The sequence below is a fragment of the Bacillus sp. FSL K6-0073 genome (assembly GCF_038006085.1).
Taxonomy (GTDB): domain Bacteria; phylum Bacillota; class Bacilli; order Bacillales; family Bacillaceae_G; genus Bacillus_A; species Bacillus_A cereus.
In genome coordinates this window covers 4982089-5097431 of record NZ_JBBOUN010000001.1, presented here as the reverse complement: position 1 = coordinate 5097431, position 115343 = coordinate 4982089, and the positions used below count along the sequence as shown (strand labels likewise).

Below are 115343 nucleotides of genomic sequence, written 5' to 3'. Positions count from 1 at the left end.
TGTGCGGAGCAGTGGATGATTTGGCGGAACGACGAGCTTCATTTCATCTTGCATAAATGTTTCAACGTCAACGTCGGCGTATACGACTTGCCCTTCCACTAAGCCGATATCAATTTGATTCGAGCGAAGACTTTGCAAAACGTCTTCTGTATTTGAGATAAAGGTATGAACTTCGACGTGTGGATTTTCATTCGCATAGTTAGCCAGTATTTTTGGAAGTAAGTATTCCCCAATTGTAAAACTAGCACCGATGCGAAGAGTTCCTGTTACAACGTTATGTAGTTCGTTAATTTCTTGTTTCGCATCTTCGTAAAGAGAGAGCATTTGCTTTGCATGTATATATAAAATGTTTCCAGCCTCTGTCACTTGAACGTGCTTCGGAGAGCGCTGAATAAGTGTAGTGCCAAATTCATTTTCTAAGTTGCGAATATGCATACTTACGCCAGGCTGTGAAAGATTTAATAATTCTGCTGCACGAGAGAAGTGTTTTTGTTCCACGACAGTAACGAAAATTTTTAAAATGTCTACGTTCATGTAATGAGCTCCTTTCGTTTTTCTTTCATCTTATCATAAGTATTTCTGATGATAGAGATTTAATATTGATATTAAACTTATTATAGAAACTCTCTTATAATGTAAGTAGATAGAACATGCATGTTCCAATACGATTATTGGAGTGGTTCAAAGTGGAACAAACACTTGTTATACAAAAGAAGAAGGGCTTTGGATTTTCGCAAGGAATTGGGATTACACTATTAATCGCAATTGCGGCGAAATATTTAGCAGAGCTTCCATTTTTAAATATTATGGGACAATTAGTAATTGCTATTCTAATTGGGATGGTTTGGCGTGCGGTAATTGGAGTTCCTCATGATGCGATTGCAGGGACAAATTTTGCGAGTAAGAAGTTGCTTCGCTTTGGGATCATCTTACTTGGAATGCGATTAAATCTTGTTGATATCGCGAAGGCGGGGCCGAAAGTATTGGTCATCGCAGCGGTTGTTATTACATTTACGATTTTCGTAGTATATGGACTAACGAAAGTATTTAAAGTAGAGAAGAAACTTGGAATTTTAACAGCGTGCGGGACGGCAATTTGCGGCGCGGCTGCAGTGGTGGCAATTGCACCGCAAGTGAAAGCGAAGGACGAAGAAACGGCAATCGGCGCAGCAATTATTGCAATTTTAGGTACAATATTTACACTTATTTATACGCTATTATACCCAGTGCTTGGCTTCTCGCCGTACGGCTACGGTGTATTCTCAGGTGCGACGCTGCATGAAATTGCTCATGTTATCGCAGCTGCGGCGCCAGGAGGAAGTACGGCTATAGACATCGCAGTTATCGTGAAGCTAACGCGCGTTGCAATGCTCGTACCAGTAGCAATTTTAATTGGATTATGGTTTGGAAAGAGTGAAGGAAGCAAGGAAAAAAGATCGTGGCGCGACCTTCCAATTCCGTGGTTTATTTTCGGATTTTTAGCGATGAGTGCCGTGCATTCGCTCGGGATTATTCCAGAAGTTGTTGCGGGATACATTGTTGTCATTGCTTATATGCTAATCGCAATGGCGATGGCAGGACTTGGTTTAAATGTAGAGTTTAAAACGTTCCGTAAGTTAGGAAGCAAAGCGTTCGTGGCGGGGCTGATTGGCTCGGTTTGCTTATCGGTTCTTGGATACGTTCTTGTATATGCGTTAGGATTTATGTAGTAGGAAGAAGCTGTTCCCGAAGGTATTTGGGGACAGCTTTTTCTTATGATTATAGTAGCGCTACGGATGTCAATATTTGTCGGTAAGTCGATATATTTGAAAAATCGCCGATATAAATGGAGTTGCGCTGATATATTTGGGAAATCGCCGATATAATTTAAGTTGCGCTGATATAAATTGAATTACTCTTGTACTTTATTAGAGTAGGTGTTCAGTGAAACGTTTTTCTAAAATTTGTAAAGATATCTTTACTTGTAACTGGAAAATATTTATAATTTAAGTAAAGATATCTTTACTTTTGAAGGTGGAGCCTATGGGTGTGAAAAATAAAATAAAAGAGTTAAGAAAGCAAAATCATATAACGCAAGTTGAAATGGCAAAGGCGATGCAAGTGACGCGGCAGACGATAGTGGCGATTGAAAACCATCATTACAATCCGAGTCTAGAGTTATCTTTAAAAATCGCCAAGTATTTTGGAGTGAAGGTGGAGGAAATATTTACGCTGGAGTAAGGGGAGAGAAAATGAACGATAGGTTTGAGAGATTTCAATTAGAGTAAACGTTTAAATATATAAGGATTGGTTTTGATTTATTAATTAGTATCGCATCAACGAGCGTGTTAGCAACAAAGAATAATAGATAGAAAAAGGGGAACTGGGATGGGATTACCGGTGTTATGTGTCGCTACAGCTATATTTGCGCTTCTTTGGGGAATGCAAAATTTTTCTCGTAATCCAGTGCCAAGCATTTGCATTATGATTGGTACTGTAGGTTTATCGTATTATTTATTATTATTAGCCCATTATCATAAAACGGCAACGAGTGTTGTTGTTGGGGCACTTATTTTATTTTGTGGGCGCGCCATACAAAAGGGGTTATTTCCATAAAAGCTGTTTATACACTTTGTATAAACAGTTTTTTGTATTTTTTTTACAAAACGCTTGAAAGTTACGTAACGTCATCTTTTATAATGAGGGGGAAGAGGTGATGGTAGTGATTTCAATACAAGAATTGACGAGAGAAACAGGGGTTACAGTACGTACACTACGTTATTATGATCAAATAGATTTATTAAAGCCGAGCGGAAAAACAGAGGGCGGACATCGGTTATATAGTGAAAATGACGTTATTCGTTTGCAACAAATTTTATTTTTAAAAGAAATGGGATTTTCATTAAAAGAAGCTGCGAATATGTTAGTAAAAGGTGAGCTGGATTTGAAAAATTCGCTTGAAAAACAACTTCGGTTTGTACAGGAAGAACACAAGAAATTTAATCGAATGGAGCGTGTTTTACAAGCAGTTGTTTATTCGGTAGATGTAGAGGGAGAACTTGATTGGAAAGTTATGTTTGAACTGATTCAGCTTTCGAAACAGTCGTCTCGTATACGTGAAATATTTCAAAATGAAGTATTTTCAAAGGAAGAACAAAAATTGCTTCATAATTTGCCAAATATGAGTGAAGAAGATCCGAATGTTTTAGAATGGGTAGATTTATTAAAGCAATTTCGCACTTTTATGAAAGATGGTAAAGAAACTGCAAATGATGAGGTACAAGGGGCAACGAAGAGATTAATGCAGAAGTGTTTAGAAATGGCCAATGGTGATGAAGCATTTTTAGATAAGTTATGGGAAGTTAGAAAATCGAAGGAAGATTCACAGAAAATGAGCATGTATCCAATTGAAGAAGAACTTTTATTATATATGGATGAAGCTTTTCGTATATATGATGAAAAGGAGAAGGGTAAATGAGTATACTTGCAGAATATCGTTGGTATTTTTTAATTGGGGCAGAAATTGTATTTTGGTTATCAGCTATTGGTTTCTTTTTACTTCGCTACGGATTCCGTTTGAAAAGGGCGAGTTTTATTATGGGGATTGTACTCCTCGTAAATGAAGTATTTATTTTAACTTTAGGGGTAGTGGACTATTATCAAACAGGAAAGTTCTCTAACTTTCAGATTATTACTGTAATCATTTTATTATATGCAGTTTTCTACGGGAAAAAGGATTTAAAGAAGCTTGATATATTTGTACAAAAATCAGTTGCGAAATGGCGTAATGAACCGGCGCCTATTATTGAAGAACAGGTAGAATTAACAGGCATGGCCTATGCAAAGCAGGAAATAAAAAATTGGGTATTACATCTTGTTTTATTTGTTGTTGTGCATATTTTCTTTTTCTTTCTGTATGGTTTTGTCCCGTTTGAACAATGGCATAATTGGTTAGAAACGGGGATTGTTTTAAATGAAAAAGCAAGTCGTGTTAGCCAAGTTTGGGCGATTATACTCTTAGTGGATACAGTTATTTCATTTTCATATGTTTTTTTCCCGAAGAAGGAAAAAGGAAAAAAGAAGCTACTTTCGTAGAGGAAAGTAGCTTTTTTAGTATACCAATAGTTTGTATAGGAGAGGATGACAGTAGGAAAAAGAGCTAGTTTTATATGTCTATTTCTCTTTAGTTTAGTAGCATGTTCATCATCTAGCACTACAATTGATAAGAAGAATGATGTCATTGTAAAGGGAGCAGGAATTCTCAATCTAGATAAATTTGAAAAGTTCGTTTTGAATGTCGAGCAAAGGGAAGTTGATAAAATAAGAATTGTACAGTATACCCTTGAAGGGGACCCGATTTTTCAAACGTTAGAGTATAGTGGGAACGATATATTTTATGTGTCAGATAATAGAAAAGACAAATTTGCTGGGAAGGATAAAGGGTTATATAAAGATAGTTGTAAAAGTATTGTTAAAGAGCAGCGCGAATCAGAAAGTACTTATCGGTTAATAGATTGTATGAATGAAGCTGGGCGCAATGGATATGACTTAGTATATGTACCTAAAAAATAGAATGAGTAGAGGAAGGAGGTATTTACTCCTTCCTTTTTCTATGTGTATATTGTCGAAAACTTTACCGAATATCTGTTCGTTTTTTTAGGTTTTTTATAGGTATTCGTGGTAAAATAATAATACAGATTTTTATGAGGAGGTCGGATTTTCTTGGAACGTCAATTTGAAATTGTCTCAGCGTATTCCCCGCAAGGTGATCAGCCGGTAGCTATAGAGAAGCTTGTAGAGGGAATTAATAGTGGAAAGAAAAAGCAAGTGTTGCTTGGAGCGACAGGAACGGGTAAGACATTTACGATTTCAAATGTCATTAAAGAAGTGCAAAAGCCAACACTTGTTATGGCTCATAATAAAACGTTAGCAGGGCAGTTATATAGTGAGTTGAAAGACTTTTTCCCGAATAATGCAGTTGAATATTTTGTTAGTTACTACGATTATTATCAGCCAGAAGCATATGTGCCGCAAACAGATACGTTTATTGAAAAAGATGCGCAGATTAATGATGAAATTGATAAATTGCGTCACTCGGCAACGTCTGCATTATTTGAACGGGACGATGTAATTATCGTTGCGAGTGTTTCGTGTATATATGGCTTAGGTTCTCCAGAAGAATACCGCGAGCTAGTTGTTTCGCTTCGAGTTGGTATGGAAAAAGACCGCAATCAATTGCTTCGTGAACTTGTTGATGTACAGTATGGACGTAATGATATTGATTTCAAGCGTGGTACATTCCGTGTGCGCGGAGATGTAGTTGAAATCTTCCCAGCATCACTTGATGAGCATTGTATTCGGATTGAATTTTTCGGCGATGAAATTGATCGTATTCGTGAAGTAAATGCGTTAACAGGTGAAGTATTAGCAGAACGTGATCATGTAGCAATCTTCCCAGCATCTCACTTCGTTACACGTGAAGAGAAAATGAAGGTCGCTATTGAAAATATCGAAAAAGAATTAGAAGAGCGTTTAAAGGAGTTAAATGATAACGGTAAGTTGTTAGAAGCGCAGCGTATAGAGCAGCGTACACGTTATGATTTAGAAATGATGCGCGAGATGGGCTTTTGTTCAGGTATTGAAAACTACTCCCGTCATTTAACGCTTCGTCCGGCGGGTGCAACGCCATATACGTTATTAGACTATTTCCCAGAAGATTTCTTAATCGTTATGGATGAGTCGCACGTATCAGTACCGCAAGTAAGAGCGATGTATAACGGTGACCAAGCACGTAAACAAGTGCTTGTGGATCATGGATTCCGTCTGCCATCGGCTTTAGATAATAGACCGCTTATGTTTGATGAGTTTGAAGAGAAAACGAATCAAGTTATTTACGTTTCGGCAACGCCAGGACCGTACGAGTTAGAGCAGTCACCAGAAGTAATAGAACAAATTATTCGTCCAACAGGACTTTTAGATCCGCCAATTGATATACGACCAATTGAAGGGCAAATTGACGATTTATTAGGAGAGATTCAAGATCGCATTGCAAAAAATGAACGTGTATTAATTACGACTTTAACGAAGAAAATGTCAGAGGATTTAACGGATTACTTAAAAGATGTAGGAATTAAAGTTAACTATCTTCACTCTGAAATTAAAACGTTAGAACGTATTGAAATTATCCGTGATCTTCGCCTCGGTAAATTTGATGTACTTGTCGGTATTAACTTATTGCGAGAAGGATTAGATATTCCGGAAGTATCACTTGTAGCTATTTTAGATGCTGATAAGGAAGGATTTTTGCGTTCAGAACGTTCATTAATTCAAACAATTGGTCGTGCCGCGCGTAATGAAAACGGCCGCGTTATTATGTATGCAGATCGTATCACGAAATCTATGGGGATTGCGATTGAAGAAACGAAGCGTCGTCGTAGTATACAAGAAGCTTACAATGAAGAGCATGGTATTACGCCGAAAACGATTCAAAAAGGCGTTCGTGATGTTATCCGTGCAACGACAGCTGCTGAAGAGACAGAAACATACGAAGCAGCACCAGCTAAGAAGATGACGAAAAAAGAGCGCGAAAAGACAATTGCGAAGATGGAAGCAGAGATGAAAGAAGCAGCAAAAGCGTTAGACTTCGAGCGTGCAGCTGAACTAAGAGATTTACTATTAGAATTAAAAGCGGAAGGGTGAAAAGAGTGAGTAAGAGCAAGGATTTTATCGTTGTAAAAGGTGCTAGAGCACATAACTTAAAAAATATTGATGTAACCATTCCGAGAAATCAGCTTGTCGTTGTAACGGGATTGTCTGGTTCGGGGAAATCATCATTAGCGTTTGATACGATTTATGCAGAAGGGCAGCGCAGATACGTAGAATCATTATCTGCGTATGCGCGCCAGTTTTTAGGACAAATGGATAAGCCGGATGTGGACACGATTGAAGGATTGTCACCAGCGATTTCAATCGATCAAAAAACAACGAGTCGTAATCCACGTTCAACTGTCGGAACGGTAACGGAGATTTATGATTATTTACGTTTATTATTTGCGCGAATTGGTACGCCAATTTGTCCAAATCATGGGATTGAAATTACATCACAAACAGTAGAGCAGATGGTAGACCGTGTTCTTGAATATCCTGAACGTACGAAATTACAAGTGTTAGCTCCTATCGTGTCTGGGCGTAAAGGTGCACATGTGAAAGTACTTGAAGATATTAAGAAGCAAGGATATGTTCGTGTACGTGTTGATGGTGAAATGCTTGATGTATCTGAAGATATTACGTTAGATAAAAATAAGAAGCATTCCATTGAAGTTGTAATTGACCGTATTGTTGTAAAAGAAGGAATCGCAAGCCGTCTTGCTGATTCACTTGAAAGTGCATTAAAGCTTGGCGGAGGCCGAGTGTTAATTGATGTAATGGGAGAAGAGGAACTTCTATTTAGTGAACATCATGCTTGTCCGCATTGTGGTTTTTCAATCGGAGAATTAGAGCCGCGTATGTTCTCATTCAACAGTCCGTTCGGAGCATGTCCTTCTTGTGATGGACTTGGTTCAAAGCTAGAGGTAGATTTAGAGCTTGTTATCCCGAACTGGGATTTATCATTAAATGAACATGCAATTGCACCTTGGGAACCGACAAGTTCACAATACTATCCACAACTTTTACAATCTGTATGTAATCACTACGGCGTTGATATGGATGTGCCTGTGAAAAATATACCGAAAGATTTATTTGATAAAGTGTTGTACGGAAGCGGGGAAGAGAAGGTTTATTTCCGCTATGTAAATGAATTTGGTCAAGTAAAGGAAAATGAGATTTTATTTGAAGGTGTTATTCCAAACATTGAACGTCGTTATCGTGAAACGAGCTCCGATTACATTCGTGAGCAAATGGAAAAGTATATGGCAGAACAAGCTTGTCCGAAGTGTAAAGGTGGACGCTTAAAGCCTGAGAGCTTAGCTGTATTTGTTGGCAATAAAACGATTGCTGACGTAACGAAGTATTCAGTTCAAGAAGTACAAGAATTCTTCTCGAATGTAGAGCTAACGGAGAAGCAACAAAAAATAGCTCATTTAATTTTAAGAGAAATTCAGGAGCGCGTTGGGTTCTTAGTGAACGTTGGTTTAGATTATTTAACGTTAAGTCGTGCCGCAGGAACTTTATCAGGTGGTGAGGCACAGCGTATTCGTTTAGCGACGCAAATTGGTTCTCGTCTAACTGGCGTACTTTATATTCTTGATGAACCTTCAATTGGTTTACACCAGCGTGATAACGATCGTCTTATTCGTACATTGCAAGAAATGCGCGATTTAGGTAATACGTTAATTGTTGTTGAACATGATGAAGATACGATGATGGCTGCTGACTATTTACTTGATATAGGGCCTGGTGCAGGTATTCACGGTGGACAAGTCGTATCAGCAGGTACACCGGCTGAAGTGATGCAAGATGATAATTCATTAACAGGGAAGTATTTAAGCGGTAAAGAGTTTATTCCTGTTCCACTTGAAAGACGTAAAGGTGACGGAAGGAAAGTGGAAATTGTCGGCGCAAAAGAGAATAACTTAAAGAATGCGAAGATGTCATTCCCGCTTGGTACGTTTGTAGCGGTAACAGGTGTATCTGGATCAGGTAAAAGTACGATGATTAATGAAGTACTATATAAATCGTTAGCGCAAAAGTTATATAAAGCGAAAGCGAAGCCGGGTACGCATAAAGAAATTAAAGGTCTTGAACATTTAGATAAAGTAATTGATATTGACCAATCACCAATCGGTCGTACACCACGTTCTAATCCAGCGACGTACACAGGTGTATTTGATGATATTCGTGATGTGTTTGCACAAACGAATGAAGCGAAAGTGCGCGGATATCAAAAAGGACGTTTCAGCTTTAACGTAAAAGGTGGCCGTTGTGAAGCGTGCCGTGGTGATGGAATTATTAAAATCGAAATGCACTTCTTACCAGACGTATACGTTCCATGTGAAGTTTGTCATGGTAAACGTTATAACCGCGAAACGTTAGAAGTGAAGTATAAAGATAAGAATATTTCTGAAGTGTTAGGGATGACAATTGAAGATGGAGTAGAGTTCTTCGCTAATATCCCAAAAATTAAGCGTAAACTTCAAACGCTTGTAGACGTTGGGCTTGGTTATATGAAATTAGGTCAACCAGCAACAACATTATCTGGTGGGGAAGCACAGCGTGTGAAATTAGCTTCTGAATTACATCGTCGTTCTACAGGACGTACGTTATACATTTTAGATGAACCAACGACTGGTTTGCATGCGCATGATATTGCACGTCTTCTAGAAGTGTTGCAACGTCTTGTTGAGAGCGGTGAGACGGTACTTGTAATTGAACATAATTTAGATGTGATAAAAACAGCTGATTATATAGTTGACCTTGGACCAGAGGGTGGAGATAAAGGTGGACAAATCGTTGCTTCCGGAACGCCAGAGCAAGTAGTGAAAGAAGAGCGCTCGTACACAGGTAAATATTTAAAAGAGATTTTAAATCGTGATAAAGCAAGAATGAAAGAGAAAATAAAAGAAGTAGAGTTATCGCAATAAGTTTATTGATGAAAACCGGGTGGAAATGACGCTCGGTTTTTATTGTATAGGGGGAGAAGATGGAGTTTTTAGAGGTGTTAAGGAAGAAAAATATGAAGGTAAGAGAGTTTCAAAGTTGGGGTGTATATTTTCGAAAGCTCTGGGAGGATCACTTTGCAAATCATTTAAGTGATGAAGAAAAAGAAGACATTTTTCTTTATGGAGATAAGTATGGATGTGGGTATCTTTGGCACATATTTAGTTATGAGAAAAAGAAGTGTTTAGAGGGGAAAGAAGCAAAGAACGCGTTTCATAATGAAGTGAAAAAGGATTGCTACATTTTCTATCAACACTGTGATGAGGTACTGTTAATAAAGGATGCGAGTTTGTTACATATGGATGATATATTGTGTGAGACGGATGATATGTATAAGGGTGATATCTATATTGTAGATAAAGAGTTCAATTGGACTTTTGTAAAAACTCATGAACATAGATGGTGCGGCCCTTATTTTACTAAGAAATGTTAGTAGGTATACAAGCATGAAAGATAGAATAAGTTGATATAAGTGTTCGTATCATACTTGCGTTTCTTATCTATTAGCGTATGATGAAATATATATGTTTAAAAGGATGTGTAACGAAATGAGATGGATTGTATCACTTCTTGTAAATAGCGTTGTGTTAATCGCTGTATCGGGACTTTTAAAAGGGATTGCACCAGATGCATTTTACGTAGCAAATATACAAACTGCAATTATTGCGAGTATTATATTGGCGGTTTTAAATGTGTTCGTAAAGCCGTTTTTAATTTTAATTACGCTACCAATTACTGTTGTAACTTTCGGCTTCTTCTTAATTGTTATTAATGCGATTACGTTAAAAATAGCAGATTCATTATTAGGAGATGCTTTTAATATATCAGGATTTGGTGTAGCGATTGTTGCAGCAATTTGTATTTCAATTTTTAATATGATAATTGAAAAGGCAATTGTTGAGCCTCTATATGAAAAAAAGAGAAAGTGACAAAAAGAAAAACATTTCATTATTCGTATGAAATGTTTTTTTCTATTTATTAGAAACCGTATTTCTTGTTTCCAGAAAAAAATGGTACAATATCCGATAGAATGGAATTTTACATCAAACGAGACTGAACCCGCAGCGGAGTGGAGGTTTATACATATGCCGAAAGTAAGGACAAAAGATTTAATTGAACAATTTCAATTGGAGTTAATCAGTGGTGAAGAAGGTATTCATCGTCCAATTGATACAAGTGATTTATCACGACCTGGAATTGAAATGGCAGGATTTTTTACATACTATCCAGCAGATCGTGTGCAGCTTCTTGGTAAAACGGAGCTTACTTTCTTTGACACGTTAACGTCAGAGCAAAAACAAGAGAGAATGAAAGCGCTTTGTACTGAGGAGACGCCATGTATTATTGTAACTCGCAATCAAGATGTACCAGATGAGTTATTACAAGCATCACGTGAATCAGGTATGCCTTTATTACGTTCTTCTCAAACGACAACGAGATTATCAAGTCGTTTAACAAACTATTTAGAAGGTAAGTTAGCACCAACAACAGCTGTTCATGGTGTGTTAGTAGATATTTACGGCGTTGGTGTTTTAATTACAGGTCAAAGTGGTGTTGGTAAAAGTGAGACAGCTCTTGAGCTTGTAAAGCGTGGTCACCGTCTTGTTGCGGATGATAGTGTAGAAATTCGTCAAGAAGATGAAGACATGTTAGTCGGAAGTTCACCAGATTTAATTGAGCATTTATTAGAAATTCGTGGTCTAGGCATTATTAACGTTATGACGTTATTCGGTGCAGGGGCAGTGCGAAATTATAAGCGTATTACACTTGTTATTAATCTTGAAATTTGGGATCAAAAGAAAAATTACGATCGCTTAGGTCTTGATGAAGAGAAGATGAAGATTATTGATACAGAACTTACGAAGATTACACTTCCAGTTCGTCCTGGTCGAAACTTGGCTGTTATTATTGAAGTAGCAGCGATGAACTTCCGTTTGAAACGTATGGGAGTCAATGCAGCACAGCAGTTCTCTGAACGATTAATGAGTGCAATTGAGTTAGGAAATCAGGAGTAAACTTTGGAGAGGGAGGTCATATACATATGCTGTTAGCTTCTGTACCACAGCTTGACCGTGTAGCTATCCAACTTGGGCCGTTTCCTGTGTATTGGTACGGGATTATTATCGGTACAGGTGTGCTATTAGGTCTTTGGCTGGCAACTCGCGAGGGAGAAAGGCTAGGTATTCCAAAAGATACATTTGTTGACCTTGTATTAATTGCAGTACCGATCGCTATTCTTTTTGCGAGAATGTACTATGTTATTTTTGAATGGGAATATTACGCACAAAATCCGAGTCAAATTATTAATATTCGTCAAGGTGGTTTGGCGATTCATGGTGGTTTAATCGGAGCTGTTATTACCGGAATTCTTTTTGCGAAGCGACGCGGGGTTTCCTTCTGGAAGTTGGCTGATATTGCTGCACCAAGTATTTTACTAGGACAAGCAATTGGCCGATGGGGAAACTTTATGAACCAAGAGGCGCATGGTGATGAAGTAACGAGACAGTTTTTAGAAGGTCTTCATTTACCAGACTTCATTATTAATCAAATGTATATTGAGGGTGTGTACTATCATCCGACGTTTTTATATGAATCATTATGGAATTTTGCAGGTGTAATTTTACTACTTGCATTAAGAAAAGTGAATTTACGTCGCGGGGAGTTATTCTTCACATATTTAATTTGGTATTCAGTAGGACGCTTCTTCGTAGAAGGCTTACGTACAGATAGTTTAATGCTAGGACCACTTCGTATTGCACAAGTAATGTCAATTGGACTTGTTGTTATTTCTATTATTTTCATTATTGTGAGACGAAAAATGGGGCAAGCTGATAAAAGATATTTAGAAAATTAGAGACAAGTAGCATCTTATTATAAGATGCTGCTTCTTTCATATTCAGGAAGGCGAAAGGACTAAGGCGATGAGAATAAATACCGTGTTATTTGATTTAGATGGAACTTTAATTAATACAAATGAACTTATTATTTCTTCGTTTTTACATACTTTAAATACATATTATCCAAATCAATATAAGCGTGAAGATGTGTTGCCATTTATCGGTCCATCTTTGCATGATACTTTCAGCAAGATTGATGAAAGTAAGGTTGAAGAGATGATTACTAGCTATCGCAAATTTAACCATGATCATCATGATGAATTAGTAGAAGAATATGAAACTGTATATGAAACAGTTCGAGAGTTGAAGAAGCAAGGTTATAAAGTTGGTATTGTTACAACGAAAGCGAGACAAACCGTTGAGATGGGATTACAGTTGTCAAAGCTTGATGAATTTTTTGATGTTGTCGTGACAATTGATGATGTAGAGCATGTGAAACCACATCCGGAGCCACTTCAAAAAGCGCTTGAATTATTAGATGCAAAACCAGAAGAGGCATTGATGGTTGGGGATAATCATCATGATATTGTCGGTGGTCAAAATGCGGGGACGAAAACAGCTGCGGTTTCATGGACGTTGAAAGGTAGAGCGTATTTAGAGGCTTATAAGCCGGACTTTATGCTAGATAAAATGAGTGATTTGCTACCGATTTTGTCTAATATGAACCGTTCATAAAGGTCCAAGTAAGTTAGTAGAGGAGCGAGCTAAGTGCGACGGACAACGCGCTATCCTGTTTCAGGAGAAAATTCGTTATGGAATGTATATAAAACAGTGTCTTTTTGGAAGGTAATGAAAAACTTTATTATTATCCAAATTGCGCGTTACACACCATTTTTATCCGTCAAAAATTGGTTGTACCGCACTTTTTTACGGATGAAAGTAGGAAAGAAAACATCATTTGCGCTTATGGTAATGCCGGATATTATGTTCCCAGAAAAGATAACTGTGGGAGAGAATTCGATTATTGGCTATAACACAACGCTTTTAGCACATGAATATTTAATTCGTGAATATCGACTTGGCGAAATCGTCATTGGAAATGAAGTAATGATTGGAGCGAATGTAACAATATTACCAGGTGTGAAAATTGGAGACGGTGCGACTGTCTCAGCTGGCACACTTGTTCATAGAGATGTACCGAGCGGTGCTTTCGTAGGTGGAAATCCAATGCGTATTATTTATACGAAAGAGCAAATGACCGCAAGAGAAGGTTCATGGTGAAAATGTAACATTTCTCCTCTTTTTTTATGAATAAAAAGGAAATAATTGAGTATAATATACTGTTTTGTTTTTTACGGAATCGTTTATACTTATAGATAGAAGAATGTGTGAACGAAGAAAACAAAAAACTGGAGGATATATGGGGAAAAATCAAAGGATATATAAGGAGAACGGACAAGTTATCTCTTTTAATCAATTAGCGGACTTCTTTTATAAAAAAGGGATGAGAGCTTACAAAGGACAAAAATTGCAAGATGCAATTAAATATTTTCGAAGAGCGGCACAAAGTGAGAAGGAGCCGTTTATTTTATGTCAATTAGCATCAGTATTATCTGAGGCTGGTGAATATCAAGAATCGAATCAAATCTTCTTAAAGTTAGTTAGATCTAATCCAGAACTTGAACAGTGCTATTATTTTATTGCAAATAATTATGCATATATGGGGTTATTTCAACAGGCGAAGAAATATGCAGATCGTTATTTAGAAGTTGCAAAAGAGAAGGAATTCGTAGAAGATACATTAGAACTTCTTGAGATTATGGAAGAAGAAGCAATGGGTGCGGAAGAGATTGAAGATGAAGATGATTTAATTGTTATGCAGGAAGAAGCGAATCGCTATATTCGTAATGGACAATTGGAAGAAGCAATTGCTACATTAGAAATTGTTACGAAAGATTATCCGGAATTTTGGTCAGGTCATAATAATTTAGCCATTGCACATTTTCAATCTGGTAATGTAGACAAAGCACTGAAGTTAACAGAAATGATTTTAGAGAAAAACCCTGGTAATATACATGCGCTTTGTAATACGCTTATTTTTCTATATTCAATTGGAGAGCATAAACAAGTAGAGGCATTAGCGGGACAGCTAGTTTCGGTATATCCGATTTCATTTGAACATCGTTTGAAACTGGGAACTACACTCGCAACAATTGGTTATTTCGAGCATGCATATAAGTGGTTCAAACTATTAAAGCGTCAAGGATATGAGGGAGACGTTAGTTTTTATTATTGGTTTGCATATTCTGCGTATATGGTGAAAGATCAGCAACTAGCTGAAAAAATGTGGCAATATGTCGTGGAATTACATCCTGATAAAAAGGGAAAAGAACCGTGGAATGCGCTGAATTTAGCAGATGAAGGACAAAACGTGTTATTTGAAGAATTACGAAAATCATTTCAGCAAAGTGCGACGCTAGAAGAACAAATGCTAGCTTTATATTTAATGAATGAATTGTCAACGCCGGAGAAGGTTGGATTCTTCTTTGATATAACGCAAGCGAAGAATGGTGTTCCCATCGTATCGCAACTTGCAAAGTACTTCTTTTTACTTAATAGTCATAAGAGTATTCCAGCTGATTTACAGCAATTTGAGCAGTGCGCGAGAATTGCGGATGCATTATATAATTATACGAAAAAAGATGATGAATTAATTGAAGAGTGTTTACACTTTTGGTTTTGTACGTTCATACGTTTATATACATCTGGAGACATATTTACAAATGTGTACGGCTGGTCAGCTGCGATTGAATACATTGTACGCGGCGAACAAGGAAATAAAATGACACAGTCGGAGCTTGGAGATGTATATAATGTATCTGTAGCGACTGTCCGAAAGTATGTGCAAGCTGTTAAGCGTACGCACACATAAGATAAGCAAATCATTGGGAAAAAAATGATGCTAACAGTATAATGAGGGTAACTTAATTGTGTAGGAATGGATAGGAGTGAATAGTGTGTCAGAAGAAAAAATTTATGATGTCGTTATTATTGGTGCAGGACCAGCTGGTATGACAGCTGCAGTATATACATCTCGTGCAAATTTAAGCACATTAATGCTTGAGCGTGGTATTCCAGGTGGCCAAATGGCAAACACGGAAGATGTAGAAAACTACCCAGGTTATGAGTCTATTTTAGGGCCAGATTTATCAAATAAAATGTTTGAGCATGCGAAGAAATTTGGTGCTGAATATGCATACGGTGATGTGAAAGAAGTCATCGATGGTAAAGAATACAAAACAATTATTGCTGGTAAAAAAGAATATAAAGCACGTGCAATTATCGTTGCAAGCGGTGCAGAGTATAAAAAAATTGGTGTACCGGGTGAAACAGAACTTGGCGGCCGCGGTGTATCATATTGTGCAGTATGTGACGGAGCATTCTTTAAAGGAAAAGAGCTTATCGTAATTGGTGGCGGAGATTCTGCTGTTGAAGAGGGTGTGTTCTTAACACGCTTCGCATCAAAAGTAACGATCGTTCACCGTCGTGACACGCTTCGTGCACAGAAAATTTTACAAGACCGTGCTTTCCAAAACGAAAAAGTAGATTTCATTTGGAATCACACTATAAAAGAAATCAACGAAGCAAGTGGTAAAGTAGGAAGTGTAACACTTGTGGATGTAAATAGTGGAGAAGAGAAAGAAGTCAAAACTGACGGCGTATTCGTATACATCGGTATGTTACCTTTATCAAAACCATTTGTTGAACTAGGTATTACAAATGAAAATGGTTACCTTGAAACGAACGAGCGTATGGAAACGAAAATCCCTGGTATTTTCGCAGCTGGTGATGTTCGTGAAAAAATGCTTCGTCAAATTGTAACTGCAACAGGTGACGGTAGTATTGCAGCGCAAAGTGCACAACATTACGTAGAAGAATTATTAGAGGAATTAAAAACTGTATCAGAAAAATAAGGGATAATATACCTTGTGAGAAGAAAGCTACCGACAGGAGCTTTCTTCTTTTTTTATGTGAAAATGTCAAAGTTTTGTCAAAAAATATAAGGATTATAAGCTTTCTTATTGATATACTGGACTTTACGGAAAAAATCACTATAAGAAATGAGGAATTTATTCAGTATGGAATGGCGTAATATATATCGTGGATTTTGTATGGGCGTTAGTGATTTAATTCCTGGTGTGAGCGGCGGTACAATCGCTGTTGTGTTAGGGATTTATGAACAATTGCTTGCGGCAATTAGTGGATTCTTTAGTCGTGAATGGAAAAAACATTTAGGATTTTTAATTCCCCTTGCAGCTGGTGTGGCAGCGGCATTTTTAACGTTAAGTCACGTTATTAAATATTTACTTGCAAATCATTATGAACCGACTCAATTTTTCTTCCTCGGTTTAATTATTAGTATATTACCGATGTTAATGAGGGAAGCTGATGCAAAGTCGTCGTTTAAAGGTAAGCACATCGTTTTATTAATAGTTGCAGCAATTCTTGTTGCGATTACAGCTTTCTTTAAACCAGATAAGGCAGCAGATCCAATTACGACGTTAACAATTTTAAATGCAATTGGTTTATTTTTCGCAGGATGGATGGCTAGTATGGCCATGCTGCTTCCTGGAATCAGTGGATCGTTTATTTTATTAATTATTGGTGTGTATCCAACAGCAATTAACGCTTTAACTACACTTAACTTACCTTTAATCGTGGTTATCGGTGCTGGTGTTATGGTTGGATTTGTTGTAAGCAGTAAAGGCATTAGTTTTTTATTAGATCGTTATAAAAGTATGACATTTGCGGCAATTATTGGACTTGTAATCGGTTCGATTGTAATTGTATTCCCTGGGATTCCGACTGGTGGATTTTCAATTATAAGTTCAATTCTTACCTTTGTTTTAGGATTTGCGATTGTTACTTATTTCGGTAAGAAATAAGTACTTTAATCCCCTTGGCGATAAAAAGCGTTAAGGGGATTTTTTCATGCTATTCATTAAAAGTCTAAGCTTGTTATAGAAAGCTTTTTTAAAATTGCTGAGTAGCATATGCTTAGCGAAAGAGGACTGGCTCCTTCGTTGTAGCAAACTGTTTTTGATAGTATAATGAAAGAAGTATGCAGTGAGGAATTTTACTGCAAGTAGCTGAGGTGAAGAAACATGCAAAGAGTGACAAACTGTGTGTTAATTAGAGATAATGAAGTACTCTTACTCCAAAAACCTCGCCGGAATTGGTGGGTTGCACCAGGCGGGAAAATGGAGCGTGGGGAGACTGTAAGAGATTCCGTTGTTCGCGAGTATCGTGAAGAAACAGGTATTTATTTGAAAAATCCAGCGTTAAAGGGGGTCTTCACCTTTGTCATCCAAGAAGGTGATAAAGTTGTTTCTGAATGGATGATGTTCTCCTTTTTAGCGACAGATTTTGCAGGAGAAAACAAACTAGAGAGCGAAGAAGGCATCATTGGTTGGCATACATTTGATAAAATTGATGATTTAGCAATGGCGCCAGGAGATTATCACATTATTGATTATTTAATTAAAGGAAATGGCATAATCTACGGTACATTTGTATATACCCCAGATTTTGAGTTGCTTTCATATCGATTAGATCCGAGTTAAACCGTCAAGGAGAGGATACGATGACAGAGAATAATGATATAAAAATGGTAATTATTACAGGGATGTCTGGAGCTGGAAAAACAGTAGCTTTACAAAGTTTTGAAGATTTAGGATATTTTTGTGTAGATAATTTACCACCGATGTTATTGCCAAAGTTTATTGAGCTTATGGCGGATTCAAAAGGGAAAATGAATAAAGTGGCACTTGGTATTGATTTACGTGGCCGCGAGTTTTTCGAACATTTATGGGGAGCACTTGATGATTTATCAGAACGTACATGGATTATTCCTCATATTTTATTTTTAGATGCGAAAGATAGTACGCTTGTAACTCGTTATAAAGAAACGAGACGTTCGCATCCACTTGCACCAACTGGTTTGCCGTTAAAGGGAATCGAAGCAGAGCGCAATTTATTAACAGATATGAAAGCACGAGCGAATATTGTGCTTGATACATCGGATTTAAAACCAAAAGAATTACGTGAAAAAATTGTTCACTTGTTCTCAACAGAAACTGAGCAAGCATTTCGTGTAAATGTTATGTCATTTGGATTTAAGTACGGTATTCCAATTGATGCAGATTTAGTATTTGATGTTCGTTTTTTACCAAATCCATATTACATTCCACACATGAAGCCATTAACAGGACTAGATGAAGAAGTTTCTTCGTATGTACTGAAATTTAATGAGACACATAAGTTTTTAGAGAAGTTGACGGATCTGATTACTTTCATGCTGCCTCATTATAAAAGAGAAGGCAAAAGTCAACTTGTAATTGCAATTGGATGTACAGGTGGACAGCATCGTTCTGTTACGCTTACAGAATACCTTGGGAAACATTTGAAACCAGAGTATAGTGTTCATGTATCTCATCGTGATGTGGAGAAGAGAAAGGGCCATTAAGGGATGAAAAAAGAGAGAAAGCCTAAAATTGTCATCATGGGAGGCGGAACTGGACTCTCTGTTTTATTAAGAGGATTAAAGCAATATCCTGTTGATATTACAGCAGTTGTTACAATCGCTGATGATGGTGGTAGTTCGGGTAGATTACGTGATGAGCTAGAAATTCCACCTCCAGGTGACATCCGTAACGTACTTGTTGCGTTATCGGATGTAGAGCCACTGGTGGAAGCTTTATTTCAGCACCGTTTCACAACAGGAGACGGACTGAAAGGTCATGCGTTAGGAAATCTATTATTGGCAGGTATGACCTCGATTACAGGAGACTTTTTCCATGCAATTACAGAAACAAGTAAAGTATTAAATGTCAGAGGACGTGTATTACCAGCAGCGAATCAAAGTGCGGTACTTCATGCGGAACTTGAAGATGGGGAAATTGTAACAGGTGAATCAAAGATTCCTTATTACGGAAAGAAGATTAATCGTGTCTTTTTAACTCCAGAAGATGTAGAGCCATTGCATGAAACGTTGGCTGAGATTAAACGAGCTGATTTACTTGTTTTCGGTCCTGGCAGTTTGTATACGAGTATATTGCCCAATTTAGTTGTTAACAAAATTGGAGACGCTGTTCTTGCTGCAAAGGCGAAGAAGGTATATGTATGTAACGTTATGACACAAGCGGGTGAAACGATGGGATATACTGCTTTTGATCATGTGCAGGCGTTACACGATCATTTAGGGCAACCATTTATCAATACTGCAATTGTAAATAACCGTGAGATTCCTTGTGAATTACGTAAGTTATATGATGAAGAAATGTCTACACCAGTTGTAGTGGATGAAGAACGTTTTGTTGAAAATAATATTGATGTTATTCAAGAGGGATTAGCGAAGTATGATGATCATGTTGTAAGGCATGATACGTTAAAGTTAGCTTCCATTTTATATTCATTGTTATAAATATGCGTTGCCTCGTTTGAGGTAGCGCTCCTCATTCATATAGGACAAGAATTTTGTTCCATAATAATCGTATAAGGAGGTGTTGACTGTGTCATTTGCATCAGAAACAAAGAAAGAGTTGACGAATCTTGAGATGAAGGAATGCTGTGAGAAAGCAGAATTATCAGCGTTACTTCGAATGAACGGGTCGCTTTCTTTTTCAAACCGTCGTCTATCTATCGATATTCAAACGGAAAATGCGGCAATTGCAAGAAGGATTTATACGCTTTTGAAAAAAGGATATGACGTGACGGTAGAATTGCTTGTTCGTAAAAAAATGCGCTTGAAGAAAAATAATGTATATATTGTGCGGCTTGTTGAGAAGTCTCGTGAAATATTAGCTGATCTTCATATCGTTCGAGATGACTTTTCATTTATTCGAAATATATCACAAGAACTGATTGAGAAGAAGTGTTGTAAACGATCGTACTTACGCGGCGCATTTTTAGCAGGTGGTTCAGTAAATAACCCAGAAACATCATCTTATCATTTAGAGATCTTTTCGTTATATAAGGAACATAATGATGCTATATGTGAACTGATGAACGGATTTGATTTAAATAGTAAGACGTTGGAAAGAAGAAAAGGGTACATTACGTATTTGAAAGAAGCAGAAAAAATTACAGAGTTTTTAAATATTATAGGTGCTCATAATGCACTTTTAAGATTTGAAGATATTCGAATCGTACGTGATATGCGTAATTCTGTAAATCGTTTAGTGAACTGCGAAACAGCTAATTTAAATAAAACAATTGGTGCAGCACTAAGGCAGATTGAAAATATTCGTTACATTGATGAGACAGTTGGTCTTGATATATTGCCGGATAAACTACAAGAGATTGCACAATTACGAAGAGATTATCAAGATGTAACATTGAAAGAGTTAGGTGAGATGGTATCCGGGGGGAAGATTAGTAAGTCGGGTATTAATCATCGTTTGCGTAAAATCGATGAAATTGCAGAGAAATTACGCGCGGGGGAAACGGTAGCAAAAAAATAAGAGGTTAAAGGGGAAATGGAGCTGTGGTTCAAAAACGAGTTCAGGTTTCATTAAAAAACGGTTTACAAGCACGTCCGGCTGCGTTGTTTGTACAAGAGGCAAATCGCTTTCATGCAGATATCTTCATCGAGAAAGATGGAAAGACAGTAAATGCAAAGAGCATAATGGGGATTATGAGCTTAGCAATTGGAACTGGAAGCATGATAACAATTACAACAGAAGGTTCAGATGCAGAAGAGGCTTTAGAAGCATTAGCTGCATATGTACAATAAAAAGCTATCGCGTATATGCGATAGCTTTTTTGTTTTGTTGTCTGTGCGAATTAGCGGGGAGGGGTATTTAAGGGGGATGTGCTTGTCGAGGATTGTCGGTAAGTCGATAAGTGGTGTCGAAACGTCGATATATTAAAATAATCGCCGATATAATCGGAGTTACGGTCGATATATTTGAAAAATCGCTGATATATTTAGGTGAATACCAGGGTGGGTATCCAGACGGAGGTGCATGATAATAAAAAAGCGCCCTGTAATAGGGCGCTTTTTTATGTATCTAGCTCCATCGGCTAGCTCTTCGTGTCTAAGAACCTTCCGCATAAGAAGGCAAAAAGCGCCTTTTATGCGAAAGAACCTTAGCCAGTCAGAGCTGGACGAGCCGCTTCCGCTTTTAGTTATATCCAGCTCCATCGGCTAGAATCTCCGGTTGTTTCGCCCCTTCATTCGAGGCAAAAAGCGCCTCGGAATCAGGTGCTCCATCGCCCTTTGATTCTAAACGAGCCGCTTTCGCTTTTAAGTATTAACGATTTGTAAAGATTTTATCGATTAAACCGTATTCTAAAGCTTTTTCTGCTGTCATGAAGTTGTCGCGGTCTGTGTCGCGTTGTAGTACTTCAAGTGGTTGACCAGTGCGGTCAGCAAGAATTTGGTTTAGTTTTTCACGTAAGAATAGGATACGTTTTGCAGCGATTTCGATTTCAGTTGCTTGACCTTGTGCTCCACCAAGTGGTTGGTGAATCATTACTTCACTGTTTGGAAGTGCATAACGTTTTCCTTTTTCACCTGCTGCAAGTAAGAATGCACCCATAGATGCTGCCATACCGATACAGATTGTTGATACTTGTGGTTTAATAAACTGCATTGTATCATAGATTGCCATACCCGCTGTGATAGAACCACCAGGGCTGTTGATGTAGATGTGAATATCTTTTTCTGGATCTTGAGATTCCAAGAATAAAAGCTGGGAAACGATTGAGTTAGCTACGTTGTCATCAATTGCACTACCAAGCATAATGATGCGGTCTTTTAATAGTCGAGAGTAAATATCGTAAGCGCGTTCTCCACGATTTGTTTGTTCAATTACTGTAGGAATTAAATTCATCTGTTATTTCCTCCTTATAAAGCTTTCTTAGTCTTATAATACAATTATGGTCAATAAAGGTCAAACGAAACCACTTTAAATCAAAAAAATATGTAGTTGTACCATGAAATATTCGCTATGTTTTCGAAATTCCCTGCTTATGTATCTTCAACATCATAACCGAATTACATAAATTTAAACGTTATGAAAACTGGAGAAAAAAAGAAAAGAACGCCTTTTAACTGAAGCGTTCTTTCGATAATTAGTCTTTTAAAAGATAGGTTACTTTATTTAAAATCTTTTCGATTTGTTTCGCGTTTTTACTATACATTTCACTTGCTGATTTCGACTTTGTTTCTAAGGAAAATAGTTCAAGATCAGCATGACATTTTTTTAAAGATGCTAATAATAAAGGTTTGTTTTGAGGAGAAGGCATTTGGAGTTTGTCATTGTAAATGTCGATAGTAAGTTGTCCGTATGAATCCACTTGACCGAGGAAGACATTTTCAATAACAACACCGAGTTTTTCTAATTCTGAATGTAGCCAAGCGCGGTTATGTCCGCTTGCTGAAAGAGGTTCATCTAGTACATTTCCATCCATAATAACAGTTTGTGGTTCTTTCTCGTTTGGTACTTTTAAACCGATGTCTTTTGCTGTAAGTGGCTGGGAATCTTTCTTTAATAATACATTTAATTCTCCGCTCGGTTCTAAGACAGCAAATTCGACTTCAGCTACGCTGAACGCACTTTTTCCACGGAGAAGTTCCAGTAATTCGTCACTCGTATATTTTTCTTTCTTTAAGTTATCTTCGAGTATCTTTCCGTCTTTTATTAATACGGTAGATTTCCCTTCAAAGAAGTCCCGAGCTGTTTTGTTCTTTAAAGAGAGGATTCCTGTTAAAAAAGGTACCACAGCGAAAATGAGTATCGCAAAGACGCCGTGAAAAAATTTTGAATCGAGCCCTGTAGATACTTGGGCAGCGATGTCACCAATCGTCATTCCGGCTATGTATTCAAAAAAGGAAAGCTGAGAGATTTGTCTTTTGCCTAACCATTTCGTAATAGCGAATAAAATAATTAATATGAATACAGAGCGAAGAATGACAAGTGTCCATTCCGGCAGGTGAGACATAGTCGTTTCCTCCAGTCTACTTAAAACCCTTTATATTGAGGTTCTTCACGTTCTAATACTGAAATTCTATCCTTTAAATCAGCGATGACGCTGTCCATTTCTAACATACATTCATGAAATACGCGTTTTGATTCTTCGTCTTGTGAATTTAATGAAAGGGAGCTTAAACTTGCTTGAGCGCCCCTTACACTAGCAAGGCAAGTTTTTACGCTAGCGATAACAGTCATATAAACACCTCTTATCCTTTCGGTTTGAATAACAATGCTCCAATGAAGCCGAAAATAATAGCCGCTGATACACCGGCGCTCGTTACTTTAAACATGCCGGTAATAACGCCAACGATGCCATGTTTTGCAGCTTCTTCCATTGCGCCATGAACGAGGGCATTACCAAAGCTTGTAATAGGTACAGTTGCCCCGGCTCCAGCGAAATCAATTAATGGCTCATACAAATTAAATCCATCTAATATAGCTCCAGCAACAACGAGTGTTGCCATTGTATGAGCAGGTGTTAGTTTGCCGACATCAAACATAAGTTGGCCGATTACACATATGAGTCCGCCAATGACGAAAGCCCAGAAAAAAATCATTGCGTTGCACCTCCAAATTCAATCGAAACGGCGTGAGCGATACACGGAATCGTTTCTTCTTGTTGGAATGTAAGTGGAGATAGTAAAGCACCTGTCGCAACGACAAGTATTTTTTTGAACTCTCCTCTTTTCATTCGGTTTAATAAATGACCGTATACGACTGTTGCGGAACATCCAGGTCCGCTAGCACCAGCTATGACAGGTTGTCCTTCTCTATAAATGATAATTCCGCAATCTTGAAATTGTTCGCTCGTTACTTTCGTTCCGTGTTTATGTAGTAAGTCATAAGCAATTTCGCGTCCTACATGTCCGAGATCGCCTGTTACGATTAAATCGTAGTAAGAGGCATCAATTTGACGTTCACGTAAATGGGCTTCAATTGTATCAACTGCAGCTGGAGCCATTGCGCCTCCCATATTAAACGGATCCGTTAATCCCATATCAACCACTCGGCCGATTGTTGCAGAGGTTACTCTTGGACCGTGTCCAGTATCGCTTAAAATAGCGGCTCCTGCTCCGGTTACTGTCCACTGTGCAGTAGGCGGCTTTTGTCCACCGTATTCGGTAGGGTAGCGGAACTGTTTTTCTACAGCTGTATTATGGCTTGAAGCTCCAGTTAATAAATATTTTGCACCTTTTGCATTTACGATACTTGCCCCAAGTGCTAAACCTTCCATAGAAGTAGAGCAAGCCCCGAATAATCCGAGATAAGGAGTCCCAAGTGTGCGGCAAGCAAAGCTTGTTGGAGTAATTTGATTAATTAAATCTCCTGCGAGTACGAATTGAATATCATCTTTACGAAGCTCTGCTTTTTCAGTAGCGCGACTACAAGCTTCTTCGAATAAAATCTTATGTGCTTTTTCATAGGAATCTTGTCCGAGCCATAAATCTTCATGAAGGATATCGAAGTCTTCTGGGATGTTCCCCTTTGCTTCAAATGGTCCACCGACAACCCCTGTTGAGATAATGACTGGTTTGTTTTCAAATACCCACGTTCGGTGTCCTTGTAACATTTATAGCCCTCCCCATTGAACGAGAATAGTTTTAATAAGCGCGATGACGAAAGCGGAAAATACACCAAATAAAATAACAGAACCAGCTAGTTTAAACATATTGCCACCAACGCCAAGGACAAATCCTTCCGTTCGATGCTCAATACATGCGGCAATAACAGAGTTACCAAATCCAGTAACAGGTACAGCTGTACCAGCACCGGCAAACTGTCCAAAACGATCGTATATACCAAATCCAGTTAGTAACATGGAGATGAAAATGAGAGTTGCGACTGTTGGATTGCCTGCTGAGCGTTCAGTGAAATCAAAATATGTGATGTAAAAAGTAGAAATGAGTTGTCCGATGAAGCAAATAAAACCACCGACGAAAAAGGCTTTTATACAATTTTTTAAGACAGGTCGTTTCGGTTCGCGTTCTTGTTCGAATTTTTTATACTCCTGTTGTACAGGGGTTAAGTTTTTATCTTTACTAGACATTGCAATCCTTCCTTTTCTTTTAAAAAGCGTTAAGTGTTAGACTCCATTTTTTTACCAATGAATTTTAATTGTTTATTAATTTCATCTTTAGATACTTCTTTTTCCTTAATTTTTCTTTCGAGTTTTTCGAGTAACATAAAGATTTTTTTATCTGTACTGACACGAACATCGAAAGTAGGGTGCTCATCACTTAGTTGCTTTTGAAGTTTGCTGCGCAACGGCTTTAATCCAAACCTTTCGTGATGCTCCGGTGTAACTGCTATGTAGAGATCTAAATTTGAATTCACTGCTGTGCTTTTTATAATTTCATCCATAGCGAGAGCTCTTTTTTTCGCTCCTTGTGATATAGATTGATTAAAGGATTCCGTACTCGTCTTTGTTAACTTTGGACCTTTTTCTTTCTCCGTTCGTTTTGCTTCTTCTTTCACTTTTTTATCTAAAGGACTATTATCACATCCGGTAAAAGAGCTAAATAGAAGTGCAAATAATGCGGTTATGAGGCCGAGTTTTCGCATAATTATCATTCCATTTCTATTGCAATATGTAATGTGATAGAAAAAGGATGACTGCATATCATCCTTTTTCTATTTCACAGCAAGATTGGTTCGTTATTGCTGTGAGTATTGTGGTTCTTCTTGTTGGACTTCTTCAACACGTGGGTTTAAAGAATCGATAATCGTTTGTGTTTGCTGCGCAGCTGTTTGGAAAAGTTGCTTAGCTTGTTGGTTATCCGTATCAAGAGCGAATCCCTCTAAGCTAGCTTGGGCACTTTTTAATCCAGAAACAGTCTGCTTTAATTTTGTAATTACAGTCATTGAATGAAGCCCCCTTTGGAATATCAATTCAAAGATTATAATTTGTGAGTTGGGGAGAATTTATGATTGGAAAATTTAGGGGTGGAATGGATTTTATATGCTCTTAGCTAAGATGCATAAGGTATTACGGGGATATTTTTATTGATTTAGATGGATTTTGTTGCTATTATTATGAGAAGAAAATGAAGTGTTTTCTATAATCATGCGCCCATAGCTCAGTCGGATAGAGCGGTGGTTTCCGGTACCACGTCTGCCGGGGGTTCGAATCCCTCTGGGCGCGTCAAAAAGTCCTAACTTACGTTTTGTAGGTTAGGACTTTTTTTATTTGCCTCTTGTTATATCTAGTAATAAGATTTACTATTAGTACTTGATAATAATTTTTAACTTTATTATTTTCTTTCAATATTATTCAAATTTCGGTTGTAAGTTGTAAATCTCATTAATACATATAAATTAATAATATTTTGGAATGGGTGTCTGCGTGAGGATTCTCCTTTTACCAAACTTATTGTACAATAGAAACAAGGGGGAGATTAGTTTGAAGGCAAGTCTTTTACAAGAACAAAGCTTACGTTTGGCAATGACACAAGAGTTAAGGCAAGCGATTACAATGCTCCAGTATAATGTACAAGAATTATCGGAGTTTTTGTATGAGCAATCGTTAGAGAATCCCCTTATTGAGTTAGGTGGTTTTGAGAGGGAGAAGAAAAAGAGCTCTAACAACAGTAAAAGTACCAGCAAACAAGTCGAGAATCAGATGGAGATCTACAGTGTGGATTCTACAACGATTCAGCAACATTTATTAAATCAAATACAGTATTATAAAATAGATGAAGAAGAGCGAAAAGTAGCTTCTTTCATTATTATGAACATGGATGGAAATGGATATTTACAAGAAACGAATGAAGAGTTAGCAGAGCTCCTTTCTGCACATATTCATGTAGTCGACCGTTCTGTAGAGCTTGTCCAATCACTGGAGCCAGCAGGGGTAGGGGCGCGTAATATTCAGGAATGTTTAACCTTACAATTGAAGCGCTTACAAAGGCGTAATGGATTAGCAGAAGAGGTTGTAGAAGATCATTTCGCTTATTTCGTGAAGAAAGATTGGCGAAAGCTCGTTCAAGTGTTGAAATGTAGTAATGAGGAATTACAGAGTGCGGTAAATTGTATAACGTCATTACAACCAAAACCAGGTCTTGCGTTTTCTTCAGATAAACCACTTTACATTGTACCTGATATGGCGGTGAAAAAAGATGGCGATCGCCTCGTTTTACAAATGAATGAGAGAAATATGCCGAGAATTGAAATTCATTCTGAATATAGTGCGCTTCTTAATAATAGTGAAAGTGAAGTAGCATCTTACGTATCAGAAAAGTATCAGCATGTGCAGTGGATTATGCGCAGTTTGAAGCAGAGAAAACAGACATTGCTGCAAGTAATGACTATTATTATGGAAAAACAACGTGATTTCTTCTGGAAAGGTCCAGAGTATTTAAGACCTCTCGCTTTAAAAGAGGTAGCGGAAGAGTTAAGTGTGCATGAATCGACAATTAGTCGTGCGACGCGAAATAAATATGTGCAAACACCACACGGTTTATTTGAGATGAAATCGTTCTTTAGCAATGCCGTTTCGACGACTGAAGATGAAGCAGTTTCTACAAAACGTGTAAAACAATTTATTCAAACGCTAATTGGGGCAGAGGATAAGAAAAAGCCACTTTCAGATCAAAAGATTTCAAAATTATTAGAAGAAGAGCATGAAATTGTTATTTCTCGAAGAACAGTGGCGAAGTATAGAGAACAAATGCATATCCCAGCTTCGTCATTACGAAAAACGATCGGATAGGTGAAGAAGATGAAAGTTGTACTGTATACTAAAAAAGATTGTGGCCTTTGCGTGAAGGCAAAACAAGTTTTACAGGAAGTACAATGTGAATATTCTTTTCAAATCGAGGAAATAGATATATATGAAGATAATGACCTTTTAGAAAAATATCACTTAATGATTCCGGTTGTAGAAATGGACGGAAAACAAGTAGAATATGGTAACATTCACAAAGGTGTCATAATAAACTATATAAAGAATGCAGTTAAGAGTTGAATAAGTTTCTATCTCCTGTTACAATAATACACGTAGCAGGGATTATTTTTTTAACCTATGTGGGACACAAAATGTCACTACGGGACGTAAAGTGACCACGAGGGAAAATGAACCGATGTAGTGAGGAGAAAAGATATGCGCTCATGGATTCAGAACACAAAAAAATTATTACCTGATCTGCTACCTGTTATGCAAACGAGAATGCAAATTCTTCAATACATTAGGCTCATGCAGCCGATTGGAAGAAGAAACTTATCAGCAAGTCTCGGTATGACAGAACGAGTATTGCGAAGTGAAGTTCAAGTTTTGAAAGAACAAAACTTAGTTCACGTCGCTTCTTCTGGAATGACTTTGACAGAAGAAGGAACAGCTTTAGTTCTTGCTTTGGAAGACTTTATGAAAGAAATTTCCGGGTTAAAGGTTTTAGAAAAGCAACTTAAGGAAACATTAGACTTGGATGAAGTTTTCGTTGTCCCTGGTGATAGTGATGAATCACCTTGGGTCAAACTGGAGATGGGCCGTGCTTGTGTGACTTGTATAAAAGACCGTCTGACAGCGAATAATATCGTTGCTGTGGCTGGAGGAACTACGCTAGCTGCTGCTGCGGACATGATGCAACTTGATTGCAAAGATTTACATATGCTGTTTGTCCCAGCACGTGGTGGAATTGGAGAAGGTGTTGAATTAGAAGCCAATACCATTTGTGCCAAGATGGCGCAAAATACGATGAGTAATTATCGCTTATTGTATGTTCCAGACCATGTTAGTAGCGAAGCATATGCGTCTATTGTGACAGAGCCTTCCGTGAAAGAAGTTCTTGAGTTGATTCGATCTTCCAATATCGTCATTCATGGAATAGGTGATGCGTTAACAATGGCACGTCGCAGAAGTACTTCAGAAGCAGATTGGTTAAAGATTCAGGCAAGCGAAGCAGTTGGCGAAGCTTTCGGTTACTACTTTAATGAAGAAGGAAATGTTGTTCATAAAGTAAGAACAGTTGGTATGCAACTAGAGGACTTACAAAATGTATCTCATGTTGTTGCAGTCGCTGGAGGTTCTTCAAAGGCAAAAGCAATACAGGCTGTAATTAAACAAGGGCACACTTCAATTCTAATTACAGATGAAGGTGCAGCAAAACAGTTAACAAAGGGTTTTACCCTTTAATATAATCCCCCAAGGAGGAAATTCAAATGACTAAAATTGGTATTAATGGATTTGGACGTATCGGACGTAACGTATTCCGCGCAGCTCTTAACAACTCTGAGGTAGAAGTAGTAGCAATCAACGACTTAACAGATGCTAAAACATTAGCTCACCTTTTAAAATATGACACAGTTCACGGAACTTTAAATGCAGAAGTATCTGCTAACGAAAACAGCATCGTTGTTAACGGTAAAGAAATTAAAGTTATCGCTGAGCGTGATCCAGCTCAATTACCATGGAGCGACTACGGAGTAGAAGTAGTAGTAGAATCTACTGGCCGTTTCACTAAAAAATCAGATGCTGAGAAACACTTAGGTGGATCAGTTAAGAAAGTTATCATCTCAGCTCCAGCTTCTGACGAAGATATCACTGTAGTTATGGGTGTTAACCACGAACAATACGATGCAGCTAACCACAACGTAGTATCTAACGCTTCTTGTACTACAAACTGTCTAGCTCCATTCGCTAAAGTATTAAACGAAAAATTCGGCGTAAAACGCGGAATGATGACAACAATTCACTCTTACACTAACGACCAACAAATCTTAGACTTACCACACAAAGATTTACGTCGTGCTCGTGCAGCAGCTGAAAACATGATCCCAACATCTACTGGTGCAGCTAAAGCTGTAGCATTAGTATTACCAGAACTTAAAGGTAAATTAAACGGTGGCGCTGTACGTGTTCCAACTGCTAACGTTTCTCTAGTTGACTTAGTTGTTGAACTTGACAAAGAAGTAACAGTTGAAGAAGTAAATGCAGCATTCAAAGCAGCAGCTGAAGGCGAATTAAAAGGTATCCTTGGATACAGCGAAGAGCCATTAGTATCTATCGACTATAACGGATGTACAGCTTCTTCTACAATCGATGCATTATCTACAATGGTAATGGAAGGTAACATGGTTAAAGTACTTTCTTGGTACGATAACGAAACTGGTTACTCTAACCGCGTAGTAGACCTAGCAGCTTACATGACTTCAAAAGGTCTTTAATTCTTAATTATATAAGTTATCAATGACAAAACGAGGGAGAGGGTTTGTTCCCTCTCTCTCTTCTTTCGTTTTAAAAGCAAATGTGTTAAGCTTTTGAGTGGGTTTTGTCAATCCTAACTAGTAGTCGGAGGGAAATCCAATGAACAAAAAATCAATTCGTGACGTAGATTTAAAAGGTAAGCGTGTATTTTGCCGCGTTGATTTCAACGTACCTATGAAAGAAGGCAAAATTACAGATGAAACTCGTATCCGTGCAGCTCTTCCTACAATTCAATATTTAGTAGAGCAAGGTGCGAAAGTTATTTTAGCAAGTCACTTAGGCCGTCCAAAAGGTCAAGTAGTAGAAGAAATGCGTTTAACTCCAGTAGCAGCACGTTTAGGCGAGCTTCTTGGTAAAGACGTTAAAAAAGCGGACGAAGCATTCGGACCAGTTGCACAAGAAATGGTTGCAGCAATGAACGAAGGCGACGTATTAGTTCTTGAAAACGTACGTTTCTATGCGGGCGAAGAAAAGAACGATGCAGAACTTGCGAAAGAATTTGCAGCACTTGCTGACATCTTCGTAAACGATGCATTCGGTGCAGCTCACCGTGCTCACGCTTCTACAGCAGGTATCGCAGACTACCTACCAGCAGTATCTGGTCTATTAATGGAAAAAGAGTTAGATGTACTTGGTAAAGCACTTTCTAACCCAGAACGTCCATTTACAGCTATCATCGGTGGTGCGAAAGTAAAAGATAAAATCGGTGTAATTCGTCATCTATTAGACAAAGTAGATAACTTAATCATCGGTGGTGGACTTGCTTACACATTCGTTAAAGCTTTAGGTCATGAAATTGGTCTATCTCTATGTGAAGACGACAAGATCGAACTAGCTAAAGAATTTATGCAACTTGCAAAAGAAAAAGGCGTAAACTTCTACATGCCAGTTGATGTTGTAATCACTGAGGAATTCTCTGAAACTGCAACAACTAAAATCGTTGGTATCGACTCTATCCCTTCTAACTGGGAAGGCGTGGACATCGGTCCTAAAACACGTGAAATTTATGCAGATGTAATTAAAAATTCTAAGCTTGTTGTATGGAATGGACCAATGGGTGTATTTGAAATGACTCCATTCGCAGAAGGTACAAAAGCAGTAGGACAAGCATTAGCAGATGCAGAAGATACATACTCTGTTATCGGCGGTGGTGACTCTGCAGCAGCTGTTGAAAAATTCGGTATGGCTGATAAAATGAGCCACATTTCTACTGGCGGCGGTGCGTCATTAGAATTCATGGAAGGTAAAGAGCTTCCAGGTGTAGTTTGTCTTAACGACAAATAAGTAGCAGCCAAAGAAAAAGGACGGTGCAAAGCATGCGTAAACCAATTATCGCAGGTAACTGGAAAATGAATAAAACTCTATCAGAAGCAGTTAGCTTCGTAGAGGAAGTTAAAGGTCAAATCCCAGCAGCTTCAGCTGTTGATGCAGTAGTTTGCTCTCCAGCTCTATTCTTAGAGCGCCTTGTAGCAGCAACTGAAGGGACTGACTTACAAGTAGGTGCACAAAACATGCACTTCGAAAAAAATGGTGCATTCACTGGTGAAATTAGCCCAGTAGCACTTAGCGACTTAAAAGTTGGCTATGTAGTACTTGGCCACTCTGAGCGTCGTGAAATGTTTGCTGAAACAGATGAGTCAGTAAACAAAAAGACTATCGCAGCATTTGAACATGGTTTAACACCAATCGTATGTTGTGGTGAGACTTTAGAAGAGCGCGAAAGCGGAAAAACATTTGATCTAGTAGCAGGTCAAGTGACAAAAGCACTTGCAGGTTTAACAGAAGAGCAAGTTAAAGCAACTGTTATCGCTTATGAGCCAATCTGGGCTATCGGTACAGGTAAATCTTCTTCTTCTGCAGATGCAAACGAAGTATGTGCGCACATCCGTAAAGTTGTTGCAGAAGCTGTTTCTCCAGAAGCTGCAGAAGCTGTTCGTATCCAATACGGCGGTAGCGTAAAACCAGAAAACATTAAAGAGTATATGGCACAATCTGACATCGACGGCGCTTTAGTTGGCGGTGCTAGCTTAGAGCCTGCTTCGTTCTTAGGTCTTCTGGGGGCGGTAAAATGAGAAAGCCAACAGCTTTAATCATTCTTGACGGTTTCGGACTTCGTGAAGAAACTTACGGGAATGCTGTAGCACAAGCTAAGAAACCTAATTTTGATGGTTACTGGAACAAATTCCCTCACACAACGCTTACAGCTTGTGGCGAGGCAGTAGGTCTTCCAGAAGGTCAAATGGGTAACTCTGAGGTTGGTCACTTAAATATCGGTGCTGGCCGCGTAGTATATCAAAGCTTAACACGCGTTAACGTTGCAATTCGTGAAGGTGAGTTCGATAAGAACGAAACTTTCCAAAATGCAATTAAAAGCGTAAAAGAAAAAGGTACTGCACTTCATTTATTCGGTTTACTTTCTGACGGTGGTGTGCACAGTCACATGAACCATATGTTTGCTCTTCTTCGCCTAGCAGCAAAAGAAGGCGTGGAGAAAGTTTATATCCATGCATTCTTAGACGGCCGCGATGTTGGACCACAAACAGCAAAAGGTTATATCGATGCAACGAATGAAGTAATTAAAGAAACAGGAGTAGGACAATTCGCGACTATCTCTGGTCGTTATTACTCTATGGACCGTGACAAGCGTTGGGATCGCGTAGAAAAATGTTACAGTGCTATGGTGAATGGTGAAGGCCCTACTTATAAATCAGCAGAAGAGTGTGTAGAAGACTCTTATGCGAACGGTATCTATGATGAATTCGTATTGCCGTCTGTAATTGTTAACGAAGATAACACGCCAGTTGCAACAATCAATGATGATGATGCAGTTATCTTCTATAACTTCCGTCCAGACCGTGCAATTCAAATTGCTCGTGTATTTACAAACGAAGACTTCCGTGAGTTCGATCGTGGTGAAAAAGTACCTCACATTCCAGAATTCGTATGTATGACACACTTCAGTGAAACTGTAGATGGTTACGTGGCATTCAAGCCAATGAACCTTGATAACACTTTAGGTGAAGTTGTTGCGCAAGCGGGATTAAAGCAACTTCGCATCGCGGAAACTGAAAAGTATCCGCACGTTACATTCTTCTTTAGCGGTGGTCGTGAGGCTGAATTCCCAGGAGAAGAGCGTATCTTAATTAACTCACCGAAGGTTGCAACGTATGACTTGAAACCTGAAATGAGCATTTACGAAGTAACGGACGCTTTAGTAAATGAAATCGAAAATGATAAACATGAAGTTATCATTCTTAACTTTGCGAACTGTGATATGGTTGGCCATTCTGGGATGATGGAACCAACAATTAAAGCAGTAGAAGCAACTGACGAATGTTTAGGAAAAGTTGTAGAAGCGATTCTTGCAAAAGATGGTGTAGCACTTATTACTGCTGACCATGGTAATGCTGATCAGGAGTTAACTGCTGATGGCGGTCCTATGACAGCTCATACAACTAACCCGGTTCCTTTCATCGTTACAAAAAATGATGTAGAGCTTCGTGAAGGTGGTATTTTAGGAGATATCGCTCCAACAATGCTTACACTTTTAAATGTGGAACAACCGAAAGAAATGACAGGTAAAACAATTATTAAATAATTTGCTTATATAAAAAGGAGAGAATTTATTATGTCAACAATTATTGATGTTTATGCTCGCGAAGTCCTTGACTCTCGTGGTAACCCAACTGTAGAAGTAGAAGTTTACACAGAAAGCGGCGCTTTCGGACGCGCTATCGTACCAAGTGGTGCATCTACTGGTGAGCACGAAGCAGTAGAATTACGTGACGGTGACAAATCTCGTTACCTTGGTAAAGGTGTTGTTAACGCAGTAAACAACGTTAACGAAATTATTGCTCCAGAAATCGCTGGTTTCGATGTAACTGACCAAGCTGGTATCGACCGTGCTATGATCGAATTAGATGGCACTCCAAACAAAGGTAAACTAGGCGCTAACGCTATCCTTGGTGTATCTATGGCAGTAGCTCACGCAGCAGCTGACTTCGTAGGTCTTCCATTATACCGTTACCTTGGTGGATTCAATGCAAAACAATTACCAACTCCAATGATGAACATCATCAACGGTGGTTCTCACGCTGATAACAACGTTGACTTCCAAGAGTTCATGATCTTACCAGTTGGTGCTCCAACATTCAAAGAATCAATCCGTATGGGTGCTGAAGTATTCCATGCACTTAAAGCTGTATTACATGACAAAGGTCTTAACACTGCAGTAGGTGACGAAGGTGGATTCGCTCCAAACCTTGGTTCTAACCGTGAAGCTTTAGAAGTAATCATCGAAGCTATCGAAAAAGCTGGTTACAAAGCTGGCGAGAACGTATTCTTAGGAATGGACGTTGCTTCTTCTGAGTTCTACAACAAAGAAACTGGTAAATATGACCTTGCAGGCGAAGGCCGTACTGGCTTAACTTCTGCAGAAATGGTTGATTTCTATGAAGAGCTTTGCAAAGACTTCCCAATCATCTCTATCGAAGATGGTTTAGACGAAAACGACTGGGATGGTCACAAATTATTAACTGAGCGTATCGGTGATAAAGTACAATTAGTTGGTGACGATTTATTCGTAACTAACACTCAAAAACTTGCTGAAGGTATCGAAAAAGGTATCTCTAACTCAATCTTAATTAAAGTTAACCAAATCGGTACTTTAACTGAGACTTTCGAAGCTATCGAAATGGCTAAACGTGCTGGTTACACAGCAGTTGTATCTCACCGTTCTGGTGAAACTGAAGATGCTACAATCGCTGACATCGCAGTTGCAACTAACGCTGGCCAAATCAAGACTGGTTCTATGAGCCGTACTGACCGTATTGCTAAGTACAACCAATTATTACGCATCGAAGACGAACTAGGCGAAATCGCTGTTTACGATGGTATCAAATCTTTCTATAACATCAAACGATAATTGTAGAAAATAAACGACAGACCGTGAGAAATCACGGTCTGTTTTTTTATGCTAAAATTGTTCACCCGTCATAAGTGACATGAAATGTTTGAAGAAGCGGTTATAGTCAAAATCAATTGCGATTTGATGAACCGGCCAATCAATAAATGGCTTCTGGTTCACTAGAGAGCGAAATTCCCCTATGCTTGCTCCTTGTGCAGAGGATTCTGTCATGACAACAATAGGTGATTTATGATATGTGAACATAGAGTTATCAAATAAAGCGAGTATTGGCATTGTGTCATGGAAGGGGCTCCCCTTTAAATGTGGTAGGGCGTCTTTATAATATCCGTAGTAATAATGATCAAATAACGGTTTGACAAGTGGAGCTTTTCCTTTTGCCTCAATGTATTCTGCCATTTCTGGTGTAATGATGGAGTATTGAGTGACGTTTAATGGGTATATGTACATGTTAACTGCGGATTGAAGGACTATATTAGCGGCAGTAGGATCGCCATAAAAGTTTGCTTCGGAAATAGGGGTAACATTACCAGGATGTAAAAAGGCACCGCCCATTACGTAGTAAGATTTAATTTGTTTCATTAACTGTTTGCACATGATAAACAAAATTGCTAGGGAGGTAAGTCTTCCTAAACTCACAATGATTAATTCATCTTTATACTGTTCAATAAGAGGAATGACTTCAAAAAAATTCTCCATTTCTCCGTTAGTCACATTCACCTTTGGAATAATTGGACCGAGCCCCTGTTTCCCATGTACATCCGTAAAAAACGCAGGTGGGGCACCAGTAAGGGGACGTTCTGAACCACCGAATATCTTGATATTTCTATTCTTTGTTTCGTTATTAAAAAAATGAGCATTTTCTACGGCCATTTTTTTTGGAACATTGCCGTAATCAGCAACGATACCGACGATTTCTATTTCATCGATAAAGAATGCTAAGAGGAGAGCCATCGTATCATCAATCCCAGGATCACAAAAAATGAGAACTTTTTTGGGCATATGTTCACCACCTATCTTGTTTATCCCGTACAAATCCGCTTGGTGAGGGCTAATAATCAATAAGGATAAGGGAAATCTCATTGATTAAAGTTTCACTTTATATATATGTAAGTTTAAGGATAAAAAGATTATTTTATTGAAATAATAGTATTTTAAATTCAGAAAATAAAAACTTTTTATATTAGGTCAAGGTTTTTGACGTAATTTTCATTTGAAAATGCAGTCATATCAAGGTTGTAAGCGTATAACATAGGCTGTTTTTGCTGTCAAGTTGATAAATTGCAGCTTTTTACAATTTATACTATGATAAAGATATTAACAGAAGATCGTATAAACATGAGGGATGATGAACATGAAATTTACAAAGATTCTTGTCCAAATTGCTGCTCTTTACGTGTTTTATATGGTTGGAACTTGGGTGCAAGAAATGTTAAATATTCCGATTCCAGGAAGTTTGATTGGAATGTTCCTCTTACTTGTTTTACTTAGCCTAAAAGTTCTTCCAGTGAAATGGTTCGATTTAGGAGCAGAAACACTCGTTGCTATTATGCCGTTTTTATTAATTCCGCCGACGCTTGGCCTAATGAATTACGGTGCTTTTTTTATGAGTAAAGGAATTTCTCTTTTCATTACAGTTGTAGCGAGTACATTTTTAATTATTATTGTCGCAGGACATACAGGACAATATCTTGCGAATAGGAAGGAAAGAGAGTCGCGATGAGCCAAATATTAATCGGAATCGGTTGGGTTCTTTTTACGGTGCTATTATATCAATTATCTAAAAAAATCTATAAATTATTTCCAACACCATTCACCATTCCAATGCTTGTAGCAACTGGATTAATGGCTTTCCTATTTATCGTGCTTGATATACCATATCAACATTATATGGAAAGTGGTGGTGGCTGGATTGCAAAGCTACTTGGACCCGGTGTTGTAGCATTTGCAATTCCTCTTTATAAACAACGTCATGTTCTGCAAAAATATGTTGTACCGATTGCTGGTGGGGTATTAGTAGGTACAACAGTTGCAATCGCTAGTGATTTTGCGATTGCTTCACTTATGGGAACAGATAAAAGCTTAATCTTATCGTCTTTACCAAAATCGGTGACAATGCCAGTTGCGATGAGTGTTTCAGAACAAGTTGGTGGTGTACCTTCCTTAACAGCAGCTTTCGTTGTTATCGCAGGTATTACTGGAACGATTACAGGACCCCTTTTATTAAAATGGAGCCGTGTTACAAACTCAGTTGGTAAAGGTATCGGATTTGGATGTGCTTCTCATATTATGGGTGTTATGAGAGCGATGAAAAATAACGAACATGAAGGTGTTATTGGATCGGTAACAATGACATTAACAGCAATTTTGACATGTTTACTTGGACCGTTATTTGCGATGATGTTTATGTAATAGAAGAAAAGCGAGAGCGCCTCTATAGCTCTCGCTTTTCTATAGAATTTATGCTACAGTTACAATAACTGAATCTTTGTAGGAGGTACGCCAAGTGCATACGTTATTATCAGTTTTACTTATTATTGTATCGATTTTAATGATTGTTATGGTACTTATGCAATCTAGTAATAGCTCAGGCCTTTCAGGTGCAATTTCAGGCGGTGCGGAGCAATTATTTGGTAAGCAAAAGGCACGTGGAATTGAAGCGGTATTAAACCGTATTACAATTGTTTTAGCTGTATTGTTCTTTGTATTAACAATTGGTGTTACGTACTTCAATTTATAGAATTGAAAGAAGAAGCGTTAGTGAATGGTACTAATGGTTCTTCTTTTTTTGTTTTGTCATTTGAAAGATGTTTCTAATTAGATTATAGAAATACAAATATGGTACACTAGATATAGAAAGAATACGACTAGATTACAGAAGAGAAAGAGGAGAAATACATGATGAAATTAGCATCTCCGAAACCATTTACATTTGAGGGTGGAGACCGCGCTGTTTTATTACTACATGGATTCACAGGGAACTCAGCTGATGTACGTATGTTAGGGCGTTTCTTAGAAAAGAAGGGCTATACTTGTCATGCGCCAATTTATAAAGGGCACGGTGTACCACCAGAAGAGCTTGTTCATACAGGGCCTACAGATTGGTGGCAAGATGTAACGGAGGCATATCAGCTTTTAAAAGATAAAGGTTTTGAGAAAATTGCTGTTGTTGGATTGTCACTTGGCGGCGTATTTTCTTTAAAATTAGGTTATACAGTACCGGTTTTAGGTGTAGTACCAATGTGTGCACCGATGTATATTAAGAGCGAAGAAACGATGTACCAAGGTATATTGGCATATGCCCGCGAATATAAAAAACGTGAGCAAAAATCACCTGAACAAATTGAACAAGAAATGTTGGAATTCCAAAAGACACCGATGAATACATTAAAAGCATTACAACAATTAATTGCTGACGTACGTAACAATGTGGATATGATTTATGCACCAACATTTGTTGTACAAGCACGTCATGACGAAATGATTAATACAGATAGTGCTAACATTATTTATAACGGTGTAGAATCTACGTTAAAAGACATTAAATGGTATGAAGACTCTACGCATGTCATTACACTTGATAAACAACGTGACGAGCTACATGAGGATGTATATAACTTCTTGGAGCAACTAGATTGGTAAGATCTAGTTGCCTCTTTTTTTCATAAGGAATTTTTTGTGAAAACTGTAAAAATCATAAGGGGAGTATTGAAGTTTCACTTTATACATCCCCTATCTTTCGGATACACTAAATAATATAAGGTTTTAAAGGAGGTATTTTTGCTTGGAAGAAATCATACAAGAACATATTGATAAGTTGTTATTATTTATGAGAGAAGAAGCGTATAAACCGCTAACGATACAAGAGTTAGAAGAGGCATTTGGAATTGAAGGTTCTGAGGGTTTTAAAGATTTTGTAAAGGCACTTGTAACGATGGAAGAGAAGGGACTTGTTATTCGTACACGTAGCAACCGTTACGGTCTTCCTGAAAAGATGAATTTAGTACGCGGTAAATTAATTGGACATGCACGTGGTTTTGCATTCGTTGTACCAGACGAGAAGAAAACAGGAGACGATGATCTTTTCATCCCGCCTACAGAATTAAACGGTGCACTTCATGGCGATACAGTATTAGCACGCCTTAGTTCTCAATCAAGCGGTTCACGTCAAGAAGGTTCAATTGTACGCATTTTAGAGCGTGGAACGAAAGAACTAGTTGGTACATATACAGAATCGAAAAACTTTGGATTCGTTATACCTGACAATAAGCGTTGGACGAGTGATATCTTTATCTTGAAAAGCGCATCAATGGGTGCTGTAGAAGGTCATAAAGTAGTTGTGAAAATTACGAGCTATCCAGAGAATCGTTTAAGTGCAGAAGGTGAAGTTATTCAAATTCTAGGTCATAAAAATGATCCAGGAGTAGATATTTTATCTGTCATTCATAAACATCATTTACCTTTAGCATTCCCTGAGGAAGTGATGGAGCATGCAAACAGTGTACCAGAAACGATTTCAGAAGAAGATTTAAAAGATCGCCGCGACCTGCGTGATCAAATGATCGTAACGATTGATGGTGCAGATGCGAAAGATTTAGATGATGCTGTTACAGTAACGAAGCTTGAGAACGGTAACTACAAGCTAGGCGTTCACATTGCGGATGTAAGTCATTACGTTCAAGAAGGCTCTCCAATTGATGTTGAAGCAGCGGAAAGAGCGACAAGTGTGTATCTTGTTGACCGTGTAATCCCGATGATTCCACATCGTCTATCTAACGGTATTTGTTCATTAAATCCGAAAGTAGACCGTCTGACATTATCTTGTGAAATGGAAATCAACAACTTAGGTGATGTTGTTAAACACGAGATTTTCCAAAGTGTGATTAAAACGACAGAGCGTATGACGTATGCTGACGTAAGAAGCATTTTAGAAGATGAGGACGAAGAGTTAATTAAGCGTTATGAGCCGCTCGTACCGATGTTTAAAGAGATGGGTCAATTGGCACAAATTTTACGTGAAAAACGTATGCGCCGTGGTGCAATTGACTTTGACTTTAAAGAAGCGAAAGTATTAGTAGATGAAGAAGGAAAACCGACAGACGTTGTCATGCGCGATCGTTCTGTATCAGAGAAGTTAATTGAAGAATTTATGCTTGTTGCGAATGAAACAGTAGCAGAGCACTTCCACTGGATGAACGTACCGTTTATGTACCGTGTCCATGAAGATCCGAAAGAAGATAAGCTTGAGCGTTTCTTCGAGTTTGTAACGAACTTCGGATATGCGGTAAAAGGACGTGCGAATGAAGTGCACCCTCGTGCGCTGCAACAAATACTTGAAATGGTTCAAGGACAGCCAGAAGAAGTAGTTATTTCAACAGTTATGCTTCGTTCTATGAAGCAAGCTCGTTACGATGCGGATAGTTTAGGACATTTCGGTTTATCAACTGAGTTCTACACACATTTCACATCACCAATTCGTCGTTACCCAGATACAATCGTTCATAGATTAATTCGTGAATACATTATTAATGGTAAAGTCGACAACGAAACGCAAGCAAAATGGCGTGAAAAATTACCTGAGATTGCAGAGCACTCTTCTAATATGGAACGCCGTGCTGTTGAAGCAGAGCGTGAAACAGATGAGATGAAAAAAGCAGAGTATATGGTTGATAAGATCGGTGAAGAGTATGACGGTATGATTAGCTCTGTAACAAACTTCGGTTTATTCGTAGAGCTTCCAAATACAATTGAAGGTCTTGTACACGTTAGCTACTTAACGGATGATTACTACCGTTATGACGAGCAACATTTCGCTATGATCGGAGAACGTACAGGAAACGTATTCCGCATCGGTGACGAAATTACAATTCGCGTTATTAACGTAAACAAAGACGAGCGTGCAATCGACTTTGAAATCGTTGGCATGAAAGGCACACCTCGCCGTAAGTTCAAAGATCGTCCAGTCGTTATCGAGCAGCCAAGAACAGGCAGAAAGAAACGCGGTGGACGTAGCGAGCGCAGTAATGAGCGCGGCGGTGAACGTGGCACAGGTAGAAAATTTGACCGTGGTGGTAAAGGAAAAGGAAGAGGATCTGCATCCGCATCCGCTTCTGCTAGCCAGCCAGGAAAAAAAGATGGTAACGGTAAGAAGAAAAAAGCATTCTTCGAAAACGTACCAGGATTCAAGAAGAAAAAGAAAAAGCGTAAGTAAGAAAAGAGTGGCTTCGCTTTGATGAAAAGCGGGGCCTTTTCTTTTTTCTTCGTGGCTTAAGAGCGAGCCACTTTCGCTTTTTAATGGAATCTAGCTACAGTGGCTAGAATCTGTTGGCCATTTCACTCCCTCGGACGAAGCAAAAAGCGCTTCTCTGTCGGGAGTTCCAATGTCCAAAGATTCTGAGCGAGCCACTTTCGCTTTTTATTAACATTTGTTACAATAGTAAAAATAGAGGAGGGACGTTATATGCCAAAGGGTACAGGTAAGGTTATTGCACAAAATAAAAAAGCATTTCATGATTATTTCATCGAAGAAACATACGAAGCAGGGCTTGTCCTTCAAGGAACGGAAATTAAGTCGATTCGCGCTGGACGCGTAAACTTGAAAGATGCGTTTGCACGTGTACATAATGGTGAAGTATGGGTTCATAATATGCACATTAATACGTACGAACAAGGGAATCGTTTCAACCATGATCCACTTCGTACTAGAAAATTACTTCTGCATAAAAAAGAAATTGATAAACTAGCGGGCGCTGCGAAAGAAACAGGTTACGCATTAGTTCCACTTAGAATTTATTTGAAAAATGGATTTGCAAAAATGGCACTTGGTTTAGCAAAAGGTAAGAAACAATACGATAAACGTCACGATTTAAAAGAGAAAGAAGCTAAACGTGAAATTGCACGCGCGTTCCGTGATCGCCAAAAGATGTAATACAGATATTTACATTTGTAAAATGGAGCTCGTATGTTATAATAACTTATGTAAGGTTGTTGCACATTGAAAAACAGCTCTTAGTAGCTATCACGATATTTTCTTCGTATGCTCCATTTTTATCATGGGGACGTTACGGATTCGACAGGGATAGTTCGAGCTTAGGTTGCGAGTCGAGGGGATCGGCCTCGTTAAAACGTCAAAGCCTATAATTGGCAAACAAAACAATCTTTCTTTAGCTGCTTAATTGCACTAAAGGTTCCTCCCTCCATCGTCCATGTGGTAGGGTAAGGGACTCAAACTAAGTGGACTACGCCGGAGTTCGCCGTCTGAGGACAAAGGAAGAGAACAACCAGACTAGCAACTTGGAAGCCTGTCGATAGGCCGAAGAGTTCGCGAAATGCTAATATATCGACTACACTCGTAGAAGCTTAAGTGCCGATATTTTTGGACGTGGGTTCGACTCCCACCGTCTCCACCAATACATATTTGGTGGTTTTTTATTTTGTATGATATGAACCATAATTTTGCCAGGTTGGCGAGGTTATGGTTCTTTTTGTTTATGGAAAAGTTATAGTTCTAAAAATAGAATGTATCTAATTCTTTGGTTCTTTCACTTACATCCTCAATGTATCTTGTGTGCTATCCCTTAATGATCACAATTTTATCCCGTCAAAGCCTGAGTGGTGAGGACTGATAATTAGTGGGGATGAACATCCCTGTTTGATCAATTAATACTTCACTTTATTTGAATCTTCATATGTTTTGTGTTTTTATCCATACCTATTGTAAGATTATATAGAGTTCTCCTAATAAGCTGTTTTAATGGATTATTTAGGGGGGGAATTTGTAAATCATAAATTGTTTTTTCGGAATAATTTTTTATATAAATAAGTTATATTGAAGTAGAGGTGAACCATCGGTGAAGCAGGTGTTGGTGATTAAAAATGAACGGTCTTCAGCAAAGAAAATCGTAAGCGGTCTAACGCAAGAAGGCTATTTCATTTTAAAACTTCACAATGAAAACGAAGGTTTAAATATAATATATGAACAAGATTGGGATATTATCATATTGGATTGGGATTCATTAAGTATATCAGGACCAGAAATTTGCAGACAAATACGACTTGTTAAAACGACACCGATTATTATTGTGACTGACAATATTTCTAGTAAGGATTGCGTTGCAGGGTTACAAGCAGGAGCAGATGATTATATAAGAAAACCATTTGCGAAAGAAGAATTAGTAGCAAGGGTTCAAGCAATTTTAAGGAGAAGTGATTGTAACCAGCAAAAGGAGATAAACTTTTTTCAGTTTAAAGATCTCTTTGTTGATGCATCAAGCAATATTGTGAAAAAAGGTGGCGAAAATCTCTCACTTACTAAGCGTGAGTACGATTTACTTGTATTTTTAATCAAAAACAAAAACACGATATTGAGCCGTGAAATGCTTTTGAATCAAGTTTGGGGATATAACGTAGTAGTAAATCCAAATGTAGTAGATTTATATATTGGGTATGTAAGAAAAAAGTTAAAGTGCGAGAAGAAAGACAGATATATTCAAACGATACACGGCAGAGGCTATTCAATGATTGAATGATAAAATAAGGTAATAGAAAAAAGTTTCTTAGAAGTATTAAAAGACGTAAAAAATGGATTATGAAAATATTAGCTATTAATGGGCGTGTTTTGTAGAGGAAATCATGGTTAATCAATACGCCCGACTTCACATATTACTTTCTATGCCTGATTTTATGAATTCGCACCATTCACAAGATTTTCACAGAATTAATGACTATACTAATTAACAGGATGTTCAAATGAAAATGATTATCAATAGCGATTCAATTGAATAAAAGTTACTTTCTAATTCAATCTATGGATGTCATCATTTTCGAAATAAATCACACTATAAGGAGTATACATATGAAAAAATCTATGCTTTTAAAATTAGTGAGTATTCTAGCAATTTTCACTTTAATGTTAGTGGCTTGCTCAGATTCAAGTAAAGAAACTTCGAAGGCTAATAATAAAGATAATGGTAGTGATAAGCCAAAAACGGTTGAAATCACTGATGCTCATGGAACTGTTAAAGTACCTGTAAACCCAAAGAATGTAGTTGCTTTGGATAACAGAACTTTTGAAACTTTATCTGATTGGGGAATTAAACTAGCGGCTGCTCCAAAAGATATCATGCCTGCAGATTCAGCATATAAAAAGGATGATTCAGTTCAAAATATTGGAAATCACCGTGAACCAAATCTTGAAATTATTGCAGCGGCAAACCCTGACCTTGTAATCGTTGGTCAAAGATTTGCTGATCATTACGAAGAAATTAAAAAATTAGTGCCAAATGCAGCTGTTATTGATCTTAATTTTGATGTTTCTGAGAAGGCTACTAAGCCTGGAGAAAACTTAGTAAAAGGACTTAAAGATTCTACAACTACTTTAGGTAAAATCTTTGCTAAAGATAAAGAAGCTAAACAATTAATAGCTGATTTCGATAAATCTATTGAAAAAGCAAAATCTGCTTATAACGGAAAAGATAAAGTTATGAGTGTTATCGTTACTGGTGGAAATATTGGCTTTGCTGCGCCGCACTCTGGTCGCGTTTGGGGACCAATGTATGAAATTTTCGGTTGGACTCCAGCATTAGAAGTGTCTAATTCTACTGCAGGTCATAAAGGTGATGACGTTTCTGTTGAAGCTATCGCACAAACAAATCCTGATTGGCTTTTCGTATTAGATCGTGATGCTGCAACATCTGATGCAGCTAAGTCAACACCTGCTAAGGATGTTATTTCTAAATCACCAGCTCTTCAAAACACAACTGCTGTTTCTAAAAAACAAGTTGTTTATGCACCAGAAGATACTTACACAAATGAATCAATTCAGACTTATGTAGAGTTATTTGGAAATCTTGCAAAAACTTTAGCTAAGTAGTGTAAAGGGGTACGAAACAGTGTCAAAAAATATGATTTCTAGGGTTGAGAATATTTCTCAACCCCAGTTTTATAATCACAATAAAATATGGACAAAACCTTTTATAATAGCGGTTATAGTTGTTATAATTTTAGGGATTATATCACTGTTTACTGGAGTTTATGATATACGTGGACAAGAGGATGGAATGGAGATGTTTTTCATCACTCGTGTTCCGAGAACAGTTGCATTAATGCTTACTGGAGCTGCAATGGCGATGGCAGGGCTCGTAATGCAACTCATTACACAGAATCGCTTTGTTGAACCTACTACAACGGGGACGATTGAATGGTCAGGCTTAGGCCTGCTTTTTGTGTATTTACTATTTCCTGCCCCGACTTTAGTTCAAAGAATGACTGGTGCAATCATTTTTTCTTTTATAGGAACTATGATTTTCTTTCTATTTTTAAGAAGAGTTAAGCTTCGTTCGTCTTTAATTGTCCCGATTATTGGATTGATGCTTGGAGCAGTAATTTCTGCAGTGTCTACTTTTTTAGGACTCCTTTTTCAAAAGACGCAAAGTATTGAAACTTGGTTTGTAGGTTCATTTGCTAACATTCAGGTGGGAAGATATGAATATTTATGGCTGATTGTTATCATTACTTTTCTTATTTTTATGTATGCTAATAGATTGACTTTAGCTGGACTAGGAGAAGATGTCGCAACAAGCCTTGGAGTTAATTATAATAGAATTGTTCTTTTGGGGACTGCCCTTATCTCTGTTGCAGTTGGAATTGTTGCAGCTGTTATTGGACACTTGCCTTTCTTAGGATTAATTGTGCCAAATATCGTTTCAATGTTTAGAGGTGATGATCTTAGGAGTAATTTACCTTGGGTTTGTGTGATCGGAATGGGGTCAATAACTGCCTGTGACATCATTTCTCGAACAATTATACAGCCTTTTGAAGTACCTGTTTCTTTAATACTTGCAACGGTGGGAGCAGTCGTGTTTATTACTATTTTATTGAGACAAAGAAAACCAAGGAGGCTGCGATGATCACATTAGATTATAGAAATAAAGAAAATGTCGAAATCGATTCTAGCCTTCATAATGAAAGTAGATCAGCTAGTGCTTTTCGGTCTAAGAAGGAAGCAAGACGTTATTGGTTTTTACTGATTACATTGATTGCTTTAGGTCTCCTTTCTTCATATGGACTTTTAGTTTATAACAATCCAGTTCCGATAGATTCACCTTCTTTTATCCCAGTTGTTAAGAGAAGGATAGTAGCTATTGTTGCGATGATTATCGCTGCAGTTTGCCATAGTTTGTCGACAGTTGCTTTCCAATCTATTACGAATAACAAAATTATTACTCCTTCGCTTTTAGGTTTCGAATCACTTTATTCAGCAATTCAAACGAGTACAATATTCTTCTTTGGTGCTAGTGCATTAATGAATTTTAATGGAATTGGATCTTTTTTATTCCAAGTTGTTGTTATGGTCTTCATGAGTTTGATACTTTATGGATGGTTACTTTCCGGTAAATACGGGAATTTACAACTTATGCTTTTAGTTGGAATTATTATTGGTACCGGGCTAAATTCTGTGTCAACTTTCATGAGAAAACTACTTGCGCCTTCAGAATTTGATATTTTACAAGCAAGATTATTTGGTTCTGTTAATCATGCAGATCCTGCATATTTTCCTATTGTAATTCCGATGATCATAATTGTAGCAGTATTAATTTTTGCTCATTCTAAGAATTTGAACGTTTTGTCACTAGGAAAGGATGTTGCTACTTCTTTTGGAGTTAAATATCAACCTAGTGTAATTTATACGCTTGTATTAGTAGCTATTTTGATGTCTATTTCAACAGCTCTAATTGGGCCACTTACTTTCTACGGCTTTTTAGTAGCAACGTTGAGTTATCAGGCGGCGTCAACGTATGATCATAGATATATTTTTCCGATGGCTTTTGCTATAGGATTTTTAATAATGACGAGCGCATACTTTTTAATGTATCATGTATTCCATGCTCAAGGTGTAGTTTCAGTTATTATTGAATTATTTGGTGGAATCATATTCTTAACTATAGTTTTAAGGAAGAGGGCTTTATGATAAAAATTGATAATGTTAAAAAGTTCTATACTGATAAGGTAAAAATAGGACCTTTGGATATTGAAATACCAAAAGCAGGCTTTACTTCTTTAATTGGACCAAATGGCGCTGGAAAGTCAACGACACTTTTGATGATTGGCAGACTTTTAGATATGGATGAAGGTCAAATTCAGGTAGCAAATATGGATGTTTCTGAATCCAAATCAAAAGATTTAGCAAAAGTTTTGACTATATTGCGACAAGAAAATCATTTTGTAACTAGGCTTACTGTGAGACAATTAGTTGGATTTGGGCGCTTTCCTTATTCAAAGGGAAGATTGACTAAAGAAGATGAGGCTATCATCTCTAAATATATCGATTTCTTAGATTTAACTAGTTTAGAGAATAGATATTTAGATGAGCTTTCTGGTGGTCAAAGACAAAGGGCATATGTAGCGATGGTATTGTGCCAAGAGACGGAATATGTACTTTTGGACGAACCTTTAAACAACCTTGATGTTGCTCGTTCTGTTCAAATGATGGAGCATTTGAGACGTGCAGCTAATGAATTTGGAAGAACAATTTTGACTGTCATGCATGACATAAATTTTGCAGCTAAATACTCGGATAAAATTTGTGCTATGAAAGATGGACAAATTGCTGCTTTCGGAACAGTAGAAGAAGTTATGGACCCAACACTTTTGACAGATATTTTTGAAACAAAAATAGAAATTATTAATGGTCCTTATGGGCCAATCGCAGTTTATTAGTTATAAAATGTAAAAAAATACTGTAGCTTGCGTAGATTATGCAAGCTACTCTAGTTGAAGTTGCTGTCTATATTTTATAGGCAGCAGCTTTTTTATGTGACTACTCATAAAATGCAAAAGAATGCTTCACCTTTTCAAGTATGTACTAAACGAAAAAAATATCTCTGTATAACTTTTTAAAAGAATTCAGCTTGTTTTTTGTATATGTAATATTGCATATCAGAGTGTATTGATAAAAGTGTAAGGGGTCACTATAATGAGGGCATAAAGATAAATCAAAATTTCGTAGCAATAAAAAGGAGGAAATAATATGGAAATCGCAATGGCAGTTTTAAAATTTGTAGGTGGCGTAATCCCGTTAATTCAAGAACTTTTAAAAGCATTTATGTAAATTTATTAGTTAGCAATCATTATCGTATTTTACTAAAAAAAGAACGGGGTGATTTTTCTGAATATTAAGAAAAACACTAAAAGAAGAAAGTTCCTTGCATGTTTATTAGTTAGTCTATGCACTATTAATTATTCATCTATTTCCTTCGCAGAAACACAAGTAAGTAATACAACTGATGTAACCAAAAATGCTAGTGGCATTGATAATGGTATAGCAAATCTTAAATATAATAATCAAGAGGTTTTAGCTGTAAATGGTGATAAAGTAGAAAGTTTTGTTCCGAAAGAAAGTATCAATTCAAATGGTAAATTTGTAGTAGTGGAACGCGAGAAAAAATCACTTACAACGTCGCCAGTCGATATTTCAATTATTGATTCTGTAGTGAATCGTACGTATCCAGGAGCTGTACAACTTGCAAATAAAGCTTTTGCAGACAATCAACCGAGTTTATTAGTGGCTAAGAGAAAACCTTTGAATATTAGTATAGACTTACCGGGCATGAGAAAAGAAAATACAATCACTGTCCAAAATCCGACATATGGTAATGTAGCTGGAGCAGTAGACGATTTAGTATCTACTTGGAATGAAAAGTATTCTACAACACATACGTTACCTGCAAGAATGCAGTATACGGAATCTATGGTTTATAGTAAATCACAAATCGCAAGTGCTCTTAATGTTAACGCTAAATATCTTGATAACAGTCTAAACATTGATTTTAATGCGGTTGCAAATGGAGAGAAAAAAGTGATGGTAGCGGCGTATAAGCAAATATTTTATACGGTAAGTGCTGAACTACCTAACAATCCATCCGACCTTTTTGATAATAGCGTTACTTTTGACGAGTTAACTCGAAAAGGCGTAAGTAATTCGGCTCCACCTGTTATGGTTTCAAATGTAGCTTATGGTAGAACGATTTATGTAAAATTAGAAACAACATCTAAGAGCAAAGATGTACAAGCTGCTTTTAAAGCCTTACTTAAGAATAACAGCGTTGAAACAAGTGGACAGTATAAAGATATTTTTGAAGAAAGTACCTTTACTGCTGTAGTATTAGGCGGAGATGCGAAAGAGCATAACAAGGTTGTTACTAAAGATTTCAATGAAATCCGAAATATCATTAAAGATAATGCTGAATTAAGTCTTAAAAATCCAGCATACCCAATTTCATATACAAGCACTTTCTTAAAAGATAATGCAACTGCTGCTGTTCATAACAATACAGATTATATTGAGACGACAACTACAGAATATTCAAGTGCTAAAATGACACTTGATCATTACGGTGCTTACGTTGCTCAATTTGATGTATCTTGGGATGAATTCACATTTGACCAAAAGGGTAACGAAGTATTAACACATAAAACGTGGGATGGTAGCGGAAAAGACAAAACGGCTCATTACTCTACAGTTATCCCTCTTCCACCGAACTCAAAAAATATAAAAATTGTAGCAAGAGAATGTACAGGTCTTGCATGGGAATGGTGGAGAACAATTATTAATGAACAAAACGTTCCATTAACAAATGAAATAAAAGTTTCAATTGGAGGAACAACATTATACCCAACAGCTAGTATTAGTCATTAAGTATAAAACAAGCGCCCTATAAGTAGGGCGCTTTTTACTTGGTCACAAATTTTATTTTGTATCGGTATGTTTTTAAGTTTTGTAAATCATCAACTATAAGGTGGGAATATTGTGCAGACGAAAAGCTACATGTTTTTCGTCTTTTCGTTCTCTTGCTTAATAAGAAAGATCCTGTAACTCAGTACAGGATCTTTAATCAAACGTTTTTAAAAGCTAAATTGTGGTTTCATATCACCTTTATAAGGTTCATGTTCAACGAATATAGTTATATCCTTACCAGCTTGGTCTTTACCAGTTCTCTTATACGTAAATTTATTCTTATTTAGTTCAGTAAGTTCAAGAGCAGCACCGTATTTGTTATTTCCAATTGAAACATGGGCTCTTATTTTATTTTTGTGTACAACATCGAAGTAGCCATAATCACCGCGGCTTTGACCTGTTTCGCTATTGAAGAACTCATATTTATTAGATTTGTCATCAAATTTTGCTAGACTTATAAAATTCGAATTAAACTGTGTTACATCGTTACCAGCTTCGTCTAATACCTTTGTTCCGTGCCAAAGGGTACCGCCTAAAATTTTATCTCCATCAACGTTTTTAACAATATCTCCTGTAGTCGTGTTCAGCTGCTTGTCCGGATCAGTGAAAGAAAGTTCTTTTTCTTTATATGGAACATGTTCAACGAAAACTTCTACATCTTTACCGTTAGCGTCTTTCCCCATTCGTTTATAAGTAAATATATTTTTATTTAGTTTTGTCATGTCAACAACAGCTTGATACTTCATTGATTCTGAAATTAATATTCTCTTCTTCCCATCATTTGTGACAAAGAAAGTTCCTTTATCGCCACGACTTGCACCTGTTTTAGCATCAAAAAATTCATATCTGCCGGACTTCACATCATATTTTGCAAGACCAATGAAGTTCGCATTCTCTTTTGTTAAGTCATTCTTATCTTTGTCATACACTCGTGTACCTTGCCAATTTGTCTCGCTAAGAATATTAGCCATTTTTTGCCCTTTAGTTAATTTGTTTTCCTGTTTTGTTTCTTTAGCAACTTGTTCTTGTTTTTGTTTCCCATGATTTTCTTCAGCTTTAGTACCAGCACACCCTGTTAATGCTAATGTGAATCCGAGCAGTACGGATGATAGTGCTTTTGTTTTTTTGTTCATGTTTTATCGTCTCCTTATTTTATGATTTCAAGTAGTACGGTTAGCGATTATAGTAGCAGTGCGTCATATATAAACTTAATTGCTACGTTTCTTATGTTAATCCCCGACTATAAACTGCCTCTAAATAAAACATTAAAAAAAGATAAACTAATTCCTAAAATTTTTTCATACTTATAAAAAGGTCTTTTACATGGGGGTGAATGTAAATTTCTTATTTTGAAACTGGCGTAATCACATTGGGGTATACACATTATGCTTACATTGCGATTTTAGATGTGATGTTATACTGTGTATAAGATTTTATGTGTGTATGTTGTGTCGGTTTTTGTCGGTAAGTCGATATATTTCGAAAATCGCTGATATATTTGGAGTTGCGCCGATATATTTCGAAAATCGCTGATATATTTGGAGTTGCGCTGATATATTTGAAAAATCGCTGATATATTTTGGAGGGGGATAAAAATGATTGTGAAAGAGCGGAAAATGCCCGTATATTTGCTGCAATTAGAAGCTTTACTTAGAAGATTGCCTGCTCATCATCCAAAAAGGAATGTGGTGGTTGAAAGTCTAGCGAAATTTATGGCCGGCTATAAAGGAGAGCAGGCGATTGAATATCCACTTAGTTTTTTACCCGAAACAGAATACAGTATTTTACATGATATTAGGTTATTTGATCAAAAACATTATTTCCAAATTGATACTCTCATAGTTTCATCTTATTTTCTTCTTTTTCTTGAAATAAAAAATATTATTGGTACATTAATTTTTGATGCAAAGTTCAATCAACTTATTCGAATAGTAGATGGTACTACGGAAGAAGGATTCCCAAATCCGCTTTTACAACTGCAACGGCAAGAGATGCAACTGAGAAAATGGCTGAATCTACATGATTTACATAATATTCCGATTGAATCCCTCGTTGTAATTAGTTCCCCTCGTACAATTATTAAAACTTCAGATGAAATACTGTCTAGTAAAATTATCCACAGTGCAAATTTACCTAATAGAATAAAACAGATTAAAAATCAATATAAAGAAAAAGTGATTGATAATATAAATGGACTTATAGGCCAGATTATGAATGAGCACATTCCGCAACGTCAAAATGTTCTTGCGCAATATAAAATTAAAAAAGAGGAATTGCTAAAGGGTGTACAGTGTGAGGAATGTTTTACAATGGCAATGTTAAAAGAAAGACAGGGATGGCGTTGTTCAAATTGCAATAGTATGTCTAAACATGCTCATTTACGTGCTGTACAAGATTACACACTTCTGTTTAGTGTGATAACTACTAATAGCGAATTGAGGGAATTTCTTAATATGGAATCTAGTTCTGCGGTTAAAAGACTCCTCCAAACAATGAACATCACCTTCACTGGCAACAACAAAGGACGAATATATGATTTAACTTCTTTCCAATCGTAATTTTGCTATAATAAATAAGTACTTATACGAAGGGGAGTCTAAAGAGAAAATGAAGTCATTTAATATCGATCATGTTATAGCTAGTGTTTTGCAATGGATATTAAATATAGCCTTAATTATATTATCCATTGTGTTATCAATTTTCTTAGTGAATGAGACAATTACGTTTGTACAGTATATTTTTTCGGCAAAAGAGTATACGTCTTATAAATTGGTTGAAAGTATCATCGTCTACTTCTTATACTTCGAGTTCATTGCATTAATTATTAAGTATTTTAAATCGAACTATCATTTCCCGTTACGCTATTTTATTTATATCGGAATTACGGCCTTAATTCGATTAATTATTGTGTCTCATGAGGAACCGATGGAGACGTTATTATACGCAGGGGCAATTCTTGTTTTAGTTATTGCTTTATACATATCAAATATGAGAGATTTGAGAAAAGAGTAGTAGTGCAGACGTAAGTTTGCACTACTTTTTTACATCTTGACCTTCAAGTTGCTTGAAAGTTTACAATGAAATTAGGGCGTTTGAAATCGAAAAAAATTGAGAAATTAAGTGAAGAGGTTTCTTTTACTTGGAGGTTATAGGAATGAATCAGGAATTGAAGTTACGTCCATTAGAACGAGAAGATTTAAAGTTTGTACACGAACTGAATAATAATGCGCATATTATGTCGTATTGGTTTGAAGAGCCGTATGAGGCATTTGTGGAGCTGCAAGACTTATACGATAAACATATACATGATCAAAGCGAACGCCGATTTATCGTTGAGAAAGACAATGAGATGGTTGGATTAGTTGAGTTAGTAGAAATCGATTATATTCACCGTAGAACAGAATTCCAAATTATTATTGATCCGAATTATCAAGGATATGGTTATGCAGTGGATGCGACGCGTTTAGCAATGGATTACGCTTTTTCTGTATTAAATATGCATAAGATTTATTTAGTTGTGGATAAGGAAAATGAAAAGGCAGTACATGTTTATAAAAAAGTTGGGTTTATGGTAGAAGGTGAGCTTATCGATGAGTTTTTCGTTGATGGTAACTATCATAATGCGATAAGAATGTGTATGTTTCAGAAGCAATATTTTGAAAACAAGTAGTTGAAAGATTCGGAAGTAATGTTGACGCTTCGTAAAACCGTATGCTAAAATCCTTTTTAAGTATTAAGGAAGGTGCATAATATGCTTTATATAAAATTTGTAAAACTCATTAGAAAACTTTGCTCCGCACAAATGTATACGGTGAAGCGTTGTACGGAGCTTAATCAAGGGGTATAAATCCCCTATATTCATCGGCTGAATAACTTTTCTAAAAAAGTATAGTGTATCTATGCTTATTTCGTTATGGTTTTTCAGCTGGTGTATAAAATAGATTAAGGGGCCATAGACAATGCTTTGTCTATGGCCCTTTGTGTATATTATTCCGATGAGTCTTTACTGTAAATTGGAGTAGTATAGGAAAAACCACGAAGCAGAGGGCTAGTGTCGAATGACGCTATCTCTCTGCTTTTTTTAATTTCAGGAAAAGAGGAATAAAAATGAGTTTACTTAAAGTTGAAAGTTTATCACATAGTTTTATAGATAAAGTATTATACGAAAATGCTTCTTTTGATTTGCATAAAGGGGAGCATATGGGAATTGTTGGACAGAATGGTGCAGGAAAAAGCACATTAATGAAAATATTGGTGGGGGAAATTATTCCTGATAAGGGAGACATAAAGTGGCAACCTAATATTCAAATTGGACATCTTGATCAATACGCAGAAATTGATGAGGGTTATACCATTTCACAATATTTAAAGAGAGCCTTTTATGATTTGTATGCAATGGAAAAGAGAATGAACAAGTTATATGAAGAAAGTGCGATGACTGGAGATGAAAATCAACTATTGAAAGCGGCAGAAATTCAAGAACTGCTCGAGGCCCGTGATTTTTATTCAGTAGATAGTATTACGAATAAGGTGGCAGCCGGTTTAGGTATTGATGTGATTGGGATGGATCGTGTGATTGGTGAATTAAGCGGAGGGCAGCGTGCAAAGGTAATTTTAGCAAAGCTCTTATTAGAAGAGCCTAATATTTTATTGCTAGATGAACCGACGAATTTTCTCGATAAGGAGCATGTGGAGTGGCTTGCTAATTATTTAATGAATTTTGAAGGAGCGTTTATTGTCGTATCACATGATTTTGATTTTCTGGAAAAGGTAACTTCTTGCATATGTGATGTAGAGTTCGGAACAGTTAAGAAGTATTACGGCAAATACTCAGATTTTGTAAGACAAAAGGAGCATTTGCGAAAAGATTATATTCGCCAATATTATGCACAGCAAAAGAAAATTGAAAAAACGGAAGAGTATATTCGTAGAAATATTGCTGGGGTGAATTCAAAAATAGCGCAAGGTCGTAGAAAACAATTACAGCGTATGGAAAGAATTGCGCCACCAAGTTTTAATCATAAACCGTCTATTCATTTTCAGGAACTTCCCATTTCAGTTCAGACAGTTCTTGAAGTAAATAATCTTGAAGTTGGTTACGACTTCGCTCTCTTACCAAAGTTGAATTTTTCAGTAATGGGTGGGCAAAAACTTGTTATTACAGGTTTCAATGGAGTAGGGAAATCTACTTTATTAAAAACAATCGTTGGAAATATTGCTAGTATTTCTGGAGAGTTTCACTTTTCAGAGCAAATAAAGATTGGATATTATGAGCAAGATTTAAATTGGAGCAATGATTCTTTAACGCCGCTTCAAATTATTTCAGAACAGTTTCCTAAACTGAATATGAAGGAAATACGCCATCATTTAGCTGCGTGTGGAGTGAAGGATACGCACGTTTCGCAAGAAATTCGTACGTTAAGTGGTGGTGAACAATCGAAGGTGAAACTGTGTGGATTATTACTATCACCTTGTAACTTCTTAATTTTAGATGAGCCGACAAATCATTTGGATGCAGAAGCGAAGGAAGCTTTGCAAAAGGCGTTAATTAAGTTTAAGGGCAGCATTATACTCGTATCTCACGAAGCAAGTTTTTATCTTGATTGGGCAGATAGCATCTTTCATATAGAGACAGGATTAGTTAAGGGGGGGTGAAACATATGAGTGAAAACAATTGGAAAACGAAAATTATATTATTTTTGACCGCTCAAACTATTTCGTTGTTCGGTTCCTCTCTCATGCAATACGCGATTATATGGTATATCACCCTTACAACATCATCAGGAGTGATGTTGACTATTTCAACTGTTTGCGGTTTTTTACCACAAATTGCGATATCTTTGTTTGCAGGTGTTTGGATTGATCGTTATGACCGTAAAAAGATGATTATGTTATCGGATGGAATTATAGCGATTGCGACGTTAGTCTTAGCAATTTTATTTTTAACAGGATATAAAAGTATTTGGTTACTTTTTATTGTGTTACTCATTCGTTCAGCTGGAACAGGAGTACAAACGCCAGCTGTGAATGCATTAATTCCGCAAATCGTTCCGAAAGAGTATCTGATGAAAGTAAATGGAATAAATAGCAGTATTACATCTTTAATTATGTTTCTTTCTCCAGCAGCAAGTGCGACGATTCTTTCTATTTCCAGCATTGAAACAACATTTTTTATTGATGTTATTACGGCTATGATTGGAATTAGTATTATGTTTATTATTCAGGTGGAAGGACATGCGAATGTAGAGAATAAGCAAAAATCTAATCTACAAGGAATTAAAGAAGGATTCTCTTATTTAAAAGAAAATGTATTTATTAAAAGGCTAATCGTTTTATTGATTATCGTCATGATTTTAATAAGTCCAGCTGCTTTTTTAACACCTTTAATGGTAACTCGTTCTTTCGGGGCCGAAATGTGGAGACTTACTGCTAGTGAGATGACCTTTAGTGTGGGAGCGGCAGCTGGTGGCATTTTGATTGCAGCGTGGGGTGGTTTCCGTAATCATACAACAGCGCTAGCTTGTGCGTTGTATGGACTGCTTATGATTGGACTAGGGATCGCTCCGGTATTTATTATGTATTTAGTATTTAACTTTTTAATTGGTATAACAATGCCGTGCTTCAATACACCAGTTACTGTGTTATTGCAAGAGAAAGTAGAACCATCAATGCACGGACGGATGTTTAGCCTTGTACAAATTGCGAATTCATGCGCGCTTCCTTTAGGAATGATAATATTTGGTCCATTGTCGGATATGTTTAGTGTAGAGATTTTGTTAATTTATGCTGGGATATTCGTGCTATTTTGCGCAATGTATATTGTATTAAGCAAGAGGTTTGAAGTGTAAATATTTATAATTTAGAAGGTTTGCGAAGTGATTTAAGATGCTTTGCAAACCTTTTTTTTGTTTGTTTAGTCAATAATTATTTTTTAGATAATATGATGGTAAGAATCTAAGGGGAATTACATAAGTAGAGGAGAATGTGAAATGAAAAATAAATACGTAGTAGCTATTTCTTTCATGATTTTAGCGATTATTTCTTTAACGATACATGCTTCAAACAGTAAAGTAGGAGCGGATGGATTTCTTGAAGAACCTTTCTTTTTCCTAGTACCGATAAGTTATATATTGTTCCTTAGTGGTATTGGTATATTGCTATTTGGATTTATTACTTCAAAGCTGAAAAAGGGCAATAGATAGGGACAAAACACTCACTATGAAATAGAAACATACTATATGGAAGAAAAAGAATAAGTGAGATGAATCATGATGAATTATTATTTTTATAATGGTAGACAAGTAGGAGCTGCTATTACGCTGGCTGGGGCACAAGGGACAATTCATGCTGTGAATCAAGCTATTCAAATGCAGCAACAAGCATATTTTGCACAAATGATGCAAAGTCAGTATATGCCCTATTCACAACTTCCGATGCAAATTATACATTACGATGTACATCCAGCTGGTTTATTTTCCATTCCATATGGCGGGACATATTTCTTATGAAAAAAAGCGACTCAATAGAGTCGCTTTTTTATATTCCGCCTAACTTCATTCCAAGGAAGGCAAAGGCGATACCAATTATGTAAGTAGCACTTAAATATAAAAGAAAGATGTATAGTTTTTTACGATTGAGAAGCTGAACAGATTCTAATTTAAACGTAGAAAATGTAGTGAATGCGCCCATAAATCCAGTACCTAATAATAGTTGCCAGCCTGTAGTGAATCCGTTGCCAATTATATATCCAAGTAAAAATGCCCCTGTTATATTAATAAGGAATGTAGCAATTGGAAATTGTGTTTTATTTCTTTTCTTAAACCAATTGCTAATTGCAAATCGTGTAATCGCACCGAAAAATCCTCCTGTTGCGACTAATAAGGCTTCTATCATGAGTAATCACCTTCCGTAAGAGATTTCTTAATTAAGAAATCTCCAATTGTATGGCCAAGGCCAGACATAATGAGGCCACCAAGTATGCTACATGATACATATAAGAAGCCTATGCTCCACTCAGAATGATTGATCAATTGCACAGTTTCTACACTAAATGTTGAAAAAGTCGTAAAGGAACCGATGAATCCAGTTCCGATGCCTGTGATAATCTCTGAAGGTAAGATGTTTAGCCGAGCGATATAAGTAGTTAGCCACGCTAAGAAGAAGCAACCAATTAAGTTAATGAGTAATGTTGCTAATGGAAATGAATGATGCCAAAATGTGGTGATATTAAGGCCTAAATAATAACGAGAAAGAGCTCCTAATATACCGGCAATGCCGACGATAATATAAATCAATTTTCTCACCTCTTTAAATAGCTTGCTCAAAAAAATAGACTCCTACCAGTATGTATACTGGTAGGAGTCATTAGCTAAGCAGCGTTTATGGCGAACTCCATCGCCTATGATTATTACATATAGTGTACTAAATATACCGTTTAATTTCCAGTGAGGAGGTGGGTGTAACTTTTCTTTTTTTGATGTCTGAAGGTTTTTTAAGTAATTAAAATGGGATCGATTACTTATCAACTAAATATAGTGATATACAGTTTTAATTATGATAAAATGTTTCTTATGTGTGTCGTTTTGTTTCATTTGACTGAAAATAAAGAAAAATAAATTCGCGTGAAAAGGAGTCATTTATTTGAAGAAATTTTTAAAAATCGTATTTATATGTGTTTTAGTAGTAGCGGGCATTGTAGGAGGGTTTCTAGCGTATATGACACTTACTAAAGAACAGCCTGCTGATGTTATAAGCTTGAAGGTGGAGAATAATAAGGAGCGCGTATTAGCGACTGGAAATGAATTTAAAGTTACAACATTTAATATTGGATATGCTGGGTTAGATAAGGACCAAGATTTCTTTATGGATGGTGGAAAGGGATCTGGTTCAAGTAGTAAAGAGCAAACGGAAACTAATTTAAAGAATATGCTTTCGTTTTTACAAAATGAGAATAGTGATTTTGCGCTATTACAAGAAGTTGATATAAAGTCACTTCGTTCATTTGATGTAAATGGACATGAATTTTTGAAAAAAGGATTACCTGATTATGTTTCGTCATTTGGCAAGAACTACGATACGAAATGGGTTCCAGTGCCAATAACAAATCCAATGGGATATGCGGAGGCTGGATTAATACGTTTTCTAAATACACTGTTCAAGAAGCGAAGAGGTTCCAGCTTCCTGGAATGGAGCCTTGGCCAAAGCGTTTGTTTGATTTAGATCGAGCAATTGTGGAATATAAAATTCCTGTTAATAATGGGAAACATGTTAGACTCGTAAATTTACATTTGTCTGCTTATGATGAAGGCGGGAAAATTAGAAAACAGCAAGTAGAGTATTTAAAAGAATATATGAACAAGCATTATGAAAATGGTGATTACGTAATAATGGGTGGAGATTGGAATCAATTGGTTTCGAACGCTCAATTAAGTGATCCGAAGTTCGTGAAAGAGCGTCCTGAGTGGTTAGTAGAGTTACCGAAGGACTTTACAGACGGTGGCTTTAAGTGGGCTGTAGATCCGTCTGTTATGACTGTAAGAGATGATGTAAAGAAATATGTAGAAGGTGAAAATTTCGTCACTATTATTGATGGCTTTATCGTTTCACCGAATGTAGAGATTGTAAATGTACAAGGGAAAGATTTAAAGTTTGAAAATAGCGATCATAACCCAGTAAGTGCGGTATTTAAACTGAAGTAATTGATATGTATAAGTAGAAGGTGGGGCTTCATATGGAGTGGTTAAAGAGGACTTGTTTTTCTAACCTTGAGAAAGAATCACAGAAAAATCATTTATTACTGTTTATAACGATTTGTAGTTTCTTCCTTGGGATAATCGCGATTGGGTATTATGGATATATTTTTACAGAGAGAGCAATAGCATTTTGGATTTGTGGTATTTCTGTCGTTGCATTTGGAACGCTTTTTACTTTTATAAAAAGTATGGAATCAGTGTATAAATATATCATGACATTTATGTTGCTTACAATGTCTTACATTATGGTACAAGCTTTTAATGAAAGCCCGGCTGTATTTCAAATGGTCTATTTTACATTAGCTGTTTCACTTATTTACTTAAGTGAGCGCCTCATTTTAATTCTTGGCGGGATAGCTGTTGTGATCACATTTATCCTTTGTAGCTATTGGCCGGAGCAATTTTTTGCTTATACAGCCTCGTCTGAAGCTGCTAATTTCGCAAGTTTGTTAGCGATTGTAACAATCGCTATGTGGGGCGTCACGAAAATCGGTTCTAATCTGCTCCTTCGTTTAAGTGATGAGAAGCAAGAAGTAATGAGAAAAGCTCAGGAGTTAGAAGAGACGCAAAGACTTATTGAAGAAACAGTTGTGAAACTAGATAGTAATTTCAATCATTTAAGACAAAATATGAACACGTCGATGGAATCGATGAGTGAAATTAATTTTGCCTTTGAAGAGGTGGCAGTTGGTACGCAATCACAATCAGAGATGATGTATCGTTCGGTAGAAGTATTGAATGATATGGAGGGAAATATTGAACAAATCATCTCTCAAGTAAGAACTGCATCGGCTCGTGTGGATGAAAGCTTAGAAATTTCAAAAGGTAGTGTACATACTCTAAGAAATTTTGAAACTAACATGAGAAGTTTAAATGATGTTGTTTCACAGTCTGGAATTATATTTAGAGATTTAATGATGCAATCGAAACAAATTAATGAAATTGTAGATGTAATAACGAATATTTCAAGTCAGACGAGTTTGCTAGCTTTAAATGCAAATATTGAAGCTGCGAGGGCAGGCGAGCATGGAAAAGGTTTTGCTATTGTAGCGAGTGAAGTGTTAAAGCTTGCTGAAGAATCAAATCGTTCTGCGGGAAGAATTCAAGGGATTTTGAAGGAGTTTAGTAATCAAGCAAGTAAGGTAGAAGTGCAGGTAGAGAAATCAGAAAGAGTACAAGAAGAATGTAACGAGATGTTAGCAAGTGTTTTAACAAATGTAACTGATTTAGGGAAGTTTATTGATGCGATTAATGAAGTAATGCGAGAGGTTGTTGTTCATCAAGAAAGTTTCCAAGTTAAAACGACGAATATCGTAAAGGATGTTACGCATGCTTCTAACGTAATTCAGCAAACTTCTACAGCTACAGAAGAAGTGCTAGCGAGTGTGGAAGAAGAAAAACATCGAAATGATACGTCAGTGAAGACGTTACAAACTGTTAGCGAGCAAGTGAAGTTGTTAGAAGATATTTTAGAAAAGTAATATTGCTTAGAAAGAGCACGAATGATGTGCTCTTTTTTCATTGAAACGAATACTTGATAGGAATTTAATTGCTTTTCTGCGCGTTTTCTGCCAAGCTTAAGGAGATAAAGTGAGACTAGTACATACTGATTATTAGCCCTCACCAATCAAGCTATCCGCAAATAGCGGAATAAAATACTTCAAAGAAAGAATTATATAGGTGACGCATATGATCGAAGTTAAGACTTCTGAACTTAGTGATGGAGAATTTAATAGAGGTGTATTTGCAACTCGTGATATTAAAAAGGGTGAGTTGATACACGCAGCACCAGTTATCTCTTATCCGAATGAACAGCATGAACATATTGAGAAAACGTTACTTGCTGATTACGCATTTGAGTATGGAATCAATCATACGGCAATCCTTTTAGGATATGGTATGTTATTTAATCATTCATATACACCGAATGCAACGTATGACATCGTTTTTGAGAATCATACATTTAACTTCTATGCTTATAAAGATATAAAAGCAGGAGAAGAAATTTTAATCAATTATAATGGTGAAGTTGATAACGATGAGCTGTTATGGTTTGATAAAGAAAAAGAAGAGAACGAAAAGTAATATAAAGAGTATAGAAAGAGCACATTCTGTGGGATGTGCTCTTTTTGTTGATGTAAATAAAGTAAAAAGTACAAAAAAATACCACTTTCTTTTTATATGGTATAGTAAGATACTGAGGGATAGTGTTTTGAAAAAGTCACATATTTTACAAATTGTTGTCTTTCTGATGACATGTCAAGTTTAGTAGTCCATTTGGGTTGCTTTATTATGCAATATATATTTTAATATGATTGGCACCTCTTATAAATTAAGAGGTTTATAGGTGTCTCGAATTGATTTTGGGTACACTGTATCCACCACTTTAGGTTCTTTCATGTACGTGGGGATATTATGGGCCCGTATAACGGGATAAAATGAATATAGAAATAGAGGAATCGTAAAATGAATATGCAAGAGGTTTATAAATATTTAAGTACGGTATTGCCTGAAGGACATGTTAAACAAGATGAAATGTTAAAGAATCATACGCATATTAAAGTTGGCGGAAAAGCAGATGTTTTTGTTGCGCCTACAAATTATGATGAAATTCAAGAAGTTATTAAATATGCGAACGAATATAATATTCCAGTTACGTTTTTAGGAAATGGATCGAATGTCATTATTAAAGATGGTGGAATTCGCGGGATTACAGTAAGTTTAATTCATATTACAGGTGTTACTGTAACAGGAACGACGATTGTAGCACAGTGTGGTGCAGCAATTATTGACGTATCACGTATTGCCTTAGACCATAACTTAACGGGTCTTGAGTTTGCTTGTGGTATTCCAGGTTCAGTTGGCGGAGCATTATATATGAATGCTGGTGCATACGGCGGTGAAATTTCGTTTGTATTAACAGAAGCTGTCGTAATGACAGGTGATGGAGAGCTACGTACTTTGACGAAAGAAGCATTTGAATTTGGATATCGTAAGAGTGTATTTGCGAACAACCATTACATTATTCTTGAAGCGAGATTTGAACTTGAAGAAGGTGTACATGAAGAAATTAAAGCCAAAATGGATGATTTAACGTTTAAACGTGAGTCAAAACAGCCTCTAGAATATCCTTCATGTGGTAGCGTATTTAAGCGCCCACCAAATAACTTTGCTGGTAAGTTAATTCAAGACTCAGGACTACAAGGTAAGCGAATTGGTGGAGTAGAAGTTTCTTTAAAACACGCTGGATTTATGGTGAATGTTGATAACGGAACAGCACAAGATTACATCGATTTAATTCACTTCGTACAAAAGACAGTTGAAGAGAAATTTGGCGTGAAGTTGGAGCGAGAAGTAAGGATTATTGGAGAAGATAAAGAATAACGAAATACGTATGAAGATATGAATTATTTTAAAATAACATTTGGGTATTGTTGACAATTTGTTTTCGATTCAATATAATGGCTAATAATTTAACAAATAACATACGTTGAAAGAGCCCAGTAGCAGTTTGTCACTGTTAACGAGAGAGCTAGGGGTTGCTGGAACCTAGCACAAACAAACTTGCGAATTACACTCTGGAGTATCTTAGGTAATGCTAAGCGGACTAGCAATCGATATTATTGCTAAGAGTGGTATGAGTAGCTATGCTATTTATGCAAACTGGGTGGTAACACGGTGAATAATCGTCCCTATGTCTATCGTAGACATAGGGGCTTTTTTGTTTTTAAAAAGTAAAGGGGATGACAAATGATGAATATTATTGATGAATTAGAATGGCGCGGCGCCGTTAATCAGCAGACTGACGAAGAAGGCTTACGTAAGCTAGTAGAAGAGAAAAAGATTTCACTATATTGCGGAGTTGATCCAACTGGTGATAGTATGCATATCGGACATTTGATTCCGTTTATGATGATGAAGAGATTCCAATTAGCTGGCCATCATCCTGTTATTTTAATTGGCGGGGCAACAGGAACAATTGGTGATCCGAGTGGACGACAATCAGAGCGTCAGCTTCAAACGTTAGAAGTGGTTCAGCATAATGTAGATGCGTTAACAGCACAAATGAAAAAGCTATTTGATTTTGGTGGAAATAGCGAAGTGAAGATGGTAAATAACTATGATTGGACACATGAAATAAATATTATTGAGTTTTTACGTGATTACGGGAAAAACTTTAGCATCAATAGCATGTTAGCGAAGGATATTGTAGCAAGTCGCTTAGATACAGGTATTTCTTTCACAGAATTCACGTACCAAATTTTGCAAGCGATGGATTTCCACCATTTATACACGAAAGAGGATGTTCAGCTGCAAATTGGTGGTAGTGACCAATGGGGAAATATTACGAGTGGTTTAGATTTAATTCGTAAGTTAGAAGGTCATGAGGCGAAAGTATTCGGATTAACGATTCCGTTATTATTAAAATCGGACGGTACGAAGTTTGGTAAATCAGCGGGTGGTGCGGTTTGGCTTGATCCTGAAAAAACGACGCCGTTTGAATTTTACCAGTTCTGGGTAAATACAGATGACCGTGACGTAATTAAATACTTGAAATACTTTACGTTCTTAACGAAAGAGCGTATTGATGAATTAGCAACGAAGGTAGAAGCGGAACCTCATAAACGTGAAGCGCAAAAAGTGTTAGCGGAAGAAATGACGAAATTTGTTCATGGAGAAGAGGCGTTCCTGCAAGCTGAGAAAATTACAGCAGCGTTATTTAGCGGAGATATTAAATCGTTAACAGCTGATGAAATTGAACAAGGCTTTAAAGAAATGCCAACATTCCAGTCTTCAAAAGAGACGAAAAACATCGTAGAGTGGCTAGTCGATTTAGGGATTGAACCATCTAGACGACAAGCACGCGAGGACATTAATAATGGTGCGATTTCTATGAATGGTGAGAAAGTAACAGATGTGGGTACAGATGTTACTGTAGAAAATTCATTTGATGGAAGATTTATTATTATTCGTAAAGGGAAGAAGAACTACAGTCTTGTGAAATTAGGATAATAAGTAAGGCTGGAAAATATATCGGCGATTTTTCGAATATATCGACCGTAACTCGAATTATATCGGCGATTTTTGAAATATATCAGCGCAAATCCGAATATATCAGCGATTTTCCCAATATATCGATTTATCGACAAAAAGCGACAATAAGAGCTGTTCCGAACGGGACAGCTTTTATTGTAAAAAGTCAGTATATTTAGATAAATTTAAAGGGTATATAATTTTTTTGACGAATAAATAAGTTAGAGAAAATTACGGATAAAAAATAGCCCGAACCATGCAGGGCATGATTCGGGCTTATATTCAGATTAGTAAGCTAAGCTGAATAGACCTTTAATGTGTGATAAGTAACGAACGTTACTTGCTTCTTTCATTAATGATGCTGGTAAGCCTTTAAGTGGAGTATTGCTTGCTCCAATTGTAGCAACCGCATCTTTACGTCCTAGACTAGCAAGTGTTCCAGAGTTTACAGGTGCGAACTCTTCTAATGCTTTGCCTTCTAGTGCTGCGTATAAGTTGTATCCAATTAACTCACCCATTTGCCAAGCGATTTGTGCAGTTGGTGGGTATGGACGTCCGTCTGGAGCGAAGACAACTGCGCTGTCTCCAGCAACGAATACGTCTTTGTGAGAAGTAGATTGTAGGTATGCATCAACTGTTGCACGTCCACGGTTAACTTCAAGACCTGATTCACCGATTAATGGATTACCTTGTACGCCGCCTGTCCAAACGAATGTGTTAGCAACAAGTTTTTGACCATCTTTTAAGTCGATTTCATTGCCAGCAACGTTTGTTACAGGAAGACCAGTTAAGAATGTAACACCGCGTGCTTCTAGGCTAGTAGTTGCACGTTCGATTAAGTGGTCTGGTAATACTGGAAGGATTTTTGGACCTGCTTCAACAAGAAGAAGTTTCACTTCTTTTGGATTTACGCCGTGGCTTTTTGCAAGTTTAGGCATAATGTCAGCAAGCTCACCAACTAGCTCAACGCCAGTTAATCCGCCACCACCGATTACGATTGTAGCATCAGCTTCGTTTTTCGTTTTCGCGTATTCACGAATACGGTCTTCAACGTGTTTGTAGATTTTGTTTGCATCAGCAGCAGATTTTAATACCATGCTGTTTTCTTCTAGTCCTGGAATACCGAAGTAAGCAGTTTTACTTCCTAAAGCAACTACAAGTGCATCGTAAGATAAAGTAGTGCCACCAGCTAGTTTGATTTCTTTGCTATCAACTGAGAATGACTCAACTGTTGCGATTTTAAGATCGATGTCTTTCCCTTTGAAAAGCTTTGTAAGTGGCATTGCAACTGCTTGCTCAGACACGTTACCAGCTGCAAGGCGGTGTAGTTCAGTGATGATTTGGTGTGTTGGGTATTGGTTAATCACTGTAACTTGTGCTTCTGATTTGCTGTAATATTTACGTACGTTTAAAGCGGCAAGAAGACCGCCATAACCAGCGCCTAAGATGACAATTTGTTTTGACATAGTATGATATCCCCCGTCTTTACTAATTGTTGTTATAAGTTAAATTATTTATTGTTACGTTCTGCACTAATTTGAAGATATGCGTTCACAAAGCGGAACATTTTTTGTGCTTGTGGATCTTTTAATAATTTTAAAAGACCGAATAGGCCGATAACTTCGTTGCTTTCTTCAGCACGATCTTTCGCTTCGATTGCAGTTGCAGCCATGCTTTTCACTGTATCTTTTACAGGTTCTACAAGCTCTGTAATTGCACCAACAGTGTCGCTTTTTAATACTTCATCAGTAGCAACAGTTTGAGCGAAGTCATAAGATTTAGTTAAAATGTTAACAAGCTCAGTTAATTTTGGAAGCTGTTCTACTAGTGTTGTTAATGATTCTTGTACCTCAGGTTTTAACAACTGATCAAGTACATCAAGTTGTCCTTGGCTAGCAGAAATTTGTACAGTTTCTTGTTCTGGCTTTGTTTGAGTCATAGTTTCTGGCATCTCCAATTCTCCTTTACGATAGCAATACTCTTATTTTTTATAAGTAAGATAGTAAACGTTTACGAAACTTTATACAAAGTTTCACAAAACACAATAAAATGCCTTTAAATTTACGACAGCAAGTAAGCTGCAAACATAAATCTAAAACCATAACGTCTTACTTATTATTTATGAACTGTCCGATACATGGCTTGTCCGCATAATGGAAAAGCTCCGTTACCGGAAAGTGTATATAATATATATCCTATATTATATACTATATACACCTATGTTAACATAAAAATGATTCCTAATTATTTGATATTGAGTGTATAACGTAGTGCTGACAAGGTATGAAAGCGTATAAAATATTTTGTTCCAGTTAGAAATGTATATACATATAAAGAAAAAAAGGAAAAAATGAACAAATTCATGTTCGTTTTTTCCTTTTTCCTATTATTCACCTTCTACAATTAGCATCGATGTGTTACCGCTTTTTTCAAGATGGCATTCGCCCCAAGTACAAAGAGAATCAAGAATGGACTCTAAAGACCAACCGTATTCTGTAAGTGAATATTCTACTTTTGGTGGTACTTGATTGTATACCTTTCTTTGAATGACCCCATCGTCTTCTAATTCACGTAATTGCTGAGTTAACATTTTTTGTGTAATCCCAGGCATTAAACGTTTTAGTTCACTCGTTCTTTTTGTGCCTTTCGTTAGATGACAAAGGATAACAACCTTCCATTTTCCACCGATAACCTCTAAAGTCGCTTCAACGGGAATATTATATTTCTTCATATAAAAATCTCCTTTGATGAATGTAGATTTAAGTTCTCCAACAAAAGAAGCTAAATAATTAAATGTTACTAAAAAGTGCCTATAGCACTTTAAAGTACGTACTTTTTATCATGTTGAATATGTTCCATAATAGCATACGTAAGAGGAAAATGAGTAGTACGGTACTAAAAAGTGCCTATGTTACTTTTAGGTACCTATCGTACTTTTAAGTGCGTTCTTCAAAAAAAGAGTAAAGCCATTCATAATAGCGTATATCAACAGTAAAGTTATTTTTGTAGAAGATAAAAAGGCCTTTTTATCATACTATTATGATTGGATTTCTCGCATTAAGGAGGAGTTCAATTGAATTCATATACAGTATCTTCTTCGGTTATGCAGACGAATCGGAGAAGTATGTTTGCTTTATTAGCACTAGCAATTAGTGCGTTTGGAATTGGTACAACTGAATTTATTAGTGTCGGCTTATTACCATCTATCTCAGAGGATTTACATGTTTCTGTTACAACAGCGGGGTTAACTGTTTCTTTATATGCATTAGGAGTAGCGTTTGGTGCTCCAGTATTAACGTCATTAACAGCTAGTATGTCGCGAAAGACGTTATTAATGTGGATTATGATTATTTTCATTATTGGTAATGGAATTGCGGCGGTAGCAACAAGTTTTACTGTGTTACTTATTGCGAGGGTTGTATCTGCATTTGCGCATGGTGTTTTTATGTCAATTGGATCTACAATTGCGGCTGCGCTTGTACCTGAGAATAAACGTGCAAGTGCAATAGCATTTATGTTTACTGGTTTAACGGTTGCGACTATTACAGGTGTACCAATTGGAACATTTATCGGTCAACAATTTGGCTGGAGGGCCTCGTTTATTGTTATTGTGGCCATTGGAATCGTTGCTTTAATCGCCAATAGTATGCTAATTCCTTCTAATTTAAAAAAAGGTACGTCTGTATCATTTCGCGATCAATTTAAGCTGATTACGAATGGAAGACTGTTACTTGTATTTATTATTACTGCATTAGGATACGGGGGAACGTTCGTAACATTTACGTATTTATCTCCGTTATTACAAGAAGTAACAGGATTTAAAGCAAGTACCGTTACAATTATTTTGTTAGTATACGGAATTGCAATTGCGATTGGGAATATGGTCGGGGGAAAATTATCAAATCATAATCCGATTCGAGCGTTATTTTACATGTTCTTTATTCAAGCGATTGTATTATTTGTTTTAACATTTACAGCGCCATTTAAAGTCGCTGGATTCATCACAATTATTTTCATGGGACTATTCGCATTTATGAATGTTCCAGGACTACAAGTGTATGTTGTTATATTAGCTGAGAGGTTTGTACCTAGCGCTGTTGATGTAGCATCGGCGATTAACATTGCAGCATTTAACGCAGGAATTGCTCTTGGTGCTTACTTGGGCGGTATTGTAACGAACTCGTTAGGATTAATTCATACGGCTTGGGTAGGTGGAATTATGGTAGTAGGTGCTGTTGTTTTAACTGCGTGGAGTATGACATTAGAAAAAAGAGATCAAGTAAAATAAAAGGAGAGAAAATAAAATGAAAAACTTACAAAGTAAAACAGTATTAAATAATGGTGTAGAAATGCCTTGGTTCGGTTTAGGTGTATTTAAAGTAGAGGATGGACCAGAACTTGTAGAAGCAGTGAAATCGGCGATTAAAGCAGGATACCGCAGCATTGATACAGCTGCAATTTACGGAAATGAAAAAGCTGTAGGTGAAGGCATTCGCGCGGGTATAAAAGAAGCAGGCATTTCTCGTGAAGATTTATTTATTACTTCAAAAGTGTGGAATTCGGATCAAGGATATGAAACGACACTTGCTGCATATGAAGAAAGCTTAAAAAAATTAGAGCTGGATTATTTAGATTTATACCTTGTTCATTGGCCTGTAGAAGGGAAATACAAAGATACGTGGAGAGCGTTAGAAACACTTTATAAAGAAAAACGCGTACGTGCAATTGGGGTAAGTAATTTCCAAATTCATCACTTACAAGATGTAATGAAAGATGCAGAAATTAAACCAATGATTAACCAAGTAGAATACCACCCTCGTTTAACACAAAAAGAATTACAAGCTTTCTGTAAAGAACAAGGTATTCAAATGGAAGCATGGTCACCACTTATGCAAGGTCAATTATTAGATAATGAAAAATTACAAGAAATTGCTGAGAAACACGGTAAAACAACAGCGCAAGTTATTTTACGTTGGGATCTTCAAAATGGAGTAATCACTATTCCAAAATCAACGAAAGAACACCGCATTATTGCAAATGCCGATATATTTAATTTCGAATTAACGAAAGAAGATATGGAAAAAATCGATGCGTTAAATCAAAATCACCGCGTTGGTCCGGATCCTGATAACTTCGATTTCTAAGATTAAAGTAAGAAAGAAGAGTGCGTAAAAGCACTCTTTTTTTGTGCATAAAAATAGTTTCTAAATAAATACTACTTAGTATTAAGTTTGTGATAAGGGGCTGTAAACATGAATATAAAGCAATCGTTCAAGATTTTAGCTATGTTTTTAAGTGTTTTATTTGTGTTATTCCCGCTTCAAAAAGCATTTGCAGAAGTTATGGACCATACAAAGTATGAAATGAATTGGAGTTATAGTAAGTCAAAGAAGAAACCAATTCGAACAGAGCTTATTAAAACGGCAGATGGCAAAATTGCTTTTTGCTTAAATGTAGATTTGAAATCTCCAAGCGGTCAAGATTTACCGGAAATGGGGAAAGTGGATATTAACGTATACCGTGTACTATTGAATGGATATCCACAAAAGAGTCCACAAGAATTAGGTGTTTCTGATTGGAGAGAAGCACATTACGCAACGCAGCTTGCAGTGTGGAATGCGTTAAAACAAATCGATATTAATGATTTAGATTTCCGCAATAAAAATGTAGAGAAAGTAACGAAAGACATCGTTGCAAAAGCAAGCGCTAGTGAAGAGTTACAAGAAATTACGATGAGTGTAACTCCTACAGAAGAACAAGAAGCAGTATTAAAAAATGATTTCTTTGAAACAGGTTTATATACAGTAGAAACAAATGCAAAAAGCGGAACGTATAAAGTGCAAGCAACAGGTGCACCAGCGGGCGTGAAATTTGCAAATGAAAAAGGCGAAACAAAAACAGAATTTAATGTAGGAGACAAGTTCCGCATTTTAATTCCGAAACAAACACCAGCTGGTGGATTTAGCTTTAAAGTATCAGGAAATTTAACGAAATTACAAGGGATTGCGCATAAAGGTACACCGACTATTCAAAATGCAGTAGTATTACTTGAGCGTAGTGAAGAAAAAACAAGTCCAGAGTTAGCGGTAAGTTGGAAAAAGGCTGAGGCTCCAAATAAACCAAATAAGCCATATACTCCAAATGAACCGCATAAACCGAATCAAAAGAGATAATGAAAAAGCATTGGCGTATGCCAATGCTTTTTGTATGTGAGGATAAAAGTTATATTGAAAAAAATAAAATGGATAGAAATAGTGTTTTTAAAGGTTAAATTATATTTAAAAATAATATAAATATAATAAAATCCTGACGTTACGATTAATAGATTAAATTCACAAAATTGTAATATTATTCTTGGGGGGGAGGCTATTAAATGAAGGTAAAAGCGTGTAAAATTCAGTTGGAAAAACTACCTATAGATGGTCATATATGAAGAAAATGTAAGTTTTTATTGCTATTTTTATTTTTAGATGTATAGATGACAATACTGACAAATATCTTTTACTATTCTCTTTTTTATGTAGCAAGAGAACTCATCACAAATAGAGAGAAGTGAGGAGGGCATATTACATAAAAATTTTACAATGTAAGAAAGCGAATGCATGGAGAGAAATGCGGTAGTAATATATACAGGTGCGCGAGGTGTTAGTCCATTCATCAAATGTTTTTATAGAAATAATAGGATTACTTATTAGGTGAATATATAGGATAGTTTATCTAAATAAAGGAACAGGGGACACAGATTATGTCGAAGAAAAAGACAAGTAGGGTATTAGTAGCTAGTGTTTGTTTAGCTACGTTATTGACGCCATATGGACTTGAATTACCTAAGGTGTATGCAGAGATGACGATTGAAGATAAGGAGAAACAGCAAGAAGAGCGAGTGTATCAATTGCTGCCAAAAGGTGATGTAGAAGGGATGCGTGAGTTGCATCAGCGTCGAATGAGTTTTTCTCCTTATGAACCAACTGGCATTTATGTAAAGCCAGGTGAAGAAGTAGTTATTCAAGTAGAAGGGACTCAACAGATTAAAGCTTATATTGGTACATATTCTTATGAAAAAGAAGAACCTAAACAATTCAACTTAAATTCTGGTGAGAATAAAATTTCTTCTCCAAATGGGGGGCTATTATACTTTTATAATTATCACAACACAGGAGAAGTAGTGGCTAAAGTGAAAAAAGGTGGTACATCAAATCCTTTATTTATTTTAGGAAAGCATACGACAAAAGATTGGAAGCGTATGTTGGCAGAGAATCCTGATCCATATGCAATAGAAATGAAGGGAGAAAATAGTTTATTAACTATGCATCCTGAAACTGTGGCGGAACATTTGAAGCAAGAAGATCCAGCTGAGTTATTAAAGAAGCACGATGAAATAATTAATATAGAACATAAGATATCAGGTTTATCAAAAGATGGTGCGGGTGTTGCGAATCAAGGTAAACATTCCATTCATTTTGTTGAAGACTGGTATACAGACGATTATATGTATGCGACTTATTATCGAACAGCTTATAGTAAAGGCAATTTAGAGTCAGTACTAAATCTAGAAGAGTTAACTAATGATGGATGGGGGCCTTGGCATGAAGTTGGACATCAACATCAACAAGACACTTGGTTATGGGATGGACTTGGAGAAGTAACCGTTAATATTTATTCTTTGGCAGTTCAAACTACATTCGGGCATAAAACAAGGTTAGAGCAAGAGGGGCGCTATGAAGCTGCATTTGCTTATTTAGGTAAACCGGATGCACAAGAAAAGATGGATGTATTTGAGAAATTAGTTATGTTTTGGCAGTTACATTTAGCTTATGGGGATCAATTCTATCCGAATTTACATCAAATGTATCGTTTGTTACATGACACAGAACTGCCTAAATCTGATGAAGAGAAAAAGCAGATGTTTATTTATATGACGTCAAAAGTGGCAGGACAAAATTTAATTCCTTTCTTTGATAAATGGGGATTATTTGCAAATGATGCTACGAGAGAAAAGATTGAAAAATTAAATTTACCAAAATTAGAAAAAGAAATATGGTTATCTACAGATAGCAATCCAATTCGTGAAAAACAAACTGAGTTATATGAAGTTCCATATGGCGAGCCAAATAATGAAAAAATACAAAATGTAGTAATCGGTACTACACATGATGAGAAAAAAGCAAAGGAACTTGTACAGAATTTAGGAGAAGGTGTAAAGACAACAGGTGTGATTATGCAAGATAAGCCTGAAGTTGGAGAAAAAACTGTAAAAGTAGAAATTGTAGATAGAAAAGGGAATAAGAATTTTATTCCAGTTGTAGTGAATGTTGGATATGGGGATAGCCTACTTGTATATGGATTGAACTATACTAGGGAGGGAGATTTGAAGTCAACCGTAACTCTACATCATGGTACAAAAAAATTTAGTGCAACAGATACAAAAAATTTAATTCATGATTACTTTAAAGATGAAAAGTATTTTGAGTTCACACTGTACGATAAAGAAGGAAGAGAGAAGAAAAATGTAGCGGTAAAAGGCTTGGAAAATACAGAAGTTCTTGCCAAGGAATTAAATGGGTTAGCATTTGAATATGGAGATGTGGTGAAAGTATACCATGCAGAGTCTTCACGTTTACATTGGTATCAAAAAGGTTTATATGTGGGAGAAGGAAAAAATAAAGAAATAAAAGAATTATTCTTCAAAATTACTGAAAATGGATTTGAGAGATTAAAATCATTGCAAGAAGTAACAGCAAAGCCACAAACAGTAGTAGTCGGAACAGAAGCAGAAAAGCTAGAAGCGAAAAACTTTGTTGAAGTGAAAGACGGAGAAGTAATTGGCTTTGTAGAAAAGCCAACTACAATGAAAATCGGAAAACAAACAGCCAAAGTAGAAACGAAAGATCGTTTTGGAAATAAGCAAGTAACAGAAGTACCATTAGAAGTGGTTTATGGAGATAGCATTGCATATGCAGGATATGGCAATGATATTGCTTCAATTGTAACTTTAAAGCACGAAGAGAAGAGATTCCATGCAACTGATATGGATAGCGAAATTCATGAGTATTTTAATAAAGAGCTATACATGGGGATCACGTTATACGATGGAGAAGGAAAAGAGAAAAAACATGTAACAGCAGAGGGACAAGAAACATCAGAGAGCTTTGCGAAGCAAGTGAATGGTATGCAGTTCGAGTATGGAGATGTAGTGAAAGTATTCCACGCAGAACCGATTCGTTTGAAATGGTATCAAAATAATACACTTACTGGTCAAGGTGAGAAAAAAGGGGCAAAAGAACTATTCTTCAAAGTAACAGAAAAAGGCTTTGAGAGAATGGATATGTTGCAAGAAGTAAAAGCAGTGCCACAAAAAGTAGTAATTGGAACTGATAGCGAACAGTTAGACGCGAAAAATTTTGTTGAAGTAAAAGATGGAGAGGTAGTTGGATTTGTAGAGAAACCAACTACATCAAAAATCGGTGAACAAAAAGTAAAAGTAGAAACGAAAGATATGTTTGGAAATAAGCAAGTGACAGAAGTTCCTCTAACAGTAACGTATGGAGATAGTCTTGTATACCAAGGGCTGGGTGATGATATTCGTTCTATTGTAACGTTCAATCATGAAGATAAGAAGCTACATGTAACGCATACAAATGAACAAATTCATAGTTACTTTAAAAATGAATTATATATGGGAATTACCCTATATGATCAAAATGGAACGGAGAAAAAACATGTAACAGCAGAAGGACAAGAAACTTCAAAGAATTTTGCTGAGCAAGTAAACGGAACTTCCTTCCAATATGGAGATGTAGTGAAAGTGTATCATGCGGAATCAGATCGTTTGAATTGGTATAAAAATAGTGAGTTAGTTGGAAAAGGAGATAAGAAAAAGTTTAAAGAAATTTCCTTTAAGATTACTCCAAATGGTTTAGAGCAAGTGCAATAATAAAAAAAGCTCGTAAAACATTATGTTTTACGAGCTTTTTTATTATTCAGCTTCAGAAACAACTGTGAAGCGTTCGTTTACATGTTTTGGATTTTCGATTTCATCAAGTGCTGCAACTGCGAAGTCTTCGTAACTTACGTAGCTATCACCTTTTGCGTTAACAAGAAGGTTGTCTTTGCCAGCTTTGTAAGAACCAGTGCGTTTTCCTAATGCGAATAGTGCAGAAGGGCTGATGAATGTCCAAGTGATATCATTTGTTTGCTTTAAGATTTCTAAGTTTTTACCTTGGTTTTGAGCTGTTGCAAGGTATTCGCTCGGGAAACCTGGTGTATCAAATACACGTGTTGTTTTTTCTTCGTCTACAAATAAGCTTCCAGCGCCGCCAACTACAAGTAATTTTGTGTTAGGGGCACCTTTCATAGCTTCAATTAGTACGTTTCCTGCATCTACGTGAAGGTGTTCTTCGCCTGCTGGAGCACCGAATGCATTTACAACGACATCGAATGCTTGCAAGTCGTTAGATGTAAGAGAGAATACATCTTTCTCTAAAACTTTTACGTTTTCTTCTGTAATTTTTGCAGCGTTTCTTACGATTGCAGTTACTTCATGTCCGCGATCTAATGCTTCTCTTAAAATACGACTTCCTGCTTTACCAGTTGCTCCGATGATTCCGATTTTCATAATAAATTCCTCCAAAGTGTTTTGTTAAAGTGTATATCTGAAAGTAAATGAATACGTTGTAATTAGGTTTGTTACAACCTGATGTAATCATTATAGTTACAGGTTGGTGTTTTTGTCAATAGGGTTGTTTGTGAATTTATTTTTTGTCTTAGTATGCACAGTTAGAGGGAGGGTAGTCATAAAGGTATTATTACTGCGATCCTGTCTAATATTTGGAAATTGCAAATTGTCGAAAAATGTTGATTTTTGAATGTTTTTTAAATATAATTCGTTTTATGGAGAAAAGGAGGGGTTAATTGTATGAATATTTTGGAACAATTCGTTTCGTCAACGAATACAATTCTTTGGTCATATATTCTTATTGCAATGTTAATTGGTTTAGGTCTTTATTTTTCTATTAAATTGAAATTCGTACAAATTACTCATTTAGGGGAAATGATTCGTTTAATGAGTGATGGGTTAACTGGAAAGACGCGTAAAAAAGGCAGTGTATCTTCTTTCCAAGCATTTTGTATGAGTTCTGCAGCTCGTATTGGTATCGGTAACTTAGCTGGTGTAGCGTTAGCTATTTCTATGGGAGGACCTGGAGCAGTATTTTGGATGTGGGTGATTGCGATTATCGGGGCTTCTTCAAGTTTCGTCGAAAGTACGCTTGCACAAATTTATAAAATAAAAGATGGCAGTGGATTCCGTGGTGGTCCTGCTTATTATATGGAAAAAGGTTTAAATAAACGTTGGATGGGGATTTGGTTCTCTATTCTGATTACAATTAGTTACGGTTTAATTTTCAACTCAGTACAAGCAAATACAGTTACATTAGCGTTTAAAAATGCATTTGGTATTGAGCGTTACGTTGTTGGGATTGTATTAGCAGTATTAGTTGCGGTTATTATTTTTGGTGGTGTAAAAAGTATCGCGCGTATGTCGGAAATGATTGTTCCACCAATGGCAATTCTTTATATTGCGGTAGCGATTTTTGTTGTTATTAAAAACTTCTATTTACTACCAGATGTGTTTACAGAAATCTTTAAAGGTGCATTCGGTTTAGATTCAGCTGTAGGCGGTGGTATCGGTGCTGCGATGAAATATGGTATTCAGCGCGGATTATTTGCGAATGAAGCAGGTATGGGTAGTGCACCAAACGCGGCAGCGACGGCTGATGTAACGCATCCAGCTAAACAAGGTTTTATTCAAACAATTGGTGTTTTAGTAGATACATTCTTAGTATGTACATCAACAGCATTTATCGTACTATGTTCTGGTGCATATAAAGCAACGAACTTAGAAGGTATTGAATTAACACAAAATGCATTAAGTTCACAAATTGGCCCGTGGGCAAGTAGCTTCTTAGCGATTATTATTTTCTTATTTGCTTTCAGTTCGCTTCTAGGAAACTACTATTATGGTGAAACGAATATTGAATTTATTAAGCAAAGCAAAACGTGGTTAACAATTTACCGTATTGCGGTAGTTGGAATGGTATTATTCGGTTCCGTAGCAACGCTTCAAGTTGTATGGAATATGGCAGACTTATTTATGGGTCTAATGGTAATAACGAACTTAATTGCGATTACACTTCTTGGCCGATTTGCGTACGCGGCATTAACAGACTATGTAAGGCAAAAGAAACAAGGGAAAGATCCAGTCTTCAGTGCAGATTCTATTCCTGGTTTAACGAATACAGAGTGCTGGGATAAGCCAGTGGTAACAGATAAAGAAAAAGCAGTGTAATTGAAAAGGCGAGCATCGAGGTAAATTTGATGCTCGCCTTTTTTGTTGTAGTAAATGATGAAAAGGGTGAGGGGTAATTATTAATATAACTTTTTGTTTGTTCCTCTCGTTATTTGTGGGGAACGTACTGTTTTAAAAGTATGGCTGGTCGAAGAGGATAAGAGATTGAGTATTGGATAAATGCATGTAATAGCTATATTTTTATGAAAAAAACACGTATGTTAAGATAGTTAACGCAATCATGTCATAAAACCTAACATAAAGTTCTTGATTACTAAAAGTTTTTAGAATATAATTTTCTTATTGTTAGGAAGAGGGGGCAATGCAAATATGGATTTTTTAGCTAGGGTAATTGGGGATGTAAATAATATCCTTTGGTCATATGTCATTATTGCGATGTTAATTGGGTTAGGGCTCTATTTTTCATTTCGTGTGAAATTTGTCCAAGTTCGTTACTTCGGTGAAATGATTCGATTGCTTGGGGATGGGGCAAGTTCGAAAACGAGGAAAGCGCAAAAGGAGAAGAGCGGTGTATCATCGTTCCAGGCTTTTTGTATGAGTACAGCTTCTCGTGTAGGTACTGGTAACTTAGCTGGTGTAGCTATCGCAATCTCAGCAGGTGGACCAGGAGCAGTATTTTGGATGTGGTTAATCGCAGTAATTGGGGGTGCTTCTGCATTTGTAGAGAGCACATTAGCGCAAATTTATAAAGTGAAAGATGGGAATGCATTCCGTGGGGGCCCAGCGTATTATATGGAAAAGGGTTTAAATAAACGCTGGTTAGGTGTTGTGTTCTCTGTTCTAATAACAGTAAGTTTCGGATTGATTTTTAATGCTGTACAGTCTAATACTGTAGCAGCAGCTTTTGATGGGGCATTCAAAACAGATAGTAGGTTAGTAGGTCTTGTTATGGCTGGTTTACTTGCAGTTATTATTTTCGGCGGAGTAAAACGAATTGCTCGCGCGGTTGAAATGATTGTTCCAGTAATGGCAATTATTTATGTAGCAGTGGCATTATTCGTTGTTGTGACAAACATTACGGCAATTCCGTATGTATTTAAAGAGATTTTCTTACATGCTTTCGGAATTAAAGAAGTAGTAGGTGGGGGACTAGGAGCCGCGATTTTACTAGGGGTAAAACGCGGATTATTCTCAAATGAAGCAGGTATGGGTAGTGCGCCGAATGCAGCTGCGACTGCAAACGTAACCCATCCAGTTAAACAAGGTTTCATTCAAACTTTAGGGGTATTTACAGATACATTATTAATTTGTAGTTGTACAGCATTTATTATTCTTTTATCAGATGTGCATAATGCAGCTGATTTAAATGGAATTCAATTAACGCAGCAGGCGTTAAGTCAACATATCGGTCCATGGGCTTCTATATTTGTAGCAGTTGCAATCTTCTTGTTTGCATTTAGTTCATTAGTAGGTAACTACTACTATGGTGAAACAAATATTGAATTCTTAAATGGAAGTAAAGTGCTATTAACAGCGTACCGCATTGCTGTACTTGGTATGGTTATGTTAGGATCTGTAGCGACAATTCAAATCGTTTGGGATGTAGCAGATTTATTCATGGGTATTATGGCTGTTATTAACTTAGTGGCGATTGTATTCCTCTCTAAGTATGCTTTTGCGGCATTATCAGATTACGTAAAGCAAAAGAAACAAGGGAAAGATCCGGTATTCTATGCGGATTCTATTCCAGGTTTGAAAAATACAGAGTGCTGGGATAAGTCAGCAGTAGCTGATAAAGAAAAAGCAGTATAATGAGGTGAGCATCAAGTGAAACTTGATGCTCATTTTTTGTTTTATCCAGTTGTTTATAGATGGTAAAAGACGAACATTTATGAGCATTTCATAATTAAATGTAATTTTTTAAAGAAAAGTGCGGATATGAGTTGTGATTTATGTTAGAATGGAAAATGCCTTTGAAACAAAGAGTTTTTATGACATTTCCTATCCAATCGAAGGTTACGGAGGAGAAATGGAAAGTTCGGATTATTTCTTGTTTTGAATAGTCAGACGTTCAACGTTAATGAAGAGTTAAATGGAGGATTTTATTAATGAAGTTTGTTATGTTCCTTGTAGGATTACTCGTTGTGTTTGTACTCGGTTTTCTTATAAGTGCCGATCGAAAGAAGATTAAGTATAAACCAATCGCAATTATGCTTATTATTCAGCTAGCATTATCTTATTTCTTATTAAATACGCAAGTTGGTTATATTTTAGTAAAAGGAATTTCAGATGGATTTGGCGCACTTCTTGGATATGCGGAAGCTGGAATCGTTTTCGTATTTGGTGGTCTTGTTAATAAAGGAGAGGTTTCATTCTTCTTAACAGCGCTATTACCAATCGTATTCTTTGCGGTTTTAATCGGAATTCTGCAACACTTTAAAATTTTACCGATATTTATTCGTGCTATTGGTACGTTGTTAAGTAAAGTAAATGGTCTAGGAAAACTAGAATCATATAATGCAGTAGCAGCTGCCATTGTTGGACAAGCAGAAGTATTTATTACAGTAAAAGATCAATTAAGTAAAATCCCAAAACATCGTTTATATACATTATGTGCATCTTCTATGTCGACAGTGTCGATGTCAATCGTTGGTTCTTATATGAAAATGATCGAACCGAAATATGTAGTAACAGCACTTGTATTAAATTTATTTAGTGGTTTCATTATCATTCATATTATTAACCCGTACGATATTACAGAAGAAGAAGATACACTGAAATTAGAAAATAAGAAAAAACAATCATTCTTTGAAATGCTAAGCGAGTACATTATGCTTGGTTTCACGATTGCGATTACAGTAGCAGCTATGTTACTTGGTTTCGTAGCATTAATTACAGCAATTAATAGCTTGTTTGATTCAATGTTCGGTATTACATTCCAAGCTATTTTAGGATATATTTTCTCACCATTAGCATTCGTAATGGGTATCCCTCAAGCTGAGATGGTAACAGCGGGACAAATTATGGCAACAAAATTAGTATCAAACGAGTTTGTTGCGATGCTTAATCTTGGAAAAGTAGCTGGTGATTTATCGGCTCGTACAGTTGGTATCCTTTCTGTATTCCTTGTATCATTTGCGAACTTCTCATCTATCGGAATTATCGCAGGTGCAACGAAAGGTATCGATGAAAATCAATCAAATGTTGTATCATCATTCGGTCTACGCCTTGTATACGGTGCGACATTAGTAAGTATTCTATCAGCGATTATCGTTGGTGTTATGTTATAAAGTGAAACTTTAATCAGTGGGGTGGCTTTATCCCACGATCATTATTAGCCCTCAACAATCGGGGTGAAAAAGGATGGTCCTAGCTCATAGCTAGGGCTATTTTTATGGTAAATTTGCATGAAAAAACCAATTAATTAGGAATATATTAACATATAAAAATCTTTTAAAATTTATATTGCATTTCGTCTAGATAACGCTTACAATTTGATTTGTAGGTGGTATCAATTTCAGACTTTCAATTATGGTAGGAGAGAAGAAGCTACCTTTTATAAATTGCAATTTATGTAAACGCTTACTGATTTTAGATGACAGTTGAATAGTTTTAGGGGTTTAAAATTTTTTTAACAACAATGGTCAGACGTCATTCGTTATACGTTATACGACCAATAACTCGTGGGAGAAGTGGAGGATTCACATATGAAGTTCGTAATGTTTCTAGTCGGTTTACTTGTAGTGTTTGTACTAGGTTTCCTTATCAGTTCAGATCGTAAGAAAATTAAATATAAACCAATTGCACTTATGCTTGTCATTCAATTGGTACTTGCGTATTTCTTACTAAATACAAAGGTCGGATTCGTATTAGTAAAAGGGATCGCAGATGGATTTGGCGCTATTTTAAAATTTGCGGAAGCTGGGGTTAATTTCGTATTTGGTGGTCTAGCAAACGATGGACAAGCACCATTCTTCTTAACAGTATTATTACCGATTATTTTCTTAGCAGTATTAATCGGGATTCTGCAACATATTAAAGTTTTACCGATTATCATTCGTGCAGTCGGTTTCCTATTAAGTAAAGTTAACGGTTTAGGAAAACTAGAATCATATAATGCGGTAGCAGCTGCAATCGTTGGTCAAGGGGAAGTATTCATTACAGTAAAAGATCAACTAAGCAAATTACCGAAAAATCGTTTATACACACTTTGTGCATCTTCAATGTCTACAGTATCGATGTCAATCGTCGGTTCTTATATGAAAATGATTGATCCAAAATATGTAGTAACAGCACTTGTATTAAACTTATTCAGTGGATTCATTATCGTTCATATCATTAATCCATATGAAGTAAAAGAAGAAGACGATATTTTAGAATTACAAGAAGACAAGAAACAAACATTCTTTGAAATGTTAGGCGAATATATTATGCTTGGTTTCTCAATCGCTGTAACAGTAGCGGCGATGTTAATCGGTTTCGTAGCATTAATTACAGCAATTAACGGTGTATTCGATTCAATTTTCGGAATCACATTCCAAAGCATTTTAGGATATATCTTCTCACCATTAGCATTCGTAATGGGTATTCCAACATCAGAGATGCTACAAGCAGGACAAATTATGGCAACAAAATTAGTAACGAACGAATTCGTTGCAATGCTTGACCTTGGTAAAGTAGCTGGTGATTTATCAGCTCGTACAGTAGGTATTTTATCTATCTTCCTTGTATCATTTGCGAACTTCTCATCTATCGGAATTATCGCAGGTGCAACGAAGAGTATCGATGGCAAACAAGCAAACGTTGTATCATCATTCGGTTTAAAACTTGTATACGGTGCAACGTTAGTAAGTATATTATCAGCGATTATCGTTGGGGTTATGCTTTAATAAATTAAGAAAAGCAATGAGCGTAGGCTCATTGCTTTTTTTGTTTAACTTGCTTTATCCAAGTCTCTTTTAAAACGTGGTTTCTCTAAATAAGTTCCCAGTCTCCACACATATTCCACTGGCCCCATCCGGTATTTTTGGAGCCAATAGGTGCTAACGAATAATTGAATCGTATAAATTCCGATGGTTAAAAGAATACCGAAGAAATAGCCAATTTTCCCGTATAAGCCAAATCCATATGCGTAAAAAATGGTTGTTACGATAATAGATTGTGCTAAGTAATTACTAACGGACATTTTCCCTATGTTCGCCATGTATGTTAGTAGACGGGTTGCTTTTTTGTAATGGAATAATAAAATGATTGTGCTTCCGTAAAAGAAGGTCATAGTTACTGGTGTAAGGCCATCTTGTAACATAATTAAAAGCGGGTGCTTTACAAACATAGCTAAGATTTTAATTGTAAAAGAGAAGAGACCGGTGGCAAACCATATTTTTTTGACAGCATGTATATGTTTATTGACCTCAAATAGCCAGCCTTTTTTCCCTACATACATTCCGAATAGGAACAGTGGACACATAAAAATTATTGCGAAAACTGATATGAAAAATAATCCGAATGCACCGTCAATTCCCATGTAATCAAAAGGATTTTCAGTCAATCTAAAGTTGACGTGATCCATATAGCTTCCAGTTTGATGGACTTTATGTTCTTTTTCAGTATAAGGTGCAAAATCATCTATATTTGTAGATGGATCAGTTTGATAAGACATAAGTGTAATAAGTGCGAGTAGAATAATCGCCCAAATGAGCAAAGTTTTCGGTTTTCGATTGATGAACATCATTAAGAAAATCCCGATTATTCCGTATGCAAATAAAATATCGCCCTCCCAAACAAAAGTGCCGTGAATGTAGCCTAGTAGTAAAAGAATGATAATACGTCTTATGTATGTGGGGAAGAATTTTTTTCCTTTTGCGATAATACTTTTTTGTAACAAAATAATGCTAAGCCCAAATAGAAAAGAAAATAGGGATATAAAGTTATGTGTACCGAAGAATTGAATAAACCAATTAGCGCCTTTATCAAGATCGCCGAATAGATAAGTTGGTTTTTCACTGGTGAAGAACCCGAATTGAATTAATGTCATATTGACTAGTAAAATGCCAAACAAAGCGAAACCACGAATTGCATCAACAGCTTCTACACGTTGATTCATTTTTCCTCTCCTCGTATATTCGTTTTTATATTGAAAATAATACCATTTTATAGCTGGCACTATGTCAAATATGAGGAAATTTAAGGTGATTTTAAGATAGAGAGCAAACAAAAAAATCACCTTAATACATGTATTAAGGTGATTGAAATATTATTCAGCTGGAGGCGTAAATGTACGTTTCTCTAATTCAGCATCTAGCATAAACAGTGCGTTTGAATCGCTTGTAATACGTTTTAATTTTTGAATGATGCTATCGAATGAAGCTTCTTCTTCAACTTGTTCGTCAACGAACCATTTTAAGAATGTAATTGTTGCATGTTCACGCTCGTCCCAAGCGATATCAGATAAGTTATAAATACGTTTCGTTACTTCACGCTCGTGCTCAAGTGCGACTTCAAAAGCGTTTAATACAGATTCGTATTCGTTATTTGGATTATCAAATCCAGTAATAATAGCGCGCTCTCCGCGGTCATTAATATAGTTGTAAAGCTTCATTGCGTGGAAACGTTCTTCTTCAGCTTGTACAAGGAAAAAGTTAGCGAATCCATCATAGCTCTCAGATGTACAGTAAGCAGCCATTGCCATATAAGCATGGGCAGAGTAAAATTCAAAGTTCATTTGTTCATTTAATGCGTCGTGCAATTTTTTTGATAACATAAAATCCCCCTTAGTATTGTGACAAGAATATTATACCATAATTGATAATATTCTCATTTAGATACTTCGAACCTTTTCGAAAGCTTTGTGACGTGTGCGTCCATAATGTCTTGTAAGTCTAAATCATATTTTTGCGAAAGAATAATAAGGTTAGATAGTACATCGCCAAGTTCTTCTTTTAGTTCTTGTTTTAGCTCTTCTTCTGTTTTCGCATCTTCATCAGGGCGATCGCGGCCAATTTCAATAGCACGAACGACTCGTGAAACTTCCCCAACTTCCTCGGTTAAGAAATTTAAGCGAATAAAGGCATTATACTGTGACCAGCTTCGTTTTTCGTAAAATTCCTCAACCCATCTTTGAAATGCAACGATATCCATTTCTTCCTCATCTCCTCAATATGTTGTACAATGTTCATTGTATCATAACAATATATAGTTTCGGGGTGTAGGGATGAGAAAGATTTGTGTGTTTGCAGGTTCTAATTTAGGGGAGAGACCAGAATTTAAAGAGCAGGCAATTCAGTTAGGTAAAATGTTTGTTGAGAACGACTATGAGCTCGTATACGGTGGTTCATGTGTCGGATTAATGGGAGAAGTAGCAAACGAAGTTCTTCGTTTAGGTGGACGTGTAACAGGTGTTATGCCACGCGGTCTATTCCGAGGAGAAATTGTGCATACAGGATTAACAGAATTAATTGAAGTAGAGACGATGCATGAACGTAAAGCGAAAATGGCAGAGCTTGCAGATGCTTTTATTGCGCTTCCAGGCGGATACGGAACGTTTGAAGAACTATTTGAAGTTGTATGTTGGTCACAAATTGGTATACATAATAAGCCGGTTGGTTTATTAAACATAAAAGGTTTTTACGGACCAATTTTGCAAATGGTTGAACGTGCAGCGGAAGAAGGATTTATGAATCCATCAAATAAAGAATTGATCGTTTCAGCAGAGACAGCAGATAAACTAATTCATGCAATCCAAAATTATGAACGTCCTGTTTTGGGAACGAAGTGGAAGCAACTATCATAGCAAATACGGAAACACATGTCGTTTTAATTTAAGACGGCATGTGTTTTTAATTTGGTTAAATATGTTAATGTTTAGATGTAATGTTTTTGGAAAAGGAGAAAGAGATGGAGGAGTTTGTGTATTTAAGACCGGTTTTTAAAAGTATTTTAGCAGCGTCTATTCTTGTTATGCTAATTGTTTTGAGACAGAAGAAAGAGTTGATTAATGAATTTTCGCTTTGGTTTATCTCGGTATTGTGTATCGGTGTTTCCGCGATAACGTTGTTTATGTCCGGATTCATCGTTGATGAGTATAATCTAGGTGGAGGTCCACAATCGTTTTGTATGTTTATTGCGATTGGTTGTATTAGTGGTCTGAATTTCATTATTTATTACAGAAGGCAATAAAAAGAGGCATTCCGTATTACTTTGGAATGCCTTTATTATTTTGATTGCTTTGTTTTTTATACAGGTACCAGCCACCCCAGCCGCCACCAATTGCTACGACAACGAGGAAAGCATAGTCCTTAACCTCGACACGTATATTGAAAATATTAGCTATAAGTAAGAGAATCCCAACTGTTATTAACGCAAAAAATGCTCTAATTAAGTAGTCTTTCAACTGAACCACTCCCGTCATTTAAGTAGTAAATGATGAATTTGGAAAAGCAAAAGGGTGTTTCCTATATTTTAACATAGATGAGATTGTAATATATTGATAAAAGTAGGGGAGAGGGGTGTGTTAATATTGTCGTGATTTGTCGATAAGTCGATATAATTGAAAAATCGCTGATATATTGGAGGGAATCGCCGATATAATTGAAAAATCGCTGATATATTGGAGGGAATCGCCGATATAATTGAAAAATCGCTGATATATTGGAGGGAATCGCCGATATAATTGAAAAATCGCTGATATATTGGGGAGAATCGCCGATATGTTGGAAAAATCGCTGATATAAATTTCATGTACCAGCATGCGCGATCAATCTATAGAAAAAAGCGACTCTGAACGAGCCGCTTCCGCTTTAAATGATATCCAGCTCCGGTAGCTAGAATGTTCGGTGGCTTCGCTTTTTCCTGCGAGGCAAAGAGCGCCTCTACGTCAAAAGCTCCATCCCCCTCACATTCTGAGCAAGCTACCTCCGCTTTTAAGTGATATCCAGCTCCAGCGGCTAGAACAGTCGGTTGTTTCACTCCTTCATTCGAGGCAAAAAGCGCCTCGTAATCAGGAGTTCCAACACCCTCCTGTTCTGAACGAGCCGCTTCCGCTTTAAAGTAATATCCAGCTCCAGCGGCTAGAACAGTCGGTTGTTTCACTCCTTCATTCGAGGCAAAAAGCGCCTCGTAATCAGGAGTTCCAACACCCTCCTGTTCTGAACGAGCCGCTTCCGCTTTTAATTATTATTGATTCAAGAACGCACGTAGCATCCAAGCGTGTTTTTCTAGTTCTGTGTAGATGCCTAGTAGTAGGTCAGATGTCATTTCATCGTCAGAGTCTTGAGCGATTTCCATGCCTTTTTTCAGTTCGACTAGCATCATTTCGTAGTCTTTCATGATTGCTTCGACCATCCCTTCTGCAGTTTCTCCGTATGCTGCTTCTTGAATAGAAGATAGTTCTAAGTATTCTTTCATTGTTGCTACTGGTTTGCCGCCAATTGCTAAAATACGTTCTGCAATTTCATCGATGTGAGTAGCTGATTCTGTGTAAAGTTCTTCGAATTTCTCGTGTAATGTGAAGAATTGAGGTCCTTTTACGTACCAATGGAAGTTGTGAAGTTTTGTGAATAAAACGCTCCAGTCTGCTACTTGTTTGTTTAATACTTCGATTACTTGTTTGTTCATTATGATCAATCTCCTTTTGAGTTGTTATGTGATATCAATTACTAATTTATAATAATTATAATCTAGTAATCTCTATAAATCAACCCTTTTGCTGGAATTAATTTGAACAAATTATGAACTGTTGTAAATAAAAGGCCCTATTACGGTGAAGTAATAGGGCCTTTGTTTGTTAAACAGCCTTTTGTTTTTCTTCTACATCTTGCCCATCCCAGCACTCTGTATTCTTTAAGCCAGGGATAGAGTTTGCAACGAAGACAGGATCTTTTCCTTGTTTCTTTTGCTTCAAATAGTCTACTAATGCAGCATAAGCAAATTTGCTAAGGAATGAGATGGCAATTAAGTTTGTGAATACCATTAGTCCCATGAATAAATCAGCTAAACTCCAAACTGTTTTAAGAGCAGCGATTGATCCGAAGAATACCATTCCGACAACTGCAACACGATAAATCATTAACCATGTTTTACTTTCTTTAATGAATGCGATATTTGTTTCACCATAATAGTAGTTTCCTAGAAGTGAACTGAAAGCGAATAGGAAAATAATAATCGCTAAGAAAGTGCTTGCCCACGGTCCAATTTGTGAACTTAATGCGTTTTGTGTTAATTCGATACCTTCTAAATTTGATCCTTTGTAAAGTCCAGAACATAATACGATAAATGCTGTTGATGTACATACTAAGAATGTATCTACGAAAACGCCTAACGCTTGAACAAGCCCTTGTTTTACAGGGTGAGATACATCAGATGTTGCGGCTGCATTAGGAGAACTACCCATTCCTGCTTCTGTAGCGAATAAACCGCGCTGAATTCCGAACTTGATTGCTGCTCCAATACCACCAGCGATGGCTTGGTCTAAACCGAATGCACCATTAAATATTTCTATAAAAATGCTTGGTAACATACTGAAGTTGTTAATTACGACGAAAATTGCCACACCAATATAAATAATTGCCATTGGAGGAACAATCATTTCTGTAATACGTGAAATGCTTTTGATACCACCGAAAATAATAACTGCAACTAATAAAGCTAATAGAGCTCCTACAAGAGTTCGCTCTAGTCCAAAAGCATTTTCAAACGCTATTGTTACTGTATTCGCTTGCACTGAATTGAAAATTAATCCGTACGCAACTGTAATAAGAAGTGAGAACCAGACGCCCATCCAGCGTTTGTTTAACCCTTTTTCCATGTAATATGCTGGTCCACCACGGAACCTACTTCCATCTTTTACTTTATAAATTTGCGCAAGTGTACATTCTACAAAACTAGTAGCTGCTCCGATAATTGCGATAAACCACATCCAAAATATTGCGCCAGGTCCACCCATTGAAATTGCTAATGCTACACCAGCTAAGTTTCCGATACCGATACGTGCTGCTGCACTTAAGCAAAATGCTTGGAATGGTGAGATGCTATCTTTCTTTTTTTCTTTTCGATTAAACCCTTTACTAATTAAGCTGACCATCTCACTGAAATGAGTAATTTGGACAAATTTTAATTTAAAAGAGAAGTAAAGACCGAAGCCGATTAGCATTGCAATAAGAATATATGACCATAAAATATTATTCGTTACCTCAAGGAATCTGCTAAAGATATCAACCATATAATACACTTCCTTTTTTTCGTAATAAGAAAATTATATGCAAAAAATATACGAGAATCAATTTTTCTAAAAAGTTATGTTACTTAAAATGTTTTTGTGTTATGATTATGTTACATCATAATATTTTTAGAATTATTTACATTTTAAAAAACTAAATTTAAAGCGAGAAGGTGGGGCTAATTTGAAAGAAGATTCTTTATGGAAAGTAAGCCTTCAGAGTTTGAAAATGAGAAGTAATATATTTTTTATCATTACATCTTTAAGTATCTTTTTAGGGTCCACTTATTATTACAATAAAAGATTTCCAAATCACAAATATCCTGAGTGGTTAGAATTTCTAAAGTTGATTGGATGAATAAAAGGCAGAAAAACAGAAAATTAAAATAAATAAGTTATGGAGGAGCTAAAAATGAATATTAGAGAAAGTGAACTTCCAGGTATTGGTTATAAGTTTCAAATCGTTACGAAAGGTAACGAAAAGATGGTAATTGTCATTCATGATGATGGTCGTAGAGAAATGTATCATTTTGATTCAGATCATGAAGAAAGCATCTCAAGTATTTCACTACGTGACTCAGAGGCGAGACAAATCGCTGCAATATTAGGTGGAATGGTATATAAGCCTAGGGCGTTAGAAAATGTTGAGATGGTTTTTGAAGGTTTAGCGATTGAGTGGTTCAAAGTGGAGAATACAGCTCCATCAATCGGAAAAACAATTGGCGATCTTGAAATAAGAAAAACATATAGCGTAACGATAATCGCGGTTATGAAGAAGAACATGAAGAAGCTATTTAATCCAGGACCAGAAACAGTAATTGAAGAAGGAGATATGCTTGTAGTGTCAGGTGAGAGAGAAGAAATTAAAAAAATCATTAATGAATTATTTTCAAATAGGGGGGACTGATTAGATGGATACGTTAATTTTTGAAGTTGGTACAGCTTTAGTTTTAGTGGCAATTGCAGCAGTAATTGCTGGGAAATTTAAATTCTCAGTAATTCCTTTTCTAATCGTTCTTGGAATGTTAGTAGGACCGCATGCACCGACAATAGGTGTTATCGATCTCAAATTTATTGAAAGTGCAAGTGTAATTTCCTTCCTTGGACGAATTGGGGTTCTATTCCTTCTATTCTATCTAGGATTAGAATTTTCAATGAAAAAACTAATTAAATCTGGACGATCTATTGCGATTGGCGGAACGATTTATATTTTAATTAACTTTTCACTTGGTTTGTTATACGGATTTATAATGGGATTCCCATTACTAGAAATCTTAATTATTGCGGGTATTATTACGATTTCTTCTAGCGCTATCGTTGCTAAAGTGTTAGTGGACTTAAGAAGAACTGGTAATAATGAAACCGAATTAATTTTAGGAATTATTATGTTTGAAGATATATTCCTTGCTGTATATTTATCAGTTGTTTCTGGTTTAGTACTTGGGGATCACGCTTCCTTCTTAGGTGCCCTTACTTCAATTGGAATTGCTTTAGGATATATGCTTCTATTCTTTATAGTAGCTAGAAAGGCTACGCCGTTATTAAATAAATTGCTCAATATTAGCTCAGATGAAATCTTTATTATTGTAGTATTTGCTTCATTATTCTTCATTGCTGGTTTTTCAGAAACAATTCACGTTGCAGAAGCAATTGGAGCACTTCTTCTAGGATTAGTTTTCTCTGAGACAGAGCATAGTGACCGAATTGAACATCTTGTTGTTCCATTTAGAGACTTTTTCGGAGCTATTTTCTTCTTCAGCTTCGGGTTAAGTATTGATCCGTTCTCATTAGGCGGAGCGATATGGTTAACGTTAGGTGCTGTCCTTCTTACGATAATCGGTAACTTTGTAGCAGGAATGATTGCAGGAAGACAAGCTGGATTATCTCATAAAGCATCAACAAATATCGGATTAACAATCGTTTCAAGAGGAGAGTTCTCCATCATTATGGCTAATATCGGTATCGCTGGTGGTTTAATGTCAGTACTGAAACCATTCTCAGCACTATACGTGCTTATACTATCCATTTTAGGCCCACTTCTGACAAAGGAGTCGAAGAATGTATATAAATTCTTAAATAAAATCTTTAAGTGGGATATGAAGAAGAGCTGAATTTTTTAAAATCAAAGTACAAGATATTTATGAAAAAAGGGATTTATGTCGACATAGATCCCTTCTTTATTGGCATTTTTTCAAGGATGAAAGAATACGTTTAATATTTGCCATATTGTGGCATACATATAGGAAAAGGGAGTTTGGAAAGGGGAATAAAGAAAAATGGAACTCCAGTTTCAAAATGTATATCAACAGGTAGAGAATTGGTATGTGTTGGATTCGGAGCTTCCTTGGGATGTCAAAAAGCTGAGAGAGGATTTGTGTTCTCTTATTGAAGTATGTAAAACGCCCGTTATTTTTTGTGATACGTGCGATGCAAATGATGTACTTCTATCATTAGGGGAAGAGGAAGAAGAGTTCCTATTCCCAGTAGGTGGTTTTTATCATAAAGAAAAGCAATTAATTTTCGTTTGTATGTGGGAAGAGTATGAGCAAGTTCTCAAAACGCTACTGCATGAATTTCGCCATGCGATGCAGCATAAGAGAGATATATTGTATGTGGGAAGTGAACGGTACGAAGAGCGGTGGATTGAAAAAGATGCGAGGAAGTTCGCGGAGAGGAAATTGGATGAATATAAGAGTAGAAAGTTAATGTAAAGCATAGTGGAGAAATAGCGCTGTGCTTTTTATGCTTATTAAAAATAAGTATTTGACTTTTATTAAGTTTAGTTCTAAACTAATGATATGAAACGAGCGAGGTGATGAAATGAAAACAGAAGATAGACTAGGGCTACTATTATGGTTTCGTTTGTCACGCTTTTATAATAAGAGTATTCGTGAGACGAATCAGCATTTGAAAAAATGGAATATATCTGCCGCCCAGTTTGATGTGTTAGCTCAAGTTGGAGGACATAATCGTTTAACGCAGCAAGAACTTGGAAATAAGCTATTTGTTACGAAAGGAAATGTAACGCAGCTTTTAAATAAAATGGAGCAGCTTGAGTGGATTTTGCGTGAACAAGAGGGTACTACGAAATATATTTCTTTAACAGAAAAGGGAAGAGCTTTATATGAGGAAATCGTCCCACCTCAAGAAACGTTCCAAGCAGAGAAGTTTCATAATTTAAATATAGAGGAACAAAAGCAATTATTAACACTACTAAAAAAGTTACAGTAAGAAAAAATTTTAAAATAAATCTCGAATTCGAGATAGTATGAGGTGAAGGATATGTTTAGAAAAGTTGATCATAAAAATATGGGCAGAGCAAATCATGGTTGGTTAAATACACATTTTCATTTTTCTTTTGCCAATTACTATAATCCAAATAACATGAACTTCGGAGCGTTACGTGTTATTAATGATGATCTAGTAGCGGCGCAAACTGGTTTTGATATGCATCCACATCGTGATATGGAGATTATTTCTTACGTTGTAGATGGTGCTTTAACACATGAAGACAGCATGGGAAATCGCGGAACGATTGAGCGTGGACATGTTCAATATATGAGTGCTGGCACGGGTGTATTTCATAGCGAGCATAATTTAGGCGATGAAACGCTGCGTTTATTACAAATTTGGATTTTACCAGACCGTGCAGATCATAAACCAAACTATGGTGAGTTTAAATTTGATTGGAGCAAGCGTGAAAATGAATGGTTCCATATGGTATCTTCAGTAGAAGGAAATGCACCAATTCAAATTCACCAAGATGCGAATTTATATTCCTTATCATTAGAGGCTGGAAAAGAAATTCATTTTCCAGTGAAAGAAGGCCGTCAATTGTACCTTGTACAAATTGAAGGAAGCAGTGTAATCAATGGTGAAAATCTTGTTATGCGTGATGCAGCAGAAGCGGTAGAAGAAGATATTCATATTGAAGCAAAAGAGCAATCTCATTATTTAGCAATTGAATTGAAAAAACAATAAAAGGTTTATAGAAAAGAGGACATCCGATAGATGTCCTCTTTTTTTGATTGGAATTGTCTGAAAAATGTTTCTCAAAATTTTAGTAGAGGTATCGGCTGGGAAAATAAGAATTGTATAAAAGTGTCAAAAATCTTTATGGGAATGGGGAATGTTATAGTGAAAAAGCAAGTCATTTCATCAGCATTAGCGTTAACTGTTATCGCCGGGGGATTTGGAGCGTTTGGGGCAACGACAACGAAAGCGGAAGAACAAAAAATTCAATATCATCAAGAATTTAAAACACCTGCATACATAGGTGAAGAATGGAAAGCACCGGAAGGACTAGATAAAAAAGAGACAGTCTTTCAATACTTAGAGAGTAAGAAAGATATGTTTAAATTAGCAGGAAATATTGAAAAGCATTTTAATATCGTTGGGGAAGAAAAAGACGCTGAATCTGATACGACACATGTGAAGCTAGTTGAGAAACATAATAACATTCCTGTGTACGGTTCTGATCAAACTGTTACACTTGATAAAGAGAATAATGTAAAAGCATTCTTCGGACAAGTTATTCCGAATTTAGATGATAAAAATATTCCTGCAGCTGCAAGCATTACTGCGGAACAAGCAGAAACGATTGCAAAGGCAGATATTGAGAAAGAAATTGGTAAAGTAAAGAGTTATGACGGTGTGAAAAAAGATTTATTTGTATATGAAAAGGACGGTAATTACTACCTTGCATACTTAGTTAAGGCATCGATTTCAAAACCAGCTCCAGGATATTGGCATTATTTTGTTGATGCAACGAATGGAAATGTTATTGAGAAATATAACGCTGTAGATAACATTACTGGATTTGGTTACGGAGTATTAGGTGCTAGACAATCATTTGAAATTGCTCAAGATACGAAAACAGGACAATTCAACTTGTTTGATGGTAAACGAGGACAAGGTGTTCATACATTTGATGCAGAAAATATGGACGAGAACTGGTTTAATTTATTCTCACAATGGCTTGGATATACAGGAGAAGAAGTTGAAAGTAAATCTAAGTTCTTCGAAGATAAAGCTGCAGTTGATGCGCATGTAAATGCAGGAAAAGTATATGATTACTACAAAAAGACATTTAATCGTGACTCTTTCGATGATAAAGGTGCGAAGCTTATTTCAACTGTTCACGTAGGTACAGCTTGGAATAACGCAGCTTGGAATGGTGTGCAAATGATGTACGGTGATGGCGATGGAAAAACATTCATTCCATTATCTGCTGGACTTGATGTTATCGGTCACGAATTAACGCATGCTGTAACTGAACATACAGCAAACCTTGTTTACAAAAATGAGTCAGGGGCGTTAAATGAATCGTTATCTGATATTATGGGTGTTATGGTTGAGAAGAAGAGCTGGGATTTAGGTGCTGATATTTATACACCTGATAAACCTGGTGATGCGCTTCGTTCATTAAAAGATCCAGCGTCTATTCCAAACCCATTAAAACCAAGTGAAGGTTACCCAGATCACTATAGTAAACGTTATACTGGAACAGCTGATAATGGCGGCGTTCATATTAACAGTAGTATTAATAATAAAGCTGCTTATTTAGTTTCTGAAGGCGGAGATCATTACGGCGTGAAAGTAACTGGAGTGGGCCGTGAAGCGACAGAAAAAATTTACTACCGTGCGCTTACGAAATATTTAACTGCAAACTCTGACTTCAAAATGATGCGTCAAGCGGCACTTCAGTCAGCTGAAGATTTATACGGTAAAAACTCTAAAGCTGTACAAGCTGTAACGAAAGCTTATGATGCAGTAGGTGTAAAATAATAAGAGAAAAGACCTGACATCCTAGTCAGGTCTTTTCTTTATCCCGCTATCCGCAAATGATGAAATTTCCACTTTATTTAGTCGCGAATACCTAATGCGATTTTCGCCATACGTGACATACGTTCTTTCGACCACGGTGGATTCCAAACGACATTTACTTCTATTTCATTAACTTCAGGTACGTTTGTTGATAATACTTTTTTAACGTCTGATACGATTTGCCCAGCCATTGGACAACCGATAGAAGTCATAGTCATCGTAATGACAGCATTATTATTTTCATCTGCTGTAACATCATACACTAATCCAAGATTAACGATATCAACACCTAGTTCAGGGTCAATAACAGCTTCTAAATTGACAAGTAATTTATTTTCAAATGCTTCTTGTGACATAAGCAGCCCCTCCTACACTTTAATGATATCGATTCTCATTATAACGGAAATGAGCATAATGTGCAGGAAATGAGCTCAAAAAAATATCCCTCTTCGCAAGAGGGATATTTTTTGAACATCTATTCTGTTTTAAAATGAGATACGAGCTGATCTAACTCTTCAACTGTTTGTTTCATTTTTCTAGCAGTTACTGTCATTTCATTCATAACAATAACTTTCTGTTCAGCAGATTGTGCCGTTGCGGCAGTTTCGCTGGATACTTCAGTAGAGATAGAAGCGATGTTATTAAGTGAAGCATTCATTTCTTCAGCACTTGCAGCCATTTCTTCAGCAGTTGCTGATATATCTTGCATTTGAGTAGATACTTTATTTACTTGTTCCACAATTGTTGTGAAAGAAGTACCAGCTTCACGAATAACATTGATACCTTCAAATGCTTCAGAACGGCCTTGAGACATCATAGAGCTAGCAGTCTCTGTATCATTTTGAATTTGATGTAGTAATTGATTAATGTCTGTTGCAGCTGTTTTAGATTGTTCAGCAAGTTTTCGAACTTCGTCAGCTACGACAGCAAATCCTTTTCCTTGCTCGCCAGCACGAGCTGCCTCAATAGAAGCATTTAAAGCAAGTAAGTTTGTTTGCTCAGCAATATTAGAAATAGATTGTACAGCAGTATCAATATATTTCGTATGAGTGATTAGACGTTCAACCACTTCTGACGTAGCATTTACAGCTTCGTGTATTGTTGTCATTTGTGAAACAGATTTTTGAATAACGGTACTTCCATCGCTAGCATGTTCAGATGTGGCAACAGCAAGTTCCGCTACAGATGAAGCAGATTCAGCAATACGCTGAACACTTACTGCCATATCGTCCATTGCAGTTGAACTTTCTTCCATACTAGAAGTTTGTGATTGAATACTTGCATTTAAGTTGGACATCGACCTTTGGACTCTTAATGTCGCCTCACGTGATGTATTCGTTTTTTCTAGCATATTTTCAGAAGCGGTTTGTACTTCCACTGATGTTTTTTGAACACGATTAATGATATGTTGTAGGTTTTCTAACATTTTATTAAATGATGCTGCAATAGCACCGATTTCATCGTTGCTATTTACTTGTAGACGTGCCGTTAAGTCACCTTCTTCAGAGGCTAATTCTTTTAGTTTTGTATCAATTTGTTGAATTGGTTTCACAAGTTTACCAGAGAACCACCATGCAAGAATAATTGCAACGATAATACAAATAACAAGTGATAGAAAGACTGCATATTCAATTCCTAGTGAAGATTGATCAATTTGTTCAATAGATTGTTCACGTAATTTAGCTTGTTCATTACTGTAATTTGTGAAGTCACCAATTACTTTATAGACCGTTCCGTTTTCTGAAGAAGCTACTTGTAAAGCTTCTTCCCATTTTTGTTCTTTTGCAAGAGTGAATACTTTTTCTTCAACGAACTTTCTCCAAGTAGAACCTAATTCCATTGTACTTTTTACGGACGAAGAAAGATTTGGATTAGAAAGAAGTTTATCTTTTGAATCCTCAAGACGTTTACTCATCTCATTAAACTTGTCTATTTCGACTTGATCATGTTGTAGTAAATAACCTCTTAAAGCAGATAGCTGTACTTGATAAGCATCTCCACGTTCTTTCAATTCTGTTGCCAGTGGAGAAATTTCTTTTTGTAATGTTTCAGCTTTACGAGATTGGTCAATAGCAAAAAATAAAATAAAAGCTAAGGCGATGCCAAATAAAGCGCAAATCGTTCCCATCATGAACATAAGTTTTTTTCTGATACTTACAAAATTCATATAATTAAAAGCCTCCTTTGTGAAATCTTAGTATTAGAATTAATAAATGTAAAAAATTGAAAGAAAGCTTTACTCCAGTTGGAATAAAGCTTTCTTATTTCCTTTAGGAATTATAGCAGACGGAATGAGAGATAGAAAGAGATATTTTAAAGTGAAAAAGGAGAACCTGTAAAACTTTCTTTCCTATACCTTTGAGTTCGTGTCATTTTCACTTTAAGCGTTTGTTTTGAAATGAGAGACGAGAACTTCAAGTTCTTGTACGATTTTTTTCATTTCAGATGATTTGTTAGCCACGATACTCATTTTGTTTACTTGATCACCAGCTGAATGTGCTGTTTGTAATGTTTCTGCAGCAACTTCATTTGAAATAGAGGCGATATTATTTAAAGCTGCGTTCATTTCTTCAGAGCTTGCAGCCATCTCTTCAGCAGTTGCAGACATTTCTTGCATTTGCGTAGAGACTTTGTTAATGTGGTTAACAATTTCTGAGAATGAAAATCCGGCAGTACGAATAACAGTAATTCCTTCAGAAGCTTCTGCTTGACCTTGTGTCATCATGTCATTTGCTATTTTAGTATCGGCTTGAATTTGATGCAGTAAATGGTTAATGTCAGTTGCGGCTAGTTGAGATTGTTCAGCAAGTTTTCGAACTTCATCAGCAACAACAGCGAATCCTTTTCCATGTTCACCAGCACGAGCTGCTTCAATAGAAGCATTTAAAGCGAGTAAATTTGTTTGCTCGGCGATATTCGAAATAGATTGAAGTGCAGTATCGATATGATTTGTATGTGTAATGAGTCGCTCAACTACTTGTGATGTAGCGTTAACAGCTTCGTTAATTGTGTGCATTTGTGTAATAGATTTCTCAATGACTTTATTCCCATCATCTGCTTTTTCTGAAGTTGTGACAGCTAAACTAGTAACAGAAGAGGCGGACTCAGCGATACGCTGAACACTTGTTGCCATGTCATCCATTGCAGTTGAACTTTCTTCAATGCTAGAAACTTGTGAACGAATATTGTGTTCAAGAGCATTCATAGTTTCTTGGGTCCTTGCGGTATTTTCCATAGAAGCAGTCGTTTCGATAAATACATTTTCGGAAGCTTCTTTTACACTTGTTGATGTTTGTTGAACTTGTTTTATTATAAGCTGTAAGTTAGTGAGCATTTGATTAAAGGAATTTGCAATGTCACCTATTTCATCTTTACTTGTTACGTGTAATCTAGCCGTTAAATCTCCATCTTGAGAAGCTAATTCTTTTAACTTCTCATCAATTTTTCGAATTGGTTTAACGAGTTTACCAGAGAACCACCATGCTAATAAAATAGACGTTAATGTACATGTAATGAGTGAGAAGAAAATAATATATTGAATAAGTGATGAAGAAGACTCAACGTCAGCAATTAATGCGTCACGTTTCTCATTCTCTTCATTTGTATATTTATTAAAACGATCTAACAGATCATTTACATAATCTGTTTGTGCTAAAGCAATTTTGGATGCTTCGTCCCATTTTCCTTCACGAGCAAGAGGTAGTACCTCATTATCTATGACGCTACGCCATTTTCCCCCCATTAAAATAGCTTCTTTCATTCCTTCTGGGAGCTTCTTGTCACTTGTTACTTTCTCTCTAGTATCAGCTAATTTTTTCCCTTCTCGGTTGAACTTATCTAATCCTTTTTGATCATGTGATAGTAAATATTCTTGTAAACCAGCAACTTGTGCTTGGAACCAATCGCCACGTTCTTTTAAAATCGTCGCTCTTTTTGATACATCATTTTTTAACGTTTCGATTTCACTTGCTTGATTCATGGCGAATGAAAGAATAACTATAAGAGCAATGCTAAATAAAGAAGAAATGCTTAAGAGTGTGAACAGTAGTTTTTTTCGAATACTAACATATTTCATCGTTACCCCTACCCTCATTTAAACTGTTTATTATGATTTATGGATATTTAAAACGAAATTAATAAAAACATTATTATGAAGTTATTAATCTGTTCAATGAAAATTATAGCAGATAATGGAAGGAGTCAGATTGGTATTAGAAAAAGTTCTTAAAATGTATACATTTGCATATCATAAAATTCATAAATAAATATTAGAAATGCTATTGAAATTTGAAATGACATCATGTATACTTCTAATTAGTTGATAACGATTATCAGTATCAACTGAAACATTACTCTTCGTTATGTTGGTCATACCCCTTTTTGACGACGTAAGTCAGAGACGAAATGTTGAAATATCTTGTGTCCTATTCTACAGAATTATGGTAATCTCCAACCTCAACTTATATGCGTGAGCATGCAAAAAGGATCCTATCCGTGAAGGGATCCTTTTTTGCATGCTGTCGCAATTATTGTATATAGACCAGGGATACGTTCTTCGATTCCTTCCGGTGCAGCAGAAGGGAAGAGCCATCTTTGATGAGGTCCGTGTTCTTCAACTAGTTTTTCAATTTTAAAATGTTCTTCCGCGAGTGTTGTAATAATTTCTCCTAACGTCCAGCGACGGATGGTTGTTTTAGGTAGCGATTCTTTCTGTGCTTCTGTAAGAAGGATGCTATAAGCAACATCATCTTCAATTAATTCTTCATCGAAATAATTTCCACTTGCTCGAAATGATGGATGGTCTACTCCTAATAGCTTTGTATATATTGGATGGTAATCGCGAAGGATAAGTATTCCACCGGGCTTTAGTAGTTGAGAGATTGTTGTAAAAAGTGGTTTTAAATCTAGAAAGTAATGAAGTACACCAAGTTCCAGTAATACGATATCAAATGATTTGGAGAGATTTACATCTAGTACATCAGAAACGATGTAATGAATAGAGACGCCTGCGGCTTCCGCAAGTTCATTTGCATATTTTGCATTACTTGCTGAAATATCAACAACTGTTACGTCAGCTCCTAAAAGAGCGAGTGCGACAGCTTTATTTCCTTTTGAGCCGAGTAAATTAATAATACATTTTCCTTTTGGAGATTGTATGTAAGGTAAATAATGTGCTACTTCGCGCGTGGGATCTTTCATGATTTTTTTCGCATAATCAGCTGGTGCCCCGTGGCGATTCGTCCAAGCTTCATAAGCAGCTGTATTCCAGCTTTTTGCATTTATAGTGCTTAGTTGTTTTGGGTTCAATGTTATCACTCCTTTTGTGAACGTATAGTTATTCGGCAGGGGGATGGGATTTCCTTTTCTTTCTGAATAAAAGTTTGATTTTTCTGTGATTAAGTCGTACAATACTTTTTATACGTAAAAGCGTTGAAAAGGAAAAGTAGGATGAACACATTCTTTCCAGAGAGCTTCGGTAGCTGAGAAGAAGCAAGAATATTCATTTGAACAATGGCCTTTGAGCTTCGTCCTGAACTTATCAAATGATAATAGTAGGCGGCGACGAGAGTTGGTACTCGTTATCAAAACCACAGTATAAGAGCATATAGCTCCGTACTTGTTAAGGCTAATTATGTGAGTAATTGGCGAAATAAGGTGGTACCGCGACTGTTTATACAGCCCCGCCCTTATCTTTTTTAAGATAAGGGCGGGGCTTTTTATATTTAAAAGGAGGAATGTAAGATGAGTATTTTTATTGGAGGCGCTTGGCCGTATGCAAATGGTTCGTTACACCTTGGCCATATTGCGAGTTTGTTACCTGGAGATATTTTAGCGCGTTATTACAGGGCAAAAGGTGAGAATGTGCTGTATGTTTCAGGGAGTGATTGTAATGGAACACCGATTGCAATTAGAGCAAAACAAGAAGGTGTGACAGCGAAGGAAATTGCTGATAAGTATCATGAAGGGTTTGAACGATGTTTTCGTAGCCTTGGTTTTACTTATGATTGCTATACACGTACAGATAGTGAGCACCATCATGAAACGGTTCAAAATGTTTTTTTACGTTTATTAGAAGAAGGACATATTTATAAAAAAACAGTGGAACAAGCGTATTGTGAAACGTGTACGCAGTTTTTACCGGATCGTTATGTAGAAGGAATATGTCCACATTGCCATGAAGCAGCAAGAGGAGATCAATGCGATGCGTGTTCAGCTATTTTAGATCCTCTCGATTTGTTAGAGAAGAAATGTAAGTTATGTGGTAGTACGCCATCTGTAGAGGAAACAGAGCATTTCTATTTTGCATTGCATACATTTCAGCAGCAAATTAAAAGGACTGTAGAAATTGCCAAACAAACAGGGACATGGCGCGACAATGCGATTCAACTAACAGAGAGGTATGTAAAGGAAGGATTACTAGATAGGGCCGTATCACGTGATTTACCAATTGGGGTACCAATTCCAGTAGAAGGGTATGAAGATAAGAAAATTTACGTATGGATTGAAGCAGTGACAGGCTATTATTCAGCGAGTAAACATTGGGTTGAAGAAACAGGGAAAGATGATCAAGAGTTTTGGGATAGCGAAGCGAAAACATATTATGTGCACGGAAAGGATAATATTCCGTTTCATTCCGTCATTTGGCCAGCGGTATTACTTGGAATAGGGGAGGAAGCAATCCCGCGTCATATCGTTTCGAATGAATATTTAACAGTTGAAAAAAGAAAATTATCTACAAGTAAAAACTGGGCAGTATGGGTGCCTGACATATTAGAACGCTATGATCCAGATTCTATTCGTTACTTTTTAACCGTCAACGCACCAGAAAATCGCGATACTGATTTTTCATGGCGGGAATTTATTTACAGTCATAATAGTGAATTATTAGGTGCATACGGGAACTTTGTGAACCGGACATTAAAGTTTATTGAAAAATATTATGGTGGTATCGTGCCGAAAGGAAGTATTGAAGTAGAGCTGAAAGATAAAGTAGAAGGATTATATAAACAGGTAGGAGAGGCGATTGAGCAAACTAAATTTAAGGTGGCGCTAGAAACAATATTTGATACAGTACGTTTTGCAAATAAATATTTTGATGAAAAGCAGCCTTGGAAACAAAGAGAAGATGATCCAGTTTCATGTGAAGAAACGATTTATAACTGTGTGTATCTTATCGTTAATTTTGCCCATCTCCTTGAGCCATTTTTACCATTTTCAAGTGAAAGAGTTCGAAACACATTGTCGATTGTGAAACAAAATTGGGAACCGCAAAATACGTTGCCAAGTAGAATTGATAGCGTACAGCCATTATTTGAGCGAATCGATGTAAAACAAATTGAGCATGAGATAGAGAAGCTGTATGGAGCGGTAAAATGAGATAGAGAAAAAGACCTTTCAAGTAAATGAAAGGTCTTTTGTTATGCAGTATGGTTCTCTTTCTTATCTTTCAAAAAGAAAAGTACAGCAAGGATTACAAGAATAATAGCTGCAATATCATACGTTATTTTAAATGTAGTATTAAAGTTTAAGTACTCTACGAAAGGAGTTTTCACTGCTCCTGCATATATACAAACGGGAACGAGAAGTAAATCGTAAAATTTCTTTTCTTTCATATATCTTATTAGGAAGAAGATACACATAATAGCAAAAAATACGATGCTTAAAATAGTCATTTATACCTCCAGATAAATTTACTTATTTTAGTTGCAGTTATATCTTTTATATAAATTCTGTATTTTTTCAAGCGCTGTGCACGCGATTGTGTTTCCTTTCTTTCCTAGCCGTAAGCAGCTGAGGAGTGAAAATCCCAACCAATATAAAAATAATTCCAATCCACTGCATGAACGTTACGACTTCATGTACAAGTGTAATAGAAGCAATAATAGCAGTTGGTAATTCAGCTGCACCTAATATTGTACCAAGCCCTGTTCCAACCTTTGGTACACCGATTGAAAAACAAATGACAGGTACAACAACGCCGAATAATCCGAGGAAGAAAGCATATTTCCATAGGCCAGCTTGCAAAGCACCGTCTGTTAAAAAGGTTGGCGGAAAGAATAGGCATACGATAAGAGTAGCACTTGTTGTCATAAGAAAGCTTTTCGTATAAGGCGGAACATCCGTAGCGACGCGCCCGCTCGCAAAAACATAGAATGAAAAAGAGACAGCAGCTAATAGCCCAAAGATAATCCCTTTCGTAGAAAAACTTTGTCCGAGGCCTTCAAATACACCACCTGCAAACAATGTACCAGCAAATAAAATAAGGATAGATATGATCTTATCGCGGCTTGGAAATGTTCGATTTGCAATTGCTTCAATAATGACACCAATCCAAGTGAACTGAAAGAGTAGGACGACAGCGATAGATGCGGGTAGTTCTTCTACAGAAATAGCGTAAAAAATCCCAGTCATACTCATTGTTGTTCCGACGGTTAGTAATGAAAAAAATTGTTTTTTTGTTACTTTATGACGTGAAAAGAAAAGAACGAGTAGAAATAGTCCAATCCATCCGAAGACATATTGTCCCCCTAGTAGTTGATGTGCTGAAAATCCATTTATGAATCCGAGTTTGAAAATAGTTGAAAGTATGCCGTAGCTGCAAGCACCGAATAAAACGAGCAATGAATATTTAAACTTTTCCATAAAAAATCCTCCTTTTAAGTAATAAAAAACGCCCGCTATCCAAATAAGGATAACGGGCGAACGAAACAGAGTAAGACACTCTACAAAATTCCGCCACTCACACATGAAGTATGAGTTTGGGGTATGTAATTATAGTGAATGTTACATTGCTTTTGGGAATACAATGGAGCATTTTACACCTTGAGCTGTGTTTTGTATCCCGTAAGGAAACTGATGTTTATCTAATATTTGTTTCACGATATATAATCCAAGACCACTACCTTGTACTAAACCGTGTTTATCAGGGTTTGCGCGATAAAAAGGTTCAAATAAATGAGCAAGTTTATCTTCATCAATTTGTGAACCTGTATTTAATACTTCTAATGCATAACCATTTGGTTTTTCATAAAGCTTTATATATACGTGCTGATGGTCAATTGTATAATGAATTGCATTTGAAATAATGTTAAAAATAGCAGTTTGAATAAATTTAGGATCAGCTAAAATTTGTACGTCGTGTTTAATATTAGATTGTACATTTAATTGTTTTACAGATACAAAGTAATCTACTTTCTTCATAACATCCTCAATAATATTAGATAAAGAAATGACTTCTAAATTCGGTTTAAATTGAGGGTTTTGTATTTTGGATAATTCCGACATTTTTTCCGTTAATATGTTAATGTCTTGCATCATCTCGTAGGAACGTTTCAAATACTTATCTCTATCTTTATAAGCTCCAATTCCGTGAATCATGCCATCTAGTTGTCCCATAACGGCTGCGATTGGTGTTTTTAATTCATGGGACACCATAGACATAAATTCTTTACGAGATTGTTCTAATTGTTGTTCCTTCTTGAGCTCGTTTCTTAAATCTTGATTGCTTTCATGTAAATTCTTCACAATATTTGGTACTTGTGAAGCAGCTACTTGCAAATTAAAATCTGTTTGATCTGCATTTTTGTTAAGTAGCTTTTTATCTGAGAAATCAAGATTCATAATATCTTTTAAAGCATCGCTCATATATTGAAAAGGTTTGGCAATTAGTTTTGTATAAATTAAAGATCCAAGTAGTGATAATGCAAGCATTGTCGCGCCAATATGTGGAGCTAATTGCTGCAACGCATCTGCTAACTTTGGATTATCATTTGTATCATTTGTTTTACTTGCTGCATTTTGTGTATGTAAGGCATCATTATTAGCGGCTTTCTTTTCTGCTTCTGTAGGCGGATTAGAAGTGCTATTTTTCCCCGAAAGATTTTGTGTATGTTCTTTTGCCTTTACAGTTTGGCTAGGCTGCAAAAGGTGATTGATAGCTGTAGAAAGAGATTTATAATCTATAATAGAAGATTGGAAATTAGAAATGCTCTCCTCTGACACAGCTTTATTTTGCTTCGTTTTACTTCCGTCGTTTTGCTTATCTGAATCGGCCTGTTCTGTAGTCGGCGTTCCATTTTCTTTCGCAAAACGTTCTTTATCGTAGTTTGAAGCTAGAAAGTAAATAATTTGATAAAGGCAAAGTGATAAAAGAATACAAAATAATAAGGTTTTGATGAAAATATTTTTGGTGATGTTGTCTTTGCTACGATTCGATTTTGTAGCCAATGCCTTTCACCGTTTTAATATAAGGAATTCCTAATTTTTTTCTTAAGTTTTTAATATGTGTATCTATAACTCTTACATCACCATAATGTTCATAGCCCCATACCTTATTCAACAAATCACTTCTTGATAATACTTTTCCTCGATTTTGCAGTAAAGTATAAATAATTTCAAATTCTTTTGTTGTCAATTCAATTTGATTACCATGAACATAAGCTGCATATGCTGTAGAGTTTAACATCAATTCATGGAATTGTAGTATAGTTGCAGCTTCTGCTTCCTTCGTTGCTGCCCTTCTTAATACAGCCTCTACACGCTTAATAAATACAGTGTAATGGAACGGTTTCGTAATATAGTCATCAATACCTAACTCAAATCCTTTAATTTCACTTTCTTCATTATGTAAGCCTGTTAACATAATGATTGGTACATCAGATTGTCCTCGCATAATTTTACAAATACTATAGCCATCTATATCTGGTAACATTACATCGAGGAGGACAAGATCGTATGAATTTTTTTGGAAAAGAAGAATACCTTCTGTTCCAGCACCAACTACATCAACTGTAAAGTTTTGTGCCATTAGAAATTCACGAATAAGTTCTTGTATATCTGGGTTGTCTTCAATCACCAGTATATGCGTCATAGTAACACCTCCTAAATAACGCTTTTTACTGCAATATTCGAATTCATCATTTTTCGAGTGACTCAGATTGTTTATACATATAATAAGCCCCCGCTATAAAATAATCATGAAGGTAGCAAGGGGAATAGTTTAGTGTTACTGAATAGTTCAGAATTACAGTAGTTCTATTATAGTATGTATTATAAAATTTATAAAACATTATAACTGTATAATTTTAATATCTACGTTTATCAATGTTTAGATATCAGCTAATCAAATCTATTCCTATTATATATGTAAATACAGTTGTTTTGCTACTGTAAATGAATAAATAAAATAAGCCAAGACATAAAATTCTTGGCTACACATAAATCTTGTTTTTAGGCTATTTTACAGTGACAGTAGCTTGCTGCTGAACGCGCTCAAATAACCAGTGTATATCATTGTTATACATACGAATACAACCAAGTGTTGTCCATTTGCCGATTGCTTGATTATTGTTAGTTCCGTGAATCGCATAAGTTGTTCCGTAAGTTCCTGCCATATTTAATCCGAGCCAACGGTCACCAAGTGGATTACGTGGATCGCCGCCTTTAATTTTGCCTGTATAATAAGGGCGGTTTTTAATTTTATTTACGATTTGAAAAGTGCCTTTAGGTGTAGGTGTTGCAGCTTTTCCAGTAGCGACAGTAAAACTTTTTATAAATTTTCCATCCTGATAATAATCCATTTTATTTAACTGAGTGTCTACGATTAATTGATCTTTCGTTGTAGCTGCCTCTGCACTAGCGAATGGAAGAGTCAAAAATCCTAATGATAATAGTGCGCTTAATAATAATTTTTTCATTGTTATTCTCCTTTTACTATCGTAATAGTCTTACATACAATGAAGTTGTAATCCTCGTAATGCTTTATTTACATTTTCATCTAATGTTTCAAAGAATGTAGTGATTTTGCTGTTGTGTTTGTTGTTATCAATAAGTAATCTTTCATTTAATAAAAGCTCACCACGTAGGCCAAAACTTTGAACTTGAATATTTAGCTCATCTTCATTTTCAGAAATGATTGGTAAGAAATAGTGAAAAGCTTTTGTTGGAATGATGTAGCTTTTGCCAATCATGCTTTCTTGATTTGAATTAATCCATTTTTTCGTGACAATTTTAATATTCTTTTTTGAAACGATAAAAGATAGTGTTGTAGATTTTGTTAAACTTACGTCAAATTCACTTGTTTCACATATTTGTAAATTAAAAACGGTTTCATTTTGATGAGATTCAACATTTGTATTAATAAAATCGTGCATTTTATATGCTTCCATTTCGTATTCACCCTTTTTTCAATTTCGAAAAACGACTTATATTTATTCAAATTAATGCTTAGTCATATATTGGTTAAATTTTTCAACAAATTCCGATATAATCTTACAATACGTATATGAAGCTAATATGAAGTTAGCATGAGTTTGTGATGGTTTTTTATTGAGAACAAAATAAGAGAGCTTTTTTAGTGCTAAAAAATGGATAAAATCTGCATGTTATTAATGCGTCTTTTCGCTATTTCGAATTGAAAAATGATTTTTACTATTTAATAAAGAACGAAAATCATTAGTGTGACCCTTACAAAAATGTAATAAAAATGTAAGCTATTGTGATAGTTATTTCGACAATTTTTTTATACAATAATAGTAAGAAGTTGTACGTGATTGAAAGGAGAGATGACATGGAATGGATTCATGAATTATTTCAGCAATACGGGTATTATGTTGTACTTGTCGGTTTGCTATTAGAATATATTGCACTTCCGTTTCCGGGAGAGCCAACATTAGCATATGCGGGATTTTTAGCACATAAGGGTGATTTAAGTTTACCGATTTTAATCATTCTATCCTTTATTGGGACAAGTGTAGGAATGACGATTCAATACTTTTTAGGAAATAAATTAGGTATGCCTTTCATTCAAAAGTATGGGAAATACGTATTTTTAACACAAAGAAAAATTGACTTAACGAGAATGTGGTTTGATAAGTATGGGTACTTCCTAATTTTTATTGGTTTCTTTATTCCTGGTGTACGTCATTTCACAGGATACTTTGCAGGAATTATTAATTTACCATTCCGTCGTTTTGCCATTACAATTTATTCAGGCGCTCTATTTTGGGTATCATTCTTCTTAATCGGTGGTTACTGGTTAGGTGGAAACTTACATGATATCTTTGGAGTGCTAGAAGGTCATATCGGTAAAATCATTTTTGGAGTTATTGTGATTGTAGCGGTTACGTTGGGTATTCGTTTCCGTAAGCAGTTAAAACGAGTATTACTACAAAACGCAAGTTAATATGAAATCCATTCTATGTCAGAATTTAGGAAGGTAGTGCAAAAGCACTGCCTTTTTTATTTTATTTTTAAGACTATGTTTAATGCACATTTTACATTCTTTATAGGAATTTGATACAGGATAAGAAATAAGTATTTTGTCAATTATTATAGTCGTAATGACAATTATAATTGACAAATATAAGGATATTATTTACAATTTTAATTAAATAAATGAAAAAGAGGGAAGACATGAAGCTTCAAAATCGAGTGAGGGAATTGCGAGCAAAGCATCGTTTATCACAAGGGGATTTAGGGAAAGCGATTGGATCATCACGGCAAACGATTAGTTTAATTGAGCGTGGGGATTATGCACCATCTATCGTATTGTCGTTAAAAATCGCACAAATTTTCAATGTACCGGTGGAGGAAATATTTACGTTAGTAGAGGGGGAAGAGGACGATGAAGAGTAAGCGAAAAAAACAATTTGATTCTGTGGGGAAAATAGCATTAAGTATGATAGGAGGATTTTTAACGTCTTATATAGCTTTAAATTTACTCTCGGATGAACCGAGAAAATTATCATCCAATACATTTATAGGTATATGTACTATTTTTGGAATTTTAATGATGTACTATACTTGGAAGAATACACGTATGTTAGCAGAGGCACGCGATGAAGAAGAGAGCGTACAAGGCAGAAAATTAGGCATTATAAGTATATATTTACGTGTAGGTGATATAGTTACGCAGGCATGGTTTGTATATGCAGTTATTACATGTAGACGTGCACTGTTGCAGGATACAGATGTTTCATTTGCGGTGTGGAATTTAGTAGCTTCTATTGCTTGTTTAACTACAGTAGTAATTATCGGACTCATAACAAAAAATCGTTATAATAAGCTATATCCTGAACAAGGTGTAACGTATATGGAATCTATGAAAATGTGGACGAAAAATGCAGATGAAGGATTAAAGCACATTGTGCATGAGGCTGGATATAAAGCATATGAATTTACGAATACAATATTGGCATATGTATGGTGGGCTGCCGTTATATATACAGCTGCTAGTAATATCGATTTTGTATTAATTGGCCTAATCTCATTTATTTGGATATTGCATCTCGGGAAGTTCATGTACGAAATGCAGAGGAAAATGATTTATTAAGGGGAGAAAAAGGTGGATATTTTAAGAAGGCCAGCTGGCTCAATGACAGTGGCGTTAATTCTGTCCATTTTATACGGAGTAATCCGAACTGGGAAATTAGAAGTAATTTTGAACCTATGGGCAATAGTTGGAATTTCATTGTTAGTGTTAGCCATTCATGAGCTAGGACATGTAGTATTTGGTGTAATAGGTGGTTTAACATTTAAATTTATGACAGTAGGACCCATTACTATTCAAAAAGAAAAGGGAAAATTACGCATTCGAGAAAATAAATTATGGGCGTACTTTGGAGGCGTTGCAACACTAGTACCAACTTCTATAGAGACACCGAATCTTTCGAAAAAATGGGCGTGGCTCACTTTAGGTGGACCAATTACGAGTTTACTGTTTGGTATTACTTCCGGTTACATATACATGGTGAGTTATTATCAATATCTTTTATATTTTTCCTTTTTCCATTTTGCAATCTTTGCGGTTACAATTGTGCCGATAAAAGGAACGCTTATGAGTGATGGGATGCAATTTCTTATTTTAATTAAAGATGATGAAAGAGCTAGAAATCATTTATATGAGATTCAAATATCGAGTGAGTTATTTAGTTATAAAAGACCGAAAGATTGGGATGAAAGATTAGTAGAATTGAGTGAGGAGAAAATAAAAGAGAATAAAGGGATAAGAGAGATAATGAGTAGACTTATGCTTGTCTTTTTTGCTCGTGCAGATCAAGAGGGAATGGAAAGAGCGATACCGTATATAGAACGAATTGTTCAACTACCTGTAACGAAAGAAAATAAGTTTTTCGTTAGTAGTTTTCATAGTTGGTATCTTTTATATAAAGCCCTTTATCAGATGGATAGTCTTTCTTTGCAAGAAGCAAAGGAACATGCAAAGGCTATTACAAAAATGGACCTAAGTGGATATTACCGTACACAAGGAATTATCAAATATTTAGAGAATGATCTAGAAGCTTCCCATACTTATATGAAGAAAGCTGATAAAGAATTGGAGAGCGCCGAGAAGAGTGAGATGGGATATTTACAATTAGAAAGAGAATGGTTTGAGCAGTTGAAGGTGAGGGTATCTTACGATGGGTGAGGTATCCTCTTTTTTATATGTCATCTTATGCCGTTCCATAAATAGCCCGGGGCGAGTAAAATGAGATAAGAAGAGCAAAGCTTGGAGGAAGTAGATATGGAAATTTTATCAATTATTTTGATAGTCTTGCTCATTTATGTTGTTTTTAAAGTGGCATATGTAGCATTAAAGATACTCGCGATCCTATTAATTATCTTTTTAATCGTAGAGTTCGGCAGTAAGTTGCTTGGGGGATAGGGTATGTGGTGTGTTTCGAGTGTCGAAGGTTGTCGTTAAATCGATATCTTGTGTTGAACCGTTGATATAATGAAAAAATCGTTGATATAAGTGGAGAAATGATCGATATATTTGAAAAATCGTTGATATATTTTAGTGAATACGAAGTGGGGTATGTGGAAAAGAAGTTGCCGTTGGGTAGCTTCTTTTTATTGTAGTGGCAGGGTATAGAGCATAAATAGGTTGCCGAAAATTGCCGGTAAGTCGATATCCTGTGTCGAACGGTCGATATAATGAAAAAATCGCTGATATAAGTGGAGAAATCGCCGATATATATGGAGAATCGCTGATATAATCCGGTTGGTACTGGATGGGGTATGTGAGAAAGAAGTTGCCGTGAGGGTAACTTCTTTTTATCGTGATGCGGGGATATGCAAAACAATATAAAAAGCTGGAAGAGTATCTTCCAGCTTAAGAGTTACTTTCAATTTGACGACCGCTATCTTCTTCAGTGTCTTGTAATAGGTTGAATACGTCTGCTAGGCAGAATGCAATGAACCAAGTCCATAGACCGTGGAAGAAAGCTGAGCTTAATTGAAGTGGTAATGTATAGTTTGTCATTGAGTAGGAAATACATCCACCAACGATTCCAATCATTGTTAATAACATTGTTTTTTGAGCATTTTCTTCTGGATTGAAGAGGAAGTAAATGTATCCGCCTAGAATTGAAGCGCTTACAAGTGTTTCAATTCCGTTAAAGATGATATTCTCTCCAAGCTGAGTGTTTGTCCAGAAGCAGATTGCTCCGCCGATAATAGCAAACAGGACAGCTATTGTATATCGTATATATTGATTCATATGTTCATCTCCCTATGTAATAAGATGATTTGGAAGTCAAAAAGGTAGGTATAGTATATTGAAGTGAGTTTTAATTGTACGTATCTTTTTATAAAAAGATCATTGAAGAGTAACTAAGATGATCGGTTATTTAAACCGTTACGTGTATGGTGTCTGAAATATACCCGACTGCTCGTTTCTTTTTGCTTGTAAAATAAGAGAAACTTCCAAGTCTATATACTCTTTTTTTGTGAGTCTGCTTTCATTATAACACATTTAGGGACATAATAATAGAATTATCTGATTTTGTAATAAGTGTAAAAAATAAAAAGCGTAAGGAAATACAATTAACGGTGCAGTTTAGTGGAAGAAGGATTTTAATTTATTATGATGAAATATGTAATCAAGGTGAGATCTAAGAATGAGGCTTAAATACTATAAAAAATGTTTTATAGCATGAATGTAAGGGAGGAGAGCTAACTTGGAGTTCACAACAGAAAGATTAATAATTAGACCTTTTAAGAGTACTGATTTACAGGATGTATTTGCTATTTATAATAGTGATGATACATGTAAGTTCCTATTACATAATAAGTGGACTCATGAAGACATGCAGAAAAGATTTAATAAGAAGCTAGCAAATAATGTACTTACTAAAGAAACAATATTAAGTTTGGCAGTTATATACAAAACTAAAGTAGTTGGTGATTTATCAGTATGGTACACAAATATGAAAGACACTGTTGAGATTGGTTATAGTTTTGCAAATGAAGTAGCTGGGAGAGGTTTGGCAACAGAAGCAGTAAGTAGTTTGGTATTGAAATTATTTAATGAATGTAATGTACATCGTATACAGGCTAATCTTGATGCACGTAATACAGCTTCACAAAAATTGTGTGAACGAATAGGCATGAGAAAGGAAGCCCATTTCATACAAGATTTTTGGAATAAAGAGGAATGGACAGATAGTATTGTATATGGAATGCTATCCTCCGATTTGTAGTAATAAACTTAGTGATTTTATTATGCTAAAAGGTACGTTAGTTGAATAACAAAGGGCATAACATATTAGTCATATATAATATGTTATGCCCTTTAATTTATTAACCGGTTTTATATGCGTTTGAAACGGCCGACAATTTCAACTGTTTCAGTAATGTTCATAAATGCTTTGTTATCCACTTGACGGATAATACGTTTCATTTCGCCTAACTCATAGCGAGTCACGACAGTGTAAATCATTTTTTTCTTATGGTTTGTATAGCCGCCGACAGCGTCTACCATTGTCACCCCGCGTATGCCGTGATGTAGTAGTGCGCTTTTTATTTCCTCGCCTTTTTCTGTAATAGTCATTATCGTTAATTTAATATGTTTCGTATGCACAGCGTCGATAACTTTGCTGACTACAAATCGACTAATTAACGTATAAAGTGTAATATCCCATCCGAAAATAAAACCTGCTGCTACAAGTAAGATTAAGTTGAATACAAATATGATTGCTCCAATTGAAACATCTCGGTATTTCGCTACAATCAATCCAACAACATCAAAACCACCTGTTGAAGAAGCAAATCGGAATATAATTCCTGAAGCTGCTCCGCAGATAACACCACCGAATACAGAAGAAAGTAAAATATCGTCTGAAACTTGGTGTACCGGGATAATGTTCATCGCTAACGATGATACAGCTACAAAGTACGCTGTTAAAAAGGTTGTCTTCTTTCCTAAGTAAAAGTGACTTAAAATAAGAAGAGGAATGTTTAGTAAAAAGATAAGTGCACCGATATTGTAGTGCATTAAATAACCGATAATCATCCCTACACCAGCGAATCCACCGCTAATCATATTATGCGGGATAAAAAACATATTCATAGAAATTGCATACAAAATAGAAGCTATAAAAATAACAACCAACTGTATCATAAATTCTAAGTGAAATGTTTTAGCTGCTGGGAAGGATAAAAAGGCGGTGTCGGGAACGTAATCGGCGTCTCCTAGTTGACCCATAGTATGTTTCATCTCCATATTCATTTTTGATTACAAGAAGAGAATAAAGGTTTTTTCAAAAACTGGCAATAGTTTTATTATAATGCAAAAATTTTATAAATTTCTAATAAATCAAGCCTATTCATTGATGTGTGTGAATATGCTAAAGAAAGCGAATACAACGTTTCTTAATTATTGTTTTCTTGAGAAAATATGCAAAATACTTTTTTTGAAAATAAAAGGAAATAGAGAATATTTGCTCGATGTGCTAAAATGACCTTATTAAGGATGTGAAGCGATGGAATTTTTATTGCAGGATGCAATTCTATATATATCGTTTGTAACGACAGCACTTTGTTTATTAGAAGTTTTCTTCCTTACTAATGTTTCTCGCTTTGTGCGTCAACAAGCATCAAGCGGTAGACAAAGAGCTTTTGCGTTAGTTGATACATGTGAAGATAGTGCGGGAAATGTACCGCTATTTTCAATTTTTTATAAATATGGAATGATTCGTTCCGTACGCAGACAAGAATCAAGTGAAGAGAATGATGAGGTTGGTCCGTATACACCAATGTTTCGCTAAATAATTACGAAACATTGGAGGAATGAACATGTTAAAATCATACCGAGCTGCGCTCATTAGTTTATCAGTAGTACTTGTTTTTGTTTTATCTGGCTGCAGTAATGCAGGCACAATTGATTCACATAGTACGGGAATATGGAACCATTATTTCGTATATCCAATCTCGTATATGATTCAATTTGTTGCTCATCATATACCGGGAGCTAGCTTCGGGGTTGCTATCATTATTATGACGCTCGTTATTCGTTCAGCCATGATTCCATTAGCTGTTTCGCAATATCGCAGCCAAGCGAAAATGAAGAAAATGCAACCTGAATTGCAGAAGCTAAAGAAAAAATACGGTGATGTAAGCAAAGACCTTGAAAAACAAAAGCAGTATCAAAAAGAAATGTCAGAACTAATGAAATCAGGCGGTTGGAATCCACTTGCTGGTTGCTGGCCAATTTTTATACAAATGCCGATTTTCTCTGCTTTGTATTATGCGATTAGCAGAACGGAAGAGATTCGCACATCTTCGTTTTTATGGGTGAACCTAGGACATGCAGATCCATATCATATATTACCGATTATTGCAGCGTTAACGACATTTATTCAGATGAAAGTTTTCCAATCGAATATTACACCTGGAGAACAAGTACAGATGCTAAAGATGCAGCAAATTATGATGCCAGCAATGATTCTATTTATGGGGTTTGCGGCGCCATCAGGACTTGTGTTGTATTGGATAACAGGTAACTTATTTACAATGACACAAACAATTGTATTAAGAAAAATAATGGAACGTGAAGAGTTACAATTACAAAAAGCATAGAGAAACACCGCTCATTACGAGCGGTGTTTTTTATTTGAATCGTTAAGGAAATTTTAAGAAACCAATATTACTATTGGCGTTGTATACGAAAGTGTACATGCTTTAGAAATATGAAGGAGGAAATTTCCTATGAAGAAGAAAACAGTTGGTTATTTAGCGATTGCAGGTGCTTTATCATTCGGAATCATTGGAGGAGTCGGTGTTCCGGCATTCGCGGCAACAAATACTCCAACAGCTGAGCAAGCGACAAAAACAGCGAAAAAAGATTTAGATGCCGCTACAAAACAAAAAGTAAAAACGATTATGGACGATACAAAGAAACAGTTACAGGAGCTAGGTGTAAAGCTTCCAGAAAAAGAAAAACGTAAAGAAATGTTTGCGGGATTAGATGAACAGGCGAAAGAAAAAGCGAAGTCGATTTTAGAGCAAGAAAAGTCTGGAAAATTAACACGAGAACAAGCAAAAGAGGAATTAACAAAGTTAGGCGTAAAAATGCCGGAGAAAGGTAAGCGTGGAGACATGTTTGCTAACTTAGATGAACAGGCGAAAGAGAAAGCGAAGTCGATTTTAGAGCAAAAGAAATCTGGAAAATTAACGCATGAGCAAGCAAAAGAGGAATTAACAAAGCTAGGCGTGAAAATGCCGGAGAAAGGTAAACATGGAGACATGTTTGCTAACTTAGATGAACAGGCAAAAGAAAAAGCAAAGTCAATTTTAGAGCAAAAGAAATCTGGAAAATTAACGCATGAGCAAGCAAAAGAAGAATTAACAAAATTAGGTGTGAAACTTCCAGAGAAAGAGAAGCATGAAGATATATTTGCAGGATTAGATGAGGCAACAAAAACAAAAGCAAAAGCGATTTTAGACAATGAAAAGAAACAATTAGAGGCATTGAATGTTGATTTACCGCACCATAAGTTTTTTATGAAAAAAGATGAGAAATAATTGAATGAAGTCGTATCTTTCGTGTGGGCAACCGAAAGA

The 115343-nt window shown here is 36.3% G+C and carries 115 protein-coding genes, 1 tRNA gene, 1 other RNA gene, 1 pseudogene, 1 riboswitch and 2 other annotated features (1 of these 121 running past the window's edge); of the genes and pseudogenes, 82 read left to right on the top strand and 36 right to left on the bottom strand.

Translation table 11 applies throughout. The features are described 5' to 3' along the window. Window positions 1–534: the 5' portion of a LysR family transcriptional regulator gene (locus MHB52_RS26510; RefSeq protein ID WP_061664402.1), read on the bottom strand. It extends 360 nt beyond the left edge of the window; 534 of the gene's 894 nt are visible here — the first part of the coding sequence; the start codon lies at window positions 532–534; the stop codon falls past the left edge of the window. Between the two features lie 152 nt (window positions 535–686). Between MHB52_RS26510 and MHB52_RS26505 the strand changes: the two genes are divergently transcribed. From MHB52_RS26505 to MHB52_RS26400, 22 genes are all read left to right on the top strand, one after another. Next, window positions 687–1709, top strand: coding sequence for a YeiH family protein (locus tag MHB52_RS26505; protein WP_061664401.1), 1023 nt, complete (start codon window positions 687–689; stop codon window positions 1707–1709). Between the two features lie 313 nt (window positions 1710–2022). Next, complete coding sequence (locus tag MHB52_RS26500) at window positions 2023–2220, top strand: helix-turn-helix transcriptional regulator (protein WP_000538364.1); 198 nt, start codon at window positions 2023–2025, stop codon at window positions 2218–2220. A gap of 147 nt (window positions 2221–2367) precedes the next feature. Continuing rightward, window positions 2368–2595 (top strand): hypothetical protein, encoded by a 228-nt coding sequence (locus tag MHB52_RS26495; protein WP_000524131.1) that lies wholly within the window; start codon window positions 2368–2370, stop codon window positions 2593–2595. Between the two features lie 100 nt (window positions 2596–2695). Further along, window positions 2696–3457: a MerR family transcriptional regulator gene (locus tag MHB52_RS26490; protein WP_061664400.1), complete on the top strand. Its 762-nt coding sequence runs from the start codon at window positions 2696–2698 to the stop codon at window positions 3455–3457. Continuing rightward, a complete protein-coding gene (locus MHB52_RS26485; RefSeq protein WP_061664399.1) occupies window positions 3454–4074 on the top strand; it encodes a hypothetical protein in 621 nt (206 codons plus the stop codon). The genes MHB52_RS26490 and MHB52_RS26485 overlap by 4 nt, the downstream gene beginning before the upstream one ends. A 45-nt stretch (window positions 4075–4119) precedes the next feature. Then, the gene (locus tag MHB52_RS26480) at window positions 4120–4551 is read left to right on the top strand and encodes a DUF4362 domain-containing protein (RefSeq protein ID WP_061664398.1); all 432 of its coding nucleotides are present in this window, start codon (window positions 4120–4122) and stop codon (window positions 4549–4551) included. A 150-nt stretch (window positions 4552–4701) separates the two neighbouring features. Beyond that, on the top strand, window positions 4702–6678 hold the full coding sequence (gene uvrB, locus MHB52_RS26475; protein WP_061664397.1) for an excinuclease ABC subunit B: 1977 nt from the start codon (window positions 4702–4704) through the stop codon (window positions 6676–6678). Between the two features lie 5 nt (window positions 6679–6683). Beyond that, window positions 6684–9560, top strand: coding sequence for an excinuclease ABC subunit UvrA (gene uvrA, locus MHB52_RS26470; protein ID WP_000045583.1), 2877 nt, complete (start codon window positions 6684–6686; stop codon window positions 9558–9560). A 59-nt stretch (window positions 9561–9619) separates the two neighbouring features. Further along, on the top strand, window positions 9620–10069 hold the full coding sequence (locus tag MHB52_RS26465) for a DUF4275 family protein (protein WP_000394743.1): 450 nt from the start codon (window positions 9620–9622) through the stop codon (window positions 10067–10069). A 115-nt stretch (window positions 10070–10184) separates the two neighbouring features. After that, window positions 10185–10565: a phage holin family protein gene (locus tag MHB52_RS26460; protein WP_001267308.1), complete on the top strand. Its 381-nt coding sequence runs from the start codon at window positions 10185–10187 to the stop codon at window positions 10563–10565. Window positions 10566–10721: 156 nt separating this feature from the next. After that, window positions 10722–11651, top strand: a complete 930-nt coding sequence (gene hprK, locus MHB52_RS26455) for an HPr(Ser) kinase/phosphatase (RefSeq protein WP_001127250.1) — start codon at window positions 10722–10724, stop codon at window positions 11649–11651. Between the two features lie 26 nt (window positions 11652–11677). Then, window positions 11678–12490 (top strand): prolipoprotein diacylglyceryl transferase, encoded by an 813-nt coding sequence (gene lgt, locus MHB52_RS26450; protein WP_000922848.1) that lies wholly within the window; start codon window positions 11678–11680, stop codon window positions 12488–12490. A 67-nt stretch (window positions 12491–12557) separates the two neighbouring features. Continuing rightward, the gene (gene ppaX / locus MHB52_RS26445) at window positions 12558–13208 is read left to right on the top strand and encodes a pyrophosphatase PpaX (RefSeq protein ID WP_002097946.1); all 651 of its coding nucleotides are present in this window, start codon (window positions 12558–12560) and stop codon (window positions 13206–13208) included. A gap of 33 nt (window positions 13209–13241) precedes the next feature. Further along, window positions 13242–13754, top strand: coding sequence for an acyltransferase (locus MHB52_RS26440; RefSeq protein ID WP_001255070.1), 513 nt, complete (start codon window positions 13242–13244; stop codon window positions 13752–13754). A 139-nt stretch (window positions 13755–13893) separates the two neighbouring features. After that, a complete protein-coding gene (locus MHB52_RS26435) occupies window positions 13894–15405 on the top strand; it encodes a tetratricopeptide repeat protein (protein WP_000517720.1) in 1512 nt (503 codons plus the stop codon). 85 nt (window positions 15406–15490) lie between these two features. Further along, entirely contained in the window at window positions 15491–16447 is a 957-nt protein-coding gene (trxB, locus tag MHB52_RS26430; RefSeq protein WP_001288078.1) for a thioredoxin-disulfide reductase, read from the top strand. A gap of 165 nt (window positions 16448–16612) precedes the next feature. Continuing rightward, a complete protein-coding gene (locus MHB52_RS26425; protein ID WP_000455198.1) occupies window positions 16613–17419 on the top strand; it encodes a DUF368 domain-containing protein in 807 nt (268 codons plus the stop codon). A gap of 219 nt (window positions 17420–17638) precedes the next feature. Further along, window positions 17639–18097, top strand: a complete 459-nt coding sequence (locus MHB52_RS26420; RefSeq protein WP_001190080.1) for an NUDIX hydrolase — start codon at window positions 17639–17641, stop codon at window positions 18095–18097. Between the two features lie 20 nt (window positions 18098–18117). Next, window positions 18118–18999, top strand: a complete 882-nt coding sequence (rapZ, locus tag MHB52_RS26415) for an RNase adapter RapZ (protein WP_000138459.1) — start codon at window positions 18118–18120, stop codon at window positions 18997–18999. A 3-nt stretch (window positions 19000–19002) separates the two neighbouring features. Continuing rightward, the gene (locus MHB52_RS26410; protein WP_000712186.1) at window positions 19003–19956 is read left to right on the top strand and encodes a gluconeogenesis factor YvcK family protein; all 954 of its coding nucleotides are present in this window, start codon (window positions 19003–19005) and stop codon (window positions 19954–19956) included. 88 nt (window positions 19957–20044) lie between these two features. Beyond that, window positions 20045–20995, top strand: a complete 951-nt coding sequence (gene whiA, locus MHB52_RS26405; RefSeq protein ID WP_000006560.1) for a DNA-binding protein WhiA — start codon at window positions 20045–20047, stop codon at window positions 20993–20995. Window positions 20996–21018: 23 nt separating this feature from the next. Next, on the top strand, window positions 21019–21267 hold the full coding sequence (locus MHB52_RS26400) for an HPr family phosphocarrier protein (RefSeq protein ID WP_000250307.1): 249 nt from the start codon (window positions 21019–21021) through the stop codon (window positions 21265–21267). A 520-nt stretch (window positions 21268–21787) separates the two neighbouring features. On the opposite strand, the gene clpP is transcribed toward MHB52_RS26400, so the two are convergent. The 8 genes from clpP to MHB52_RS26360 form a co-directional block, all read right to left on the bottom strand. Beyond that, entirely contained in the window at window positions 21788–22369 is a 582-nt protein-coding gene (gene clpP, locus MHB52_RS26395; protein ID WP_001049162.1) for an ATP-dependent Clp endopeptidase proteolytic subunit ClpP, read from the bottom strand. Between the two features lie 241 nt (window positions 22370–22610). After that, window positions 22611–23480, bottom strand: a complete 870-nt coding sequence (locus MHB52_RS26390) for a DUF421 domain-containing protein (RefSeq protein ID WP_000018924.1) — start codon at window positions 23478–23480, stop codon at window positions 22611–22613. A 20-nt stretch (window positions 23481–23500) separates the two neighbouring features. After that, window positions 23501–23707, bottom strand: a complete 207-nt coding sequence (locus MHB52_RS26385; protein WP_000215909.1) for a DUF1657 domain-containing protein — start codon at window positions 23705–23707, stop codon at window positions 23501–23503. Between the two features lie 11 nt (window positions 23708–23718). Next, the gene (gene spoVAE / locus MHB52_RS26380) at window positions 23719–24069 is read right to left on the bottom strand and encodes a stage V sporulation protein AE (RefSeq protein ID WP_000575919.1); all 351 of its coding nucleotides are present in this window, start codon (window positions 24067–24069) and stop codon (window positions 23719–23721) included. Further along, the gene (gene spoVAD, locus MHB52_RS26375; RefSeq protein ID WP_000938972.1) at window positions 24066–25082 is read right to left on the bottom strand and encodes a stage V sporulation protein AD; all 1017 of its coding nucleotides are present in this window, start codon (window positions 25080–25082) and stop codon (window positions 24066–24068) included. Before spoVAD ends, spoVAE begins: the two co-directional genes overlap by 4 nt. Then, complete coding sequence (gene spoVAC / locus MHB52_RS26370) at window positions 25083–25559, bottom strand: stage V sporulation protein AC (RefSeq protein WP_000095399.1); 477 nt, start codon at window positions 25557–25559, stop codon at window positions 25083–25085. A 29-nt stretch (window positions 25560–25588) separates the two neighbouring features. Further along, window positions 25589–26074: a YhcN/YlaJ family sporulation lipoprotein gene (locus tag MHB52_RS26365; protein ID WP_001228546.1), complete on the bottom strand. Its 486-nt coding sequence runs from the start codon at window positions 26072–26074 to the stop codon at window positions 25589–25591. Window positions 26075–26167: 93 nt separating this feature from the next. Further along, a complete protein-coding gene (locus tag MHB52_RS26360; RefSeq protein ID WP_000216166.1) occupies window positions 26168–26374 on the bottom strand; it encodes a DUF1657 domain-containing protein in 207 nt (68 codons plus the stop codon). A 204-nt stretch (window positions 26375–26578) separates the two neighbouring features. Between MHB52_RS26360 and MHB52_RS26355 the strand changes: the two genes are divergently transcribed. From MHB52_RS26355 to eno, 9 genes are all read left to right on the top strand, one after another. Beyond that, window positions 26579–26654, top strand: a tRNA-Arg gene (locus tag MHB52_RS26355). A gap of 258 nt (window positions 26655–26912) precedes the next feature. Beyond that, on the top strand, window positions 26913–28220 hold the full coding sequence (gene rpoN / locus MHB52_RS26350; protein WP_000647955.1) for an RNA polymerase factor sigma-54: 1308 nt from the start codon (window positions 26913–26915) through the stop codon (window positions 28218–28220). A gap of 9 nt (window positions 28221–28229) precedes the next feature. Then, the gene (locus MHB52_RS26345) at window positions 28230–28475 is read left to right on the top strand and encodes a glutaredoxin family protein (RefSeq protein ID WP_000869730.1); all 246 of its coding nucleotides are present in this window, start codon (window positions 28230–28232) and stop codon (window positions 28473–28475) included. Window positions 28476–28610: 135 nt separating this feature from the next. Next, a complete protein-coding gene (gene cggR, locus MHB52_RS26340; RefSeq protein ID WP_001258185.1) occupies window positions 28611–29639 on the top strand; it encodes a gapA transcriptional regulator CggR in 1029 nt (342 codons plus the stop codon). 26 nt (window positions 29640–29665) lie between these two features. Further along, entirely contained in the window at window positions 29666–30670 is a 1005-nt protein-coding gene (gene gap / locus MHB52_RS26335; RefSeq protein ID WP_000161236.1) for a type I glyceraldehyde-3-phosphate dehydrogenase, read from the top strand. A gap of 139 nt (window positions 30671–30809) precedes the next feature. Next, window positions 30810–31994 (top strand): phosphoglycerate kinase, encoded by a 1185-nt coding sequence (locus MHB52_RS26330; RefSeq protein ID WP_001036350.1) that lies wholly within the window; start codon window positions 30810–30812, stop codon window positions 31992–31994. A gap of 32 nt (window positions 31995–32026) precedes the next feature. Beyond that, window positions 32027–32782, top strand: coding sequence for a triose-phosphate isomerase (tpiA, locus tag MHB52_RS26325; RefSeq protein WP_001231038.1), 756 nt, complete (start codon window positions 32027–32029; stop codon window positions 32780–32782). Beyond that, window positions 32779–34308 carry a 2,3-bisphosphoglycerate-independent phosphoglycerate mutase gene (gene gpmI / locus MHB52_RS26320; RefSeq protein ID WP_061664396.1) on the top strand — a complete coding sequence of 510 codons (1530 nt, stop codon included), beginning with the start codon at window positions 32779–32781 and terminating at the stop codon, window positions 34306–34308. The genes tpiA and gpmI overlap by 4 nt, the downstream gene beginning before the upstream one ends. A gap of 30 nt (window positions 34309–34338) precedes the next feature. After that, window positions 34339–35634 carry a phosphopyruvate hydratase gene (gene eno / locus MHB52_RS26315; RefSeq protein WP_000103951.1) on the top strand — a complete coding sequence of 432 codons (1296 nt, stop codon included), beginning with the start codon at window positions 34339–34341 and terminating at the stop codon, window positions 35632–35634. 51 nt (window positions 35635–35685) lie between these two features. On the opposite strand, the gene MHB52_RS26310 is transcribed toward eno, so the two are convergent. Next, a complete protein-coding gene (locus MHB52_RS26310) occupies window positions 35686–36636 on the bottom strand; it encodes a nucleoside hydrolase (protein WP_001125050.1) in 951 nt (316 codons plus the stop codon). 352 nt (window positions 36637–36988) lie between these two features. Here MHB52_RS26310 and MHB52_RS26305 point away from each other — a divergent pair, with 352 nt between their 5' ends. The 13 genes from MHB52_RS26305 (at window position 36989) to alo (ending at window position 50329) form a co-directional block, all read left to right on the top strand. Next, a complete protein-coding gene (locus MHB52_RS26305) occupies window positions 36989–37357 on the top strand; it encodes a CidA/LrgA family holin-like protein (protein ID WP_000673222.1) in 369 nt (122 codons plus the stop codon). Continuing rightward, a complete protein-coding gene (locus MHB52_RS26300; RefSeq protein ID WP_000078304.1) occupies window positions 37354–38046 on the top strand; it encodes an LrgB family protein in 693 nt (230 codons plus the stop codon). Before MHB52_RS26305 ends, MHB52_RS26300 begins: the two co-directional genes overlap by 4 nt. Window positions 38047–38140: 94 nt before the next feature. Further along, complete coding sequence (gene secG / locus MHB52_RS26295) at window positions 38141–38374, top strand: preprotein translocase subunit SecG (protein WP_000557264.1); 234 nt, start codon at window positions 38141–38143, stop codon at window positions 38372–38374. A 161-nt stretch (window positions 38375–38535) separates the two neighbouring features. Continuing rightward, entirely contained in the window at window positions 38536–39276 is a 741-nt protein-coding gene (gene estA, locus MHB52_RS26290; protein WP_000761986.1) for a carboxylesterase, read from the top strand. Window positions 39277–39418: 142 nt separating this feature from the next. Continuing rightward, window positions 39419–41845: a ribonuclease R gene (rnr, locus tag MHB52_RS26285; protein WP_000391096.1), complete on the top strand. Its 2427-nt coding sequence runs from the start codon at window positions 39419–39421 to the stop codon at window positions 41843–41845. Window positions 41846–42094: 249 nt separating this feature from the next. Beyond that, window positions 42095–42562, top strand: coding sequence for an SsrA-binding protein (gene smpB, locus MHB52_RS26280; protein WP_001123919.1), 468 nt, complete (start codon window positions 42095–42097; stop codon window positions 42560–42562). Between the two features lie 126 nt (window positions 42563–42688). Continuing rightward, window positions 42689–43043, top strand: a transfer-messenger RNA (tmRNA) gene (gene ssrA / locus MHB52_RS26275). 441 nt (window positions 43044–43484) lie between these two features. After that, on the top strand, window positions 43485–44162 hold the full coding sequence (locus MHB52_RS26270) for a response regulator transcription factor (protein WP_000815815.1): 678 nt from the start codon (window positions 43485–43487) through the stop codon (window positions 44160–44162). Window positions 44163–44488: 326 nt separating this feature from the next. Continuing rightward, window positions 44489–45505 carry a siderophore ABC transporter substrate-binding protein gene (locus MHB52_RS26265; RefSeq protein ID WP_061664395.1) on the top strand — a complete coding sequence of 339 codons (1017 nt, stop codon included), beginning with the start codon at window positions 44489–44491 and terminating at the stop codon, window positions 45503–45505. A 19-nt stretch (window positions 45506–45524) separates the two neighbouring features. Further along, window positions 45525–46541 (top strand): ABC transporter permease, encoded by a 1017-nt coding sequence (locus tag MHB52_RS26260; RefSeq protein WP_016118874.1) that lies wholly within the window; start codon window positions 45525–45527, stop codon window positions 46539–46541. Continuing rightward, window positions 46538–47602, top strand: a complete 1065-nt coding sequence (locus MHB52_RS26255) for an iron chelate uptake ABC transporter family permease subunit (protein ID WP_016118873.1) — start codon at window positions 46538–46540, stop codon at window positions 47600–47602. Before MHB52_RS26260 ends, MHB52_RS26255 begins: the two co-directional genes overlap by 4 nt. After that, window positions 47599–48351, top strand: coding sequence for an iron ABC transporter ATP-binding protein (locus tag MHB52_RS26250; RefSeq protein WP_000590061.1), 753 nt, complete (start codon window positions 47599–47601; stop codon window positions 48349–48351). The genes MHB52_RS26255 and MHB52_RS26250 overlap by 4 nt, the downstream gene beginning before the upstream one ends. Window positions 48352–48790: 439 nt before the next feature. Beyond that, a complete protein-coding gene (gene alo / locus MHB52_RS26245; RefSeq protein ID WP_000576742.1) occupies window positions 48791–50329 on the top strand; it encodes an anthrolysin O/cereolysin O family cholesterol-dependent cytolysin Alo in 1539 nt (512 codons plus the stop codon). A gap of 206 nt (window positions 50330–50535) precedes the next feature. On the opposite strand, the gene MHB52_RS26240 is transcribed toward alo, so the two are convergent. Beyond that, a complete protein-coding gene (locus MHB52_RS26240) occupies window positions 50536–51501 on the bottom strand; it encodes a DUF4822 domain-containing protein (RefSeq protein ID WP_061664394.1) in 966 nt (321 codons plus the stop codon). Window positions 51502–51963: 462 nt separating this feature from the next. Between MHB52_RS26240 and MHB52_RS26235 the strand changes: the two genes are divergently transcribed. The 7 genes from MHB52_RS26235 (at window position 51964) to MHB52_RS26205 (ending at window position 57876) form a co-directional block, all read left to right on the top strand. Beyond that, window positions 51964–52926 carry a nuclease-related domain-containing protein gene (locus MHB52_RS26235; protein ID WP_061664393.1) on the top strand — a complete coding sequence of 321 codons (963 nt, stop codon included), beginning with the start codon at window positions 51964–51966 and terminating at the stop codon, window positions 52924–52926. 49 nt (window positions 52927–52975) lie between these two features. Next, on the top strand, window positions 52976–53380 hold the full coding sequence (gene psiE, locus MHB52_RS26230) for a phosphate-starvation-inducible protein PsiE (RefSeq protein ID WP_000834708.1): 405 nt from the start codon (window positions 52976–52978) through the stop codon (window positions 53378–53380). A gap of 142 nt (window positions 53381–53522) precedes the next feature. Next, window positions 53523–54038 carry a spermidine N1-acetyltransferase gene (gene speG, locus MHB52_RS26225; RefSeq protein WP_001071092.1) on the top strand — a complete coding sequence of 172 codons (516 nt, stop codon included), beginning with the start codon at window positions 53523–53525 and terminating at the stop codon, window positions 54036–54038. Between the two features lie 437 nt (window positions 54039–54475). Next, complete coding sequence (locus MHB52_RS26220) at window positions 54476–56023, top strand: ABC-F family ATP-binding cassette domain-containing protein (protein WP_061664392.1); 1548 nt, start codon at window positions 54476–54478, stop codon at window positions 56021–56023. Between the two features lie 5 nt (window positions 56024–56028). Then, the gene (locus MHB52_RS26215; protein WP_061664391.1) at window positions 56029–57216 is read left to right on the top strand and encodes an MFS transporter; all 1188 of its coding nucleotides are present in this window, start codon (window positions 56029–56031) and stop codon (window positions 57214–57216) included. Window positions 57217–57357: 141 nt separating this feature from the next. After that, window positions 57358–57570, top strand: a complete 213-nt coding sequence (locus MHB52_RS26210; RefSeq protein ID WP_000792610.1) for a DUF3955 domain-containing protein — start codon at window positions 57358–57360, stop codon at window positions 57568–57570. Window positions 57571–57636: 66 nt separating this feature from the next. Next, the gene (locus tag MHB52_RS26205) at window positions 57637–57876 is read left to right on the top strand and encodes a DUF3947 family protein (protein WP_061664390.1); all 240 of its coding nucleotides are present in this window, start codon (window positions 57637–57639) and stop codon (window positions 57874–57876) included. Between the two features lie 28 nt (window positions 57877–57904). On the opposite strand, the gene crcB (MHB52_RS26200) is transcribed toward MHB52_RS26205, so the two are convergent. Next, window positions 57905–58261, bottom strand: a complete 357-nt coding sequence (gene crcB / locus MHB52_RS26200) for a fluoride efflux transporter CrcB (protein ID WP_000568575.1) — start codon at window positions 58259–58261, stop codon at window positions 57905–57907. Continuing rightward, entirely contained in the window at window positions 58258–58662 is a 405-nt protein-coding gene (crcB, locus tag MHB52_RS26195) for a fluoride efflux transporter CrcB (RefSeq protein WP_000639314.1), read from the bottom strand. The genes crcB (MHB52_RS26200) and crcB (MHB52_RS26195) overlap by 4 nt, the downstream gene beginning before the upstream one ends. A 54-nt stretch (window positions 58663–58716) precedes the next feature. Further along, window positions 58717–58776, bottom strand: a riboswitch (Fluoride riboswitch). A 232-nt stretch (window positions 58777–59008) separates the two neighbouring features. Here crcB (MHB52_RS26195) and MHB52_RS26190 point away from each other — a divergent pair. From MHB52_RS26190 to tyrS, 5 genes and pseudogenes are all read left to right on the top strand, one after another. Continuing rightward, window positions 59009–60066 (top strand): annotated as a pseudogene (locus tag MHB52_RS26190) (endonuclease/exonuclease/phosphatase family protein). Between the two features lie 32 nt (window positions 60067–60098). After that, the gene (locus MHB52_RS26185; protein WP_061664389.1) at window positions 60099–61601 is read left to right on the top strand and encodes a DUF4077 domain-containing protein; all 1503 of its coding nucleotides are present in this window, start codon (window positions 60099–60101) and stop codon (window positions 61599–61601) included. Window positions 61602–61809: 208 nt separating this feature from the next. Then, complete coding sequence (locus MHB52_RS26180; RefSeq protein ID WP_000573649.1) at window positions 61810–62205, top strand: SET domain-containing protein; 396 nt, start codon at window positions 61810–61812, stop codon at window positions 62203–62205. 381 nt (window positions 62206–62586) lie between these two features. Further along, window positions 62587–63504: a UDP-N-acetylmuramate dehydrogenase gene (gene murB / locus MHB52_RS26175; protein ID WP_001057102.1), complete on the top strand. Its 918-nt coding sequence runs from the start codon at window positions 62587–62589 to the stop codon at window positions 63502–63504. 97 nt (window positions 63505–63601) lie between these two features. Continuing rightward, window positions 63602–63817, top strand: a binding site (T-box leader). Between the two features lie 56 nt (window positions 63818–63873). After that, entirely contained in the window at window positions 63874–65133 is a 1260-nt protein-coding gene (gene tyrS / locus MHB52_RS26170; RefSeq protein WP_016118864.1) for a tyrosine--tRNA ligase, read from the top strand. A 308-nt stretch (window positions 65134–65441) separates the two neighbouring features. Here tyrS and MHB52_RS26165 read toward each other — a convergent pair whose 3' ends face one another. The 3 genes from MHB52_RS26165 to MHB52_RS26155 all read right to left on the bottom strand — a co-directional run bounded on the left by MHB52_RS26165 (window position 65442) and on the right by MHB52_RS26155 (window position 67885). Then, complete coding sequence (locus tag MHB52_RS26165; RefSeq protein ID WP_000043203.1) at window positions 65442–66620, bottom strand: NAD(P)/FAD-dependent oxidoreductase; 1179 nt, start codon at window positions 66618–66620, stop codon at window positions 65442–65444. A gap of 44 nt (window positions 66621–66664) precedes the next feature. After that, window positions 66665–67105, bottom strand: coding sequence for a DUF1641 domain-containing protein (locus MHB52_RS26160; protein ID WP_001115311.1), 441 nt, complete (start codon window positions 67103–67105; stop codon window positions 66665–66667). A gap of 435 nt (window positions 67106–67540) precedes the next feature. After that, window positions 67541–67885 (bottom strand): winged helix-turn-helix transcriptional regulator, encoded by a 345-nt coding sequence (locus MHB52_RS26155; RefSeq protein WP_000760475.1) that lies wholly within the window; start codon window positions 67883–67885, stop codon window positions 67541–67543. 372 nt (window positions 67886–68257) lie between these two features. On the opposite strand from MHB52_RS26155, the gene MHB52_RS26150 reads away from it, so the two are divergent. The 4 genes from MHB52_RS26150 to MHB52_RS26135 all read left to right on the top strand — a co-directional run bounded on the left by MHB52_RS26150 (window position 68258) and on the right by MHB52_RS26135 (window position 75088). After that, a complete protein-coding gene (locus tag MHB52_RS26150) occupies window positions 68258–69442 on the top strand; it encodes an MFS transporter (protein ID WP_162840098.1) in 1185 nt (394 codons plus the stop codon). 16 nt (window positions 69443–69458) lie between these two features. Then, window positions 69459–70298, top strand: a complete 840-nt coding sequence (locus MHB52_RS26145) for an aldo/keto reductase (protein WP_000793548.1) — start codon at window positions 69459–69461, stop codon at window positions 70296–70298. 108 nt (window positions 70299–70406) lie between these two features. Beyond that, window positions 70407–71327 (top strand): thioester domain-containing protein, encoded by a 921-nt coding sequence (locus MHB52_RS26140; protein ID WP_001022513.1) that lies wholly within the window; start codon window positions 70407–70409, stop codon window positions 71325–71327. A 572-nt stretch (window positions 71328–71899) separates the two neighbouring features. Continuing rightward, window positions 71900–75088: a putative mucin/carbohydrate-binding domain-containing protein gene (locus tag MHB52_RS26135; protein ID WP_061664388.1), complete on the top strand. Its 3189-nt coding sequence runs from the start codon at window positions 71900–71902 to the stop codon at window positions 75086–75088. A gap of 42 nt (window positions 75089–75130) precedes the next feature. Here the strand turns inward: MHB52_RS26135 and MHB52_RS26130 are convergent, their stop codons facing one another. After that, window positions 75131–75769: an NAD(P)-dependent oxidoreductase gene (locus tag MHB52_RS26130; RefSeq protein ID WP_061664387.1), complete on the bottom strand. Its 639-nt coding sequence runs from the start codon at window positions 75767–75769 to the stop codon at window positions 75131–75133. Window positions 75770–76069: 300 nt separating this feature from the next. On the opposite strand from MHB52_RS26130, the gene MHB52_RS26125 reads away from it, so the two are divergent. From MHB52_RS26125 to MHB52_RS26110, 4 genes are all read left to right on the top strand, one after another. Beyond that, on the top strand, window positions 76070–77500 hold the full coding sequence (locus tag MHB52_RS26125; RefSeq protein WP_001022939.1) for an alanine/glycine:cation symporter family protein: 1431 nt from the start codon (window positions 76070–76072) through the stop codon (window positions 77498–77500). Between the two features lie 330 nt (window positions 77501–77830). Then, window positions 77831–79273 (top strand): alanine/glycine:cation symporter family protein, encoded by a 1443-nt coding sequence (locus MHB52_RS26120; protein ID WP_000346415.1) that lies wholly within the window; start codon window positions 77831–77833, stop codon window positions 79271–79273. A gap of 296 nt (window positions 79274–79569) precedes the next feature. Next, window positions 79570–80751 (top strand): NupC/NupG family nucleoside CNT transporter, encoded by a 1182-nt coding sequence (locus MHB52_RS26115; RefSeq protein ID WP_061664386.1) that lies wholly within the window; start codon window positions 79570–79572, stop codon window positions 80749–80751. 417 nt (window positions 80752–81168) lie between these two features. Continuing rightward, window positions 81169–82350, top strand: coding sequence for a NupC/NupG family nucleoside CNT transporter (locus MHB52_RS26110; protein ID WP_000673874.1), 1182 nt, complete (start codon window positions 81169–81171; stop codon window positions 82348–82350). 44 nt (window positions 82351–82394) lie between these two features. On the opposite strand, the gene MHB52_RS26105 is transcribed toward MHB52_RS26110, so the two are convergent. The 3 genes from MHB52_RS26105 to MHB52_RS26095 all read right to left on the bottom strand — a co-directional run bounded on the left by MHB52_RS26105 (window position 82395) and on the right by MHB52_RS26095 (window position 84598). Beyond that, complete coding sequence (locus tag MHB52_RS26105) at window positions 82395–83564, bottom strand: DUF418 domain-containing protein (protein ID WP_061664385.1); 1170 nt, start codon at window positions 83562–83564, stop codon at window positions 82395–82397. A 150-nt stretch (window positions 83565–83714) separates the two neighbouring features. Further along, on the bottom strand, window positions 83715–84221 hold the full coding sequence (locus MHB52_RS26100) for a ferritin (RefSeq protein WP_000949406.1): 507 nt from the start codon (window positions 84219–84221) through the stop codon (window positions 83715–83717). Window positions 84222–84274: 53 nt separating this feature from the next. Further along, window positions 84275–84598 carry a MazG nucleotide pyrophosphohydrolase domain-containing protein gene (locus tag MHB52_RS26095; RefSeq protein ID WP_000355749.1) on the bottom strand — a complete coding sequence of 108 codons (324 nt, stop codon included), beginning with the start codon at window positions 84596–84598 and terminating at the stop codon, window positions 84275–84277. A 73-nt stretch (window positions 84599–84671) separates the two neighbouring features. Here MHB52_RS26095 and MHB52_RS26090 point away from each other — a divergent pair, with 73 nt between their 5' ends. Both MHB52_RS26090 and MHB52_RS26085 read left to right on the top strand, forming a co-directional pair. Then, entirely contained in the window at window positions 84672–85250 is a 579-nt protein-coding gene (locus MHB52_RS26090; RefSeq protein WP_001225751.1) for an LOG family protein, read from the top strand. Window positions 85251–85354: 104 nt separating this feature from the next. Continuing rightward, complete coding sequence (locus tag MHB52_RS26085) at window positions 85355–85636, top strand: hypothetical protein (protein ID WP_061664384.1); 282 nt, start codon at window positions 85355–85357, stop codon at window positions 85634–85636. Between the two features lie 16 nt (window positions 85637–85652). Here MHB52_RS26085 and MHB52_RS26080 read toward each other — a convergent pair whose 3' ends face one another. The 4 genes from MHB52_RS26080 to MHB52_RS26065 form a co-directional block, all read right to left on the bottom strand. Continuing rightward, entirely contained in the window at window positions 85653–85850 is a 198-nt protein-coding gene (locus tag MHB52_RS26080; RefSeq protein WP_000656313.1) for a hypothetical protein, read from the bottom strand. Between the two features lie 368 nt (window positions 85851–86218). Continuing rightward, window positions 86219–86548 (bottom strand): hypothetical protein, encoded by a 330-nt coding sequence (locus MHB52_RS26075; RefSeq protein WP_144575722.1) that lies wholly within the window; start codon window positions 86546–86548, stop codon window positions 86219–86221. Between the two features lie 84 nt (window positions 86549–86632). Further along, a complete protein-coding gene (locus tag MHB52_RS26070; RefSeq protein ID WP_001041895.1) occupies window positions 86633–87073 on the bottom strand; it encodes a Dps family protein in 441 nt (146 codons plus the stop codon). A 169-nt stretch (window positions 87074–87242) separates the two neighbouring features. Continuing rightward, a complete protein-coding gene (locus MHB52_RS26065) occupies window positions 87243–88676 on the bottom strand; it encodes an alanine/glycine:cation symporter family protein (protein WP_000227596.1) in 1434 nt (477 codons plus the stop codon). A 409-nt stretch (window positions 88677–89085) separates the two neighbouring features. On the opposite strand from MHB52_RS26065, the gene MHB52_RS26060 reads away from it, so the two are divergent. The 6 genes from MHB52_RS26060 to MHB52_RS26035 all read left to right on the top strand — a co-directional run bounded on the left by MHB52_RS26060 (window position 89086) and on the right by MHB52_RS26035 (window position 94460). After that, the gene (locus MHB52_RS26060; protein WP_061663175.1) at window positions 89086–89580 is read left to right on the top strand and encodes a cation:proton antiporter regulatory subunit; all 495 of its coding nucleotides are present in this window, start codon (window positions 89086–89088) and stop codon (window positions 89578–89580) included. 4 nt (window positions 89581–89584) lie between these two features. Next, the gene (locus tag MHB52_RS26055; protein ID WP_000380222.1) at window positions 89585–90784 is read left to right on the top strand and encodes a cation:proton antiporter; all 1200 of its coding nucleotides are present in this window, start codon (window positions 89585–89587) and stop codon (window positions 90782–90784) included. A 165-nt stretch (window positions 90785–90949) separates the two neighbouring features. Next, on the top strand, window positions 90950–91384 hold the full coding sequence (locus tag MHB52_RS26050) for a DUF3920 family protein (protein ID WP_000422797.1): 435 nt from the start codon (window positions 90950–90952) through the stop codon (window positions 91382–91384). A gap of 109 nt (window positions 91385–91493) precedes the next feature. After that, window positions 91494–91904 (top strand): MarR family winged helix-turn-helix transcriptional regulator, encoded by a 411-nt coding sequence (locus MHB52_RS26045; RefSeq protein ID WP_000845467.1) that lies wholly within the window; start codon window positions 91494–91496, stop codon window positions 91902–91904. A 51-nt stretch (window positions 91905–91955) separates the two neighbouring features. After that, the gene (locus tag MHB52_RS26040) at window positions 91956–92654 is read left to right on the top strand and encodes a pirin family protein (RefSeq protein WP_000488928.1); all 699 of its coding nucleotides are present in this window, start codon (window positions 91956–91958) and stop codon (window positions 92652–92654) included. A gap of 156 nt (window positions 92655–92810) precedes the next feature. Next, a complete protein-coding gene (locus MHB52_RS26035) occupies window positions 92811–94460 on the top strand; it encodes a M4 family metallopeptidase (RefSeq protein WP_043308787.1) in 1650 nt (549 codons plus the stop codon). A 77-nt stretch (window positions 94461–94537) separates the two neighbouring features. On the opposite strand, the gene MHB52_RS26030 is transcribed toward MHB52_RS26035, so the two are convergent. The 4 genes from MHB52_RS26030 to MHB52_RS26015 form a co-directional block, all read right to left on the bottom strand. Further along, window positions 94538–94855: a metal-sulfur cluster assembly factor gene (locus MHB52_RS26030; protein WP_061663176.1), complete on the bottom strand. Its 318-nt coding sequence runs from the start codon at window positions 94853–94855 to the stop codon at window positions 94538–94540. Between the two features lie 119 nt (window positions 94856–94974). Beyond that, window positions 94975–96666, bottom strand: coding sequence for a methyl-accepting chemotaxis protein (locus MHB52_RS26025; RefSeq protein WP_061663177.1), 1692 nt, complete (start codon window positions 96664–96666; stop codon window positions 94975–94977). A 213-nt stretch (window positions 96667–96879) separates the two neighbouring features. Then, window positions 96880–98574, bottom strand: coding sequence for a methyl-accepting chemotaxis protein (locus MHB52_RS26020; protein WP_061663178.1), 1695 nt, complete (start codon window positions 98572–98574; stop codon window positions 96880–96882). Between the two features lie 413 nt (window positions 98575–98987). Then, window positions 98988–99806, bottom strand: a complete 819-nt coding sequence (locus MHB52_RS26015) for a class I SAM-dependent methyltransferase (protein ID WP_061663179.1) — start codon at window positions 99804–99806, stop codon at window positions 98988–98990. Between the two features lie 114 nt (window positions 99807–99920). Beyond that, window positions 99921–100191 (top strand) — a binding site (T-box leader). 50 nt (window positions 100192–100241) lie between these two features. On the opposite strand from MHB52_RS26015, the gene metG reads away from it, so the two are divergent. Continuing rightward, window positions 100242–101876, top strand: a complete 1635-nt coding sequence (metG, locus tag MHB52_RS26010; RefSeq protein ID WP_061663180.1) for a methionine--tRNA ligase — start codon at window positions 100242–100244, stop codon at window positions 101874–101876. Window positions 101877–101917: 41 nt separating this feature from the next. Here metG and MHB52_RS26005 read toward each other — a convergent pair whose 3' ends face one another. From MHB52_RS26005 to MHB52_RS25980, 6 genes are all read right to left on the bottom strand, one after another. Then, window positions 101918–102172 carry a hypothetical protein gene (locus MHB52_RS26005; protein WP_000154132.1) on the bottom strand — a complete coding sequence of 85 codons (255 nt, stop codon included), beginning with the start codon at window positions 102170–102172 and terminating at the stop codon, window positions 101918–101920. A 67-nt stretch (window positions 102173–102239) separates the two neighbouring features. Then, window positions 102240–103142, bottom strand: a complete 903-nt coding sequence (locus MHB52_RS26000; RefSeq protein WP_000410483.1) for an EamA family transporter — start codon at window positions 103140–103142, stop codon at window positions 102240–102242. A gap of 141 nt (window positions 103143–103283) precedes the next feature. After that, on the bottom strand, window positions 103284–104726 hold the full coding sequence (locus tag MHB52_RS25995) for a sensor histidine kinase (protein WP_016118851.1): 1443 nt from the start codon (window positions 104724–104726) through the stop codon (window positions 103284–103286). After that, the gene (locus MHB52_RS25990; protein ID WP_000148833.1) at window positions 104704–105369 is read right to left on the bottom strand and encodes a response regulator transcription factor; all 666 of its coding nucleotides are present in this window, start codon (window positions 105367–105369) and stop codon (window positions 104704–104706) included. Before MHB52_RS25990 ends, MHB52_RS25995 begins: the two co-directional genes overlap by 23 nt. A gap of 364 nt (window positions 105370–105733) precedes the next feature. Continuing rightward, entirely contained in the window at window positions 105734–106195 is a 462-nt protein-coding gene (locus MHB52_RS25985) for a L,D-transpeptidase (RefSeq protein ID WP_000735058.1), read from the bottom strand. A gap of 30 nt (window positions 106196–106225) precedes the next feature. Then, the gene (locus MHB52_RS25980) at window positions 106226–106666 is read right to left on the bottom strand and encodes a DUF3978 family protein (RefSeq protein ID WP_000388768.1); all 441 of its coding nucleotides are present in this window, start codon (window positions 106664–106666) and stop codon (window positions 106226–106228) included. Between the two features lie 401 nt (window positions 106667–107067). Between MHB52_RS25980 and MHB52_RS25975 the strand changes: the two genes are divergently transcribed. The 5 genes from MHB52_RS25975 (at window position 107068) to MHB52_RS25955 (ending at window position 110163) form a co-directional block, all read left to right on the top strand. Then, window positions 107068–107682 (top strand): DedA family protein, encoded by a 615-nt coding sequence (locus tag MHB52_RS25975; protein ID WP_000454754.1) that lies wholly within the window; start codon window positions 107068–107070, stop codon window positions 107680–107682. Window positions 107683–107912: 230 nt separating this feature from the next. After that, window positions 107913–108134, top strand: coding sequence for a helix-turn-helix transcriptional regulator (locus MHB52_RS25970; protein WP_000776168.1), 222 nt, complete (start codon window positions 107913–107915; stop codon window positions 108132–108134). Beyond that, window positions 108124–108831 (top strand): DUF3169 family protein, encoded by a 708-nt coding sequence (locus tag MHB52_RS25965; protein ID WP_000837710.1) that lies wholly within the window; start codon window positions 108124–108126, stop codon window positions 108829–108831. The genes MHB52_RS25970 and MHB52_RS25965 overlap by 11 nt, the downstream gene beginning before the upstream one ends. A 42-nt stretch (window positions 108832–108873) precedes the next feature. Continuing rightward, window positions 108874–109926 carry a cytochrome c oxidase subunit II gene (locus MHB52_RS25960; RefSeq protein ID WP_044795035.1) on the top strand — a complete coding sequence of 351 codons (1053 nt, stop codon included), beginning with the start codon at window positions 108874–108876 and terminating at the stop codon, window positions 109924–109926. Window positions 109927–110022: 96 nt separating this feature from the next. Next, the gene (locus MHB52_RS25955; protein WP_000404758.1) at window positions 110023–110163 is read left to right on the top strand and encodes a DUF3985 family protein; all 141 of its coding nucleotides are present in this window, start codon (window positions 110023–110025) and stop codon (window positions 110161–110163) included. 450 nt (window positions 110164–110613) lie between these two features. Here the strand turns inward: MHB52_RS25955 and MHB52_RS25950 are convergent, their stop codons facing one another. Further along, window positions 110614–111000: a DUF3938 domain-containing protein gene (locus MHB52_RS25950; RefSeq protein WP_001077763.1), complete on the bottom strand. Its 387-nt coding sequence runs from the start codon at window positions 110998–111000 to the stop codon at window positions 110614–110616. Between the two features lie 460 nt (window positions 111001–111460). Between MHB52_RS25950 and MHB52_RS25945 the strand changes: the two genes are divergently transcribed. Beyond that, window positions 111461–111982 carry a GNAT family N-acetyltransferase gene (locus tag MHB52_RS25945; RefSeq protein ID WP_016118849.1) on the top strand — a complete coding sequence of 174 codons (522 nt, stop codon included), beginning with the start codon at window positions 111461–111463 and terminating at the stop codon, window positions 111980–111982. A gap of 110 nt (window positions 111983–112092) precedes the next feature. Here the strand turns inward: MHB52_RS25945 and MHB52_RS25940 are convergent, their stop codons facing one another. Then, on the bottom strand, window positions 112093–112986 hold the full coding sequence (locus MHB52_RS25940) for a YitT family protein (RefSeq protein ID WP_000530044.1): 894 nt from the start codon (window positions 112984–112986) through the stop codon (window positions 112093–112095). Between the two features lie 277 nt (window positions 112987–113263). Between MHB52_RS25940 and MHB52_RS25935 the strand changes: the two genes are divergently transcribed. From MHB52_RS25935 to MHB52_RS25925, 3 genes are all read left to right on the top strand, one after another. Then, window positions 113264–113548: a hypothetical protein gene (locus tag MHB52_RS25935; RefSeq protein ID WP_000394936.1), complete on the top strand. Its 285-nt coding sequence runs from the start codon at window positions 113264–113266 to the stop codon at window positions 113546–113548. Between the two features lie 28 nt (window positions 113549–113576). Then, entirely contained in the window at window positions 113577–114359 is a 783-nt protein-coding gene (locus MHB52_RS25930; protein ID WP_000920519.1) for a membrane protein insertase YidC, read from the top strand. 129 nt (window positions 114360–114488) lie between these two features. After that, a complete protein-coding gene (locus tag MHB52_RS25925) occupies window positions 114489–115304 on the top strand; it encodes a hypothetical protein (RefSeq protein WP_000730878.1) in 816 nt (271 codons plus the stop codon). Window positions 115305–115343 lie beyond the last annotated feature (39 nt).

Bases quoted from the DNA above. Each gene is read 5' to 3' on its own strand.
- MHB52_RS26500 (WP_000538364.1), top strand. From the start codon at position 2,023: ATGGGTGTGAAAAATAAAATAAAAGAGTTAAGAAAGCAAAATCATATA.
- MHB52_RS26495 (WP_000524131.1), top strand. From the start codon at position 2,368: ATGGGATTACCGGTGTTATGTGTCGCTACAGCTATATTTGCGCTTCTT.
- MHB52_RS26490 (WP_061664400.1), top strand. From the start codon at position 2,696: ATGGTAGTGATTTCAATACAAGAATTGACGAGAGAAACAGGGGTTACA.
- MHB52_RS26485 (WP_061664399.1), top strand. From the start codon at position 3,454: ATGAGTATACTTGCAGAATATCGTTGGTATTTTTTAATTGGGGCAGAA.
- MHB52_RS26480 (WP_061664398.1), top strand. From the start codon at position 4,120: ATGACAGTAGGAAAAAGAGCTAGTTTTATATGTCTATTTCTCTTTAGT.
- MHB52_RS26465 (WP_000394743.1), top strand. From the start codon at position 9,620: ATGGAGTTTTTAGAGGTGTTAAGGAAGAAAAATATGAAGGTAAGAGAG.
- MHB52_RS26460 (WP_001267308.1), top strand. From the start codon at position 10,185: ATGAGATGGATTGTATCACTTCTTGTAAATAGCGTTGTGTTAATCGCT.
- hprK (WP_001127250.1), top strand. From the start codon at position 10,722: ATGCCGAAAGTAAGGACAAAAGATTTAATTGAACAATTTCAATTGGAG.
- lgt (WP_000922848.1), top strand. From the start codon at position 11,678: ATGCTGTTAGCTTCTGTACCACAGCTTGACCGTGTAGCTATCCAACTT.
- ppaX (WP_002097946.1), top strand. From the start codon at position 12,558: ATGAGAATAAATACCGTGTTATTTGATTTAGATGGAACTTTAATTAAT.
- MHB52_RS26435 (WP_000517720.1), top strand. From the start codon at position 13,894: ATGGGGAAAAATCAAAGGATATATAAGGAGAACGGACAAGTTATCTCT.
- MHB52_RS26425 (WP_000455198.1), top strand. From the start codon at position 16,613: ATGGAATGGCGTAATATATATCGTGGATTTTGTATGGGCGTTAGTGAT.
- MHB52_RS26420 (WP_001190080.1), top strand. From the start codon at position 17,639: ATGCAAAGAGTGACAAACTGTGTGTTAATTAGAGATAATGAAGTACTC.
- rapZ (WP_000138459.1), top strand. From the start codon at position 18,118: ATGACAGAGAATAATGATATAAAAATGGTAATTATTACAGGGATGTCT.
- MHB52_RS26410 (WP_000712186.1), top strand. From the start codon at position 19,003: ATGAAAAAAGAGAGAAAGCCTAAAATTGTCATCATGGGAGGCGGAACT.
- clpP (WP_001049162.1), bottom strand. From the start codon at position 22,369: ATGAATTTAATTCCTACAGTAATTGAACAAACAAATCGTGGAGAACGC.
- MHB52_RS26390 (WP_000018924.1), bottom strand. From the start codon at position 23,480: ATGTCTCACCTGCCGGAATGGACACTTGTCATTCTTCGCTCTGTATTC.
- MHB52_RS26385 (WP_000215909.1), bottom strand. From the start codon at position 23,707: ATGACTGTTATCGCTAGCGTAAAAACTTGCCTTGCTAGTGTAAGGGGC.
- spoVAE (WP_000575919.1), bottom strand. From the start codon at position 24,069: ATGATTTTTTTCTGGGCTTTCGTCATTGGCGGACTCATATGTGTAATC.
- spoVAD (WP_000938972.1), bottom strand. From the start codon at position 25,082: ATGTTACAAGGACACCGAACGTGGGTATTTGAAAACAAACCAGTCATT.
- spoVAC (WP_000095399.1), bottom strand. From the start codon at position 25,559: ATGTCTAGTAAAGATAAAAACTTAACCCCTGTACAACAGGAGTATAAA.
- MHB52_RS26365 (WP_001228546.1), bottom strand. From the start codon at position 26,074: ATGCGAAAACTCGGCCTCATAACCGCATTATTTGCACTTCTATTTAGC.
- MHB52_RS26360 (WP_000216166.1), bottom strand. From the start codon at position 26,374: ATGACTGTAATTACAAAATTAAAGCAGACTGTTTCTGGATTAAAAAGT.
- MHB52_RS26345 (WP_000869730.1), top strand. From the start codon at position 28,230: ATGAAAGTTGTACTGTATACTAAAAAAGATTGTGGCCTTTGCGTGAAG.
- cggR (WP_001258185.1), top strand. From the start codon at position 28,611: ATGCGCTCATGGATTCAGAACACAAAAAAATTATTACCTGATCTGCTA.
- gap (WP_000161236.1), top strand. From the start codon at position 29,666: ATGACTAAAATTGGTATTAATGGATTTGGACGTATCGGACGTAACGTA.
- MHB52_RS26330 (WP_001036350.1), top strand. From the start codon at position 30,810: ATGAACAAAAAATCAATTCGTGACGTAGATTTAAAAGGTAAGCGTGTA.
- tpiA (WP_001231038.1), top strand. From the start codon at position 32,027: ATGCGTAAACCAATTATCGCAGGTAACTGGAAAATGAATAAAACTCTA.
- gpmI (WP_061664396.1), top strand. From the start codon at position 32,779: ATGAGAAAGCCAACAGCTTTAATCATTCTTGACGGTTTCGGACTTCGT.
- eno (WP_000103951.1), top strand. From the start codon at position 34,339: ATGTCAACAATTATTGATGTTTATGCTCGCGAAGTCCTTGACTCTCGT.
- MHB52_RS26310 (WP_001125050.1), bottom strand. From the start codon at position 36,636: ATGCCCAAAAAAGTTCTCATTTTTTGTGATCCTGGGATTGATGATACG.
- MHB52_RS26305 (WP_000673222.1), top strand. From the start codon at position 36,989: ATGAAATTTACAAAGATTCTTGTCCAAATTGCTGCTCTTTACGTGTTT.
- MHB52_RS26300 (WP_000078304.1), top strand. From the start codon at position 37,354: ATGAGCCAAATATTAATCGGAATCGGTTGGGTTCTTTTTACGGTGCTA.
- estA (WP_000761986.1), top strand. From the start codon at position 38,536: ATGAAATTAGCATCTCCGAAACCATTTACATTTGAGGGTGGAGACCGC.
- smpB (WP_001123919.1), top strand. From the start codon at position 42,095: ATGCCAAAGGGTACAGGTAAGGTTATTGCACAAAATAAAAAAGCATTT.
- MHB52_RS26265 (WP_061664395.1), top strand. From the start codon at position 44,489: ATGAAAAAATCTATGCTTTTAAAATTAGTGAGTATTCTAGCAATTTTC.
- MHB52_RS26255 (WP_016118873.1), top strand. From the start codon at position 46,538: ATGATCACATTAGATTATAGAAATAAAGAAAATGTCGAAATCGATTCT.
- MHB52_RS26250 (WP_000590061.1), top strand. From the start codon at position 47,599: ATGATAAAAATTGATAATGTTAAAAAGTTCTATACTGATAAGGTAAAA.
- MHB52_RS26240 (WP_061664394.1), bottom strand. From the start codon at position 51,501: ATGAACAAAAAAACAAAAGCACTATCATCCGTACTGCTCGGATTCACA.
- MHB52_RS26235 (WP_061664393.1), top strand. From the start codon at position 51,964: ATGATTGTGAAAGAGCGGAAAATGCCCGTATATTTGCTGCAATTAGAA.
- psiE (WP_000834708.1), top strand. From the start codon at position 52,976: ATGAAGTCATTTAATATCGATCATGTTATAGCTAGTGTTTTGCAATGG.
- speG (WP_001071092.1), top strand. From the start codon at position 53,523: ATGAATCAGGAATTGAAGTTACGTCCATTAGAACGAGAAGATTTAAAG.
- MHB52_RS26220 (WP_061664392.1), top strand. From the start codon at position 54,476: ATGAGTTTACTTAAAGTTGAAAGTTTATCACATAGTTTTATAGATAAA.
- MHB52_RS26215 (WP_061664391.1), top strand. From the start codon at position 56,029: ATGAGTGAAAACAATTGGAAAACGAAAATTATATTATTTTTGACCGCT.
- MHB52_RS26210 (WP_000792610.1), top strand. From the start codon at position 57,358: ATGAAAAATAAATACGTAGTAGCTATTTCTTTCATGATTTTAGCGATT.
- MHB52_RS26205 (WP_061664390.1), top strand. From the start codon at position 57,637: ATGATGAATTATTATTTTTATAATGGTAGACAAGTAGGAGCTGCTATT.
- crcB (WP_000568575.1), bottom strand. From the start codon at position 58,261: ATGATAGAAGCCTTATTAGTCGCAACAGGAGGATTTTTCGGTGCGATT.
- MHB52_RS26185 (WP_061664389.1), top strand. From the start codon at position 60,099: ATGGAGTGGTTAAAGAGGACTTGTTTTTCTAACCTTGAGAAAGAATCA.
- MHB52_RS26180 (WP_000573649.1), top strand. From the start codon at position 61,810: ATGATCGAAGTTAAGACTTCTGAACTTAGTGATGGAGAATTTAATAGA.
- murB (WP_001057102.1), top strand. From the start codon at position 62,587: ATGAATATGCAAGAGGTTTATAAATATTTAAGTACGGTATTGCCTGAA.
- tyrS (WP_016118864.1), top strand. From the start codon at position 63,874: ATGAATATTATTGATGAATTAGAATGGCGCGGCGCCGTTAATCAGCAG.
- MHB52_RS26165 (WP_000043203.1), bottom strand. From the start codon at position 66,620: ATGTCAAAACAAATTGTCATCTTAGGCGCTGGTTATGGCGGTCTTCTT.
- MHB52_RS26160 (WP_001115311.1), bottom strand. From the start codon at position 67,105: ATGCCAGAAACTATGACTCAAACAAAGCCAGAACAAGAAACTGTACAA.
- MHB52_RS26155 (WP_000760475.1), bottom strand. From the start codon at position 67,885: ATGAAGAAATATAATATTCCCGTTGAAGCGACTTTAGAGGTTATCGGT.
- MHB52_RS26150 (WP_162840098.1), top strand. From the start codon at position 68,258: ATGCAGACGAATCGGAGAAGTATGTTTGCTTTATTAGCACTAGCAATT.
- MHB52_RS26145 (WP_000793548.1), top strand. From the start codon at position 69,459: ATGAAAAACTTACAAAGTAAAACAGTATTAAATAATGGTGTAGAAATG.
- MHB52_RS26140 (WP_001022513.1), top strand. From the start codon at position 70,407: ATGAATATAAAGCAATCGTTCAAGATTTTAGCTATGTTTTTAAGTGTT.
- MHB52_RS26135 (WP_061664388.1), top strand. From the start codon at position 71,900: ATGTCGAAGAAAAAGACAAGTAGGGTATTAGTAGCTAGTGTTTGTTTA.
- MHB52_RS26130 (WP_061664387.1), bottom strand. From the start codon at position 75,769: ATGAAAATCGGAATCATCGGAGCAACTGGTAAAGCAGGAAGTCGTATT.
- MHB52_RS26125 (WP_001022939.1), top strand. From the start codon at position 76,070: ATGAATATTTTGGAACAATTCGTTTCGTCAACGAATACAATTCTTTGG.
- MHB52_RS26120 (WP_000346415.1), top strand. From the start codon at position 77,831: ATGGATTTTTTAGCTAGGGTAATTGGGGATGTAAATAATATCCTTTGG.
- MHB52_RS26115 (WP_061664386.1), top strand. From the start codon at position 79,570: ATGAAGTTTGTTATGTTCCTTGTAGGATTACTCGTTGTGTTTGTACTC.
- MHB52_RS26110 (WP_000673874.1), top strand. From the start codon at position 81,169: ATGAAGTTCGTAATGTTTCTAGTCGGTTTACTTGTAGTGTTTGTACTA.
- MHB52_RS26105 (WP_061664385.1), bottom strand. From the start codon at position 83,564: ATGAATCAACGTGTAGAAGCTGTTGATGCAATTCGTGGTTTCGCTTTG.
- MHB52_RS26100 (WP_000949406.1), bottom strand. From the start codon at position 84,221: ATGTTATCAAAAAAATTGCACGACGCATTAAATGAACAAATGAACTTT.
- MHB52_RS26095 (WP_000355749.1), bottom strand. From the start codon at position 84,598: ATGGATATCGTTGCATTTCAAAGATGGGTTGAGGAATTTTACGAAAAA.
- MHB52_RS26090 (WP_001225751.1), top strand. From the start codon at position 84,672: ATGAGAAAGATTTGTGTGTTTGCAGGTTCTAATTTAGGGGAGAGACCA.
- MHB52_RS26085 (WP_061664384.1), top strand. From the start codon at position 85,355: ATGGAGGAGTTTGTGTATTTAAGACCGGTTTTTAAAAGTATTTTAGCA.
- MHB52_RS26070 (WP_001041895.1), bottom strand. From the start codon at position 87,073: ATGAACAAACAAGTAATCGAAGTATTAAACAAACAAGTAGCAGACTGG.
- MHB52_RS26065 (WP_000227596.1), bottom strand. From the start codon at position 88,676: ATGGTTGATATCTTTAGCAGATTCCTTGAGGTAACGAATAATATTTTA.
- MHB52_RS26060 (WP_061663175.1), top strand. From the start codon at position 89,086: ATGAATATTAGAGAAAGTGAACTTCCAGGTATTGGTTATAAGTTTCAA.
- MHB52_RS26055 (WP_000380222.1), top strand. From the start codon at position 89,585: ATGGATACGTTAATTTTTGAAGTTGGTACAGCTTTAGTTTTAGTGGCA.
- MHB52_RS26050 (WP_000422797.1), top strand. From the start codon at position 90,950: ATGGAACTCCAGTTTCAAAATGTATATCAACAGGTAGAGAATTGGTAT.
- MHB52_RS26045 (WP_000845467.1), top strand. From the start codon at position 91,494: ATGAAAACAGAAGATAGACTAGGGCTACTATTATGGTTTCGTTTGTCA.
- MHB52_RS26040 (WP_000488928.1), top strand. From the start codon at position 91,956: ATGTTTAGAAAAGTTGATCATAAAAATATGGGCAGAGCAAATCATGGT.
- MHB52_RS26030 (WP_061663176.1), bottom strand. From the start codon at position 94,855: ATGTCACAAGAAGCATTTGAAAATAAATTACTTGTCAATTTAGAAGCT.
- MHB52_RS26025 (WP_061663177.1), bottom strand. From the start codon at position 96,666: ATGAATTTTGTAAGTATCAGAAAAAAACTTATGTTCATGATGGGAACG.
- MHB52_RS26020 (WP_061663178.1), bottom strand. From the start codon at position 98,574: ATGAAATATGTTAGTATTCGAAAAAAACTACTGTTCACACTCTTAAGC.
- metG (WP_061663180.1), top strand. From the start codon at position 100,242: ATGAGTATTTTTATTGGAGGCGCTTGGCCGTATGCAAATGGTTCGTTA.
- MHB52_RS26005 (WP_000154132.1), bottom strand. From the start codon at position 102,172: ATGACTATTTTAAGCATCGTATTTTTTGCTATTATGTGTATCTTCTTC.
- MHB52_RS26000 (WP_000410483.1), bottom strand. From the start codon at position 103,142: ATGGAAAAGTTTAAATATTCATTGCTCGTTTTATTCGGTGCTTGCAGC.
- MHB52_RS25990 (WP_000148833.1), bottom strand. From the start codon at position 105,369: ATGACGCATATACTGGTGATTGAAGACAACCCAGATATACAAGAACTT.
- MHB52_RS25985 (WP_000735058.1), bottom strand. From the start codon at position 106,195: ATGAAAAAATTATTATTAAGCGCACTATTATCATTAGGATTTTTGACT.
- MHB52_RS25980 (WP_000388768.1), bottom strand. From the start codon at position 106,666: ATGGAAGCATATAAAATGCACGATTTTATTAATACAAATGTTGAATCT.
- MHB52_RS25975 (WP_000454754.1), top strand. From the start codon at position 107,068: ATGGAATGGATTCATGAATTATTTCAGCAATACGGGTATTATGTTGTA.
- MHB52_RS25970 (WP_000776168.1), top strand. From the start codon at position 107,913: ATGAAGCTTCAAAATCGAGTGAGGGAATTGCGAGCAAAGCATCGTTTA.
- MHB52_RS25965 (WP_000837710.1), top strand. From the start codon at position 108,124: ATGAAGAGTAAGCGAAAAAAACAATTTGATTCTGTGGGGAAAATAGCA.
- MHB52_RS25960 (WP_044795035.1), top strand. From the start codon at position 108,874: ATGACAGTGGCGTTAATTCTGTCCATTTTATACGGAGTAATCCGAACT.
- MHB52_RS25955 (WP_000404758.1), top strand. From the start codon at position 110,023: ATGGAAATTTTATCAATTATTTTGATAGTCTTGCTCATTTATGTTGTT.
- MHB52_RS25950 (WP_001077763.1), bottom strand. From the start codon at position 111,000: ATGAATCAATATATACGATATACAATAGCTGTCCTGTTTGCTATTATC.
- MHB52_RS25940 (WP_000530044.1), bottom strand. From the start codon at position 112,986: ATGGGTCAACTAGGAGACGCCGATTACGTTCCCGACACCGCCTTTTTA.
- MHB52_RS25935 (WP_000394936.1), top strand. From the start codon at position 113,264: ATGGAATTTTTATTGCAGGATGCAATTCTATATATATCGTTTGTAACG.
- MHB52_RS25930 (WP_000920519.1), top strand. From the start codon at position 113,577: ATGTTAAAATCATACCGAGCTGCGCTCATTAGTTTATCAGTAGTACTT.
- MHB52_RS25925 (WP_000730878.1), top strand. From the start codon at position 114,489: ATGAAGAAGAAAACAGTTGGTTATTTAGCGATTGCAGGTGCTTTATCA.